Source organism: Gammaproteobacteria bacterium (assembly GCA_030680605.1).
Taxonomy (GTDB): domain Bacteria; phylum Pseudomonadota; class Gammaproteobacteria; order SURF-13; family SURF-13; genus JAQBXX01.
In genome coordinates this window covers 1-115,343 of sequence record JAUXUQ010000002.1, presented here as the reverse complement: position 1 = coordinate 115,343, position 115,343 = coordinate 1, and the positions used below count along the sequence as shown (strand labels likewise).

108 protein-coding genes, 5 tRNA genes, 1 other RNA gene, 1 pseudogene and 1 riboswitch (1 of these 116 running past the window's edge) are annotated in these 115,343 nt (G+C 60.3%); of the genes and pseudogenes, 55 read left to right on the top strand and 60 right to left on the bottom strand.

Translation table 11 applies throughout. From position 1 onward, the window contains the following. Nucleotides 1–51 carry the 5' portion of a TlpA disulfide reductase family protein gene (locus Q8L89_01995; GenBank protein ID MDP1707835.1) on the bottom strand. 486 nt of this gene lie to the left of the window's left edge, so 51 of the gene's 537 nt are visible here — the first part of the coding sequence; its start codon is at nucleotides 49–51; the stop codon falls past the left edge of the window. A gap of 51 nt (nucleotides 52–102) precedes the next feature. Between Q8L89_01995 and Q8L89_01990 the strand changes: the two genes are divergently transcribed. Together Q8L89_01990 and Q8L89_01985 are read left to right on the top strand one after the other, a co-directional pair. Next, nucleotides 103–1,497, top strand: a complete 1,395-nt coding sequence (locus Q8L89_01990; protein ID MDP1707834.1) for an aspartate ammonia-lyase — start codon at nucleotides 103–105, stop codon at nucleotides 1,495–1,497. Nucleotides 1,498–1,618: 121 nt separating this feature from the next. Further along, the gene (locus Q8L89_01985; protein MDP1707833.1) at nucleotides 1,619–3,874 is read left to right on the top strand and encodes an EAL domain-containing protein; all 2,256 of its coding nucleotides are present in this window, start codon (nucleotides 1,619–1,621) and stop codon (nucleotides 3,872–3,874) included. A gap of 68 nt (nucleotides 3,875–3,942) precedes the next feature. Here the strand turns inward: Q8L89_01985 and Q8L89_01980 are convergent, their stop codons facing one another. From Q8L89_01980 to Q8L89_01955, 6 genes are all read right to left on the bottom strand, one after another. Beyond that, nucleotides 3,943–5,523 (bottom strand): peptide chain release factor 3, encoded by a 1,581-nt coding sequence (locus Q8L89_01980; GenBank protein ID MDP1707832.1) that lies wholly within the window; start codon nucleotides 5,521–5,523, stop codon nucleotides 3,943–3,945. 38 nt (nucleotides 5,524–5,561) lie between these two features. Continuing rightward, nucleotides 5,562–6,032: a ribosomal protein S18-alanine N-acetyltransferase gene (gene rimI, locus Q8L89_01975; GenBank protein MDP1707831.1), complete on the bottom strand. Its 471-nt coding sequence runs from the start codon at nucleotides 6,030–6,032 to the stop codon at nucleotides 5,562–5,564. Between the two features lie 8 nt (nucleotides 6,033–6,040). Further along, entirely contained in the window at nucleotides 6,041–6,760 is a 720-nt protein-coding gene (locus Q8L89_01970) for a uracil-DNA glycosylase family protein (GenBank protein ID MDP1707830.1), read from the bottom strand. A gap of 80 nt (nucleotides 6,761–6,840) precedes the next feature. Next, entirely contained in the window at nucleotides 6,841–7,284 is a 444-nt protein-coding gene (locus Q8L89_01965; protein MDP1707829.1) for a DUF4124 domain-containing protein, read from the bottom strand. 4 nt (nucleotides 7,285–7,288) lie between these two features. Continuing rightward, nucleotides 7,289–8,086 carry an iron export ABC transporter permease subunit FetB gene (gene fetB, locus Q8L89_01960; GenBank protein ID MDP1707828.1) on the bottom strand — a complete coding sequence of 266 codons (798 nt, stop codon included), beginning with the start codon at nucleotides 8,084–8,086 and terminating at the stop codon, nucleotides 7,289–7,291. After that, on the bottom strand, nucleotides 8,083–8,739 hold the full coding sequence (locus tag Q8L89_01955) for an ATP-binding cassette domain-containing protein (protein MDP1707827.1): 657 nt from the start codon (nucleotides 8,737–8,739) through the stop codon (nucleotides 8,083–8,085). Before Q8L89_01955 ends, fetB begins: the two co-directional genes overlap by 4 nt. An 81-nt stretch (nucleotides 8,740–8,820) precedes the next feature. Here Q8L89_01955 and Q8L89_01950 point away from each other — a divergent pair, with 81 nt between their 5' ends. Further along, entirely contained in the window at nucleotides 8,821–9,102 is a 282-nt protein-coding gene (locus Q8L89_01950; GenBank protein MDP1707826.1) for a CDGSH iron-sulfur domain-containing protein, read from the top strand. Here the strand turns inward: Q8L89_01950 and pnp are convergent. The 8 genes from pnp to Q8L89_01910 form a co-directional block, all read right to left on the bottom strand. Next, entirely contained in the window at nucleotides 9,095–11,176 is a 2,082-nt protein-coding gene (gene pnp, locus Q8L89_01945; GenBank protein MDP1707825.1) for a polyribonucleotide nucleotidyltransferase, read from the bottom strand. The genes Q8L89_01950 and pnp overlap by 8 nt on opposite strands. Before the next feature lie 65 nt (nucleotides 11,177–11,241). Further along, nucleotides 11,242–11,511 carry a 30S ribosomal protein S15 gene (gene rpsO, locus Q8L89_01940; protein MDP1707824.1) on the bottom strand — a complete coding sequence of 90 codons (270 nt, stop codon included), beginning with the start codon at nucleotides 11,509–11,511 and terminating at the stop codon, nucleotides 11,242–11,244. 80 nt (nucleotides 11,512–11,591) lie between these two features. Further along, nucleotides 11,592–12,548, bottom strand: coding sequence for a tRNA pseudouridine(55) synthase TruB (gene truB, locus Q8L89_01935; protein MDP1707823.1), 957 nt, complete (start codon nucleotides 12,546–12,548; stop codon nucleotides 11,592–11,594). Continuing rightward, the gene (gene rbfA / locus Q8L89_01930) at nucleotides 12,535–12,915 is read right to left on the bottom strand and encodes a 30S ribosome-binding factor RbfA (protein MDP1707822.1); all 381 of its coding nucleotides are present in this window, start codon (nucleotides 12,913–12,915) and stop codon (nucleotides 12,535–12,537) included. Before rbfA ends, truB begins: the two co-directional genes overlap by 14 nt. Nucleotides 12,916–13,010: 95 nt before the next feature. Next, nucleotides 13,011–15,503, bottom strand: a complete 2,493-nt coding sequence (gene infB / locus Q8L89_01925; GenBank protein ID MDP1707821.1) for a translation initiation factor IF-2 — start codon at nucleotides 15,501–15,503, stop codon at nucleotides 13,011–13,013. An 8-nt stretch (nucleotides 15,504–15,511) separates the two neighbouring features. Next, nucleotides 15,512–17,014: a transcription termination factor NusA gene (nusA, locus tag Q8L89_01920; protein ID MDP1707820.1), complete on the bottom strand. Its 1,503-nt coding sequence runs from the start codon at nucleotides 17,012–17,014 to the stop codon at nucleotides 15,512–15,514. Nucleotides 17,015–17,057: 43 nt separating this feature from the next. After that, nucleotides 17,058–17,534 (bottom strand): ribosome maturation factor RimP, encoded by a 477-nt coding sequence (rimP, locus tag Q8L89_01915; GenBank protein ID MDP1707819.1) that lies wholly within the window; start codon nucleotides 17,532–17,534, stop codon nucleotides 17,058–17,060. Nucleotides 17,535–17,634: 100 nt separating this feature from the next. After that, nucleotides 17,635–17,711, bottom strand: a tRNA-Met gene (locus Q8L89_01910). Nucleotides 17,712–17,841: 130 nt separating this feature from the next. Here Q8L89_01910 and mutS point away from each other — a divergent pair. The 6 genes from mutS to Q8L89_01880 all read left to right on the top strand — a co-directional run bounded on the left by mutS (nucleotide 17,842) and on the right by Q8L89_01880 (nucleotide 24,513). After that, the gene (mutS, locus tag Q8L89_01905; GenBank protein ID MDP1707818.1) at nucleotides 17,842–20,409 is read left to right on the top strand and encodes a DNA mismatch repair protein MutS; all 2,568 of its coding nucleotides are present in this window, start codon (nucleotides 17,842–17,844) and stop codon (nucleotides 20,407–20,409) included. Between the two features lie 31 nt (nucleotides 20,410–20,440). Then, nucleotides 20,441–20,983, top strand: a complete 543-nt coding sequence (locus tag Q8L89_01900; GenBank protein MDP1707817.1) for a septation protein A — start codon at nucleotides 20,441–20,443, stop codon at nucleotides 20,981–20,983. Between the two features lie 4 nt (nucleotides 20,984–20,987). Further along, on the top strand, nucleotides 20,988–21,287 hold the full coding sequence (locus tag Q8L89_01895) for a YciI family protein (GenBank protein ID MDP1707816.1): 300 nt from the start codon (nucleotides 20,988–20,990) through the stop codon (nucleotides 21,285–21,287). Between the two features lie 20 nt (nucleotides 21,288–21,307). Next, nucleotides 21,308–21,574: a BolA family protein gene (locus Q8L89_01890; protein MDP1707815.1), complete on the top strand. Its 267-nt coding sequence runs from the start codon at nucleotides 21,308–21,310 to the stop codon at nucleotides 21,572–21,574. A 2-nt stretch (nucleotides 21,575–21,576) separates the two neighbouring features. Beyond that, a complete protein-coding gene (locus Q8L89_01885; protein ID MDP1707814.1) occupies nucleotides 21,577–22,473 on the top strand; it encodes a peptidylprolyl isomerase in 897 nt (298 codons plus the stop codon). A gap of 294 nt (nucleotides 22,474–22,767) precedes the next feature. Then, nucleotides 22,768–24,513 carry a potassium/proton antiporter gene (locus Q8L89_01880; protein MDP1707813.1) on the top strand — a complete coding sequence of 582 codons (1,746 nt, stop codon included), beginning with the start codon at nucleotides 22,768–22,770 and terminating at the stop codon, nucleotides 24,511–24,513. Between the two features lie 929 nt (nucleotides 24,514–25,442). Here the strand turns inward: Q8L89_01880 and ligA are convergent. The 3 genes from ligA to smc all read right to left on the bottom strand — a co-directional run bounded on the left by ligA (nucleotide 25,443) and on the right by smc (nucleotide 31,661). Then, nucleotides 25,443–27,452, bottom strand: coding sequence for an NAD-dependent DNA ligase LigA (gene ligA / locus Q8L89_01875; protein ID MDP1707812.1), 2,010 nt, complete (start codon nucleotides 27,450–27,452; stop codon nucleotides 25,443–25,445). A gap of 12 nt (nucleotides 27,453–27,464) precedes the next feature. Further along, entirely contained in the window at nucleotides 27,465–28,064 is a 600-nt protein-coding gene (locus Q8L89_01870) for a cell division protein ZipA C-terminal FtsZ-binding domain-containing protein (GenBank protein MDP1707811.1), read from the bottom strand. 81 nt (nucleotides 28,065–28,145) lie between these two features. After that, the gene (gene smc, locus Q8L89_01865) at nucleotides 28,146–31,661 is read right to left on the bottom strand and encodes a chromosome segregation protein SMC (protein MDP1707810.1); all 3,516 of its coding nucleotides are present in this window, start codon (nucleotides 31,659–31,661) and stop codon (nucleotides 28,146–28,148) included. 84 nt (nucleotides 31,662–31,745) lie between these two features. Between smc and queF the strand changes: the two genes are divergently transcribed. Together queF and Q8L89_01855 are read left to right on the top strand one after the other, a co-directional pair. Continuing rightward, nucleotides 31,746–32,135, top strand: a complete 390-nt coding sequence (gene queF, locus Q8L89_01860; protein MDP1707809.1) for a preQ(1) synthase — start codon at nucleotides 31,746–31,748, stop codon at nucleotides 32,133–32,135. Between the two features lie 11 nt (nucleotides 32,136–32,146). After that, nucleotides 32,147–33,460 carry an FGGY-family carbohydrate kinase gene (locus Q8L89_01855; GenBank protein ID MDP1707808.1) on the top strand — a complete coding sequence of 438 codons (1,314 nt, stop codon included), beginning with the start codon at nucleotides 32,147–32,149 and terminating at the stop codon, nucleotides 33,458–33,460. Here the strand turns inward: Q8L89_01855 and Q8L89_01850 are convergent. Then, nucleotides 33,419–34,201 (bottom strand): HAD family hydrolase, encoded by a 783-nt coding sequence (locus Q8L89_01850; protein MDP1707807.1) that lies wholly within the window; start codon nucleotides 34,199–34,201, stop codon nucleotides 33,419–33,421. The two genes, Q8L89_01855 and Q8L89_01850, sit on opposite strands and share 42 nt — an antisense overlap. 149 nt (nucleotides 34,202–34,350) lie before the next feature. Between Q8L89_01850 and dksA the strand changes: the two genes are divergently transcribed. Continuing rightward, a complete protein-coding gene (dksA, locus tag Q8L89_01845) occupies nucleotides 34,351–35,121 on the top strand; it encodes an RNA polymerase-binding protein DksA (GenBank protein ID MDP1707806.1) in 771 nt (256 codons plus the stop codon). Nucleotides 35,122–35,130: 9 nt separating this feature from the next. Here dksA and Q8L89_01840 read toward each other — a convergent pair whose 3' ends face one another. The 12 genes from Q8L89_01840 to rplU form a co-directional block, all read right to left on the bottom strand. Then, a complete protein-coding gene (locus tag Q8L89_01840) occupies nucleotides 35,131–35,436 on the bottom strand; it encodes a DUF3579 domain-containing protein (protein ID MDP1707805.1) in 306 nt (101 codons plus the stop codon). Nucleotides 35,437–35,614: 178 nt separating this feature from the next. Then, complete coding sequence (locus Q8L89_01835; protein MDP1707804.1) at nucleotides 35,615–37,528, bottom strand: SurA N-terminal domain-containing protein; 1,914 nt, start codon at nucleotides 37,526–37,528, stop codon at nucleotides 35,615–35,617. Between the two features lie 93 nt (nucleotides 37,529–37,621). Beyond that, nucleotides 37,622–37,698 (bottom strand) — tRNA-Asp (locus Q8L89_01830). Between the two features lie 126 nt (nucleotides 37,699–37,824). Next, a tRNA-Val gene (locus Q8L89_01825) sits at nucleotides 37,825–37,900 on the bottom strand. A gap of 11 nt (nucleotides 37,901–37,911) precedes the next feature. Continuing rightward, on the bottom strand, nucleotides 37,912–38,184 hold the full coding sequence (locus tag Q8L89_01820) for an HU family DNA-binding protein (GenBank protein MDP1707803.1): 273 nt from the start codon (nucleotides 38,182–38,184) through the stop codon (nucleotides 37,912–37,914). A 120-nt stretch (nucleotides 38,185–38,304) separates the two neighbouring features. Next, nucleotides 38,305–40,731, bottom strand: a complete 2,427-nt coding sequence (lon, locus tag Q8L89_01815; protein MDP1707802.1) for an endopeptidase La — start codon at nucleotides 40,729–40,731, stop codon at nucleotides 38,305–38,307. A gap of 92 nt (nucleotides 40,732–40,823) precedes the next feature. Next, nucleotides 40,824–42,116 (bottom strand): ATP-dependent Clp protease ATP-binding subunit ClpX, encoded by a 1,293-nt coding sequence (gene clpX / locus Q8L89_01810; protein ID MDP1707801.1) that lies wholly within the window; start codon nucleotides 42,114–42,116, stop codon nucleotides 40,824–40,826. Between the two features lie 25 nt (nucleotides 42,117–42,141). After that, nucleotides 42,142–42,783 (bottom strand): ATP-dependent Clp endopeptidase proteolytic subunit ClpP, encoded by a 642-nt coding sequence (clpP, locus tag Q8L89_01805; protein MDP1707800.1) that lies wholly within the window; start codon nucleotides 42,781–42,783, stop codon nucleotides 42,142–42,144. Nucleotides 42,784–42,790: 7 nt separating this feature from the next. Further along, nucleotides 42,791–44,107 carry a trigger factor gene (tig, locus tag Q8L89_01800; protein ID MDP1707799.1) on the bottom strand — a complete coding sequence of 439 codons (1,317 nt, stop codon included), beginning with the start codon at nucleotides 44,105–44,107 and terminating at the stop codon, nucleotides 42,791–42,793. Nucleotides 44,108–44,153: 46 nt separating this feature from the next. Next, nucleotides 44,154–44,235, bottom strand: a tRNA-Leu gene (locus Q8L89_01795). Between the two features lie 203 nt (nucleotides 44,236–44,438). After that, nucleotides 44,439–44,696: a 50S ribosomal protein L27 gene (gene rpmA / locus Q8L89_01790; GenBank protein ID MDP1707798.1), complete on the bottom strand. Its 258-nt coding sequence runs from the start codon at nucleotides 44,694–44,696 to the stop codon at nucleotides 44,439–44,441. A 21-nt stretch (nucleotides 44,697–44,717) separates the two neighbouring features. Next, complete coding sequence (gene rplU / locus Q8L89_01785) at nucleotides 44,718–45,035, bottom strand: 50S ribosomal protein L21 (protein ID MDP1707797.1); 318 nt, start codon at nucleotides 45,033–45,035, stop codon at nucleotides 44,718–44,720. A 154-nt stretch (nucleotides 45,036–45,189) separates the two neighbouring features. Here rplU and Q8L89_01780 point away from each other — a divergent pair, with 154 nt between their 5' ends. After that, nucleotides 45,190–46,158, top strand: a complete 969-nt coding sequence (locus Q8L89_01780) for a polyprenyl synthetase family protein (protein MDP1707796.1) — start codon at nucleotides 45,190–45,192, stop codon at nucleotides 46,156–46,158. Nucleotides 46,159–46,253: 95 nt separating this feature from the next. Then, a tRNA-Pro gene (locus Q8L89_01775) sits at nucleotides 46,254–46,330 on the top strand. Between the two features lie 58 nt (nucleotides 46,331–46,388). Here Q8L89_01775 and Q8L89_01770 read toward each other — a convergent pair. From Q8L89_01770 to flgA, 4 genes are all read right to left on the bottom strand, one after another. Then, on the bottom strand, nucleotides 46,389–47,153 hold the full coding sequence (locus Q8L89_01770) for a flagellar brake protein (protein ID MDP1707795.1): 765 nt from the start codon (nucleotides 47,151–47,153) through the stop codon (nucleotides 46,389–46,391). 51 nt (nucleotides 47,154–47,204) lie between these two features. Continuing rightward, nucleotides 47,205–47,681, bottom strand: a complete 477-nt coding sequence (locus tag Q8L89_01765) for a flagellar protein FlgN (protein MDP1707794.1) — start codon at nucleotides 47,679–47,681, stop codon at nucleotides 47,205–47,207. A 19-nt stretch (nucleotides 47,682–47,700) separates the two neighbouring features. Beyond that, nucleotides 47,701–48,018 (bottom strand): flagellar biosynthesis anti-sigma factor FlgM, encoded by a 318-nt coding sequence (gene flgM / locus Q8L89_01760; protein ID MDP1707793.1) that lies wholly within the window; start codon nucleotides 48,016–48,018, stop codon nucleotides 47,701–47,703. A gap of 85 nt (nucleotides 48,019–48,103) precedes the next feature. Further along, entirely contained in the window at nucleotides 48,104–48,913 is an 810-nt protein-coding gene (flgA, locus tag Q8L89_01755) for a flagellar basal body P-ring formation chaperone FlgA (GenBank protein ID MDP1707792.1), read from the bottom strand. A gap of 123 nt (nucleotides 48,914–49,036) precedes the next feature. Between flgA and Q8L89_01750 the strand changes: the two genes are divergently transcribed. From Q8L89_01750 to flgL, 13 genes are all read left to right on the top strand, one after another. Further along, nucleotides 49,037–49,987, top strand: coding sequence for a chemotaxis protein CheV (locus Q8L89_01750; GenBank protein MDP1707791.1), 951 nt, complete (start codon nucleotides 49,037–49,039; stop codon nucleotides 49,985–49,987). A 369-nt stretch (nucleotides 49,988–50,356) separates the two neighbouring features. Next, nucleotides 50,357–51,208, top strand: a complete 852-nt coding sequence (locus tag Q8L89_01745) for a protein-glutamate O-methyltransferase CheR (GenBank protein ID MDP1707790.1) — start codon at nucleotides 50,357–50,359, stop codon at nucleotides 51,206–51,208. Between the two features lie 409 nt (nucleotides 51,209–51,617). Further along, complete coding sequence (gene flgB, locus Q8L89_01740; GenBank protein ID MDP1707789.1) at nucleotides 51,618–52,019, top strand: flagellar basal body rod protein FlgB; 402 nt, start codon at nucleotides 51,618–51,620, stop codon at nucleotides 52,017–52,019. A 2-nt stretch (nucleotides 52,020–52,021) separates the two neighbouring features. Beyond that, entirely contained in the window at nucleotides 52,022–52,450 is a 429-nt protein-coding gene (flgC, locus tag Q8L89_01735; protein ID MDP1707788.1) for a flagellar basal body rod protein FlgC, read from the top strand. 13 nt (nucleotides 52,451–52,463) lie between these two features. Further along, entirely contained in the window at nucleotides 52,464–53,144 is a 681-nt protein-coding gene (locus Q8L89_01730) for a flagellar hook assembly protein FlgD (GenBank protein ID MDP1707787.1), read from the top strand. Between the two features lie 52 nt (nucleotides 53,145–53,196). Next, a complete protein-coding gene (locus Q8L89_01725; protein MDP1707786.1) occupies nucleotides 53,197–54,822 on the top strand; it encodes a flagellar hook protein FlgE in 1,626 nt (541 codons plus the stop codon). Nucleotides 54,823–54,859: 37 nt separating this feature from the next. Next, nucleotides 54,860–55,600, top strand: coding sequence for a flagellar basal-body rod protein FlgF (gene flgF, locus Q8L89_01720; protein ID MDP1707785.1), 741 nt, complete (start codon nucleotides 54,860–54,862; stop codon nucleotides 55,598–55,600). Nucleotides 55,601–55,625: 25 nt separating this feature from the next. Next, complete coding sequence (gene flgG / locus Q8L89_01715) at nucleotides 55,626–56,411, top strand: flagellar basal-body rod protein FlgG (protein ID MDP1707784.1); 786 nt, start codon at nucleotides 55,626–55,628, stop codon at nucleotides 56,409–56,411. A gap of 22 nt (nucleotides 56,412–56,433) precedes the next feature. Beyond that, nucleotides 56,434–57,144, top strand: coding sequence for a flagellar basal body L-ring protein FlgH (flgH, locus tag Q8L89_01710; protein MDP1707783.1), 711 nt, complete (start codon nucleotides 56,434–56,436; stop codon nucleotides 57,142–57,144). Nucleotides 57,145–57,235: 91 nt separating this feature from the next. Further along, nucleotides 57,236–58,366: a flagellar basal body P-ring protein FlgI gene (locus Q8L89_01705; GenBank protein MDP1707782.1), complete on the top strand. Its 1,131-nt coding sequence runs from the start codon at nucleotides 57,236–57,238 to the stop codon at nucleotides 58,364–58,366. After that, nucleotides 58,363–59,370: a flagellar assembly peptidoglycan hydrolase FlgJ gene (flgJ, locus tag Q8L89_01700; GenBank protein ID MDP1707781.1), complete on the top strand. Its 1,008-nt coding sequence runs from the start codon at nucleotides 58,363–58,365 to the stop codon at nucleotides 59,368–59,370. The genes Q8L89_01705 and flgJ overlap by 4 nt, the downstream gene beginning before the upstream one ends. A gap of 35 nt (nucleotides 59,371–59,405) precedes the next feature. Beyond that, a complete protein-coding gene (flgK, locus tag Q8L89_01695) occupies nucleotides 59,406–61,325 on the top strand; it encodes a flagellar hook-associated protein FlgK (protein ID MDP1707780.1) in 1,920 nt (639 codons plus the stop codon). A 3-nt stretch (nucleotides 61,326–61,328) separates the two neighbouring features. Continuing rightward, complete coding sequence (gene flgL / locus Q8L89_01690) at nucleotides 61,329–62,534, top strand: flagellar hook-associated protein FlgL (GenBank protein MDP1707779.1); 1,206 nt, start codon at nucleotides 61,329–61,331, stop codon at nucleotides 62,532–62,534. Between the two features lie 11 nt (nucleotides 62,535–62,545). On the opposite strand, the gene dtd is transcribed toward flgL, so the two are convergent. The 3 genes from dtd to thiC all read right to left on the bottom strand — a co-directional run bounded on the left by dtd (nucleotide 62,546) and on the right by thiC (nucleotide 65,898). Next, nucleotides 62,546–62,989, bottom strand: coding sequence for a D-aminoacyl-tRNA deacylase (gene dtd, locus Q8L89_01685; GenBank protein MDP1707778.1), 444 nt, complete (start codon nucleotides 62,987–62,989; stop codon nucleotides 62,546–62,548). Continuing rightward, nucleotides 62,986–63,948, bottom strand: a complete 963-nt coding sequence (gene pip / locus Q8L89_01680; protein ID MDP1707777.1) for a prolyl aminopeptidase — start codon at nucleotides 63,946–63,948, stop codon at nucleotides 62,986–62,988. Before pip ends, dtd begins: the two co-directional genes overlap by 4 nt. A 66-nt stretch (nucleotides 63,949–64,014) precedes the next feature. Next, nucleotides 64,015–65,898 (bottom strand): phosphomethylpyrimidine synthase ThiC, encoded by a 1,884-nt coding sequence (thiC, locus tag Q8L89_01675; GenBank protein ID MDP1707776.1) that lies wholly within the window; start codon nucleotides 65,896–65,898, stop codon nucleotides 64,015–64,017. Between the two features lie 36 nt (nucleotides 65,899–65,934). Beyond that, nucleotides 65,935–66,056, bottom strand: a riboswitch (TPP riboswitch). A gap of 142 nt (nucleotides 66,057–66,198) precedes the next feature. Here thiC and Q8L89_01670 point away from each other — a divergent pair. From Q8L89_01670 to Q8L89_01645, 6 genes are all read left to right on the top strand, one after another. Further along, nucleotides 66,199–66,855: a protein-L-isoaspartate O-methyltransferase gene (locus Q8L89_01670; protein ID MDP1707775.1), complete on the top strand. Its 657-nt coding sequence runs from the start codon at nucleotides 66,199–66,201 to the stop codon at nucleotides 66,853–66,855. Between the two features lie 75 nt (nucleotides 66,856–66,930). Beyond that, entirely contained in the window at nucleotides 66,931–67,596 is a 666-nt protein-coding gene (locus tag Q8L89_01665) for a TetR/AcrR family transcriptional regulator (protein MDP1707774.1), read from the top strand. Between the two features lies 1 nt (nucleotide 67,597). Further along, entirely contained in the window at nucleotides 67,598–68,704 is a 1,107-nt protein-coding gene (locus Q8L89_01660; protein MDP1707773.1) for an efflux RND transporter periplasmic adaptor subunit, read from the top strand. Continuing rightward, a complete protein-coding gene (locus Q8L89_01655) occupies nucleotides 68,701–71,781 on the top strand; it encodes an efflux RND transporter permease subunit (GenBank protein ID MDP1707772.1) in 3,081 nt (1,026 codons plus the stop codon). The genes Q8L89_01660 and Q8L89_01655 overlap by 4 nt, the downstream gene beginning before the upstream one ends. Nucleotides 71,782–71,784: 3 nt before the next feature. Continuing rightward, nucleotides 71,785–73,101, top strand: a complete 1,317-nt coding sequence (locus Q8L89_01650) for a TolC family outer membrane protein (protein MDP1707771.1) — start codon at nucleotides 71,785–71,787, stop codon at nucleotides 73,099–73,101. Nucleotides 73,102–73,137: 36 nt separating this feature from the next. After that, nucleotides 73,138–73,689: a hydrolase gene (locus Q8L89_01645; protein MDP1707770.1), complete on the top strand. Its 552-nt coding sequence runs from the start codon at nucleotides 73,138–73,140 to the stop codon at nucleotides 73,687–73,689. 23 nt (nucleotides 73,690–73,712) lie between these two features. Here Q8L89_01645 and Q8L89_01640 read toward each other — a convergent pair whose 3' ends face one another. From Q8L89_01640 to rnd, 8 genes and pseudogenes are all read right to left on the bottom strand, one after another. Continuing rightward, nucleotides 73,713–74,156: a host attachment protein gene (locus Q8L89_01640; protein MDP1707769.1), complete on the bottom strand. Its 444-nt coding sequence runs from the start codon at nucleotides 74,154–74,156 to the stop codon at nucleotides 73,713–73,715. Between the two features lie 40 nt (nucleotides 74,157–74,196). Next, entirely contained in the window at nucleotides 74,197–75,423 is a 1,227-nt protein-coding gene (ubiH, locus tag Q8L89_01635) for a 2-octaprenyl-6-methoxyphenyl hydroxylase (protein ID MDP1707768.1), read from the bottom strand. A gap of 1 nt (nucleotide 75,424) precedes the next feature. Beyond that, a pseudogene (pepP, locus tag Q8L89_01630) lies at nucleotides 75,425–76,737 on the bottom strand (Xaa-Pro aminopeptidase). 16 nt (nucleotides 76,738–76,753) lie between these two features. Next, nucleotides 76,754–77,338, bottom strand: a complete 585-nt coding sequence (locus Q8L89_01625) for a 5-formyltetrahydrofolate cyclo-ligase (protein ID MDP1707767.1) — start codon at nucleotides 77,336–77,338, stop codon at nucleotides 76,754–76,756. A 63-nt stretch (nucleotides 77,339–77,401) separates the two neighbouring features. Then, a non-coding RNA gene (gene ssrS / locus Q8L89_01620) (6S RNA) lies at nucleotides 77,402–77,588 on the bottom strand. Between the two features lie 52 nt (nucleotides 77,589–77,640). Then, nucleotides 77,641–77,955: a cell division protein ZapA gene (locus Q8L89_01615; GenBank protein MDP1707766.1), complete on the bottom strand. Its 315-nt coding sequence runs from the start codon at nucleotides 77,953–77,955 to the stop codon at nucleotides 77,641–77,643. Next, nucleotides 77,952–78,185, bottom strand: a complete 234-nt coding sequence (locus Q8L89_01610; protein ID MDP1707765.1) for a TIGR02449 family protein — start codon at nucleotides 78,183–78,185, stop codon at nucleotides 77,952–77,954. Before Q8L89_01610 ends, Q8L89_01615 begins: the two co-directional genes overlap by 4 nt. 76 nt (nucleotides 78,186–78,261) lie before the next feature. Next, complete coding sequence (rnd, locus tag Q8L89_01605; protein MDP1707764.1) at nucleotides 78,262–79,413, bottom strand: ribonuclease D; 1,152 nt, start codon at nucleotides 79,411–79,413, stop codon at nucleotides 78,262–78,264. Nucleotides 79,414–79,506: 93 nt separating this feature from the next. On the opposite strand from rnd, the gene Q8L89_01600 reads away from it, so the two are divergent. Genes Q8L89_01600 through Q8L89_01585 form a run of 4 tightly spaced genes read left to right on the top strand, consistent with a single transcriptional unit; the run spans nucleotide 79,507 to nucleotide 82,652 of the window. Continuing rightward, nucleotides 79,507–80,157 (top strand): dienelactone hydrolase family protein, encoded by a 651-nt coding sequence (locus Q8L89_01600; GenBank protein ID MDP1707763.1) that lies wholly within the window; start codon nucleotides 79,507–79,509, stop codon nucleotides 80,155–80,157. 44 nt (nucleotides 80,158–80,201) lie between these two features. Further along, nucleotides 80,202–80,693 (top strand): hypothetical protein, encoded by a 492-nt coding sequence (locus tag Q8L89_01595; protein ID MDP1707762.1) that lies wholly within the window; start codon nucleotides 80,202–80,204, stop codon nucleotides 80,691–80,693. Between the two features lie 4 nt (nucleotides 80,694–80,697). Continuing rightward, nucleotides 80,698–82,059, top strand: coding sequence for a UDP-N-acetylmuramate:L-alanyl-gamma-D-glutamyl-meso-diaminopimelate ligase (mpl, locus tag Q8L89_01590; protein ID MDP1707761.1), 1,362 nt, complete (start codon nucleotides 80,698–80,700; stop codon nucleotides 82,057–82,059). Next, the gene (locus Q8L89_01585; GenBank protein ID MDP1707760.1) at nucleotides 82,056–82,652 is read left to right on the top strand and encodes an LON peptidase substrate-binding domain-containing protein; all 597 of its coding nucleotides are present in this window, start codon (nucleotides 82,056–82,058) and stop codon (nucleotides 82,650–82,652) included. The genes mpl and Q8L89_01585 overlap by 4 nt, the downstream gene beginning before the upstream one ends. Nucleotides 82,653–82,655: 3 nt before the next feature. On the opposite strand, the gene Q8L89_01580 is transcribed toward Q8L89_01585, so the two are convergent. From Q8L89_01580 to murJ, 10 genes are all read right to left on the bottom strand, one after another. Then, nucleotides 82,656–84,677: a VTT domain-containing protein gene (locus Q8L89_01580; protein ID MDP1707759.1), complete on the bottom strand. Its 2,022-nt coding sequence runs from the start codon at nucleotides 84,675–84,677 to the stop codon at nucleotides 82,656–82,658. Nucleotides 84,678–84,853: 176 nt separating this feature from the next. Beyond that, complete coding sequence (gene xerC, locus Q8L89_01575; GenBank protein ID MDP1707758.1) at nucleotides 84,854–85,753, bottom strand: tyrosine recombinase XerC; 900 nt, start codon at nucleotides 85,751–85,753, stop codon at nucleotides 84,854–84,856. 12 nt (nucleotides 85,754–85,765) lie between these two features. Further along, the gene (locus tag Q8L89_01570; protein MDP1707757.1) at nucleotides 85,766–86,491 is read right to left on the bottom strand and encodes a DUF484 family protein; all 726 of its coding nucleotides are present in this window, start codon (nucleotides 86,489–86,491) and stop codon (nucleotides 85,766–85,768) included. After that, nucleotides 86,488–87,318 (bottom strand): diaminopimelate epimerase, encoded by an 831-nt coding sequence (gene dapF / locus Q8L89_01565; GenBank protein MDP1707756.1) that lies wholly within the window; start codon nucleotides 87,316–87,318, stop codon nucleotides 86,488–86,490. Before dapF ends, Q8L89_01570 begins: the two co-directional genes overlap by 4 nt. A gap of 95 nt (nucleotides 87,319–87,413) precedes the next feature. Further along, the gene (locus tag Q8L89_01560; GenBank protein ID MDP1707755.1) at nucleotides 87,414–88,475 is read right to left on the bottom strand and encodes a lipid A deacylase LpxR family protein; all 1,062 of its coding nucleotides are present in this window, start codon (nucleotides 88,473–88,475) and stop codon (nucleotides 87,414–87,416) included. Between the two features lie 69 nt (nucleotides 88,476–88,544). Continuing rightward, nucleotides 88,545–89,561 (bottom strand): hypothetical protein, encoded by a 1,017-nt coding sequence (locus Q8L89_01555; GenBank protein ID MDP1707754.1) that lies wholly within the window; start codon nucleotides 89,559–89,561, stop codon nucleotides 88,545–88,547. A 108-nt stretch (nucleotides 89,562–89,669) separates the two neighbouring features. Further along, nucleotides 89,670–90,137, bottom strand: a complete 468-nt coding sequence (gene lspA, locus Q8L89_01550; protein ID MDP1707753.1) for a signal peptidase II — start codon at nucleotides 90,135–90,137, stop codon at nucleotides 89,670–89,672. Further along, nucleotides 90,130–92,967: an isoleucine--tRNA ligase gene (ileS, locus tag Q8L89_01545; protein ID MDP1707752.1), complete on the bottom strand. Its 2,838-nt coding sequence runs from the start codon at nucleotides 92,965–92,967 to the stop codon at nucleotides 90,130–90,132. The genes lspA and ileS overlap by 8 nt, the downstream gene beginning before the upstream one ends. Nucleotides 92,968–93,060: 93 nt before the next feature. Further along, nucleotides 93,061–93,996, bottom strand: a complete 936-nt coding sequence (gene ribF / locus Q8L89_01540; GenBank protein ID MDP1707751.1) for a bifunctional riboflavin kinase/FAD synthetase — start codon at nucleotides 93,994–93,996, stop codon at nucleotides 93,061–93,063. Then, the gene (gene murJ, locus Q8L89_01535; protein MDP1707750.1) at nucleotides 93,996–95,564 is read right to left on the bottom strand and encodes a murein biosynthesis integral membrane protein MurJ; all 1,569 of its coding nucleotides are present in this window, start codon (nucleotides 95,562–95,564) and stop codon (nucleotides 93,996–93,998) included. Before murJ ends, ribF begins: the two co-directional genes overlap by 1 nt. Before the next feature lie 138 nt (nucleotides 95,565–95,702). Here murJ and rpsT point away from each other — a divergent pair, with 138 nt between their 5' ends. After that, on the top strand, nucleotides 95,703–95,963 hold the full coding sequence (rpsT, locus tag Q8L89_01530) for a 30S ribosomal protein S20 (protein ID MDP1707749.1): 261 nt from the start codon (nucleotides 95,703–95,705) through the stop codon (nucleotides 95,961–95,963). On the opposite strand, the gene Q8L89_01525 is transcribed toward rpsT, so the two are convergent. After that, nucleotides 95,960–96,718 (bottom strand): DUF1499 domain-containing protein, encoded by a 759-nt coding sequence (locus tag Q8L89_01525; GenBank protein ID MDP1707748.1) that lies wholly within the window; start codon nucleotides 96,716–96,718, stop codon nucleotides 95,960–95,962. The genes rpsT and Q8L89_01525 overlap by 4 nt on opposite strands. A gap of 142 nt (nucleotides 96,719–96,860) precedes the next feature. Here Q8L89_01525 and Q8L89_01520 point away from each other — a divergent pair, with 142 nt between their 5' ends. The 17 genes from Q8L89_01520 to Q8L89_01440 all read left to right on the top strand — a co-directional run bounded on the left by Q8L89_01520 (nucleotide 96,861) and on the right by Q8L89_01440 (nucleotide 111,375). After that, nucleotides 96,861–97,700, top strand: coding sequence for an ABC transporter ATP-binding protein (locus tag Q8L89_01520; GenBank protein ID MDP1707747.1), 840 nt, complete (start codon nucleotides 96,861–96,863; stop codon nucleotides 97,698–97,700). Beyond that, nucleotides 97,697–98,479, top strand: coding sequence for a lipid asymmetry maintenance ABC transporter permease subunit MlaE (gene mlaE, locus Q8L89_01515; GenBank protein ID MDP1707746.1), 783 nt, complete (start codon nucleotides 97,697–97,699; stop codon nucleotides 98,477–98,479). Before Q8L89_01520 ends, mlaE begins: the two co-directional genes overlap by 4 nt. Next, nucleotides 98,480–98,962, top strand: a complete 483-nt coding sequence (mlaD, locus tag Q8L89_01510) for an outer membrane lipid asymmetry maintenance protein MlaD (GenBank protein ID MDP1707745.1) — start codon at nucleotides 98,480–98,482, stop codon at nucleotides 98,960–98,962. Between the two features lie 62 nt (nucleotides 98,963–99,024). Then, a complete protein-coding gene (locus Q8L89_01505; GenBank protein MDP1707744.1) occupies nucleotides 99,025–99,687 on the top strand; it encodes an ABC transporter substrate-binding protein in 663 nt (220 codons plus the stop codon). Further along, the gene (locus Q8L89_01500; protein ID MDP1707743.1) at nucleotides 99,684–100,013 is read left to right on the top strand and encodes an STAS domain-containing protein; all 330 of its coding nucleotides are present in this window, start codon (nucleotides 99,684–99,686) and stop codon (nucleotides 100,011–100,013) included. The genes Q8L89_01505 and Q8L89_01500 overlap by 4 nt, the downstream gene beginning before the upstream one ends. A gap of 63 nt (nucleotides 100,014–100,076) precedes the next feature. Beyond that, nucleotides 100,077–101,003 (top strand): ABC transporter ATP-binding protein, encoded by a 927-nt coding sequence (locus Q8L89_01495; GenBank protein ID MDP1707742.1) that lies wholly within the window; start codon nucleotides 100,077–100,079, stop codon nucleotides 101,001–101,003. Continuing rightward, nucleotides 101,000–101,779 carry an ABC transporter permease gene (locus Q8L89_01490; GenBank protein MDP1707741.1) on the top strand — a complete coding sequence of 260 codons (780 nt, stop codon included), beginning with the start codon at nucleotides 101,000–101,002 and terminating at the stop codon, nucleotides 101,777–101,779. The genes Q8L89_01495 and Q8L89_01490 overlap by 4 nt, the downstream gene beginning before the upstream one ends. Nucleotides 101,780–101,971: 192 nt before the next feature. Continuing rightward, nucleotides 101,972–102,217 (top strand): BolA/IbaG family iron-sulfur metabolism protein, encoded by a 246-nt coding sequence (locus tag Q8L89_01485; protein MDP1707740.1) that lies wholly within the window; start codon nucleotides 101,972–101,974, stop codon nucleotides 102,215–102,217. Between the two features lie 60 nt (nucleotides 102,218–102,277). Further along, nucleotides 102,278–103,537 (top strand): UDP-N-acetylglucosamine 1-carboxyvinyltransferase, encoded by a 1,260-nt coding sequence (gene murA / locus Q8L89_01480; protein ID MDP1707739.1) that lies wholly within the window; start codon nucleotides 102,278–102,280, stop codon nucleotides 103,535–103,537. A 98-nt stretch (nucleotides 103,538–103,635) separates the two neighbouring features. Beyond that, complete coding sequence (hisG, locus tag Q8L89_01475; GenBank protein ID MDP1707738.1) at nucleotides 103,636–104,292, top strand: ATP phosphoribosyltransferase; 657 nt, start codon at nucleotides 103,636–103,638, stop codon at nucleotides 104,290–104,292. After that, nucleotides 104,289–105,593, top strand: coding sequence for a histidinol dehydrogenase (gene hisD, locus Q8L89_01470; protein ID MDP1707737.1), 1,305 nt, complete (start codon nucleotides 104,289–104,291; stop codon nucleotides 105,591–105,593). Before hisG ends, hisD begins: the two co-directional genes overlap by 4 nt. Before the next feature lie 63 nt (nucleotides 105,594–105,656). Beyond that, nucleotides 105,657–106,757 (top strand): histidinol-phosphate transaminase, encoded by a 1,101-nt coding sequence (gene hisC, locus Q8L89_01465; GenBank protein MDP1707736.1) that lies wholly within the window; start codon nucleotides 105,657–105,659, stop codon nucleotides 106,755–106,757. A gap of 60 nt (nucleotides 106,758–106,817) precedes the next feature. After that, nucleotides 106,818–107,411: an imidazoleglycerol-phosphate dehydratase HisB gene (gene hisB, locus Q8L89_01460; protein ID MDP1707735.1), complete on the top strand. Its 594-nt coding sequence runs from the start codon at nucleotides 106,818–106,820 to the stop codon at nucleotides 107,409–107,411. A gap of 51 nt (nucleotides 107,412–107,462) precedes the next feature. Further along, nucleotides 107,463–108,110, top strand: coding sequence for an imidazole glycerol phosphate synthase subunit HisH (hisH, locus tag Q8L89_01455; protein MDP1707734.1), 648 nt, complete (start codon nucleotides 107,463–107,465; stop codon nucleotides 108,108–108,110). A gap of 15 nt (nucleotides 108,111–108,125) precedes the next feature. After that, a complete protein-coding gene (gene hisA / locus Q8L89_01450) occupies nucleotides 108,126–108,875 on the top strand; it encodes a 1-(5-phosphoribosyl)-5-[(5-phosphoribosylamino)methylideneamino]imidazole-4-carboxamide isomerase (GenBank protein MDP1707733.1) in 750 nt (249 codons plus the stop codon). A 73-nt stretch (nucleotides 108,876–108,948) separates the two neighbouring features. Then, the gene (gene hisF, locus Q8L89_01445; protein MDP1707732.1) at nucleotides 108,949–109,713 is read left to right on the top strand and encodes an imidazole glycerol phosphate synthase subunit HisF; all 765 of its coding nucleotides are present in this window, start codon (nucleotides 108,949–108,951) and stop codon (nucleotides 109,711–109,713) included. Nucleotides 109,714–109,854: 141 nt separating this feature from the next. Then, nucleotides 109,855–111,375 carry a SulP family inorganic anion transporter gene (locus tag Q8L89_01440; GenBank protein MDP1707731.1) on the top strand — a complete coding sequence of 507 codons (1,521 nt, stop codon included), beginning with the start codon at nucleotides 109,855–109,857 and terminating at the stop codon, nucleotides 111,373–111,375. Nucleotides 111,376–111,459: 84 nt separating this feature from the next. Here Q8L89_01440 and Q8L89_01435 read toward each other — a convergent pair whose 3' ends face one another. The 3 genes from Q8L89_01435 to Q8L89_01425 all read right to left on the bottom strand — a co-directional run. After that, the gene (locus Q8L89_01435) at nucleotides 111,460–111,861 is read right to left on the bottom strand and encodes a hypothetical protein (GenBank protein ID MDP1707730.1); all 402 of its coding nucleotides are present in this window, start codon (nucleotides 111,859–111,861) and stop codon (nucleotides 111,460–111,462) included. 272 nt (nucleotides 111,862–112,133) lie between these two features. Then, nucleotides 112,134–114,611, bottom strand: a complete 2,478-nt coding sequence (locus tag Q8L89_01430) for an EAL domain-containing protein (GenBank protein ID MDP1707729.1) — start codon at nucleotides 114,609–114,611, stop codon at nucleotides 112,134–112,136. A gap of 71 nt (nucleotides 114,612–114,682) precedes the next feature. Beyond that, nucleotides 114,683–115,343: histidine phosphatase family protein (locus Q8L89_01425; protein MDP1707728.1), on the bottom strand; the 661-nt coding region annotated here is incomplete at its 5' end.

Below are 115,343 nucleotides of genomic sequence, written 5' to 3'. Positions count from 1 at the left end.
CCACAGCGCGGCAAAAAGGATTAAAATAAGCTTGTAAATACTGATCTGCACACAACCTCCACACCCAATGCCGGCAGAATGCGCCGCACGGACTAAACCTGCATGAATGATAGCAGTTTCCGCACCGAGAGAGACAGCCTGGGCGACCTGAGGGTTCCCGCCCACGCCTGGTATGGCGCCCAAACCACGCGTGCCGTGGCCAATTTCCCGATCAGCGGTCGCTGCCCTGATCGTGACTTTGTCCTCGCCCATGTGCGCGTCAAGCGCGCAGCGGCAGCGGCCAATCAGCAGTGCGGGCAACTGGAGGATGCATTGGCACAGGCCATCACAACCGCCTGCGATGACATTCTGGCAGGCAACCATCTCGATCAGTTTGTAGTGGACCGGTTTCAGGCCGGTGCTGGCACCAGCCACAACATGAACAGCAACGAGGTGATCGCCAACCTCGCCAATGCCACACTCGGCGCCGAATGCGGCACCTACCACCCGGTGCACCCCAACGATCACGTCAACATGGGGCAAAGCACCAACGACACCATACCGACCGCCATCCGTCTTGCGGTGCTCGCAAAATTGCCGCGCCTCGTCAAGGCCGTGCATGACATGGCGAGCGAATATGCACGCATCGGCGCACGCGAGGCCGATACCGTAAAAAGTGCCCGCACCCATTTACAGGATGCCGTACCCACCACCGTAGGCCGCGAATTTAACGCCTATGCCTGGACGCTGACACGCTGCGCAGAACGGTTACAGGAAGCACGCCCGCCCTTGTGCGACATCGGCCTCGGCGGCAGCGCGGCAGGCACCGGCCTCAACACCGCGCCGGGTTACACAGCAAAAGTCGCAGCCGAACTTGCGCGCCTGACCGGCGAACCGCTGCGTCCGGCGCCTGACCTCGCAGCGCAGATGCAATCCATGCTCGACCTGCAGAATCTCTCCAACGCCATCCGCGCGCTGGCACTCGAGCTCACCCGCATCGCCAACGACATGCGGCTGCTGGCCTCCGGCCCGCGCACCGGGCTGGGTGAAATTATCCTGCCTGCCGTGCAGCCGGGTTCCAGCATCATGCCGGGCAAGGTCAACCCGGTGATGTTCGAGATGTTGAATCAGGTGTGCTATCAGGTGCAGGGGCAAGATCACGCCATCGCACTCATGGCCCAGGCCGGGCAACTGGAACTGAATGTCATGATGCCTGCACTCGGTTCGGCGCTGTTTGATGCCATGGACTGGCTGACAAACGCCATTAACGCGGCAACGGCACTCAACCTGCACGGGCTTACAGTCGACCGCGAACGCTGCAAGCATTTTCTGCACACCAGCGTCGCGTTGGCCACACTGCTCAACCCCAGTATTGGCTACGAGCAGGCGGCGAAGATCGCACAGGAATCCGAAAAAACCGGCAGACCGGTACGCGACATCGTGGCAGAGCGCGGCCTCATGACGGGCGAAGATTTTGATGCGCTGGTTTTAAAAGCGGCGCGCGAGGGCCAACCCTGAAGATAGTCTTGATCACAACGTAAAGTCCGTGAAGGGACTTTCTTCAACAAACTCCTGGCTGACCTGCCCTCTCTCATCCATTATCGCCTGAGAATAGAGCTACCGACAATGATGCAATGACATGAAAGAACCGCCGCTGCCACCCGACGAATCAGCAAGGCTGTCGACGCTGCATGCCCTGTCCATCCTGGATACGCCTCCCGAGGCGCGCTTTGATCGCATTACGCGCTTTGCCACCCGGCTGTTCGATGTACCGATCGCGCTCATTAGCCTGGTGGACGCCGAGCGCCAGTGGTTCAAATCCTGTCAAGGATTGGCTGTCTCCGAAACGCCACGCGGTATTTCATTTTGTGGCCACACCATTCTGGGAGATCATGCCATGGTCGTTCCCGACGCGCGGCTCGACGAACGCTTCGCCGATAATCCATTAGTGACAGGAGCGCCGCATATCCGTTTCTACGCCGGCTTCCCGATCAGCGCACCGAACGGCAGCCGGCTTGGCACCCTCTGCCTCATAGACTACCGCCCGCGCCATCTGGATCAGGAGCAACTCAACACACTGCACGAGCTTGCTGTGTGGGCACAGCATGAATTGTACAGCGCGGAACTCGCGCGCGCCTTCACCTTATCACAGCAAAATACCTTATTGCTTGCCGAGATCGCCGACCGTACCAGAGCGGAACAGGCACTGCGCGAAATGGCCACCGCACTGGAACATGCTGTGGAGGGAATCGCGCGGCTGGATGCAGAGGGGCGCTTTCGTATGGTCAACAAGGCCTACGCCGACATGGTCGGTTACGCGCCAGAAGATCTGATCGGCGCCGAGCGATCGCTGACAGTGCAGCCGGATGACCTTGGCCTGATGCAGGCCGCCTACCAGCGCGTGCGGGAGAGTGGAAAGGCTGATGTGGAAGCCAGGGCACTGCGCAAAGATGGTTCGATTTTCTACAAACATGCAGTGATGGTCGGAATCTACGACGAGCACAATAATTTCTCCGGTCACTACTGCCTCATGAGCGACATCACCGAGCGCAAACAGGCCGAGGAGCGCCTCAAGCAGCTTGCGCTGTATGACTCTCTGACCGGGCTTCCCAATCGACAGCTGCTTGATGACCGCCTGCGGCAGATTATAAGGGATGCCGACCGCGAGGATTGCCAAGTCGCCGTGCTATTCATGGACATCGATTACTTTAAATATGTCAACGATACCTTCGGACACAGCGCGGGTGACAAGCTGCTTAAGATGGTGGCCGAGCATCTCAGCAACGGCCTCCGGACGAGCGATACCATTGCCCGCCTCGGAGGGGATGAATTTGCCATAGTGCTCCCCGGCATTCATCACACGGACGAAGTCGCCGATATGATCCGGAAAATCCAGAAACTGCTGGATCTTCCTTTCGTTATTGATGATCGGGAGATACATGTGAGCGTAAGCATCGGTATCACCCTGTACCCGCTGGATGAGGAGGGTGTGGAAGGGCTCCTCAAAAGTGCCGACACCGCCATGTATCATGCCAAGGAGTCCGGGCGTAACACCTTCAGATTCTACACACCCGATCTCCATAATCGCGCCAGCCGACGCCTGACTCTGGAAAGCGGTCTACGCCGCGCTTTGGAGAGAGCAGAGCTCCTGCTGCACTACCAGCCGATAGTGACTCTCCATACTGGAGCAATCATCGGCATGGAAGCCCTGTTACGCTGGGACCAGCCCGAAGAAGGGCTTATCGCACCGCTGGAGTTCATCCCTGTGGCCGAGGAAACCGGGCTGATTGTTCCCATTGGCGCATGGGTACTGCAAGCTGCCTGCGCGCAGACACGGATCTTGCAGCAGATGGGCCTTCCTCCATTGCGCTTGGCGGTAAATCTGTCGCCCCGGCAGTTGCGGCAAAAGGATTTCCTGCAGACGGTCAGGAAGGCGCTCGAGGAAAGCGGCTTCGCGGCATCCAGACTCGATCTTGAATTGACCGAGAGCATGCTGATGCGCGATCCGGAGGATGCCATCCAGTGCCTGGAGGCGCTAAAAATGGACGGCGTATCCTGCTCGCTTGATGACTTTGGTACGGGCCATTCATCCCTGAGCACCCTCAAGCGCTGCCCCATTGATTGCTTGAAAATAGACCGCAGCTTCGTACGTGACATTGCCACTGACCCCAATGATGCCGCGATAGTAAAGACCATCATCGCCATGGCCCGCACGCTCAACATGAAAGTCATCGCGGAGGGAGTGGAGACCTCCGAGCAGCTCCAGTTTCTGCGCGAAGAGGGCTGCGACATGGCCCAAGGCTACTACTTCAGCAAGCCGCTCCCGGCCGATGAGTTTGCCGGGTTAGTCCAGAGTTGGGAGCGGACACAGATGTTCAAATTCGAGCTTCGCTAACTGCTGCATCTATCCATTGCAGTCCACCGTCAAACTATCACTACAGATTCACTGCGTGAGCAGGCCTGCTAATGCTCGCGGGTGGCGCGGAATTCGATGTCGGGCCAGCGCTCCATGGTCAACTCAAGGTTGATGCGGGTGGGGGCAATGTAAGCCAGCTGGCCTGAGCTGTCCAGCGCCAGATTATCGTTGGCCTTGCGATGAAACTCTTCCAGCTTTTTGACGTCGGCGCACTTCACCCAACGCGCGGTGGCGACCTGCACGTTTTCAAACGCACACTCCACGCCATACTCGTGTTGCAGGCGGTAGGCCACCACGTCGAATTGCAAGACACCCACCGCACCCAGAATCAGGTCATTGCTGCTTAAAGGGCGGAACAACTGGGTCGCGCCCTCCTCGCACAATTGATCCAGCCCCTTCTGTAGCGCCTTCAATCGCAACGGGTCACGCAGGCGCACACGGCGGAACAGTTCCGGCGAAAAATACGGGATGCCGGTAAATTTCAGCGCCTCGCCCTGGGTAAAGGTATCGCCGATCTGGATGGTGCCGTGGTTATGCAGGCCGATGATGTCGCCGGGGTAGGCCACGTCGATATGCTCGCGCTCGCCGGCCATGAAGGTAATGGCGTTCGATATCTGCACCTCGCGCGCGATGCGCACATGCTTCATGCGCATGCCCTTGGTGAAGCTGCCTGAACACACGCGCAGGAACGCGATGCGGTCACGGTGCGCCGGATCCATGTTGGCCTGTATCTTGAAAACGAAACCGGTGAATTTTTCTTCCTCGGCTTGCACGCTGCGCGTGGTGGTGGCGCGCGGCTGCGGCGGCGGCGCGACTTCAACAAAGGCATCGAGCAATTCTTTCACGCCGAAATTGTTCATCGCCGAGCCGAAAAACACCGGCGAAAGCTCCCCGGCGAGAAAGGCCTCCAGATTAAACTCATGGCTCGCGCCCTTAACCAGCTCGATCTCTTCGCGCAGCTCGTCTGCCATCGAGCCGAACAATTCATCGAGGCGCGGGTTGTCCAGCCCCTGTATGACTTCGCCCTGTTGTATCTTGCCGCCGTGACTGGGCGCAAACAGGTGCACACTGTCATTGGGCAGGTGAAAGATACCCTTAAAGCGCTTGCCCATGCCGATAGGCCAGGTGGCCGGCGCACAGCGGATGTTGAGAACGGTCTCGATTTCATCCAGCAGATCGATGGGGGCGCGGCCTTCACGGTCGAGCTTGTTGATGAAGGTGACGATGGGCGTGGTGCGCAAGCGGCACACCTCCAGCAGCTTGATGGTGCGCGCCTCCACGCCCTTGGCGGAATCGATGACCATCAGCGCGGAATCGACCGCGGTCAGCGTACGGTAGGTGTCTTCGGAAAAGTCTTCGTGCCCCGGCGTGTCGAGCAGGTTGATAATCTTGTCGCGATACGGGAACTGCATCACTGAGGAGGTGACCGAGATGCCGCGCTGCTTCTCCAGCTCCATCCAGTCTGAGGTTGCATGGCGCTGGCTCTTGCGTCCCTTCACCGTACCCGCGAGCTGTATCGCACCGCCAAACAGGAGCAGTTTTTCAGTGAGCGTAGTCTTGCCCGCGTCAGGGTGGGAAATAATGGCGAAGGTGCGACGGCGCGCAGCCTCGATGGCGATTACAGACATCTGGGAATAAAGCGTGAGTGCGGGATCAATGTTTTTTATTATACCAAACTGAGCGCAAGAATGATGGCGTCTTCCTTGCCATTGGCGGCAGGGTAATAGGCCTTGCGCATGCCTACCTCATTGAAGCCCACGGCATGGTAGAGGCTTATGGCGGCCTGGTTGGAGGGTCGCACCTCGAGCAATGCAGTATCTGCGTGATGCCCGCGCGCAATACTCAGCATGTGCTTGAGCAACCGACGCCCCAGCCCGTACCTGCGCCACTCAGTTCGCACACAGAGGTTCAGGAGATGTGCCTCGCCCGCACCCACTGACATTACCGCATAGCCTGCAAGCGCATGCTCTGTCTTGTACACCCAGCAACAGTAGCCGACGTTCAGGCAGTCCTGAAAAATACCCGCGCTCCACGGATACTCATAGGCGCACAGCTCGATCGCCATCACCGCCTCGATGTCCTCGGCGGTCATGGGGCGCAACTGGCTGTCCGAAAACATCTCCAGCGGCGCATCCATGACCTGGCTCACCCCTCACCCCGCAGCACCCGGCGCGCGAACTTCAGGTCTTCCCATGCCTTGCGCTTCTCCAGCGGCGACCGCAACAGATAGGCCGGATGGTAAGTCACCACGACAGGAATGTCCGTGCCGGGGCAGGTATGACGCTGGCCACGCAGCGCACCGATTTTGGTGTCGGTCTTGAGCAGGTTCTGCGCCGCGATGCGGCCCACCGCGAGGATGATTTTGGGCCGGATCAGTTCCAGTTGGCGTTTGAGATAAGGCTCGCAGGCGGCCACCTCTTCCGGCAGCGGATCGCGGTTGTTGGGCGGCCGGCTCTTCAGAATGTTGGCGATATACACCTGCTCGCGCGTGAACCCCAGCGCCTTCAGCATGGAGGTGAGCAATTGCCCTGCCCGCCCCACAAACGGCTCACCCTGCCGGTCTTCATCGGCGCCCGGCGCCTCGCCTATCACCATCCATTCGGCGCGCTTGTCGCCCACTCCGAACACCGCCTGCGTGCGCGTTTCATGCAGCGGGCAGCGGGTGCAGTTGCGCACCGCCTGCTCGAGCTCATCCCATGCAGGCTGATCGTTACTGTCTACAGCCGTCGTCTGTGTCACCGGCACTGCGTCTGCCTGCTCTGTGGGCATGCTCTCCCCCGCCTGTGGTCGGGCATGTCGCTGCTCCCACAGCGTGATGCCCATTGCGTGCAGATACTGCCTGCGTATGGCTTCGCCCTTAATCATGATGCTAGCTTAGCGGCTGCAGGCAACAAAGCAACCCACCCGCATCTCCCTACTTTTACATCTGACCGTAGGGCACACACTCAAAGCCCCGCACACCAATGCGCCACGGACTTGCGCGCGTATTCCAGCACCTGCCGGTACTCTGCCTTTGAAAGCTGGCGTTCCGTGCCATCGGTCTCTTGCGTTCTGAGGCCGCCGGCCTGCTCGTACTGCTTCAGACGCACTCTGGCCGCCTTGCACTCCTGCTCTCGCTTCTGCTGTTCAATGATGCGCTTGGATGCCTGCTCGCGCTTCTCTTCCCGCTCGGCCTCGAACACCTCCAGCAGCTTCTGCTGCTTCTGCAGACGTTCGCGCTGACTTGCGTCCGGCGCAGGCGCGGCAGGCAGAATGATCTCGCGCGCCGCTGCATTACCGGGCTGATCACCGTAGTGGACTTTGCCCTGCTCATCGGTCCAGGTGTACACACCCGCCGCACCGGCAACACCGCACACCAGCATCAACACCAGCAGCGTAATTTTTTGCATGGGGTTACTCCGCCCGCAACCGGTCGATGCGCAACCGTTCGCGTTCATCAAACAACCGCCGGGCCCCCAGCCAGACGGCCGCGAGCGTGCCAAAGCCCGTGCATGCGGTCACCAGAAACATCACCAGTATCTGATACTTCACCGCCTCCAGCGGCGGCGTGCCTGCCAGTATCTGCCCGGTCATCATGCCGGGCAAGCTCACCACGCCTGCCGCTGCCATGGCGTTGACAGTGGGAATCAGCCCGACACGCACTGCGTCGCGGCGCAGGCCACTCACGCTCTCTCTCCAGTCCTGCCCCAGCAGCAGCCGCGCCTCAATCTGTGCCCGCTGGTGCCATGCGCTCTGGGTCAGGCGATCCAGCGCCAGCGCCACGCCGCTCATGACATTTCCCAGCATCATACCCAGCAGGGGAATGGAATATTGTGGCGCATACCAGGGCGTGGGGCCTATCAACACCACCAGGGCGAGTATGGTCACCGAAAATGAGGCGACAAACATGGACACTACGCTCATGCCGAAGCCCCACATGCCGGTATAACCATGCCGCTGGCGCGCCACCACTTCGCGCCCTGCGATCAGCAGCATGGCACTCGCAATCAGAGTAATCCAGCCCAGATGGACATGGGTAAACAGCGTTTTGAGCACCAGCCCCACCAGTAATAACTGCACCGTGGTGCGCAGTGCCGCGATAATGATCTCCTGCGCCAGTGTCAGACGCAACCGCAACGAGAGCAGTGCCAGCGCCAGCACCAGTACTGCCGCCAGTGCCAGCGCCCACGGGCTCAGGGTGATGACATTCATGCGTCCACCAGCTTGCCGTTTGCCAGCCTGCAGTGCCGCCCGCCGAGGCGCGCAATCTGCTCCATGTCATGGCTCACCCACACCACACAGGCGTTATGCCGGGCACAATAGTCTGCAATCAGCGCCTCTACCCGGCGCACGTTGTTGTTGTCCAGATTGGCGCTCGGCTCGTCCAGCAGCAACACCTGCGGTTGCAGCGCCAGCAGGCGCAGCAAGGCCAACCGTTGCCGCTCGCCGCTCGACAGGCGTGTGACCGGCCAGTGCATGACCGCACACTCAAATCCCAGCATCGCATGCATCTCTGCATCGATGTTGATGAAATGCTCTCCTACTGTCGGCCACCACCACTGGCTCTCTGCTGGCAGCATGCCAACGTGCCGCCGCCACAGATGCCCGCGCATGCTGCGACACTCAACGCCATCCAGCGATACCTCACCCGCCTGCGGATCGAGGTCGGCGATGGCGCGCAGCAACAAGGTCTTGCCGGAGCCGGAAGGCCCACTGAGGCCCATGCACTCACCCTCATCCAGGCTGAAACTGACCGGCCCGAGGCTGTGGCTGACAAGCTGCTCGACCCGCAGTCGCGAACACAGCACTGCACGGGTCATGGTGGGTGAGGAGGCAGGCGTTACGACGTCCTGAGTATCGCGCATGGGGTGTATACCATCATTCCGTAGGTTGGCGCGTTATACTGCAGGTGGATGATCCACCCTTGGCTACTACTGGAGGCTAGTATGACAGAGCCCGTGATTGCGCAGAAATCCCCTTTCATGCAGGAGCTGGAGCCCGGTACCTACACATGGTGCGCCTGTGGCCGCTCTGCCAACCAGCCCTTCTGCGACGGCTCCCATCAGGGCACCGGCATTACGCCAGTGCAGTTTACGGTGAGCGAAAAAACCCAGCTGGCGCTGTGCGGCTGCAAGCATACGCGCACACCGCCTTACTGCGACGGTACGCATCAACACTTGCAGGACGATATGAACCGGATCCGGGAACGGATCCGGAATACTAGCTGATCAGTGCAGCCTTCATGCTGAGGCGAATACGCCCCTGCTTGTCGACCTCAAGCACCTTGACCCGTACCACCTCGCCCTCGGTAAGCTTGTCGCTGACGTTCTCGACGCGCTCCTCGGAAATCTGGGAGATGTGTACCAGGCCATCGCGGCCCGGCAGGATGGTGACGAACGCACCGAAGTCCATGAGCTTGGCAACGCGGCCTTCATAGACGCGTCCCACCTCGACATCGGCGGTAATCTCTTCTACCCTGCGACGGGCTTCCAGTCCGGCGGCCTTGTCTACCGAGGCGATCTTCACCGTGCCATCGTCGACGATGTCGATGGTGGCGCCGGTCTCTTCGGTGATGGCGCGGATGGTGCTGCCGCCCTTGCCGATCACATCGCGGATCTTGTCCGGGTGGATCTTGAAGCTGATGATGCGCGGGGCGTAGTCAGACATCTGGCTGCGCGGTGTCGACAGTGCCTCGTTCATGATGCCGAGGATGTGCAGACGGCCTTCCTTTGCCTGCGCCAGTGCTGCTTCCATGATCTCGCGCGTGATGCCGTCGATCTTGATATCCATTTGCAGCGCGGTCACACCCTGTGCGGTACCCGCCACCTTGAAATCCATGTCGCCCAGATGATCTTCGTCACCGAGAATATCGGACAGTACCGCAAAACCTTCGCTTTCCTTGATCAGGCCCATGGCGATACCTGCCACCGGCGACTTGATCGGCACACCGGCATCCATCAATGCCAGACTGCTGCCGCACACGCTCGCCATTGAGCTGGAACCGTTCGACTCCGTAATTTCGGACACCACACGGATCACATATGGAAATTCGTCCATGCCCGGCATGACGGCCGCGACGCCACGCTTGGCCAAACGGCCATGGCCGATCTCGCGCCGCTTGGGGCTGCCCACCATGCCGGTCTCGCCGGTACAGGAAGGCGGAAAATTGTAGTGCAGCATGAACGGCTCTTTGCGCTCGCCTTCAATGGCGTCGATGAGCTGCGCGTCACGGCCGGTGCCGAGCGTGGCCACTACCAGCGCCTGCGTCTCGCCGCGCGTGAACAGGGCGGAACCGTGGGTACGCGGCAGTACACCGGTGCGCACCGTGATGGGACGTATGCTGCGGGTATCACGTCCATCGATACGCGGCTCACCCTTGAGGATACGGCCACGCACGACTTTCTTTTCCAGGGATTCGATCGCATGCTTGACGGCTTCTGCCGTGTCCGAGCCTTCCGGCGCCAACTTGGCCAGCACCGTGGTACGAATCTCGGCCAGACGCTGCTGGCGGGCCTGCTTTTCGCGCAGCTGATAGGCCTCGTTGATAATGCCCTCTGCTGCCGCTGCTACTGAAGCTATCAGGCCTTCGTCCTTGCTTGCGGCCTGCCAGCTCCATGCAGTGGGGGCGGCGGCGGCGACCAGTTCGCGGATTGCCTTGATGGCGATTTGCATCTGTTCGTGGCCAAACATCACCGCGCCCAGCATGACTTCTTCCGGCAGTTCGCGCGCATCAGATTCCACCATCAGCACGGCATTTTCAGTACCTGCCACCACCAGGTCGAGCGCTGAATCCTGCTGCTGACTACGGGTGGGGTTGAGTAAATACTTGCCATCACGATAACCAACGCGCGCGCCACCGATGGGGCCGCTGAACGGGATGCCGGAAAGCGCGACCGCTGCCGAGGCACCCAGCAGGGCCGGAATGTCGGAATCAATATCCGGGTCGATCGACACCACAGTGGCGATCACCTGCACTTCATTACGAAAACCTTTGGGGAACAGTGGGCGCAGCGGGCGGTCAATCAGACGCGAGGTAAGCGTTTCCTTTTCACTCGGGCGGCCTTCACGCTTAAAAAAACCGCCGGGGATTTTGCCGGCGGCGTAGGTGCGTTCCTGATAGTTGACGGTGAGCGGGAAGAAATCACGACCTTCCTTGGCTTCCTTGATGCCGACTGCAGTCACCATCACCACAGTGTCCCCCATACCGATCATCACGGCGCCGGAGGCCTGGCGTGCAATTTCACCGGTTTCTATTGTGACCGCGTGGTCACCGTACTGAAAGGTTTTCTTGATGGAGGGCACGGATTAGTTCCTTATACGAATGAACAGTACATCAGGCGGGGACGGCAACTCGGGTCTGTTGTTGATTATTTACGCAGACCCAGTCGTTCGATCAGTTTGCGGTAGCTATCCACATTTTTCTTTTTGAGATAGTCGAGCAGCTTGCGACGCTGACTTACCATGCGCAGCAGACCCTGGCGGGAGTGATGATCGTGAATGTGGGCCTTGAAGTGGCTCGACAACTGTTCGATGTTGGTGGACAGCAACGCGACCTGCACTTCGGGTGACCCGGTATCCTTGGCGGCACGCTGGTGATCCTTGATGACCTTGCTCTTTTGTTCTACGCTGAGCGACATGTACGACTCCTGGGTACGTTCATTCATTCAATTGTGAGTGCAGTATTTTAACGGAAACGGCCGGGCTTGGGAAGCAAACATTACTCCCGGCAGGGGTTGGCAGGGGGGTAGTTGATCAGGCGGCGCGGGGCCACCCGACCGTCCCCCAGCATTTCCCCCATACCCAGAAAGCGCTCGTCCGCCGCATACAGCGAAACCCAGCCTGAGGTCGGCGCCTGTGGCACAAAAACGGCCTGCCCACGCTGTAAATAATAGGTCGAATCATCGGATAAACGCAGTTGCGGCCAACCCACCAGGGCACTCTGCATCGGCTGCAGCAGGTGGTCCAGGCCTGTCGGGCCGGCCTGCTCGGCCAGTGCCTGCAAGGTGGGCAGGGTAATAGCATCCTCCACCCTGTAGCCCCCCGCACCGGTACGGCGCAGCGCGGTGACATGCGCACCACAGCCGAGGCGGGCGCCAATATCCTCTACCAGTGTGCGGATATACGTGCCCTTGGAGCAGGCCACCTCCAGCGTCAGTTCGTCGCCGGCGTGTTGCACCAGATGCAGCGTGTTCACCCGGATGTTGCGGGCGGCGCGCTCCACCGACAGGCCCTTGTGGGCCAGCTTGTAGAGCGGCTGCCCCTGCTGTTTGAGTGCCGAATGCATGGGCGGCATCTGTTGCTGCTCACCCCGGAAGCCTGCCAGCACGCTTTCCAGCTCCGCAGCGGAATATGTCCCGACCGGCTGCACGGCCAGCACCTCGCCCTCGGCGTCGCCGGTGGTAGTGGTCACCCCAAGGCGACAACGCGCTTGGTAATGCTTGTCGGTGTCGAGCAGGAAGCCCGCCACCTTGGTCGCCTCCCCCAGACACAGCGGCAGCAACCCGCTGGCAAGCGGATCCAGGCTGCCGCAGTGGCCGGCCTTGCGCGCATGGTAGAGTCGTTTGGTAATTTGCAGCGCTGCGTTGGAGCTGATACCGGAGGGCTTGTCGAGCAGCACGATACCGTGCACGTCCCGACCACGGCGGCGGCGTGTTACGGGTTCACTGCTTGTCATGCGCCTTGCCGGGACCACGGTCTGCTGCCACGGCGGCATCAATCAGGGCCGACAGGCGCGCACCCCGCACGACACTCTCGTCATGCACAAAGCGCAACTGCGGCACGATACGCAGCCGCAAGCGCTTCGCCAGTGCGCGGCGCAGGTAACCCGCCGCATGATTCAGCGCCTGCAGGCTGGCGGTCAGTTCGTGCCCGTCATCCATCAGGGTAATAAACACCTTGGCGTGCACCAGATCAGGCGAAACATCGACACGGGTGATGGTGACCATGCCGACGCGCGGATCCTTGATCTCGCTTTGCAGCAAGGCTGCGACATCGCGCCTGATGTCTTCGGCAACACGCAGGGTTCGGCTGAATTCTCTCATAAAGACAGTGGCGAGCAGTTAGTGGCGAGTGGCTAGGAGAGTAGAATTAAGATTCATCTTGATTTTCCTGGCTACTAGCCACTTGCTGCCAGTAACTATAGTTTTCTAGTTACCTGCACGCGCTCGAAGACTTCGATCTGGTCACCGGGCTTGACGTCGTTGTAGTTCTTGACGCCGATACCGCATTCAGTACCCGCGCGCACTTCATTCACGTCATCCTTGAAGCGACGCAGCGATTCCAGTTCGCCTTCGTAAATCACCACGTTGTCACGTAGCACACGGATGGGATTACTGCGTCGCACCGCGCCTTCCGCCACGATACAGCCCGCAATCGCACCCAGCTTGGATGACTTGAAGACATCGCGCACTTCAGCCAGGCCGATGATCTGCTCCTGGAATTCCGGCGCCAGCATGCCCGTCATCGCGGCCCGTACATCGTCGATCACGTTATAGATCACACTGTAGTAGCGCATATCCACACCATGCTCGGACACCATGCGACGTGCAGTAGCATCAGCACGGGTATTAAATCCGACCAGCAATGCCTGCGACGCCATGGCAAGGGTGGCATCCGACTCGTTGATGCCGCCGACACCGCTGGAGATGATTCTCACCCGTACTTCATCCGTCGACAGCTTCTTCAGCGACTCCGCCAACGCCTCAGCCGAGCCCTGCACGTCGGCCTTGATGATGATATTGAGGGTGCTGACCTTGCCCTCTTCCATCTGGGTGAAGGCATTTTCCGGCTTGTCGGCACGCTCGCGCGCCAGCTTCACATCGCGGAATTTGCCTTGCCGGAACAACGCCACTTCGCGCGCCTTGCGTTCATCTTTCACCACCAGCACATCGTCGCCTGCATTGGGCGTACCGGACAGTCCCAGCACCACCACCGGCACCGACGGCCCGGCTGCATCCACCTGTGCACCATTCTCATCCAGCAGCGCGCGCACACGGCCGTACTCGGAACCGGCGAGCAGCATGTCGCCCTTGCGCAGTACGCCGTTTTGCACCAGCACCGTAGCCACCGGGCCACGACCCTTGTCCAGGCTCGACTCCACCACCACACCGGAGGCAGGCACATCCATATGCGCCTTGAGCTCGAGCACCTCGGCCTGCACCAGAATGGAATCAAGCAGGGCATCGACATTGGCGCCGGTTTTGGCCGAGACATTGGTGAAAATCGTGTCGCCACCCCAATCGTCCGGCACCACTTCATACTTGACCAGATCCTGCCGTACCCTCTCAGGATCGGCCTCGGGCTTGTCTATTTTATTTACTGCCACCACGATTGGAACGGAGGCGGCCTTGGCGTGCTGAATGGCCTCGATAGTTTGCGGCATGGCGCCATCATCGGCCGCCACCACCAGCACAACGATATCCGTCAGCTTCGCGCCACGCGCACGCATGGAGGTAAAGGCGGCGTGGCCGGGGGTGTCGAGAAAGGTGATCATCCCTTTCGGCGTTTCCACATGATAGGCGCCAATGTGCTGCGTGATACCGCCCGCCTCGCCCGTCGCCACCTTGGAGCGGCGGATATAGTCGAGCAGTGAGGTCTTGCCATGGTCCACGTGACCCATAATGGTCACTACCGGCGCGCGCGCGACCTTGTCACCAGCCTGCCTCTCATCCTGCCCCAGCCCCGCCTCCAGCGCATTCTCTTCCAGCAATTTGGGCACATGGCCCATGGCCTCCACCACGATTGCGGCGGTGTCCTGGTCAATGACCTGATTGATGGTGGCCATACTGCCGAGCTTCATCATCGCCTTGATGACCTCGGCCGCCTTCACCGACATGCGTTGCGCCAGATCGGCCACGGTGATGGTTTCCGGGATGCCTACTTCGTGCACAATGGGTGCGGTAGGGCGCTCGAATCCGTGCTTGGGTGCACCGCTGACAACTACGCCACTCGCCCGGTGTTTTTTCTTGCGCCGCCCAGAAAGGTCGGTAGCAATGTGCAGTTCTTCGCGCCCGTATTTGGTGCCGCCTGCACGCTCGCCACGCCACTTGGGTTTCTTTTCAGTCTTTTCAGGCGCGGCTGCCGGCTTGGCCGGCTGCTGCACTGCCGGTGTTGCTATAACATCCTGCACAGCGGCCTCTTGCACCACCTTGAGCCTGGCCTCGGCTTCAGCCCGCGCCTGCGCCTCTTCCTCGATGCGCGCGGCAGCCCGGGCTTCCGCCTTGCTCTTTTCTTCCATCTGTTGCTGCACAGCCTCAGCGGCCGCCTGCTTCAGCGCGGCCTCTGCCGCCACCCGCTCGGCGTCTTCGCTCTCAATAACGCTGCGCTTGACGTAGGTGCGTTTCTTGCGCACCTCAACATTTACTGTTTTGACCTTGCCTTGCGCGCCGGTCAACCTGAGGGCGCTGACCGTCTTGCGTTTCAGGGTCACCTTGCGCGGCTCGGCGGTTCCCAATTCCTCGCCCGCGCCGTGACTACGCCGCAAGTGGGTCAGCAACTGCAACTTCTCGCTGTCGCCGATGATGTCATCTGCGCTTTTGCCCACGAGGCCCGCCTCGTTCAGCTGAACCAGCAAACGCTCTACCGTGGTTCCCACCACGTCGGCAAACTGTCTTACGGTAACTTCAGACATTTATGGCCTCACGAACCCTGTTCTTCGCCCGCGAACCACGGCGCGCGCGCCGTCATGATGAGCTGGCTGGCTCGCTCGGTATCCATGCCATCGATTTCCAGCAAATCGTCTACCGCCTGCTCGGCCAGATCCTCCATGGTCACTATGCCGCGGCTGGCCAGTATCTGTGCCAGGCGTGGATCCATCCCCTCCATGGCAAGCAGATCCGGCGCGGCCTGTGCCGTGCCCAACACCTCTTCCTTGGCAATGGCGCGGGTGAGCAACACGTCCTTGGCGCGGCTGCGCAACTCCTCCACGATCTGCTTATCGAATTCCTCGATGGCGACCATCTCCTGCGCCGGCACATAGGCCACCTCTTCGATGCTGGAGAAGCCCTCCTGTACCAGAATCGCGGCGACGTCTTCGTCCACGTCCAACTGCTCCATGAACAGCTTGCGCAACTCCTCGGACTCGCCTTCGCTCTTTTCGTCGGCCTGCGCCTCTGACATCACGTTCAACTCCCAGCCTGTGAGCTGGCTGGCAAGACGTACGTTCTGGCCGTTGCGACCAATGGCCTGTGACAGCTGATCTTCGGTCACGGCGACATCCATGCTGTGGGTATCCTCGTCCACCACGATGGACTGCACCTCGGCAGGCGACATGGCGTTAATCACATACTGGGCAGGATTTTCATTCCACAGAATGATATCGACGCGCTCGCCGGCGATTTCACTCGATACCGCCTGCACGCGCGAACCGCGCATGCCGACACAGGCACCCACCGGATCGATGCGCGGGTCGTTACCCTTGACGCCGATCTTGGCGCGCAGGCCGGGGTCGCGCGCTGCGCCCTTGATTTCGATCAAACCGGAACCGATCTCCGGCACTTCCAGCTTGAACAATTCAATCAGCAATTCGGGCGCGGTACGACTGACAAACAGCTGCGGCCCGCGTATCTCGGCCCGCACTTCATGCAGGTAACCGCGCAGGCGGTCACCGGAACGTACCGGTTCACGCGGGATCATTTCGTCACGGCTGACAAGTGCCTCGACATTATTACCCAGATCGAGCAACACGCTGCCGCGCTCAATACGCTTTACCACGCCGGTAACCAGTTCGCCGACGCGCTCCTTGTAAGCTTCTACCACCTGGGCACGCTCGGCCTCGCGCACCTTTTGCACGATCACCTGCTTGGCGGTCTGGGCACCGATGCGACCAAAGCTTACCGACTCCATCGGTTCTTCGATGTATTCGCCCAGCGTGATATCGGCCCGGACATCTTCCGCATCCATGAGCTTCAACTGGCTCTCCGGCTGAAAATCCTCGGCGGCGTTATCCACCACCAGCCAGCGGCGGAAGGTCTGGTAATCCCCGCTCTCGCGGTCAATGGTAACGCGCACATCAATCTCTTCCCCGTGGCGTTTTTTGGTTGCCATGGCGAGCGCGGCCTCAATGGCCTCGAAGATAATGGATTTTGCGACGCCCTTTTCATTGGACACCGCATCCACCACCAGTAAAATTTCTTTGTTCATGGTGTCACCCAATACTGACAACTACAATAATCAAATACAGCGGCTATTTCCCGCTATAGTCTGGCGCCAACTGCGCCTTGTCTATACTCCCGACGGGCAGCGCAAACTCAACGCCGTCCTCCACGATCACCACCTGCTCATCACGTACCCCGGCCAGCATGCCGGTAAAGTTGCGGCGGCCATTCAGGGGCGTATGCAACCGCACCTTGGCGCGCTGACCGGCAAAGCGCGCAAACTGCTCCTTGCTGAACAATGGACGCTCCAGCCCCGGCGAAGATACCTCCAGGGCGTACTGGCCCTTGATCGGGTCTTCCACGTCCAGTACACCGCTGACCTGGTGGCTGACGCGCTCGCAATCCTCGAGCGTAATACCGGTCGCGTCATCCCCCACGCAGTCTATGTACACCCGCAACAGCGAGTGGCGCCCCTGCGGCACATGAACCACGCCCACCAGCTCGTAACCCAAGGCCGTCACTACCGGCGCGATGATATCCTGCAACCGTGCGGAGTCCTTGCGCATAATCGCCTCCACAAACAAAAAGTGGGCGCAAGGCCCACTTCCTCTAAACCGCTTCACATGCAGGCCCACGTGCAGACCCAGAACCATAACAACCAGAACCTGGTAGCGGGGGCAGGATTTGAACCTGCGACCTTCGGGTTATGAGCCCGACGAGCTGCCAGACTGCTCCACCCCGCAATAGACCAGCTACTATACAAAAAATCCCCTGCTGGTTCAAGCAATAACCCACTCTGCCGCGCCAGACCGGGCTTGGCGCAAAACCGATACCGGACAGACAAGGCGCCCACAGTTTCGCTACACTGACAGGATGAACAAACCCGACGCCCCCGGGGTGCAGCACACCCCCGTCATGCAGCAATACCTGCGCATCAAGGCCGAGCACCCGGATACGCTGCTGTTTTACCGCATGGGGGACTTCTACGAACTGTTTTTCGAGGATGCGCGCAAGGCCGCCTGCCTGCTCGATATCACCCTCACCGCCCGCGGCCAGTCGGGCGGCGCACTGATCCCGATGGCCGGGGTCCCCTACCATGCCGCCGACGCCTATCTGGCGCGGCTGGTACGCGCCGGGGAGTCAGTCGCCATCTGTGAACAAGTCGGCGACCCGACCAAGAGCAAGGGCCCGGTAGAACGCAAGGTGGCGCGCATCATCACCCCCGGCACGGTCACCGACGAGGCCCTGCTGGAGGAGCGGCGCGACGCCCTGATTGTGTGCCTGCATGCCCAGCAGGGGAGGTTCGGGCTGGCGGCGCTCGATCTGGGAGGTGGCCGCTTCAGCCTGCTTGAACTGGAGGGGGAAGAAGCACTGGCCATCGAACTCGAGCGCCTGCGCCCGGCGGAAATACTGGTGAACGAGACCCTGGGCCCCACCGCAGTGCTCGACGGCTGGCGCGGCGTGCGGCGGGTGGCACCGTGGCACTTCGATCTCGACACCGCCACCCGCCTGCTGTGCACGCAATTCGGCACCCGCGATCTGGCCGGTTTTGGCTGCGCGCAGGCACTGCTGGGCATTGCTGCCGCTGGCGCCCTGCTGGCCTACGTCCAGGATACCCAGCGCAGCCGCCTGCCCCATCTGCACACGCTCAGCCTGGAAAACCGCAGCGACACCCTGCTGCTCGATGCCGCCAGCCGTCGCAACCTGGAGCTTGAGTTCAGCCTGTCGGGGGCGCATGAACACACCCTCTGCGGCGTGCTCGACCGCACGGCCACCGCCATGGGCAGCCGCCTGCTCAAGCGCTGGATCCACCGGCCGTTACGCAACCGCACAGTGCTGCGTCTGCGTCAGCACAGCCTCGGCGTGCTGCTCGACGATCGGCGCTACCTGCCCTTGCATGAACTGTTGCGCGGCATCGGCGATATCGAACGCATCCTGGCGCGGGTGGCACTCAAATCGGCGCGCCCGCGCGATCTCGCGCAACTGCGCACTGCGCTGGATCTGCTGCCTGCAGTTCAGGCACTGCTGGTTCAGCTCGATGCACCACGCATCGCGGCACTGGCACAGCAGCTGGGCGATCATGCCGCCCTGCACCAGCAACTGCTGCGCGCGGTGGTGGAAAACCCGCCGATGCTGATTCGCGATGGCGGCGTCCTCGCACCCGGCTTCGATACCGAACTGGATGAGTTGCGCGAATTACGCGAAAACGCCGGCGGCTATCTCCTGGCACTGGAGGCGCGTGAGCGTGAGCGCACCGGCATCGCCACCCTCAAGGTGAATTACAATCGCGTGCACGGTTATTACATTGAAGTCAGTCGCGCCCAGTCCGCCAAGATTCCTGACGACTACCAGCGCCGCCAGACGCTGAAGGGCGCCGAACGCTACATCACGCCGGAACTGAAAAGCTTCGAAGACAAGGCCCTCTCCGCCGCTGAACGCGCACTGGCACGCGAAAAAATGCTGTACGAGCAACTGCTGGAAGAACTCGTTACCCAGCTCGCTCCACTGCAACAGTGCGCCGCCGCGCTGGCCGAGATGGACGTGCTCGCCACACTCGCCGAACGCGCGGATACGCTGGACTGGCGCGCGCCGGAACTCAGCGACACAGCAGGCATTACCATCGCTGACGGGCGTCACCCGATTGTGGAGGCGTCACTCGACACACCGTTTGTGCCGAATGATATCGAACTCAAAGACAGCCGCCGCCTGCTCATCATCACCGGCCCCAACATGGGCGGCAAATCCACCTACATGCGCCAGATTGCGCTCATCGTGCTGCTGGCGCACATCGGCAGTTACGTGCCTGCGGCGCGGGCGACGATAGGCCCCATCGACCGTATCTTCACCCGCATCGGCAGTTCCGACGATCTGGCCGGCGGGCGCTCCACCTTCATGGTTGAAATGACCGAGACCGCCACCATCCTGCACAACGCCACCCGCGACAGTCTGGTACTGATGGATGAGGTCGGGCGCGGCACCAGCACCTTCGACGGCCTGTCGCTGGCCTGGGCCTCGGCCCACTATCTCGCCGCACGGCTGGGCGCCTACACCCTGTTTGCCACCCACTACTTCGAGCTGACCACCCTGCCCGAGCAGCTGCCTGCCTGCGCCAACGTGCACCTCGACGCAGCGGAGCACGGCGACAGCATAATATTCCTGCACGCCGTCAAGGAAGGCCCGGCCAATCAGAGCTACGGCCTGCAGGTGGCGGCGCTGGCCGGCGTACCGCAGGCGGTGATCGCCGAGGCCAAACAGCGCCTGTACGCTCTCGAACAGGGTGGGCAAATGCCGCCTGCGCACAGCAGCAGCCAGCTGCCACTGCTCACACCCGCGCCACCGGCTGCCTTGAGCGAGGCCGTGCACGCGCTCAAACCCGATGAACTTACGCCGCGTGAGGCACTCGAAACCTTATATCGCTTAAAAAGCCTGCTGCCGCCGTAACATCACCCGCTGTCCCTGCTAAAATAACGCCATGAAATTCCTGTTTGATCTATTTCCGATTCTGCTGTTCTTTGCGGCCTACAAGGTTTACGACATCTATGTCGCCACCGCCGTAGCCATTGTCGCCTCTTTTGTGCAGGTCGGCGGTTTCTGGCTCAAGCACCGGCGCTTTGAAAACATGCATCTCGTCACCCTGGCGCTGATTGTGGTGTTCGGCGGCGCCACCCTGTTGCTGCAGGACGAGATGTTCATCAAATGGAAACCCACGGTGCTGAACTGGCTGTTCGCGGCGGCCTTTCTTGGCAGTCAGTACCTGGGCAGCAAAAATCTTACCCAGCGCATGATGGGTGGCAGCATGACACTGCCCGCCGAGCTCTGGACACGGCTCAATATCAGCTGGACCGTGTTCTTCTGCATGCTCGGCTTCATTAACCTGTATGTGGTGTACAGCTTCGATACCGACACCTGGGTCAATTTCAAGCTGTTTGGCATCGTGGGTCTGACGCTGCTGTTTGTTATCCTGCAATCGGTGTATTTGTCGCGCTACCTGCAACCCCCTACGGACGAAAAATAGCACCATGCTCTACGCCATCTACGGAGAAGATGTGCCGGACAGCCTCGCGCTACGCGCCGCTGCCCGCCCCGCCCACCTCGCGCGGTTGAATGCACTGCGCGATGCCGGACGGCTGGTGCTGGCCGGCCCGCACCCCGTCATCGACAGCCCCGACCCCGGCACAGCAGGCTTCAGTGGCAGCCTGATCGTCGCCGAATTCGGCTCGCTCGCCGAGGCGCAGGCCTGGGCCGACGCCGACCCGTATTGCAGCGCTGGCGTTTATGCCCGTGTCACGGTGCGGCCCTTCAAACAGGTGCTGCCGTAGTGACCACTGCCCGCATCGACATGATCCGGACTCGCCTGACCGCAGCACTCACGCCCGCGCACCTTGCCATCAGCGACGAAAGCCATAAACATGCCGGCCATGCCGGCGCCCTGGCAGGCGGCGGCCACTTCAACGTCACCGTCGTGGCCAAGGCTTTCGCCGGCATGGGGCTGCTCGCACGCCATCGACTGGTATATGATGCGCTGGCGCGCGAGATGCACTCAGAAATTCACGCGCTCAGCATACGGGCGTTGACCCCCGAAGAATTTGACTCCAGCAAGGATTAACCATGTCACCCATGAAAACCATCGCACTCGCCACCGTCCTGTTCAGCACGGCGTTCATCTCCGCCTGCGACAACAAACCAGAGAGCACATCCGGCGGCACTGCCACCGTTGCAGTCGTCAATGGCGTCGCCATCACCCAAGCGGCCTACGATGCCTACGCGCAGCAGCGCGCCATGTCCCGCCCGGCGACCGATGACGCTGCCGCAGACCGCAAGGCAACACTTGAAGAACTCATCAACCGCGAGCTGATCTACGACGAGGCGGTAAAGAAAGGCCTGGACAAGAAACCCGATATCGCCGCTGAAATCGCCAACCAGACGCGCAATATCCTTGCGGGCGCCGTCATCAGCGATCACATCGAATCTACCAAATTCACCGACGAAGCCATGCGCAAGGAGTATGAAAGCCGCATAGGCGCCATGACCAGCAAGGAGTATCGCGCACGCCACATTCTGGTTAAGACCGAGGACGAAGCCAACGACCTGATTGCCCAGCTCGACAAGGGTGGCGACTTTGCCGCACTCGCCAAGGCGAAGTCTCAGGATACTGGCTCCGCCAAGGAAGGAGGCGATCTGAACTGGTTTGAAGCCGGGCAGATGGTGCAACCCTTTGGTGATGCCGTAAAGACCATGGAAAAAGACACCTACACCAAGACCCCGGTGCAGACGCAGTTTGGCTGGCACATCATCAAGCTGGAAGACACGCGCGACATCCAGCCGCCGGAATTCGAAAAGGTGAAGGACAACGTGCGCTCTATTCTCCAGAACAAGGAGGTCGAAACCTATCTCGCCACGCTCAAGAGCAAAGCCAAGATCGAGATCAAGGACGCACCGGCCGCGAAGCCAGCAGAACCTGCCCCCGCAGCGGTTGACGCACCACCGACCGAAGCCGACAAATAACACTCCACTGATAACCGGCAGGCTGTACACGCAGCTTGCCGGTTTTTTATGCCCGCAGCATTTTCAGCAGGGAGGCATTAAAGGGCTCAGAGTCTGGCCCATTGATTTTGCGGGCCTCATTTTATTCCTGGATTTCATTTCATTCCATCCAGACACTCGCTGGTTCAACGGCGAGCGGCCCAGTACACATTCTGGCGACGAGTGGCTTTCTATGTCAAGCTTGGCATAGGATCAGCTCAGGCCGCATGTTTCTGCGGCAATCGAACCGAGTTCCTCTGCGGCTTACCCTTAGGGATGGAAACAACCAATACTCTCCTTTTATTGATCGGCCTGCTGTTGTTCGTGAGTGTGCTCGCGAGCCTGCTGGCGACCCGGCTTGGCCTGCCGTTGCTGCTGATCTTTCTCGGCGTGGGAATGCTTGCCGGTGAAGATGGCCCCGGGCGCATCCAGTTCAGCGATTTCCAAACCGCGTTCTTCATCGGCAACTTGGCACTCGCCATCATCCTGCTCGATGGGGGACTGCGGACGAATATGCAGACCTTCCGCGTCGCCCTGCGCCCGGCCCTGGCGCTGGCGACGTTCGGCGTCGTCGCCACGGCTGGTTTGGTGGCTGCATTTGCGGTATGGGTGCTTGGTCTGGATTGGCGTTACGGCCTGCTGATCGGGGCCATCGTGGGTTCGACCGACGCGGCGGCGGTGTTCTCGTTGCTGCGCCAAAGTGGTCTCCGGCTCAACGAGCGTGTGAGGTCAACGCTGGAAATCGAATCCGGCGCAAATGACCCGATGGCGATTTTCCTGGTGATTGTCATGGTCGAGTGGATCAAGGCAGGACAATCGCCGGGGCCCATGGACTTGCTCTGGAGCTTCGTCCAGCAGTTCGGACTGGGCGCGGCGGGCGGGGTAGTGGGCGGATTCCTGCTGGCGCGCTTGCTGGAACGGGTGCGTCTCGCCGAAGGTCTCTATGCCCTGCTCATCGCCTCAGGAGGTCTGGCGCTATTCGCGGCGGTGAATCTTCTGGGCGGCAGCGGTTTTCTGGCCATCTATCTGGCCGGGCTGCTGATCGGCAATCGGAGCTCTCACGCCACCGTGCATGTGTTGCGGGTCATGGACGGCCTCGCCTGGCTCTCGCAGGCCGGCATGTTTCTCGTGATGGGGCTGCTGGTGACACCCACCAAGCTATGGGTGGACGCGCCCGGCGCCGTCCTCGTAGCCGTCTTTCTGATGCTGGTCGCCCGTCCCGTCGCCATCTGGCTGAGCCTGCTGCCGTTTCATTTTCCGCGCCGCGAGGTGGGCTTCATCGCCTGGGTGGGGCTGCGCGGCGCGGTGCCCATCGTGCTGGCCCTGTTTCCCGTGATGGCGGGAATCAAGGATTCAGCGCTGTTATTCCATGTGGCTTTCGCTGTAGTCCTGGTATCACTTGTGGCGCAAGGCTCGACGATGCCCTGGATTGCGCGCCTGTTTCGTGTGCAGGTACCCCAGCAGACGGAGCCCATTGATCGCACCGAACTGGCGCTCCCGCTCTCCCGGCCCGCCGACTTGCTCCAGATTCCCGTCGAAGCGGATGCGCCATGCATCGGTCGCCGCGTCAATGAACTGCTGGGGAGCGTTATGCCGGAGACCCCGGCGGTATGTGTCGCCCTCGCCCGCGGGGGGCAACTCGTGTTTCCGGGTAAGAAGACGGAGTACATGGTCGGCGACGTAGCCGTGGTGATAGCTGTGGGAGGAGACTATGAGAAGCTGGCGCGTGCTTTCGCCCGGCTGCCAATTGAAGGCCCGCTCTCCACGCAGCGTTTCTTCGGGGAGTTTGTGTTGAACGGATCAGCCCGCGCAGCCGACGTGGCGGCAATTTATGGCGCTGCCCTGGAACCGGATGAGCAGCCCTTGACCTTGGCGGAACTGGTGGGACGCCGGCTCAACCGCAAGCTTGTTGTCGGGGATCGGGTGGCATGGGGGAGCATCACCATCACGGTGCGGGAGATTGACCACGACGTGATCACGAAGGTGGGGCTGAAACTCGCCAAGACTGCCCAGCCAAGTTAAGGGTTCGATCCCTGACTTATTCCAATTTGCGTTAAAAACGCCGTGCGGCCAGGCTGAATAACGCTTTCTTCATCTTCCGCCTTGTGGCACGAGGCCAGCCAACATAATGCAACAATATATCCGGAAGAGCTGGGAAGCGTCTATTACGAATTCACGGCGCGCCTCTTCGGGTCGCGCCATGGCTCCTACAGTGACTTGACGCCGTGTCGGGTGCCTCCTATTTTGTCTCCACCCGCGCTCACGCGCAGACTCCGACAAAACATCCGGCCCTACGGCTACGCGGGGGGCGTCGCGGTCTAACAGCCTTGAGATGATACGGCAGAGTTTCCTCAACTCCGCATCTAAAGTGGCCGCGCTCATTTTGGTCGGGAGCCTGCCATCTTCCATCCGACCAACAAGGTTCTTGCTAGCATCGGCCAAGCCAATCAAGCGATCCACGGCCAGCGGCGGGGCCGTACACATGCGGAGCGTTGACAGCGCACTTGGATCAAGCTTGAGCGTCGCTGCGTCAATACTGCGCAGGTCACGTGTTGCAAGTAGTGCAGCTTTGACATGTACTGTAGTTTTAATTCGCGTCGAGCGGAACGCCTCGGGTGCGAAGCGCATGAACCACTGGTTGAACCGGTCAACGGAAGCCGCGATGTCAGCCTTCCAGAGGTGTGGCTTGTCCGCATTGACCCGTCCCCACTCTTTCATCCGTATTCGGTCTCCGGCCGTCACGGTTGCTGTCTTAGGCAGGGGCCTAACTAAGCCATAGGAAAAGTATACTCATAATCGCATCGTGCCGCGAACCAAGTGCAATATCAAGGCTGGGTTTTAAGCAGTCAGCGCCCTCTTAGCACAGGAGGCGAAGCCCGCAGCGCCTGCCCGTGCAACGATTGACACCCCGAAGTAAGCAAAATAAACTCCATGGCATCCCTCCCTGTTTTTTACGCCTGCAACATTTTCAGCAGCGCTGTCTCGTCCAGAATTTCGACACCGAGGGCGCGGGCCTTATCGAGCTTGGAGCCGGGGTCGGCGCCTGCCACCAGATAATTGGTTTTAGACGATACGCTGCCGCTGACCTTGGCGCCCAGGGCCTGTAGCTTTTCCTTAGCCTCCTCCCGCGTCAGCGTCTCCAGCGTACCCGTCAGCACAAAGCTTTTACCGGCCAGCGCCGAACTGCGGTGCAGTTTGACTGCTGGCCAATGCACACCCGCTTCACGCAGGCGCTCTATCACTTCTCGATTATGGGCTTGATGGAAGAAGGCCGTGATGTGGGCGGCGACCACCGGCCCCACATCGGGTACCTGTTGCAGTGTTGCCGTGTCGGCTCGCATAAGTGCATCGAGATCGCCAAAGTGTTGTACCAGCGCAAGTGCGGTCGCCACGCCCACTTCGCGGATACCCAGCGCGTACAGGAAACGGGCAAGTGTCGTGGCCTTGCTGTTCTCCAGCGCGGCGACCACATTGGCCGCTGACTTCTCTCCCATGCGCTCCAACCCGGCCAGTTGCTCCTCTGTGAGCGCATAGAGATCGGCAGGAGTTTCGACCAGTTTCTGCTCTACCAGTTGATCTACCAGTTTCTCGCCGATACCTTCGACATCCAGGGCGGGGCGCGAGACAAAATGCAGGATGGCTTCCTTGCGCTGGGCAGGGCAATACAGCCCACCGCTGCATCGTGCCACCACCTCGTCCTCGGCGCGCACCACGTCCGCCCCACAGACCGGACAGTGCCTGGGCAGGCGAAAGCGCTGAGCGCCTTGTATGCGTCGCGCGTGCAGCACGCCTACGATCTGTGGTATTACGTCACCCGCCCGGCGCACGATCACGCTGTCGCCGACGCGCACGTCGAGACGATCGATTTCATCCTGATTGTGCAGGGTGACATTGCTCACAGTGACGCCGCCGACAAACACGGGGTTGAGGCGCGCCACCGGCGTCAGCGCCCCTGTACGACCCACCTGCACATCGATACCGAGCACCTCAGTGTTTTCTTCTTGCGCGGGGAATTTGTGCGCCAACGCCCAACGGGGATGGTGTGACGTATAACCGAGCATCTCTTGCTGATCAAGACGGTTGACCTTGTACACCACACCATCGATGTCATATTCCAGGCGGTTACGGCGCGCGGCCATATCACGATAGTAATCCAGGCAGCCCTGAACGCCGCTCACCACCTTCTTCTGCTCATGCGCCACCGGCAGGCCCCAGTCGCGCAACTGTGCGAGGATTGCGCTATGCTCGTCGGGCAGCTTCCCACGCTCCACTGCGCCCACGCCGTAACAGAAAAATGCCAGCGGCCTGAGCGCAGTGATTTTTGGATCGAGCTGACGCAGGCTGCCCGCCGCCGCGTTGCGCGGGTTGACGAATGTTTTTTCACCCCGCGCCTGTGCGTCCATGTTCAGCGCCTCGAACGCGGCCCTAGGCAAATACACCTCGCCGCGCACCTCGAGCAGAGCAGGGTATCCGCTGCCATAGAGGCGTAATGGAATGGCGTTAATGGTGCGCAGGTTCTGCGTCACGTCTTCGCCGACCACCCCGTCACCGCGCGTGGCGCCCCGGGCAAATACGCCGTCCTGATACACCAGACTGACAGCAAGACCGTCAAGCTTGGGTTCGGCACTGTATTCCACCACATCCACTTGCAGCGATTTACGCACACTACGGTCAAAATCCAGCACCTCCTGCTCGCTGAAGGCATTTTTGATCGAGCGCATGGGGATGGCATGCTGCACCTCACCGAATTTTATGAGTGGTGCAGCTCCGACGCGCTGGGTGGGCGAATCCGGTGTTACCAGTGCCGGATGCTGTTGTTCCAGCGTCTGTAACTCACGCAACAGGCGGTCATATTCGGCATCGGATATCTCCGGCGCATCCAGCACGCAGTAGAGATAATTGTGATGGTTGATCTGCTGGCGCAGATCTTCTACCCGGCGTCTGACGTCTCTGGCGGTCACAGCGACTGCATCTCAATGACCCTGCTGTTTCTGCGCCAGCAGCAGTCTGCGGTTGAAGTCCCGGATTTGTTCGCGCGTATGCTCCACCGTTTGCAGGGTCAGCACACTGCGCCGCTCGTCGTACACCTCAGCCTCCAGGGCATGCGCCAGGCGTCGCGCATGATCGATCATGTCTTCATACATGGCGAGCGCGTCCGCCGGACCCGGCAGGCACATGAATACCACCAGACCGGGGGTGGAAAATGTGTCGATACGCTCCCAGTCAAAACTGCCGGGTTCACGCATGCTCGCAACGCTGAACACAGCGCGGGCCGGAGTGTCGGCAGACATGTGATGCAGGATACGACGCGCACCCGCGACCAGCCCGCTCTTGTTGGCGGCAGCCATAATATCCGGCCCGCGCAAGGGGCGCCCCTCCGGCTCCATGATGTGCAAGGTCACAATGAGGCCGGGTCCTCCGTCGGACAGTGCAGGCGGTGCAGCAAGGGGGGTCTCTGCTGGCGCGTCCGTATACGCCTGCTGTGTCTCACGACGCCTGCGCCTTTCCCACACATACAGCCCGGCAACCAGCAACACGCCAAGCAGTATCAAAATCATGCGCAGGCTCAACATGCAATGTCTCTCCGCAGTTCAGGCAGTGATCGTTGCTGTCACCAATATATCTTCAAGGCCCTTGCCTGCCGCAACCACAACTCAGCTTGCGACCAGCTGCACGGCTTCATCCACGTCCACGACCACCAGCCGCGACACGCCGGGTTCCTGCATGGTGACACCCGTCAACTGGTGCGCCATTTCCATGCTGGCCTTGTTATGCGTGATATAGATGAACTGGATACGCTGCGACATCTCGCTGATAAGCTGGCAGAAGCGGCCAACATTGGCCTCATCCAGCGGGGCATCCACCTCGTCCAGAATGCAGAATGGCGCCGGGTTCAGTTCGAAAATCGCCATCACCAGTGCCAGCGCGGTCAGCGCCTTCTCGCCGCCGGACAACAGATGTATGGTGCTGTTGCGTTTGCCCGGCGGGCGGGCCATCACCGTCACACCGGTGGTCAGCTGCTCGTCACCCACCAACTCCAGATACGCATGCCCGCCACCGAACAGGCGCGGGAACATGGCCTGCAAGCCGGTGTTGACCTTCTCGAACGTCTCCCTGAACCGCGTCCGCGTCTCACGGTCGATCTTGCGGATGGCGTCTTCCAGTGTGGCCAGTGCCTGCGACAGGTCTTCATTCTGGGCGTCGAGATAGGTCTTGCGCTCGGACAGCTCGGCAAACTCGTCGATCGCAGCGAGGTTGATCGCGCCGAGGCGCTGGATTTTCTGCTCAATCTGGCTCAACTTCTCATGCCACGTCGCCTCTTCAGCCTCTCCCACCAGTTCGGCGAGCAGCACCGCAGTTTCAAAGCCGGCGGCGGTAATCTGTTCCTCCAGCGCCTGCGCCCGCACACGCAATTCCTGCCCCTGCAGACGCAACTGCTCAAGACTGGTGCGGCCCTGCTGCACCTGCTGGTCGATACTGTGCCGTTCCTGCTCCAGCGTGCGCAGCGCATGCTCGATCTCTTCCAGCATGCGCCGCGCCACAGCCAGCGCCGTCTCGGCCTGCGTGCGACTCACCAGCGCCTGCTCCAGCTCATCCTGGTAGGCCTGCGTCGGCGCAGCATTTTCATGCAACGCCGACTCCAGTTCCGTACGCCGTGCAGCCAGCTGATCCAACTGATGTTGCGTACGCTCCAGGCTCTGCTGCGCGGCACCCAGCGCGGTGCGTAATGATTCACTGCGCAGCGCCAACTGGTGCAGTGCCTCCTGGTCGCGATGGGCCTGCAGACGCGCCTGCTCCAGCGCTGCACGCCGGGCGTCACGCTGACCGGCCAATGCCTCTTGCTGTGCACTGTGCAGTGCATGCTGCTGCTCGGCCAGGAGCATACGCTCCTGCGCCTCCTGCAACTCCACCCGCGCTTGGGCGGTACGCGAACCGATATCTTCCATTTCAGCCTGCAAGCGCTGCTCGTGTGCGCGCAACTGATCCAGCCGCGCTTGCTGGTTGCCTGTCTCAGCGACCATTTCGCCATACTGACGGTGGGCCAGATTGAGCGCAGCCTGCGTGGTGTCACGGCGGGCCTCTGTAGCCTCCAGCCCGCTGCGCGCCTGTTCCAGTTGCTGCTGGGTCTCCGTCACTTGCGCATTGATGGCTCGCACATCGCGAGTGAGGGTTTTTATTTCCTGCGCGCGCAGCAACACGCTGTTGGCGGCGACCTCACCGGAGCGTACCGCGTGCATCCAGCCATTACCCAGCCATACACCGTCGCGCGTCACTACCGATTCATGCACCTGCAGTCGGGGCGCCACGGCCAACGCCTGCACCAGGCTGTCGGCGACATACACATCCGCCAGCAATGCCGCAAGCGTTAACTCCGAACGCACCTTGGCACTGAGCAACGTCAAGTCATGACGGCTCGCAGTCGCCTGCGGCCGCACTGTGGTATCAAACACATCCAGCGTACCCTGGGTGAGACTTTCCAGGCTGGCGGCAATCTCGGCCCAGCCGGTCACACATACCGCGCCCAGGTGAAACCCGAGCACCGCCTCCAGTGCCCGCTCCCAACCGCTCTCCACCTCGATGCCCTGTGCCAGTCGCTGCGCATCAGACAGGCCGCGCGCGCGCAGCCAGTCCGACACCGATTCCTCGTTCTGGCCCAAGGCCTCCTGCTGCAAGGCCTCCAGTGATGCCAACCGGCTGCGCATGGACTCGGCCTGCTCGCGCTCGGCCTGCAGCTGCCCGGACAGGCGCTGATGCTGTGCGCGCAACTCGGCGATGCGCGCCTGCAGGGTCTCGGCCTCCTGCTGCAAGTCCTGCCCCTGCTGCTCATGCCGGCTCAGCTGCTGCTGCAACCCCTGCACATCCTGCTCTAATGTGCCGTATGACAGACCGGCGCGATCTGCTTGCACACGCTGCGCCTGTTCGTCCAACTGACGCAGCTGGGTCTGTGCGTGCTCGGCGCGGGTGCGCGCCAGCTGCATCTGCTGTGCGCTTTCCGCATTACGACCGGCGCTGGTTTCCCACTCCGCCTGTACGGCCTGCATGGTCTGCTCGGCCGCTATCAGCGCCTCCTGTGAGGCACGCTGCACCTGTTCAGCACCCGCGCACTCCGGCTCCAGCGCCGCAAGCTCCTGCTCCGTCTCCACGGCCCGCTTGCGATCCGCATCGAGATGGGTCTGCGCCTCCGCCAGACTGCGCTCCACCTGCGCCTGATCCTGCTCCAGTTGCACACGCCGCTCGCGTGCGTGCTGCAACGCCTGCTCCAAGCGCGTGATCTCCGCGCTGATGCTGTAAAAATCTTTCTGCGCGACGTTGAAGGCGTCATTGGCGCCCGTCTGTTCGGCACGTTGTTTTTCCATGACGGCCTCAACCCGGCGCTGATCTGCCAGTCGCGCCTCCAGCGCCGTTTCCTGTTCAGCGGTCTCCTGCACCCGTGCGCTGACCTCATGCTGCAAGCTGCGCTGGCGCAGCGCCATCAACTCGGCCTTGAGCCGGCGCTCTTCCTGCTTCAGGCGCTGATAGCGCTCGGCGGCGTTGGCCTGGCGTTGCAGGCGCTCCAGCTGCTTGCCCAGTTCTTCACGCACATCACCGATGCGCGCCAGATTCTCGCGCGTATGACCCATGCGGTTTTCGGTTTCGCGCCGCCGCTCTTTGTACTTGGATACACCCGCCGCCTCTTCCAGCAGCACGCGCAAATCATCCGGTCGGGCCTCGATGAGGCGCGAGATCATGCCCTGCTCGATGATGGCGTAACTGTGCGGGCCGAGACCGGTGCCGAGAAACAGATCGACGATGTCGCGCCGCCGGCAGCGCGTGCCGTTGAGGAAGTAGTCGGACTGGCCGTCGCGCCCCACCTGACGCCGGATCGACACCTCGGCGTACTGCGCATAGGGGCCGCCCAGGCCGCCATCGCTGTTGTCAAACACCAGCTCGATGGTGGCCTGCCCCACCGGCTTGCGCCCGGCAGCGCCGTTGAAAATCACATCGGCCATGGATTCACCGCGCAGGCTCTTGGCTGAACCCTCTCCCATCACCCAGCGTACTGCGTCGATGATATTCGACTTGCCGCAACCGTTAGGGCCGACGATGGCAACCAGATTGCTCGGCAAATGCAGCGAGGTCGGGTCCACAAACGACTTGAACCCGGCCAGTTTTATCTTCGTCAGACGCATTGAACTAAAGTGTGGGAGATTTGAGTTATTATTACACAGCCCGCTATCAGTTGCGGCGGCCAATACCATCATATGAGCAGGAATATGCCTAGCCAACCCAGCAAGGAACTCGAGACCTTCCCCAATCCCATGCCAGAGCGGGATTATACCATCGAGATGCGGGTACCCGAGTTTACCTGCCTGTGCCCCAAGACCGGCCAGCCCGATTTCGCCACACTCCACGTCCATTATGTGCCCAACCAGCGCTGCCTGGAACTCAAATCGCTCAAGCTGTACCTGTGGAGTTACCGCAACGAGGGTGCCTTCCACGAGGCCGTCACCAACCGCATCACGGACGATCTGGCGCGTGCCTGTGCCCCGCGCTACCTGCGCGTGCGCGCCGAGTTCTACGTGCGAGGCGGCATCTATACCACGGTCACCGCCGAGCACCGCGACCCCGCATGGACGCCGCCCGCGCCGGTGAGCCTTCCCTAGCAACTCGCCACTTGCCACTGTATCTAGGCATCGACCTCGGCACCTCGGCCTGCCGCGTATGCGCCATTGATCCGGCCGGCGTGGTACGCGGCCAGGCCTCTGCCCCACTGCCTGTGCCACGCCGCGAGGGTGATTGTGTAGAGCAGAACCCCGCTCTCTGGTGGCAGGCGGCCACAACAGCGCTGCAGGCACTGTTGCAACACATCCCGGCAGCGCAGATCACGGCACTGGCCACAGATGGCACCTCCGGCACCCTGTTGCTGTGCAACGCCTGGGGCGAGCCGCTGGCTGACGCCCTCATGTATAACGATGCCCGCAGCGTGTGCGAGGCAAGCTATATCGATGAAGTTGCGCCCGCCGAGAGCGGCGCCCACGGCCCGTCCAGCGCTCTCGCCAAGCTCATGCACCTGCAGGCCGACCTCGGCCCGCGGGCCCGTTATGCGCTGACACCGGCGGACTGGATTGCCTTCAAACTCGGCGCCCGGCTCGGCGTAAGTGATGAACACAACTGCCTCAAGCTCGGCTATGACGTCATCGCCCGCCGCTGGCCCGACTGGCTCAGCCGTCTCGGCGTGCGCCGGGAGCTGCTGCCGGAAGTGGTCGCACCGGGCACCGATCTCGGCCCGCTCAACACCGACACCTGTTCCCGATTTGGCTTTCGGCCCGGCACCTGTATCGTCGCAGGCACCACCGACAGCACTGCCGCCTTCATCGCTACCGGCGCACGTAAGGCGGGCGAAGCCGTGACCTCGCTCGGTTCCACCCTGGTCATGAAGGTACTCTCGGAAAGACCCATCTTTGCACCCAGGTCCGGCGTGTACAGCCACCGGCTGGGCGATCTGTGGCTGGCGGGCGCGGGCTCCAACAGCGGCGGCGCAGTTTTACGCCACTTCTTCAGCCCGGCGCAAATTACCACCATGACACCGCGCCTGCACCCCGAGCGACCCACCGGCCTCGACTACTATCCGCTGATAGCGCCGGGTGAGCGCTTTCCGGTCAGCGACCCTGCGCTCGCCCCGCGCCTCCACCCACGGCCCGCTGACGACCTAGAATTTTTTCAGGGTATGCTGGAAGGAATGGCGCAAATCGAACAGCACGCGTACCAGCTGTTGGCAGAACTGGGCGCACCCTATCCCGTCACGGTGCGCAGCGTGGGGGGTGGGGCGGCAAACGCGCCGTGGCGTGACATTCGTGCACGCCTGCTCGGGGTGCCGCTGCTGGCACCCACACAACACGAGGCGGCCTATGGCGCGGCCTTGCTCGCCCTGCGGGGTACCCGGTATTTACATCCTGCCGCCGCCACAGTCAGCGTGCAGCCGACGTAACAGCGCCACATCCACCTGGGTCGCGTTTACTGCTGCCTCGGCGTGCAGCACCCGAAAAGGCGCTCCCGGCTCACCCAGATCACTCACCACCAGGCAGGCGTCACTGAAGTCGTGATCGTGGGTGTAATCGTTGGGTGTAATGATAGTAATCAACCCGGCACCACAGGCAGATCGCACGCCGTTTTCGGAGTCCTCAAACGCCAGACACTGCCCGGCATCAAGCCTCATCTTCTGCAAGACAAACACGTAAATATCACTGGCGGGCTTCTTCGCCGGCACAATATCGCCTGCGGCGATCACCTCAAACCAGTCGAGCGGAATGGCAGGCTGTGCACACCCCAGCAGCGCCACAACATTGGCCGGAGTGGTGGTGGTCGCGATGGCGAGCCGCAGCCCAGTGGCGCGCGCCTCCTGCAACAGACGGAATACTCCGGGACGCAGCGGGATCCTCCCTCCCGCCAGCATTTCAGTATAATGGCGCGTCTTGTCAACATGCAGACGGGCGATCAGTTCCTCGAGGTCGGTGGGCCACTTGAACGTGGTGTTGTAATGGTCGAGATAATAGCGCATACGCTCCTTGCCACCGGTAACGGCCAGCAACTCCCCGTACACGTCTACACTCCACTCCCAGTCCAGCCCGGCAGCAGCGAAAGCCCGGTTAAATGCTACGCGGTGCCCGTCGCGCTCGGTATCCGCGAGCGTGCCATCCACGTCAAAGATCAATGCCTGCAGTTCAGCCATGGCCCATACCCTCAAAAGGCGGTAAGCTTATACGACTGACTGTACGCCGTCATCCTGTTGCGGGGCAGGCCGATCTGTGATGGTGATTGAGGCCGGCCGGATTATTTGCTATAAAGAAACGTTGGTTTGCAGTGTTTAGGAGGGAGTGAATGCCCACACCGAAGTCAAAAGCCGCCAAGGCCCGCCCGCAGATAGCGAAGGTGAAAGCCAAGCCTGTAGCCAAGAAGGCTGCGGCCAAGGCCGGCAAGAAGGTCGCGCAGCGCACAGTGGTGCCGCCCAAGGCCAAGGTGGTCGCCAGGCCCACCCGCAAGCCCACCAAGCCTGCCGGTACACAGCGCGCCAAAGCTGCCCCACGGGCCGCCAAGCCCCGCCCCCAAGTGACCAAAAAGATAGTGGTGAAAAAGCCAGTGATAAAAAAGATAGCGGTAAAAAAAGCTCCTCCGGTCGTTAAAAAACAGGCCCCCAAGCGCATGCCGTCGCCTGCATCGGCCAGATCGCCCTCCACCCAGGTCACAGCGCTGGGTTTCTCCCCCTACCAGGAGAAAAAGGGTGAGGCCTATATGAGTAGCCAGCAGGCCGACCACTTCCGCCGTGTCCTGCAGGCGTGGAAACGTCAACTCATGGAGGAAGTGGATCGCACAGTTCACCACATGCAGGATGAGGCCGCCAACTACCCCGACCCCAACGATCGCGCCAGCCAGGAAGAAGAAATTACTCTCGAGTTGCGCGCCCGCGACCGCGAACGCAAACTGATCAAGAAGATCGATGAAGCGATCACCAGCCTGGATATGGGTGACTATGGCTACTGCGATATTTGTGGTGTGGAAATCGGCATCCGCCGGCTGGAGGCCCGCCCTACCGCCACGCAGTGCATAGACTGCAAGATTCTTGAGGAAATACGCGAAAAACAGATGGCCTGACCGCCCGGCTCACGGGCTGTCCGCACACTCCTCATGTATCCTCAGCCGGTTGGTGCGGGCAAAATTGAGAATATACTCAAACGCCACCGGATCCTTCTCGTGCAACACCGTATCCACCACCAGGCACTTTTCGCCGTTCACAATGCGTGGCTGCGCTGTCTTGGAGTATTGAATACGGTGATCGGGGCCAAAACTCGCCAGGGCCGTTGAAATGCGTTCAATCCAGTCACTGGGACGGAACTTGCGCCCATCTTCGCTGACACTTTCAATGACCAGACGGCAGTCCTGCTTGCCTCTCTTGTACTCTTCCTGCATAAGTTTTTGCCTGCTACGGTCCTTATTTCACCTAGTTCGATAGCGACAACATGCGCACTATACTTTAATTCTGGTTGTGCCGTGTGTTTGACCCCGGCGCTGGCCAAAAAGTTCAGCATCGGCGCGGCGAGTTGTACTCCTGTTGGGGGTGAAATGCAAGCCTGCCCGGTCGACATCCTCACAACTTGTCGGGATGTATGACGATATCGGCAGCCTGCTTGAGTCCATCAAGGTAGCCCTGATACTCCACAGCCGCATAGGTGCGCTGCAACTCACGCTGCAACTGCATTCGCGTGGGGGCATCCAGCGAGGCCATATTGCCATCGCGCACGCTGGACAGCTGCACGACCGCATAATCACCCGACCCAAGCGCTACCCCGCCCACGCTGACACCCTTGGACGCCTGCTCAGGTCGCGGCAACTGGAAGGCTACTTGCACCACAGCCGCATTGATTTTGCTCTCATCCCGCCGTATCTGCCCCGGCGCAAACCACTCAAGCTTGTATTCCTGCGCCAGGACCTGCGGGCTTTCGCCAGCCGCCAGTCGCTGCTGTAGCGCCATACCAGCCTTCTCCGTGCGCTCACGTGCCGTCTTCTCGCGCAGGCGCTCTATAATGAGTGCCCTGGCCTCTGCGAGCGAGCGTACCGTGGCAGGCTGACGCTCCTTGATGCGGAGTACCACACTGTGATGATCAGCGATCTCCAACGGCTCGCTGTTGAAGCCGCGCGCCAGCACCTCATCGCCAAAGGCCGCACTGATGACCCTGGGATGGCTGGCGATTCCCTCCCCACCGCTGCGCGGAAACAAGGCACTGGTCATTATCTCAAGCCCCAACTGCTGGGCGGCCACTGCCAGCGTGTCGGCGTGCTCGAAGACGAGGTTGGCAAGGGTTTCCAGTTTCTCAAAATACTGCTGCTCGGCCTTGCCGCGCCGATAATCCTGTACGAGCTGATCCCGCACCGCGTCAAAGCTCTTGTTGGATGCGGGCTGCACTTCCAGCAGCTTGAGCACATGAAAGCCACCTGCCACCTGCACCGGCTCGCTCACAGCGCCTGGCTGCAGCGCAAACAGCGCGTCCTCCACCGTCTTGGGCAGCACACCTCTGGCAACAAATCCGAGGTCTCCACCCTGCCGGGCACTGGCAGCATCCTGGGAAAACTCTACAGCCAGCTCGGCGAACGCCTCACCCTTGCGCAGACGCTGCACCAGTGAGTCAGCCTTGGCTTTCGCCGCGTCAATTGTCACGGTATCGCCCTGGTCAGGAGTAATGACGATCTGGCTCACACGGCGGCGCTCCTGCACGGCATAGTTGGCTGCATGCTCATCGTAAAATTCGCGCAGGTCTGAGTCGGTAGGCATGATATTGAGCGCGAGGTTCGTCACTGCCAGGTCGACATACTCGATGCTCACCTGCTCCGGCACAGTAAATTGCTCACTATGCCCCAGATAATAAGCACTGATTGCAGCCTCGCCCGGATCCTGCTCCTCGACAAACTGCGTCAGCGGCAAAACCATATAACCGATCTCGCGCTGCTGCTCCCTGAGACGAACCATGCGCTCCAACTCCCGCTGCGCAACCACCGCGCTCAACGTCACACCGCTGTTGAGCTGGTCGCTGAGCAGCGCCTGACGCAGGCGATTCTCAAACTCTGCCGGGGTGAGACCGATGGCGCGCAGGCGCTGCTCATACATCCCTTTTGAGAAAATACCGTTGTCAAGCAGTTCTGGCATGGCGTGAAGCTGCTCTGCCAGCTTTGCATCGCTGATCCGCAGACCGGCGGCCGTAGCGGCCTGACCAATCAATACTTCCTCGACCATGCGCTCAACTACTGCATGCTTGACCTGCGTTTCGTCTGCGTACTGTTGGTCGTACGCCTTGCCAAGCAGGCTGCGCAGGCGCTGCCTCTCCTGCTCATACGCCCGCTGAAACTCGCGCTGGTCTATACCTGTGCCGTTGACGCTCGCGACGCTGACTGCCGCATTGGGATTGGCATACTCCTGTATGCCCCACAACGCAAACGGAATGATGAGTAGGAGAATGATGACGCGTGCGACCCAAGCCTTGGAGCGCTCACGAAGTGCCTGCAACATTAGACGATTCTACCGATACAATTAAGAAGCTGCGGTAACCCTGAGAATTAAAAGAGGACGCCCATAACAGAGCGCCCTCTCGTCACAATACAGTGGCGGAGTGGACGGGACTCGAACCCGCGACCCCCGGCGTGACAGGCCGGTATTCTAACCAGCTGAACTACCACTCCTAAATGCTGTCACCTCGAAAAGCCCGGCCTTTGACCGGCAACGCCCAGCGTTACCACGTGCCTGTGGTAACCGCCCTGCCCGCCGACACTCCGGTTCCGCAACTTTTATGAGGTACCCAGCTGTGCTGGTGGGTGCTGAGGGGTTCGAACCCCCGACATTCGCCGTGTAAAGGCGACGCTCTCCCAGCTGAGCTAAGCACCCAAGGAAGCCGCCTAGTTTACGGCATCCTTGAGGGCTTTGCCAGCCTTGAACGCAGGTACCTTGGCGGCCTTGATCTTGATGGTGGCGCCGGTCTGCGGGTTACGTCCGCTACGCGCTGCGCGCTTACGCACCAGGAAGGTGCCGAAGCCGACCAATGCCACCTGATCACCCTTTTTCAGCGCCTTGGTAATCGCGGCGATCACGGAGTCTACAGCTTCGCCCGCCGCAGACTTGGAAATATCGGCGGAAGCTGCAACTGCATCGATTAATTCTGATTTATTCACTGATGGATCTCCCTCTGGTTAAATATGGTATGGCCCATGCTTCGGCTGCATCACAGCTTGCGCCTTTATACCAACTGCCGGAAAGCCGTGTCAAGCAAATACGCTCGTGCCCCGGGCGCATCAGTGCTTGGTGAGATTGTTCCCTTCTTTGCTTTCTGCTGAACTGTCCTGCTTCACTACTGGTGCGGGTTTTTCCGACAACGGTTCAGGTTTATATTGCAATGCAATATTAAGCACTTCGTCAATCCAACGTACCGGGCGAACATTCAACCGCTGCAATACATCTTTGGAGATTTCCGTCAAATCCCGGCGATTCTCTTCGGGAATGATGACTGTTGTAATACCGCCACGGTGTGCGGCCAGCAACTTTTCCTTGAGCCCGCCAATCGGCAATACTTCTCCGCGCAAGGTGATTTCGCCGGTCATGGCCACATCGGCACGTACCGGTATCTGTGTCAGTGCGGAAACCAGTGCGGTGCACATACCGACACCCGCGCTGGGGCCATCCTTGGGCGTCGCGCCTTCCGGCACATGGATGTGAATATCACTCTTTTCAAACACATCGCTCCCGATGCCCAGTACCGCTGCCCGGTTACGCACTACTGTCCGCGCGGCTTCAATGGATTCTTTCATGACATCGCCGAGCTGGCCGGTGCGAATAATATTGCCCTTGCCACCCACCACGGCGGCCTCGATCGTGAGCAATTCGCCGCCTGCCTCGGTCCAGGCGAGCCCCGTGACCTGGCCGATCTGGTCATGCTCTTCTGCCCGTCCAAAGCGGAAACGGCGCACACCGAGATACTTCTCCAGACTACGCACACCAATCACCGCACGATGCTTGCCCGGCTTGAGTAAAATCTCCTTCACCACCTTGCGGCACACCTTGGATATTTCGCGCTCCAGATTACGCACCCCCGCCTCACGGGTGTGGTAGCGGATGATATCGCGCAATGCCGCCTCATTGAACGCCAACTCCTTGCCCTTCAGCCCGTTGCTGCCCATTTGCTTGGGAATCAGGTAGCGCTGCGCAATATTGATCTTCTCATCTTCGGTATAACCCGAGAGGCGTATCACTTCCATGCGGTCGAGCAGTGGCGCAGGGATATTGAGGGTATTGGCCGTGGCCACGAACATCACGCTGGACAGGTCATAATCAACCTCCAGGTAGTGATCGTTGAAGGAATGATTTTGCTCGGGGTCGAGCACCTCGAGCAAGGCAGATGCCGGATCGCCCCGGAAATCCATCGCCATTTTGTCTATTTCATCAAGCAAAAACAATGGATTACGTGTTCCTACCTTGGCCAGGTTCTGAATGATCTTGCCGGGCATGGAACCGATATAGGTGCGACGATGGCCGCGTACTTCAGCCTCATCACGCATGCCGCCCAGTGACATGCGTACAAACTTGCGGTTGGTGGCGCGCGCGATCGAGCGCCCCAGCGAGGTCTTGCCCACGCCGGGGGGGCCTACCAGACAGAGAATCGGACCCTTCAGCTTGTTGACGCGCTGCTGCACGGCCAGGTACTCCAGGATGCGCTCCTTGACCTTCTCCAGGCCATAGTGGTCGGCCTCCAGCACTTCTTCCGCGAGCGCCAGGTCATGGCTGGTCTTGCTCTGTTTTTTCCACGGCACACTGACCAGCCAGTCGAGGTAGTTACGCACCACGGTCGCCTCGGCTGACATCGGCGACATCATCTTGAGTTTGTTGAGCTCTGCCGAGGCCTTGTTGCGCGCCTCCTTGGGCATACCGGATTTCTTGATCTTCCTGGCCAGATCTTCCAGCTCGTTTGGAGCCTCGTCGAGGTCGCCCAGCTCCTTCTGGATCGCCTTCATCTGCTCATTGAGATAGTACTCGCGCTGATTCTTTTCCATCTGGCGCTTGACACGCCCACGGATGCGCTTCTCCACCTGCAATAGATCAAGTTCACGCTCGAGCAGACCAATCAGGTGCTCCAGCCGTCCGCGCGGCTCAACCATCTCCAGAATGTTCTGCTTTTCCTCCAGACGCAACGTCATGTGCGCCGCCACCGTATCCGCCAGACGACCGGGGTCGTCGATGCTGGAGAGCGATGACATGATCTCCGGCGGAACCTTTTTGTTGAGCTTTACATACTGGTCAAACTGGTCGAGCAGTGAACGCGCCAGCACCTCGGTCTCGCGCTCATCCATCGGCGTGGCTGGGGTCGTAGCGACCTGTGCCGTAAAGTAGTCTTCACTGTCCAGGAAGTGCAGTATGCGCGCCCGCTCTCCGCCCTCCACCAACACGCGCACCGTGCCGTCAGGCAGCTTGAGCAACTGCAGGATGCTCGAAAGCGTACCGATCTCGTAAATATCGGCGCTCTGGGGCTCGTCCAGTGCCGCACTCTTCTGGGCAGCGAGCAGAACCTGCTTGTTACCCGCCATCGCGGCCTCCAGCGCCTTAATGGACTTGGCACGACCGACAAACAGCGGGATGACCATGTGCGGGTACACCACCACATCGCGCAGCGGCAACACCGGCACCACGGTGGGAGTAGTTGCAGTCAGGTCAGTGGATTCAGACGTCATAGCGATAATTCCTGACACCCGGGCCGCAGCCCTGCGCCTTCAGTATTGAAAGTGTTGTCCTGCTACCGAGATGCGGACCACGCCTCGATAATTCAAGCCCCCACGCCCGAGTGCGGCGCCGCACGCTGCTGCTCGGTACCGTCGTATATCATGAGTGGTTCGTTCTGCCCATTGATCACGCCGGCATCGACTACCACTTTGCTCACCTGGCTCATGGATGGCAGGGTATACATGGTATCCAGCAGCACACGCTCGAGTATGGAGCGCAGTCCGCGTGCGCCGGTCTTGCGTTCCAGCGCCTTGCGCGCCACTGCCAGCAGCCCGTCCTCGCGAAACTCCAGCTGACTGCCCTCCATTTCAAACAATTTCGTGAATTGCTTGACGATGGCATTTTTCGGCTCGGTAAGAATGCGCATCAAGGCCTCTTCGTCCAGCTCCTCCAGCGTCGCCACGACCGGCAGACGCCCGACAAACTCAGGGATGAGGCCATAGCGAATCAGGTCCTCGGGTTCGACGGAGTGCAACACCTCACTCATGCTCTTTTTGTTGTCCTTGCTCCTGACTTCGGCGGAGAAACCGATGCCGCCCCGCTCGGAGCGGTCGCGAATGATTTTTTCCAGTCCGGAAAACGCACCACCACAGATAAACAGGATATTGGCAGTATTGACCTGCAGGAACTCCTGCTGCGGATGCTTGCGCCCGCCCTGCGGCGGTACGGAGGCGATGGTACCTTCGATCAGCTTGAGCAGCGCCTGCTGCACGCCTTCACCGGATACGTCACGGGTGATGGAGGGATTGTCGGACTTGCGCGAAATTTTGTCGATTTCATCAATGTAGACGATGCCCGTCTGCGCCTTCTCCACATCGTATTCGGCCTTTTGCAACAGTTTCTGGACGATGTTTTCCACATCCTCGCCGACATATCCGGCCTCGGTCAGGGTAGTGGCATCGGCAATGGCAAAGGGCACATTCAACAGCCGCGCCAGCGTTTCGGCGAGCAGGGTCTTGCCGGAGCCGGTGGGGCCCACCAGCAGGATGTTGCTCTTGGTCAGCTCGACATCTTCCTTCTTTTGCCCGACCTCAAGCCGCTTGTAGTGGTTATAGACTGCAACCGACAATACCTTTTTGGCGTGCGTCTGACCAACCACATAGTCATCCAGGATGCTCTTGATTTCGTGTGGCGTGGGCAGCTTGCCCTTGGCGAGCGTGGACTTCTCTCGCACTTCCTCGCGGATGATGTCGTTGCACAGCTCGACACATTCGTCGCAGACATACACCGAAGGACCAGCGATGAGCTTGCGCACTTCGTGCTGACTCTTGCCGCAGAATGAGCAGTACAACAGCTTGTCACCGCTACCGCTCTTGCCGTGTTTATCGTCGATCATCGATTGCCTCGCACATACTGGTTGCTCAAGCCTTCTTGGCCTCGCGCTCTGTCAGCACCGAGTCAATTAAACCATACTTCACTGCCGCCTGACCGTCCATAAAATTATCGCGATCCGTGTCACGCTGAACCTTTTCCAGCGACTGGCCGGTGTGCTTCTCCAGAATCCGGTTCAGTCGCTCACGCACCGCCAATATCTCACGCGCGTGTATGTCAATGTCGGCGGCCTGGCCCTGGAAGCCGCCCAGTGGCTGGTGAATCATGAGCCTCGAATGCGGCAGACAGTAGCGCTTGCCCTTGGCGCCGCCCGCAAGCAGCAATGCGCCCATGGACGCCGCCTGGCCGATGCACATGGTGCTCACATCCGGCCTGATAAACTGCATGGTGTCGTAGATCGACAGCCCCGCGCTTACTACGCCACCCGGCGAATTGATGTAGAGATGGATGTCCTTGTCAGGATTCTCTGACTCCAGAAACAGCAGCTGGGCCACGATCAGGTTTGCGCTGTGGTCTTCAACCGGACCCACCAGAAAAATTACGCGCTCCTTGAGCAGGCGCGAATAGATATCGTAGGCACGCTCACCTCGTGGTGATTGCTCTACTACCATGGGCACGAGGTTAAGGTTGGTCACTGAATCCGCTCCGTTGCTAGTGTACGTATCGGTCATTGCGCCCCTATCCTTTAATCGTCTGGACACTGCCGGGATTCAGCAGGGCGGAAAATGTTGTGGGCACTCTGCTGGCATCGACTTGCGCCAGCAACCAGTCCACCACCTGATCCTCCAGCGCCAGTGACTCAATACGCGCCAGTTCATCAGGATTCTGATAGTACCAGTTTACCACTTCATCCGGCTTCTGGTAGGTGGCCGCAATACCTTCCACCAGGCCGCGCACACGGCCCGGCTCGGGCTTGATATTCTCGCGTAGCGCCACCTCGCTGAACAACAGCCCCAGGGTCACCCGGCGACGGGCGGCGGCGGCGTACTCGTCACGCGGCCGTTCTGCGGCGTGCGCGCCCCTGCCCTGAACACCGACCTGATTGCGCGCCTGCGCCTGCAAATGATCGATCTCGCGCTCCAGCAGCGCCTTGGGTATCTCAATCGGATACGCCGCCAGCATGGCGTCCATCAACTGCTGCTTGGTCTGGGTACGGATGGCCTGGTCCAGCTCGCGCTGCATGTTGTTACGCGCCTCACGCCGCAGCGCCTCAAGCGTGCCATCTTCCACCCCGAAGGAGCGCACGAAGTCTTCATCCAGTGCTGGCAGCACCGGCTCGGAAACCGAAATCACCTGCAGGGTATACTCCACCGGTTTGCCTGCCAGGTCAGGGCTCTGGTAATCGGCCGGGAAGCTGTAATTGACGGTAATGGTCTGCCCGGCCTCTGCGCCCAGCAACTGCTGATCAAACTCCGGGGCATTGGACCCCACTATAAAGGCGTGCTCCTTATCAGGGTCACCCTGCGGCTCGCCACCGTCTATGCGGGTAGTGAAGGTCACCTGCAACTGGTCACCCTGGATGGCCCCGCGCTCAACCTGGTTCCAGCTGCGACGCTGTTTGCGCAGCGTCTCCAGCATGGCGTCGATGTCCTCTTCGGTAATGCTGGCATCCGGCTGCGCCACCTTCAACGCGCTGAAGGAACCCCAGGCAATCTCGGGATATACTTCAAATGTCGCGCTGTAGGCCAAGCCCTGGCCCTCGCTTGCGGTGCGGGCTTCGATACGTGGCCCCCCTGCCGGCCGCAGGCTGTTTTGTTCCACAGCCTCCTCGAAACTTTGCTGCATCAGATCACCCAGCACCTCGCCCAGCACCTGCTTTCCAAACTTCTTCTCCACCACCGTGAACGGCACCTTTCCTACCCGAAAGCCATCCAGGCGTACGGTGCGGGCGAGTTTCCTGAGCCGGATCTGGAGGGCCTGCGTTACCCGCTCCTCAGGCAGCTCAACAGTCATCCGGCGCTCAAGCCCGGTGGTGGTTTCAATCGATACGTGCATCGTCAATATTCCTCACGGCTGATGGGCGCCTGCACTAGCAGGCTTGTGCGAAAGGAGAGACTTGAACTCTCACGGGTTGCCCCACTGGCACCTAAAGCCAGCGCGTCTACCAATTTCGCCACTTTCGCAATCTTGATTAGGCCATATTATACAGGAACTCGACAGCTGTTCCCGCACGACGTACGCAGGGCTTTTCTGCCTTGCAGGGCTGCAAAACCCGGGGCGTAAAACGGCCGCCACGCTACCCGCAGGTTGCTGCGACGGCACAAAAAAAAGCCCCGCAAGCGGGGCTTTTTTGCTGGTTCCTCAAGGCTGTTGTTGCGGGCAGTGCTCAGCCTGCCACTACGCTCACGAAACGGCGGCCCAGCGGACCTTTCACCTCAAACTTCACCAAGCCGTCGGCGATGGCGAACAACGTGTGATCCTTGCCCACCCGAACATTGACCCCCGGGTGATAGGCTGTGCCGCGCTGCCGCACGATGATGTTGCCCGCCACCACGCGCTCGCTACCGAAGCACTTGACGCCGAGGCGCTTGGATTGGGAATCGCGGCCGTTACGGGTGCTGCCGCCAGCTTTTTTGTGTGCCATGGTTGCCTGCCTTTAAATGGGCTAGTTACCTGCGGTAATGCCGGTAATCTGAAGTTCAGTATAGGCCTGACGATGACCCTGGGTACGGGCGTAATGCTTGCGGCGACGGAATTTTATGATACGCACCTTGTCGCCACGGCCATGGGCCTTTACGGTAGCCGTCACTTTGCCGCCCTGAACATAGGGCGCACCGACGTTGATATCGGACCCCTCACCCACCAGCAGCACCTGATCAAAATCGATCACAGCGCCTTGCTCCGCAGGCAGCAGCTCCACTCGCACCGTCTCACCTTCAGCGACCCGGTACTGCTTGCCGCCGGTCTCAATCACCGCGTACATACCATTTACACCCTGCCTATACAATCGAGCCCGAAATTGTAGCGCCTCCAGCGCCCAAGGTCAAACCCCTCCCGCACGAGCCACCCGGTTGCTGCATTTTTAAGGATGGCCTGCTAGCATGGCCGCTCTCCATACCCCCAATACGGCCCGACACATGACGCTAGAGGACATGCACGCCCTTATCCGCCGGGACATGCAGGCGGTAGACGCCTTGATCCAGCAACGGCTTGCCTCCGACGTCGTGCTGATCAATCAGCTGGGGAGCCATATCATTAACAGTGGCGGCAAACGTCTGCGCCCGGCGCTGGTACTGCTCGCCGCCCACGCCTGCGGTTACCAGGGCAGCCAGCATATCGGCCTGGCGGCCGTGATCGAGTTTATTCATACCGCCACCTTGTTGCACGACGACGTAGTAGATGGGTCTGAACTCAGGCGCGGCAAGGAAACCGCTAACAGCGTATGGGGCAACGAGGCCAGCGTGCTGGTAGGTGACTTTCTGTATTCGCGCGCGTTTGAAATGATGGTGGAGGCCGATGAGATGGAGGTGATGCAAATTCTTGCCCACACTACCAATGTCATTGCCGAGGGCGAGGTCCTGCAGCTCCTGCACTGCCATGACCCGGACACCACCGAACAGCGCTATCTGGAAGTGATCCGCTGCAAAACGGCAAAACTGTTCGAGGCCGCTGCCTTGCTGGGCGCAGTACTCAGCCACCAATCTGCACAGGTACGGCAGGCCTTGGCCGCTTACGGCATGCATCTGGGCATGGCGTTTCAACTCACGGACGATGCACTGGATTACAGTGCATCGTCCGAGCAACTGGGGAAAAACGTGGGAGACGACCTGGCCGAAGGAAAGCCAACGCTACCCCTCATTCACGCCCTGCGTACTGCCGATGCAGCGCAAAAGGGCGTATTGCACAATGCCATTGCAGCGGGTGGACGCGAGCACATCCTGTCGGTCACTGCCGCCATTGAATCCACCGGGGCCATCGCGTACACTGCGCGCTCGGCCAAGGTGGAGGCTGACAAGGCCATTGCCACGCTGGCGGCGTTACCCGGATCGCCATATAAGGACGCCCTCATCGTGCTTGCCGAATTTTCTGTCAGCCGCAGTTATTGAGTGGCATGTCACAAACAGCAAGGCATTGGGGAACGCATGCCTGCCCTGCTGCGGTCTTGCAATGTGACACGTACTGTCCGCCACTGTCATTCAATCGGGGTGTAGCTCAGCTTGGTAGAGCACTAGCTTCGGGAGCTAGGGGCCGGAGGTTCAAATCCTCTCACCCCGACCAACATCGCATCGACAACACTCGTCCGTACCGCTACCTGCCTGCCGACACAGCAACCAGACTACTTCCGCTGTCTGTCCTGCTTGCGCATCTCGCGGTCAAGTGATGCCACAAAACGTGCTATGCGCGCCTCCGTCGCCATATCCAAATCCAAAAAGCGCACGCCCACACGCCACTGGCCTGACTGTATCTCCCTGCTCACAGAACGCACCTCTACTGCGCTCGATATCTCGTCATGCGGCGCAAACCTGATCACACAGCGGGGAATGAGGTCGCCATGGTTGAGCGCTGTATCAGGAAAATTGCATCGGGCGCCGAGTCCGCCCACCGCAATATCAGACAGCTGACCCGACAACGTCTCGCCCCATGCAGTCATGAAAGTTACTCGTATCTGACTACCCGCCCCGATGCGGGCGCGATAATGGGAGCGGCGTTGCGCGTAGTTCAACGTGCCGGGTAACGCCACCCGGTAGTAGGCCATGCCATCTTTGGAGCCAGCTTCGAGCAACACACTGGAAAAATCGATCTCGACACCGCGCAATTGTCCCTGCACATGCAGCGCACGCTGCTGAATCAGATGCGCATGGCCCTGCCTGGGGATCAACTCATCCAGCAACATGCTGTTGTTGTCGGGTCGCACGGAAAGCAGGGTACTGTTGTACCGCTCAGCTACACCCGGCACGCCTACCGAGAGTAGTGCGCGTTTCTGATGCAGCCGTAGCACCAGGCCTGCAATACGCGCCCCATGGGTGACTCTTTCCACCCGTGTTACACCCTTGTCAACAGCCTGTTCCGCCAGTATCTCGGGCGTATGGGTAGCGGGCATCGGCCAGGCAGTGCAGGGCAGGTGTGATCTATAAAACCGGGGCGTCAAAGATCAGGCGGTTGCCAGCATGTGCGGCGGAGGTGGCCCGAATGCCTCACCAGAGGCACTGTAAACCGTCTGGTCGGCGGACTGGCCACGGAGCAGGGAAAGCGCACGCAGTGTATGGCGACGGCTGAGCTCTATGACACTGCCATTGATCTGGTTCTGGCGCTGACACTCCACCAGGATGCGCTGCACCTGTTGCCAGCGTGCGACAACATCCGGGTGGGCAGTCAAGCCAGGTGCTGCACTCTGTGGATCACCCGTCACGCCTGCCGCGCGCAGGCCATCACTGCGGGCATCGACGAGCGCCTCCACCTGCCGTAACCAGTACAGTTTTTCTTGTGCTGCCTGCTCCAGCAACTCCGGGGTGTTACTGGTCACTGCAGTGTGCTCACGATGCAACACCTGCAATAACTGCATACAGTGTTCGATTCCGCACTGCATAATTTCCAGCAGCGAGGCCGAGGAAGAGTCAGCTGCGTGCATGGGCGATGTCATGGCGTGCTCAGGCTTTATCCGTGAGCGCGGCTTCCAGCCGCACGATCTTTTCGGCAACGCGCGCAGAGTCGATCCCGTAGCTACCTTGGGCAATCGCCTGCTTGATCTCCTGCACACGCTGCTCGTCGACCACAGGCAATGAAGCTACCCGCGCCTGCAGCTCCTGCACCCGGGCGCTGGTTTCGGTAAGGCTCAGCCTGTCAGCAACCGGAGCGACATGGCTATCCTGCGCCTGCGATGCCTGCCCACGCTCCACGCGCGCCTCGGAACCCTTGGCGTGAGACTTACCCAGCCCGGCAACCAATGCATCAATTTCTCGCGTCATGACTCAGCACTCCAATAATCCTATTTATAGTTCCCCGCTGATTGTAGCGGCAGGCAAAATGGAAACTTTAGCCCTGTTTATGCCCTTACATATGCACCCGGATCAGGCCGGGCGCCACCACTGTACCCTCAATCACCCGCTTGGAGCCGAGATTACGCACCTTTATAAGCTCGCCCGCAACACCATCGGTAAGGGCCCGGCCCTGCATGCGCACCTCCATACCTGAGCCCTCGGCCACCAGTATCACTTGCTCGTCGCGACGCACCAGACGCGGCTCTTCCAGGCTATCTAACGTCACTACCATATCGCCCGGCAGGGGCCGCCGCAACACCTTACCCACCACCTGCTGCGGGTCTGTCAGCACGCCGGCAGCACCAGCACTCAACTCAACCTGGGCCATGCGTACATCCTGCAACTTCAGAACGCTGGCCATGGCCAAGGGACGCGCCGCCACAACGGCCTCACCATACAGCTTGATGGCCACCGGCACATAGAGCGACCAGGGCCGGGGGCCCTTACAGCGCACCCCCACGGTAGTATTGCCCAGACTACGCGTGCCCGGCGGTGCATAAACCGTCAATTTTGTGCCGCATGCGGCAAGCCGCAGCCGCGAATCGAGTGCGCCTACCTCTACCCGGTATGTCCCGCCTGCCCGTGCTGACCTGTCAGCACCCGCCTCCACGGCAAACTCACTCACGGCATCGATGATCTGATCCAGATCCTGAAATGCATCCGCCAGCGCCGAACTACAGCCCAGCAGCCATACTGCAAGTACCCCTGTCAGCAGGCAGTTGCCACCCCCGCTGGCACCTGCCCGTACGGGCCGGTGCCAGCTCTCGACAGCCTGTGGCAGGACATACTGGGCAGGTATTTTTTCTGCGTTCCGGGTTTTCATGTCTGGAATCAGTGCAAATCACATGCCAGCAGGCGGATGTCTCCCAGACTAAAGTCTTGTGCCCTGCCCGCCGCTATTCCCAATTAGCTAGAGTGCAGTTCCCATATTATTCAGGAGGGTATCATGGCAGGCGTAATGGACGAGGTTAATCAACGCACACGTCTGGTTGGACACAACCGGCTGGAGTTGCTGCTGTTTCGCCTTGGCAGCCGTCAGCGTTTCGGCATTAACGTATTCAAGATCCAGGAAGTGATCAAGTGCCCGCCACTCACCCATGTGCCGCGCTCACACCCTGTCGTGCGCGGTATGGCGCACATGCGCGGCAAAACCATCCCCGTGATGGATCTGGGTCTGGCTATCGGCGGTCCCGCCCTCAAAGAGTATGCCGGCAGCTTTATCATTATTACTGAGTACAACCGCTCGATACAGGGGTTTCTGGTCAGTAGCGTAGACCGCATCGTCAATATGAAATGGGAAACCATCCTGCCGCCGCCCAAGGGCGCCGGCAACAACAGTTATATGACGGCGGTAACACATGTCGATAACGATCTGGTCGAGATCATCGACGTGGAAAAAGTGCTGGCCGAGGTAAGTGGCACCGTAACCGAAGTCTCTGATGCCGTACTCCAGAGCAGTGGCGCGGAAGCCGCAGAGCGACGCACGCATCAGCATATTCTGGTCGTGGATGATTCGAGCGTAGCGCGCAAGCAGATCGTGCGTACGCTGGAACAGCTCGGCGTGACCTGCACCGTGGCGTGCGACGGGCGCCAGGCGCTTACACTGCTGCAGAAGCTGGCCGATGAAGACGTGTCGGTTACGGAACGTTTTGCGATGGTGATCTCGGACGTCGAGATGCCGGAAATGGACGGCTATACACTCACTACCGAAATCAGAAAAGATCCACGCCTGAAGGATTTGTATGTGATGTTGCACACCTCGTTGAGCGGGGTATTCAACGCCGCCCTGGTACAGAAAGTCGGGGCCAACACCTTCCTGCCCAAGTTTCATGCCGATGACCTGGCCCAGAACGTAATCAAGCACCTGGAGCAGGCATCTTCGGTCCAGGCGGCCTAGATACAGAGTCCGGCCCGGGCTGACCGCAACGGCCCCAGATCATCCTCGGCACATGATAGCGGTGCATATCGGGTCACAAGCACCGGACTTGATGCGCAGCATTCAGCGGGAACTACTTACTGGTTACTGTAGGCTCGATTCGTGCGTGTGTCCGGCCCCGGCGATCACATCGATACAGCAGGTGTGTACTGAACCGTGCCCAAATCACTGTTCAAATCACGCCTGCGGCAATCATCGCCAGCCCGGTTATAATGCGCACGGGGTGAGCGTTTTCTCACGCTGCATCGGCGATTCCGCCATCTTTCTGCACTTTATCCTGCAACCGGCGTTATCATAAACCACATATTCCACCCAAAAAGAGCTTATCTTTTGGCCTCACCAACCATTACACCTTCAGAGTACCAGGCCTTCCGTATTCTTCTGGAAGAAGCCTGCGGCATCCTCTTGGGCGAAGACAAACACTATCTGGTCAGCAGTCGCCTGGGCCGCCTGATGCAGGAAGAAGGTCTGGCGACGCTCGGTGAACTGGTCACACGCCTGTCCGGCATACGCGGGGCCAGCCTGCGCACACGCGTGATCGACGCCATGACCACCAATGAGACGCTCTGGTTCCGTGATACTACACCGTATGACGCGCTTACCCTGCATATCCTGCCACAGTTTGCACAGACCCCGCTCGGCCGGCCCCTGCGTATCTGGTCCGCCGCCTGCTCCTCGGGCCAGGAACCGTACTCCATCAGCATTGCGGTGCAGGAGTATTTGCTGGGCAAGCCCGGGCAACTGACATGGGGGGTACAGATCGTCGGCACTGATATCTCCAGCGCCATCCTGAAAGAGGCCAATGCCGGCATCTATGACAGCACCAGCCTTGCACGTGGCCTGTCACCCGAGCGGCGCCAGCGTTTCTTCACACCCGTGGACGGCAAGTGGCAGGTGAAACCCGAGCTGCGCACCCGCGTGAGCTTCAAGGAGTTAAACCTCAAACAAAGCTACGCCGCACTGGCCAAATTCGACATCATCTTCTGCCGCAACGTGTTGATCTATTTCTCGGCAGACCTCAAGCGTGACATCCTGACCCGGATGGCACAAGCGCTCAATCCTGATGGCTACCTGATCCTTGGCTCATCGGAGGCCATTTCCAACCTGAGCAGCGCTTTCGAAATGGTGCACTATGCCAGCGGGGTGGTTTACCGATTGAAGAACAGTACGGCGGGGCGATAGCTGCCGCCGCAGGACATCCGTAACAACCATGCAGGATCTTGTATGCGTGGGGTGGCAGCGGGACGCCGGTGGCCTGTTGGGTATGCTGCTTAACGGAATTATCCTGTCCGGATCAGCTGCAGAAATCGCCCCTATCCGCGAGCACGTGACTCCGGCGGCACTACTGCTGACATCCGGCCACCGTTCTTCGCATACCCGAGACTGACTTCAGTTCCGGTCACGGCCTGCCGATAACCTGTACGCCTTCCCCACACCTTGCCGCTGCGGCATGATCTTGCCGCACACCCACCTGTCGCCGTGCCGCCCATCCCCTCTGCAACTGCTGTTTTTCTGCTCCCGGCAGGCTTTCCCACGTCTGGCACGGAGATTGCTCCTGTGCAGCGCAGGAAGCTAAAGCAGGACCAGCAACATGCCGATAACACTTGATGGCGCATTTGGAGTACATGAGCAGGCACTCGGCCTGTATGCACAGCGTGCCGAAATCCTCGCCACCAACCTCGCCAACGCCGACACCCCCCACTACCGCGCACGCGACATCGACTTCAAGGCCGCGCTTGCCAGCGCGCAGGCGGCGGGTGACCACACATCGGTCGCAGTCACCCATGCAAAGCACATACAGCCCGGCACCGGCATCCGCGATGAATATTCCTTGCTCTACCGCAACCCGTCCCAAGCCTCCCTGGACGGCAACACGGTAGATACGCAAGTGGAGCATGCCGAGTTTGCGCAGAACGCATTGCGCTATTCGGCCAGCATTACCTTTCTCAACGGTAAAATCAAGGGCCTGTTGGGCGCCATCAGAGGTGAATGACTATGTCACTACTCAATATCTTTGATATCGCCGGCAGCGGCATGAGCGCGCAGTCGCTGCGCCTCAACACCACATCCAGCAATCTCGCCAACGCAGAAACTGCCAGCAGCAGTGCGGAACAAGCCTACCGTGCACGTCATCCGGTATTCGCCGCCGTGATGGGTGCACTCAACGGCGGCAATGATCTGGGGCAAAACGCCAGCCGCGGCGTGCAGGTGCTCGGCATCGTTGAAAGCAAGGCACCGGTACAAAGCCGCTACGAACCCGGGAATCCCCAGGCCGACGCCAATGGCTATATCTATCTACCCAACGTCAACATGGTAGAGGAAATGGCTAACATGATTTCAGCCTCGCGCTCTTACCAGAGCAACGTCGAGGCGGCCAATACCTCAAAACAGCTGCTACTGAAAACACTCACACTTGGCCAGTAGGCAGGAGACATAAATGAACACTATAGAAAGCACCAATCCTTATGAAGCACTGGGTTTGGCGACGACCACAGCCCCGGCATCCGGCGCCAAAAACAAGCTCGGCCAGGAACAGTTTCTGAAACTTATGACTGCACAACTGCAGAACCAGAACCCCACCAAACCGCTCGATAATGCCGAATTCCTGAGCCAGATCGCACAGTTCAGTACTGTAAGCGGCATCCAGGATTTGCAGACAGCCTTCTCCAAACTAGCCGACAGTCTGGGCTCCGGCCAGGCCCTGCAGGGCGCCAGTATGGTAGGCCGCGGCGTTCTGGCTCCGGGCAGCTATGGCAACATACTCGCCCCCGACACAGGCCTCAGCGGTGCCGTGGATCTTGCCACGAGTACCTCAAACCTTACCCTCGCCATTTACGACGCCGCAGGCCAACTGGTACGCCGCCTCGACCTCGGCCAGCAAGCCAGTGGACTCGTGTCCTTTGGCTGGGACGGAACCACGGATGGGGGTGAGGCAGCCGCACCCGGTCGCTATCGCATCCAGGCCACCACTCTCATCGATGGTCGTGCGCAGGGCGCGGACACCCTGATCGATGCCCGCGTCGAGAGTGTCACCCTGGGCAATAACGGGCAGGGGCTGAGCCTCAATCTCTTCGGGGGAAACACCATCGCACTGTCCGCCGTACGACAAATATTCTAGTTAATCGCATGTGAGTCGCAGACTTACCGTCCGTTACAAGAGGAGATAGATCATGTCATTCCGTACAGCACTAAGTGGGCTCAATGCTGCTGCTGCCGAGCTCAATGTGATTTCAAACAACATCGCCAACAGCAGCACCACGGGCTTTAAGTCCTCACGTGCGGAGTTCGGTGACATCTATGCCGCGACCAGCACCGGCTCCTCTGGCATCTCCATCGGCAGCGGCGTGCGCCTTGCCGCAGTGGCGCAACAGTTCGGCCAGGGCAACATTGGATTCACCCAAAGCAATATGGATCTCGCCATCAACGGCCAGGGCTTCTTTCGGCTGGACGACAATGGCACCATCGTCTATTCACGCGCCGGATCATTCGGGATAGACCGGGAGGGTTATGTCGTGAATCCAACCGCCCAGAAGCTTACCGCCTTCCAGGCCGACGCCGCGGGCAATATCACCGGCGCCCTGGGCACCTTGCAGTTGTCCACCGCCGACATCGCCCCTAGCGCTACAGCCGGTATCACTATCGGCATGAATCTCAACGCCGCTGCCCCCGTGCCGCTGGCGCCCGTCACCTCATCCACGCTCGCACTGAGCGGGACGCAGACACTTCGAACCGACGGTGGCGGCAGCCCGTTCACTACCACCGACTTCACTCTGGTCGATTCGTACGGCAACTCAATCACCAACGCCTCGCTGCGCTACACCTATTCCGGTGCAGGCAATATATGGGGCGCGGAACTGCTGGTCGGCGGCGCCTCCACTACACCTCCCACTACCAGCGGCACCACCACCACCGGTATCGACATCGGCACCACCACCAGTGTGACCCTGAACTGGGATCCGGATGGCACCGGCGCACAGGGTACCGTTCCGCTGACGATGAACACCACCGGCCTGACCCAGGTCACGGGCGCGGGCGCCTCTGATATCGCGGTGGCCAGCAATGGCAATGTGCAGGGTGCTTTTAGCCCCAGCGCCGCCAGTTCCTACAACAACTCAACCTCGACCACCATCTATGACTCACTCGGCACCTCACACCTCGCCACCATGTATTACCGCAAGACCGGCACACCCAACGTGTGGGAGAGCTATCTTTATATTGACGGCAACGCCGTCGATAGCGCCAATACCCTTGGCTTTTCCAATACCGGCGATCTCGCCAGCGTGAATGGCGCTGTAGCACCGCCTAACGCCATCACTTACTCCGCCTACAACCCCGGCAATGGCGCAGCCACCATTGCACTCACGCTCGATTACACCGAGACGAAGCAATTCGGCAGTGCCTTCGGCGTGAACAGCCTGACCCAGAATGGCTACACCACCGGCCGTCTCTCCGGCGTCAACATTGACAGCAGCGGCATTGTGTTCGCGCGCTACTCTAACGGCCAGTCGAAGGCACTGGGTCAAATCGCACTCACCAACTTCAGCAACCCGCAAGGCCTGCAACAGCTCGGCAATACCAACTGGGCTGAAACCTTCCAGTCCGGTTCAGCCTTGACCGGATCACCTGGCACAGCCAGCCTGGGACTGATTCAGGCAGGTGCGCTGGAAGGCTCCAATGTCGACCTCACTGAACAACTGGTGAACATGATTACCTCCCAACGTAATTTCCAGGCGAATGCGCAGGTCATCAGCACCAATGACTCCATCACTCAGGCCGTCATAAATATCCGTCGCTAATGGCATGACTACTGAATAACCTTGAGAACAGACTGAAATGGACAGGATGATTTATGTTGCGATGAATGGCGCCCAGCAGACGATGCTGGCGCAGTCCATCCATACCCACAATCTCGCCAATGTCAGCACCACCGGATTTCGCGCCGACCTCGCGGTCTTTCAGAGCCTGCCGGTCAGCGGACCGGGCTGGGCCAGCCGTACCTATGCTCAACCCCAAGCGAGTGAAGTCGATCTGACACAGGGACAGATCATGAACACCGGGCGGGAACTGGATGTCGCCATCAATGGCGTGGGCTTTATTGCGGTACAGGCGCCTGACGGTAGCGAGGCATACACGCGCACGGGTGATCTGCAAATTTCACCCAACGGTCTGCTTGAAACCGGTGCTGGTCATCCGGTGCTCGGCAATGGCGGCCCGATAGCACTGCCGCCCGCTGAAAAAATTGAAATCGGCGCCGATGGCACCATCTCCATTCGTCCCGTCGGGCAAAGCGCCACCACCCTGGCGATAGTAGACAGAATCCGCCTGGTAAACCCCCCGCCTGAATCCCTGGGCAAGAGTGCCGATGGCCTGTTGCGCGACAAGGAAGGCATTCAGGCCGTGCCCGATGCCAAGATACGACTCATCTCCGGTGCCCTGGAAGGCAGCAACGTTAATGCGGTGGAAGCCATGGTCAGCATCATCGCGCTCGCGCGCGGGTTCGAAGTGCAAGTCAAGCTGATGAAAGCCGCCGAGGAAACTGACAGTGCGTCCGCCCAGCTTATGCGTCTCGGTTAACTGAACAAGAAAACAAGGAATACACATGAATCCCGCACTCTGGATAGCAAAAACCGGCCTCGACGCACAGCAGACGCGTCTTGCCGTCATCTCCAACAACCTGGCCAACGTCAACACCACCGGCTTCAAAACCGGGCGCGCCGTGTTTGAGGATCTTCTGTATCAAAACGTACGCCAGGTAGGCGCCCAGTCATCGCAAAATACACAACTCCCCTCCGGGTTGATGCTCGGTACCGGCGTACGCACTGTGGCCACGGAAAAGCTGTTTACGCAAGGCAACTTGGTACAGACCAACAATTCACTCGATGTCGCTATCCAGGGGCGTGGCTTCCTGCAGGTATTGACACCTGATGGCACCATCGCCTACACACGCGACGGCGCATTCCAGCTGAACTCGCAGGGTCAACTGGTAACGGCGAACGGATATCTGCTGGAGCCCGGCATCACCATTCCACAAAACACGCTGAGCATTACCATCGGTACTGACGGTGTGGTTTCCGTCCTCCCCGCCGGTAGCACCGCAAGCACGCAGGTGGGCAGTCTGCAGATCGCAGACTTCGTCAATCCGGCCGGGCTGCAACCTATTGGTGGCAATCTGTTCGTGGACTCTACCGCGAGCGGCACCGCACAGACTGGCACACCGGGACTGAACGGCCTTGGCTCCATCGTGCAGGGCTCAGTCGAAAGCTCGAATGTGAACGTAGTGGAAGAACTGGTGGGCATGATTGAGGCTCAACGTGCCTACGAAATGAATTCAAAAGCTATCGCAGCCAGTGACGAAATGCTGCGCTATATCAGCAACAACCTGTAAGTCCGGCACAGGGTAACGTGACATGAAACATACCTTACTGAAAATGCTGTTGGCATGCCCGGCATTGCTGCTCGGTGGCTGCGCGACCAACGGCCTGCAGCCTGACCCGGCCTACGCGCCGACACGCCCGCTTGTGGCCCCGCCACCGGAGTCACGCAATGGCGCGATCTATCAGGCAGGGTATGCCGTCTCCCTGTTCGAAGACCAGCGCGCACAACGCGTGGGTGACCTGCTCACCATACAGCTGGTGGAAAATACCATAGCGAGCAAAGAGGCAAAAACCAACACCAAGCGCGACAGCTCCACCAGCGTCGACAGTCCGACACTACTCGGCTCTACACCGCAATTTAACGTGCCCGGCATCATACCCCTGGCGAGCAATAGGGATAACACGCTTGCCGCTGGACTCGATTCCAATAGCGACTTCAAGGGCAGCGGCGACAGCAGCCAGAAGAACAGCCTGAGCGGCAGTATCACTGTCACGGTGGCAGAAGTGCTGCCGAACGGTTACCTCATGATACGAGGCGAAAAACTCATCGCCCTCAACCAGGGCGACGAGTATGTGCGTATCGCCGGTATTGTACGTCCGGCCGATATCCGCCCCGACAATTCAGTGCTCTCAACCAAGGTGGGGAATGCCCAGATATCGTATGGCGGTAAAGGCCAGGTAGCGGATGCCAATGCGGCTGGCTGGCTGGCCCGGTTCTTTCTGAGCGCCTTATGGCCATTTTGAACATGCAGATATCAGTTGCATGCTGCACATTGCAAGACCGGATATTTATAACGGCTTGCTGCTTATTGCCTCTTATTTGAGAACCACGGACATGACGATAAAACGCCTTCTGTTGTCCATGCTCAGCTTGCTACTGATTGCATCTACTGCACATGCAGAACGGATTAAAGATCTCGCAGCGGTGGCTGGCGTGCGCAATAACCAGCTCATAGGCTACGGCCTGGTAGTAGGCCTTAATGGCACCGGTGATCAAACCAGTCAGGCGCCCTTCACTTCGCAAAGTCTCACCAGCATGCTGTCACAGCTTGGCATTAATCTGCCGCCGGGCGCGAACCCGCAGCTCAAGAATGTTGCAGCAGTGGCACTGTCTACCGACCTGCCTGCATTCGCCAAACCCGGTCAGACCATTGACGTCACCGTCACATCCATCGGCAATGCCAAGAGTCTGCGCGGAGGTACACTGTTGATGTCGCCGTTGCGCGGTGTTGACGGCAACGTATACGCCATCGCACAGGGCAATCTGATTGTGGGCGGTTTCGGCACCGAAGCCGCTGATGGCTCCAAAATCACGGTCAACATCCCCAGCGCCGGACGGATTCCGAACGGAGCTACTGTGGAACGCAGCGTGCCCTCCGGATTTGGCAGCGGCGACAGCGTGACGCTGAACCTGCACACATCCGATTTCACCACGGCAAATCGCATGTCTGCTGCCATTGATAACACACTGGGCGAAGGTTCGGCGCAGGCGCTGGATGGCTCTTCGGTGCGCGTAGTCGCACCCGCCAGTATCGCGGATCGGGTACGTTTTGTATCACTGCTGGAGAACATCACGCTGGAGCCGGGTGAGGCCTCGGCCAAAGTCATCATCAACTCGCGCACCGGTACGGTGGTGATCGGCCAGCATGTGCGTGTATCACCTGCCGCGGTATCGCACGGCAGTCTTACCGTTACTATTGCGGCCAACCCTATCGTCAGCCAGCCACCACCCTTCGCCCCAGGCCCCAGTGCCTCGCTCCCCGGCGCCAGCACGCAAGTAGTGCCGAAATTTGATATCACGGCAACGCAGGAAAAGCAGAGCATGTTCCTGTTCCAGCCTGGCGTATCGCTGGATGAAATCGTGCGCGCCGTCAATCAGGTGGGTGCTGCGCCTGGCGATCTGGTTGCCATCCTGGAAGCATTGAAGGAGGCGGGCGCGCTACGCGCCGAACTTGTAGTCATATGATAACGTCCACCGTACCCAGCGCCGATATCTACACAGACTTTCAGGGTCTCACACGCCTGCGCGCGGAGGCACGCACCAATTCCCCGGAGACACTGCGTGCAGTAGCCCAGCAGTTCGAGTCGCTGTTTACCCAGATGATGCTGCAAAGCATGCGTCAGGCCAGCTTGGGTGATGACCTCTTTGGCAGCGCCGAAGCGGATCAGTACCGCGACATGTTTGACCAGCAACTGGCGCTCACCTTGTCCAAGGGCCGTGGCATCGGGCTGTCTGACATGCTGGTACAGCAGCTGGGCGGCAATATCGTCGCAGCACCTGCCACCGATGCCTTGGGTGACAACCCTCCAAATCCATTTTCCTCGCGTCTGTTTCGCGGAGAGATCATACCCCTGTCCATACCAGCAGCGACGGGGACACGCGCTCCTCAAGCTATTGATCGCGTTCACACCGATGCAACACCTGTCTCGGGACAGAAAGCACCAGGCTTCGATGGCCCGGAAGATTTCGTGCAGAAGCTGTGGCCGCACGCGCAACAGGCTGCGCGTGCACTGGGCATTACACCGAAATTCCTGCTGGCACAGGCCGCGCTCGAAACCGGGTGGGGCCAGTCGGTCACGCCTGCCCCGCACGGCAGCAGCCACAACCTGTTCGGCATCAAGGCCCATACCAGCTGGGATGGACCACGCGCTTCGGTGTCAACACTGGAGTATGTCGGCGGCATCGCCGTCCGACGCAACGACATGTTTCGCGTCTACCCATCACCTGAAGCAAGCTTTACGGATTATGTGAATTTTCTGCAGGCCAACCCCCGTTACACCGAAGCGCTACAGCAGACAAAAAGTCCAGAGGCCTTTGCCCATGCCTTGCAGAAAGCAGGCTACGCCACGGATCCAAATTATGCTCACAAGATTACCAGCATCCTAAACGGTGATACCTTGCGGGACGCCGTTGCCAATCTTCAGCTGGCGGGCGCACAACCGCTGACTGATGCGGCGGGGAGACCCTGACATGACCCGCTCTCGCGTATCCCTGGAGTTGACACATGCCCATCGGTGACACACTCGGCGTAAGCGTATCCGGCCTGATCGCCGCGCAACGCGCGCTCGCAACCGCGAGCCACAACATCGCCAACGTCAATACTGAAGGCTACTCGCGCCAGCGCGTCGCGCTGGGGACGAACACACCACAGTTTTCCGGCAACGGCTATATCGGTAGCGGTGTACAGGTCAGCGGCATCACCCGGATCTACGACGCATTCCTCATCCAGCAGGTACGTACCAATACCTCGGCCAACAGCCAGCTGCAAATCTATTACAATATGGCAAGCCAGGTAGATAATCTGCTCGCCGACAATAAGGCCGGGCTCGCGCCTGCCTTGCAGGAATTTTTCAACGCCGTGCAGGGCGTTGCCAACAACCCGGCTTCGATTCCGTCGCGCCAGGTGATGTTGAGCAGTGCCACCGCGTTGACGGATCGTTTTCATTATTTTGACCGGCGCCTGAGCGACCTCAATAACGGAATAAACTCGCAACTCGCCACCGCCGTTGCTGAAATCAACAGTCTTGCGGCAGGCATCGCCAAACTGAACAGCAGTATCACAACGGCCCAGGGCGCCAACAATGGCCAACTTCCCAACGATCTGCTGGACCAGCGCGACATATTGATCGCCAAACTCGCCACGCAGGTCGCGGTGACCACTGTGACACAAGACGATGGTGCGGTGAATGTCTTTATCGGCAGCGGCCAGAGTCTGGTACTGGGCGCCCAGGCCAATACCCTGAGCACCAGCACCAATGCCTTCGACTCCTCACGTAAAGAGGTCACGATCACGGTCGGCAGTATCGCCACCACCATCACCGACAACTTGATTGGCGGCATTACCGGCGGACTGCTCGACTTTCGCCGCACCGTGCTCGACAGCGCACAAAACGCACTGGGACGTGTAGCGGACGGCCTTGCCATCACCTTCAACGCCCAGCATGGCGCGGGCCAGGATCTGAACGGCGTGCTCGGCGCCAATTTCTTTACCAGTGGTACGGCCCAGGTACTCGCGCGCACCGGTAGCAGCCCCAACACCGGCACTGGCGTGGTAAACGCCTCCATCACCAGCATCGGCGCACTCACCACCAGCGACTATCTGCTGCAAAATACCGGGGGCAGCTACACGCTGACACGGCTGTCGGACAACACCACCACCACGCTGGCAGGCTTCCCCGGCACCCCAGCCACCGTTGATGGCGTCACGATCAGCCTGGGCGCCGGCACCATCAACACAGGCGACAGTTTCCTCATCAGGCCCACGCGTAACGGCGCAGCCAATATTGGTGTCGCCATTTCGGACACAAGAAAGATCGCAGCCGCCGCACCTATTCGCACCTCTGCGACACTCGCCAACACCGGTGCCGGCACGATTTCATCCGGCACGGTGGTCAACGCCGCCGACACCAATCTACAGCAATTGGTCACCATTACTTTTACCAGCGCCACCACCTACGATGTGACCGGCCCCGGCACCGGCAATCCGACGGGACTGGCCTATACCCCGGGCGCAAACATCTCCTATAACGGCTGGCAGATACAGCTCAACGGCACACCAGCGGCGGGCGACACATTCTCCGTAGAGCCCAACACCAGCGGTGTCGCCGACAACCGCAATGCATTATTACTGGTCGGCTTGCAAACTCAAAATACCCTCGCAGCTGGAACGGCAACCTATCAAGCTGACTATGGCCAACTGGTGGCCGACGTGGGCAGCAAGACCCACCAAGCCGACATCAACCGCAAAGCACAGGAAGCCCTGCTCAATCAAATAATACAGACCCGTGAAGCTGTCTCAGGTGTCAACCTCGATGAGGAAGCTGCCGACCTGATACGTTACCAGCAAGCCTACCAGGCCGCTGCACGCGTTATAGGCACCACAAATGAATTGTTCGATACTCTGCTCGCCACACTGCGGAGATAGGCCATGCGCATATCGACCGCCCAGGCGCAGCAACAAGGCATCAATAGCATACTTAATCAGCAGGCGCAGCTTAACAAGACACAACAACAGCTCGCCACTGGACAGCGTATCCTCACACCCTCTGACGACCCTGCCGGGGCCAGCCGGGTGCTTGAGTTGACGCAGGCAGTGTCCGTCAACGATCAATACCAGTCGAACATTGATGCCGCACGCACACGTCTCAATCTTGAAGAATCCACGCTGAACAACGTTAACAGCCTGTTGCAGAATGTGCGCACGCTCGCGGTACAAGCCAACAACAGCACGCTTAACAACAGTGATCGCGCATCCATTGCGCTAGAAATTCGCCAGCGGCTGGATGAGTTGCTAAGCCTCGCCAACACCAAAGATGAGAGCAACGGCTACCTGTTTGCGGGGTATAAAGGCCAGACTCAGCCGTTCGCCCGCACAGCGGCCGGCAGCTACATCTACAATGGCGATCAAGGCCAGCGTTTCTTGCAGATAGGCCCTACACGACAAGTGGCGGTGGATGATTCCGGCACGGCAGTCTTCCAAATGATCCGCAACGGCAACGGGGCGTTCACCACACTCGAAAATACCGCCAATGCAGGCAACGGCATTATCGACACGGGCACGGTGGTAAGTGCCTCTGCCTACCAGGCGCACAATTTCACAATTCTCTTCACCTCATCAACCACGTTTGATGTTATCAACAACACCACGTCAACCACAGTCCTGAACGCCCAGCCTTACAGCAGTGGCGAAACTATCAGTTTCAACGGTATTCAGACCAGTGTCAGCGGCGCACCTGCGGGCGGCGACAGCTTCACCGTCACCCCCAGCGCCAATCAGGATATCTTCACCACCCTGCAGAACATGGCGGTAGCGCTGGAAGCACCCATCAACAGTCCGGCAGGGAAGGCCCAGTTCAACAATGCCATGAACCGCACCCTCACCGACATCGATCAATCGGTAAATAACATCCTTGCCACCCTTTCCGGTATAGGCGCGCGTATCAACGCCATTGACAGCCAACAGGACGTGAACGCCGCCTACACACTGCAGATCAAGCAGACACTCTCCACCGTGCAGGATCTCGATTATGCTGCCGCCGCCAGCCAGCTCAACGCTCAACTACTGGCGCTGCAGGCCGCACAACAGTCATTCATCAAGGTGCAGAACCTGTCACTGTTCAACTACCTGACCTGATGGATGGCGTCTTACGGCGCCATGCGTAACAAGAATGTAACCGGGCCATCATTGGTAAGAGACACCTGCATGTCTGCTCCGAAACGGCCGCACGCCACTTTCCCATACCCGGCGCTGGCCTTGCACAGCAGGTAGTCAAACAGGCGTGCACCCTGCTCCGGCATCGCCGCCGGCGTGAAGCTCGGGCGCATACCCTTATGGGTATCTGCCGCCAACGTGAATTGCGGCACCAGTAACAACTCACCCTCGACATCACGCAGGCTGTGATTCATTTTGCCTTGTGCGTCTGCGAACACGCGGTACCCCAGTATGCGCGCCAACAGCCTGTCGGCCTCCGTCTCCTTGTCATCACGCTCCGCACCGACAAACACCAGCAGACCCGGTCCGATGCGCGCGATCACGGCTTCATCCACCGTTACCTGCGCCTGCGTCACACGTTGCAACAGCGCAATCACGGCAGGCTGGCCTGGAAGCGTCGAGCCATCGCGTCTGCGGCCTCAATCAACGCGTGCGTGGTACCAGGCTCGCTCGCCGCATGTCCGCCATCGGGAATGATATTGAGCTGCGCCTGCGGCCAGGCCTGATGCAGCTCCCACGCGCTCGCCAAGGGGCATACCATATCGTAACGGCCATGCACGATCACGCCCGGTATGTCCTGTAGCCTGTGCGCATCGCGCAGAATCTGGTTCGGCTCGAGAAAGCTGTCGTGCATGAAGTAGTGACATTCGATGCGCGCAAGACTGAGCGCTGTGTGGGCATTGGTAAAGTGGTCGAGCACGGTCGGGCTTGCCAACAGCGTGAGTGCGCGACCTTCCCAGCCTGACCACGCCTTGGCCGCCGCCAGGCGCGCCACTTCGTCCGGCCCGGTCAGTACCCGGTGATAGGCCTGCACCAGATTACCGCGCTCGCTCTCCGGAATCGGGCGCACGAAATCCTGCCAGTAGTCAGGGAAAATCCGGTTCGCGCCTTGCTGGTAAAACCATTCGATCTCGCGCGGTCGACATAAAAATATGCCGCGCAATATCAGGCCCAGCACACGTGCCGGATGCGTTTCCGCATACACGAGCGACAGCGTCGAACCCCACGAACCGCCAAACAATACCCAGCGCTCAACGCCGAGCTGGGTGCGGATATACTCCATATCCGCCACCAGCGCCTGGGTGGTGTTGCCCTCCAGTTCCGCATGCGGCGTGGAGCGTCCCGCACCGCGCTGGTCGAACAGAATGATGCGGTACAAGGCGGGATCAAAAAAACGCCGATGGTAGGCCTCGCAGCCCGCACCCGGACCACCGTGCACAAACAGCACCGGCACGCCTGCGGGATTGCCGCATTCCTCCACATGCAGCACATGCGGCGGCTCGACCGCCAGCCGATGCTCGGCGTAGGCTTGTATATCAGGGTAACGGGTGCGCACGGACTGGCTTGAATGGCTTTTGCAACACGGACTCAGGCCTCCTGCGGGCCGCCCAGACAGGCATTGCTATAACTTATGGTAGACCTGCCCACCCTGGGTCTTGAACTCACGCGCCTTTTCCTGCATGCCCTCTGCCAGCGCCTGCGCGTCACTCTCAATACCTTTCTGTGCGGCGTATTCGCGCACATCCTGGGTAATTTTCATGGAGCAGAAATGGGGCCCGCACATGGAACAGAAGTGCGCCAGTTTGGCGGACTCCTTGGGCAGGGTTTCATCGTGATATTCGTGCGCCCGTTCCGGATCGAGGCCGAGATTAAACTGGTCCTCCCAGCGAAACTCAAACCGGGCCTTGGAAAGGGCATTGTCGCGCAGTTGCGCGCCGGGATGGCCCTTGGCGAGGTCAGCGGCGTGCGCAGCGATCTTGTAGGCGATGATGCCTTCGCGCACATCGTTCTTGTTCGGCAGCCCCAGATGCTCCTTGGGCGTGACGTAGCACAGCATGGCACAACCGTACCAGCCGATCATGGCTGCGCCGATGGCGGATGTAATATGGTCGTAGCCCGGCGCGATATCGGTAGTGAGCGGCCCCAGCGTGTAGAACGGCGCTTCGCCGCATTCCGCGAGCTGCTTATCCATGTTGATTTTTATCATATGCATGGGCACATGGCCGGGGCCTTCAATCATGGTCTGCACGTCATGTTTCCAGGCGATCTGGGTCAGTTCGCCCAGGGTCTCCAGTTCGGCGAACTGCGCAGCGTCATTGGCGTCGGCAATCGAGCCGGGGCGCAGGCCGTCACCAAGTGAGAAGGAAACGTCGTAGGCCTGCATGATCTCGCAGATGTCTTCAAAGTGCGTGTAGAGGAAACTTTCCTGATGATGGGCGAGACACCACTTGGCCATGATGGAGCCGCCACGTGACACGATGCCGGTGACCCGCTTCGCGGTCAGCGGTATATACGCCAGCCGCACGCCTGCATGGATAGTAAAATAATCCACCCCCTGCTCGGCCTGCTCAATGAGCGTGTCGCGGAAAATTTCCCAGGTAAGCTCCTCCGCCTTGCCGTCCACCTTTTCCAGCGCCTGATAAATCGGCACCGTACCGATGGGCACCGGCGAATTACGGATGATCCATTCACGCGTCTCGTGGATGTTCTTGCCGGTGGATAAATCCATCACCGTATCGCCGCCCCAGCGTATGGACCAGGCCATTTTTTCCACTTCCTCCTCAATACTGGAAGTGACGGCAGAATTGCCGATGTTGGCATTGATTTTGACCAGAAAATTGCGGCCGATGATCATCGGCTCCAGTTCGGGATGGTTGATATTGGCCGGAATGATGGCGCGCCCGCGCGCCACTTCGTCGCGCACAAATTCCGGCGTCATGTGCTGCGGGATGGCGGCGCCGAATGACTCGCCCGGATGCTGCTGCTCCAGCAAGCCGTGCACGCGCGCCAGATCGAGTTTCTGGTTCTCGCGCAGGGCGATGAATTCCATTTCAGGTGTGATAATACCGCGCCGCGCATAATGCATCTGGGTCACGTTGGCGCCCGCCTGCGCCCGCCGCGGTTTGTGCAGATGGGCAAAGCGCAGGGCCGCAAGCGCCGGGTCAGTCGCACGGGCACGGCCATAACGCGAGCTGGTCTCGCTCAGTTGCTCGGTATCGCCGCGCTCCTGTATCCACGCCGTGCGCAAGGCCGGCAGCCCCTGGCGCAGATCGATGTGCGCCGCCGGGTCGGTATAAGGCCCGGAGGTGTCGTACACGTGTACGGGCAGATTCTGTTCGGCACCGAGACTCGCCGGTGTATCGGAGAGGCTCACCTCGCGCATCGGTACGCGGATGTCTGGCCGACTGCCGGTAACGTATATCTTGCGCGACTGGGGGAAGGCCTGGGTAACCGCCGGGTCCAGCGCTGCGGTCTGGCTCAGATGTTTCTCGGGGAGTGCGCTCATGTATCACCTTAAATATGTCTATGCCACGGGCGCAGGCAAAACGTGCTGCCGCTTTCCTACGCCGGAGTTAACCGGATCAGGTTCAAAGGGTTATGGGCTTGCGCCCCATCTCAGCCTGCCCATGCGCAACACATGAACAAACACCCCTAGCTGCCTCCTGCACCGTAGCTGATAGCAGGCGGCTTTGCAAGCCGGTACCACCCCTGCCCGCAGGGTGGGGAACGCTGATCGGTATAGACTTGGCGACAGCGTTGTCAGTACCATGGGTGCCTCAATTTTGAATCCGCTTCAGGCTCTGCAATGAAGAACATCGAACAAGCCCGTTTCAACATGATTGAACAACAAATCCGCCCGTGGGAGGTGCTTGATCCGCGGGTGCTGGCGCTACTCGCCCAGTTGCCGCGCGAGGAGTTCGTCCCTGCCACACATCACAATCTCGCTTTCGCCGACACTGAACTGCCGCTTGGCCATGGCCAGGTCATGCTGTCACCGCGCATGGAGGCGAGACTGTTGCAAGCGCTCGACGTCCAGCCTTCCGACAACGTGCTCGAAATTGGCACCGGCGGCGCCTACCTCACCGCCCTGCTGGCACGCTCTGCCAAACAGGTATACAGCGTGGACATCTTTGCCGATTTTATTGCGTCCGCGGGTGAAAAACTTGCCGCACACGGCATTACCAATGTCACCCTGGAAGCAGGCGACGCGGCGGGTGGCTGGGCACCGCACGCGCCCTATGACGTTATTGCCGTCACCGGGTCGTTGCCACTGTTTGCTGAGCAGCTCCAACAACAGTTGAGTGTCGGCGGCCGCTTATTCATGGTGGTGGGTCAAGCACCCAGCATGGAGGCCTTGCTGATTACGCGGCTGGGGCCTGCCGAATGGACCCGCGAGAGCCTGTTTGAAACCGATATCCCGCCCCTGATCAACGCACCCGCCGCCCAGGCCTTCGTGTTTTAGGCCTACCCCAAGGTTGCAAACCGACCATTCGGTTTGTACAATGGCCCGGCGCTTCCAACCAGCAAGGATATCTCTGTGGCCCCCGGCAACGCCTCTGCGCCCGCCATTCAGCCGCCTCACACCTTGGCGGAAGCAGCCCAGCGCATTCTGCAAACCGCCGAACGTTTATTCGCCGAGTACGGCTATGACGGCGTATCCATTAATATGGTTGCCGAGCAGGCGGGCGTCAGCAAGGGCAACATCTTCCATCACTTTTCCTCCAAGGAAACGCTGTACCAGACCGTGCTGGGCACGGCCTGCGCCGAGGCCCGCACGTTGGTCGACGAACTGGTAAACCATGACGGCCATCTGGCCGAGCGTTTGAGACATTTTGCCGCCGCCCATATCGCCCACCTCGATCGTCATTACCATCTTACGCGGCTGGTACAACGCGAACTGCTGGAAGGTGGCGTGCGCCGCGGCAAGGAGTTGGCAGAGCAACTGTGTGGCGAGAACTTCTCGCGCCTGGTAGACATTCTGCGCCACGCCCAGAACCGCGGTGAATTACGTGCAGAACTCGACCCGGCGCTCATCGCCCAACTGCTGGTCGGCACCAATATCTTTTTCTTCCAGGGGCGCGACATGCTGCGCCACTTCCCGGACGTGGATTTTGCCGATGACCCGCTGCGCTACAGTCAGATGGTCGTCGACGTCATACTCACCGGCATCGTGCCTCCCCCCAGCCGCCAAGGTAGCTCATAACATGTGTCCGACCCGAACAGCCCGCCTTGCGGTACCTACCCTCCTGCTGGGCAGCCTGCTACTACTGAACGCCTGCAGTGACAACAACCCACCCGGCGGCGCCAATGCCAAAGGCGGCCCGCCGGGCGCGATGGCGCTGCCGGTAGAGGCAGCCACTGCCTACAATGGTGTAGTCAAACGCAGTGTCAGCGCCGTTGGCAGCTTACGCGCCAACGAGTCGGTGATTATCCGCTCCGAGATCGCCGGCCGCATCATGTCGATACATTTTACCGAGGGCGATACCGTCAAGGCGGGCGTCGCACTGATCCGGCTCGACGACTCCGAGCAACGGGCCCAGCGCGCGGAGAGTGCGGCGATGGTGCGACTCAATCAGCTCAACTTCGACCGCGCGCGCGATGTGCTGCAGAAAAAACTGTTAAGCCAGCAGAACTACGATGAGGCGCAGGAAAATCTGCGCAGCTCGCAGGCCCAGTTGGCGCTGGCCGAGGCACGGCTGGCCAAGACCCGTCTGACCGCCCCCTTTGCCGGCATACTGGGGCTGCGCCAGGTCAGTGTCGGTGATTACGTCAAGGAAGGGCAGGACATCGTCAACCTGGAGGACATCCAGACACTGAAACTCGATTTCCGTGTACCGGAAAACTATCTCGCGTCGGTCAAGCCGGGGCAGGAGGCCGTGTTGCAGGTAGATGCCTACCCTGCACAGAGCTTCAGCGGCAGTATCTACGCCATAGACCCGCGCGTAGATGAACAGACACGCACCCTGTTGCTGCGTGCGCGGGTGCCCAATCCCGATCAGCTGCTGCGCCCCGGCATGTTTGCCCGCGTGTCGCTGGTGCTCGACACCCGTCCTGATGCCGTGCTGGTGCCGGAGCAGGCACTGGTACCGCTCGACAGCAAGCAGATCGTCTATCGCATTGTCGATGGCAAGGCGGTGCAGACCGTCGTGCAAACCGGTGAACGCAGCGCAGGCGCGGTGGAAATCACCAACGGCCTGCAGGCCGGCGATGCCGTAGTCACGGCCGGACAGACCAAACTACGTGACGGCGCGCCGGTGCGCCCGCTTACGCCGGACAGCGATACCCAGCCACCGACCGCTGACACGCCGTGACACTTTCCGAACTCTCCATCCGCCGACCGGTGCTGGCAACGGTGATGAGCCTGTTGCTGGTACTGATCGGCATCATCTCCTATCAACGTCTTACGGTGCGCGAGTACCCCAACATCGATGCACCCATCGTGTCGGTGCGTACCGTCTATACCGGCGCCAGCGCCCCGGTGATAGAAAGCCAGGTGACGCGGCCACTGGAAGACACCCTCTCCGGCATCGAAGGCATCAAAACCATCAAATCCACGAGTCGCGAAGAAGTAAGCCAGATCACCGTGGAATTTGTACGTACCCGCGACCCGGATGCGGCCGCCAGTGATGTGCGCGACCGGGTGTCGCGCGCGCGCGGACGGTTGCCGGACGACGTGGACGAACCAGTGGTGGCAAAGATTGAAGCCGACGCCCAGGCCATCATCTGGATCGCCTTCTCCAGCGATCACCACGACCAGCTGGAAATCACGGATTACGCCAGCCGCATTGTGAAAGACCGCCTGCAAACGCTGTCCGGCGTGGCCAGCGTGATCATCGGCGGCGAGCGGCGTTTTGCCATGCGCATCTGGCTCGACCGTGACCGCCTCGCGGCCTACCAGCTCACACCACAGGACGTGGAAGACGCGCTGCGCAGCCAGAACCTGGAAATTCCTTCCGGCCGCATCGAGAGCGACCAGCGTGAGTTCACCGTACTGACCGAAACCGATTTACGCACGCCGGAGCAATTCAACCGCATCATCATCCGCCAAGTGTCCGGTTACCCGGTGCGCCTGAGCGATGTGGGCAATGCCGAGATCGGGCCGGCGGACGAGCGTAACGCCGTGCGTGTGAACGGCAACCCGGCCGTGGGTCTCGGCGTCGTCAAACAGTCCACCGCCAACACACTCACCGTGGGGCAAGCAGTCAAAGAAGAGCTGCCCAAAATCGTGGCGGCCCTGCCCGAAGGCATGCAGTTAAAGGTGGCCTTCGACCAGTCCGTATTTATTGAAAAGTCGATAGACGCTGTGTTTACTACCATGCTCGAAGCGCTGGTGCTGGTGATGCTGGTCATCTTCCTGTTTCTGCGCACGCTGCGCGCAACCCTGATTCCGTTTGTCACCATCCCGGTATCGCTGATCGGCGCTTGCATCTTCCTGTATGCCATGGGCTTCTCCATCAATATCCTCACCCTGCTCGGGCTGGTACTCGCTATCGGTCTGGTGGTAGATGACGCCATCGTCATGCTGGAGAACATTCAGCGCCGCATTGAGCACGGCATGGCGCCGCTGGCTGCCGCGCTGGAAGGCAGTAAAGAGATCGCCTTCGCGGTCATTGCCATGACACTCACCCTGGTAGCGGTATTCACGCCGCTGGCCTTCGCCACCGGCAATACCGGGCGTTTGTTCGCCGAATTTGCGCTCACTGTCGCGGCGGCGGTACTGGTGTCCGGCTTTGTCGCGCTGTCGCTCACACCCATGATGTGCTCAAAAATCCTGCGCCATGAAAAGAGCCACAGTCGACTGTATCAGTTGAGTGAGCAGTGGCTGCTTGCGCTCAACCAGGGTTATCAGCGCCTGCTCACGCGCGCACTTAACCAGCGCCTGGCCGTGATCCTGATTGGCGCACTGGTGGCGGCCAGCAGCGCAGGCCTGTTCGTCATGATCAAGTCGGAGTTGGCACCGCTTGAAGATCGCGGCATCCTGATCGGGCTCATGTTCTCGCCCGAGGGTTCCACCATGGGCTATACCGACCGCTATGCGCAGCAGATCGAACAACTGTATGCCCAGGTGCCCGAGGTCAACACTTACTTTATGGTCGTCGCCCCCGGACTTGAGCGGCCCAACCCGGTGACCATGGCGCTTTCGTTTGTGAACCTCAAGCCCTGGGAACAGCGGACACGTTCGGCGCAGCAGATCGCGGCCGCGCTCGGCCCCCAGATGTTCATGCTGCCCGGCGTGCTGGCCTTCCCCATCAGCCCGCCGTCACTGGGACAAAGCTTTCGCAATCCGCCGGTACAGTTTGTCATCCAGGCTGGATCCTACGCGGAGCTGCAAACCCTGGTGGACGACTTTACTGCCAAGCTGTCGCAGTTTCCTGGGCTGGTAAATCTCGACAGCGACCTCAAGCTCAACAAGCCGCGTCTCAGCGTGGAGCTGGATCGCGACAAGGCCGCCAGCATCGGCGTCGGTGTCGACACGGTCGGCCACACCCTGGAAACCCTGCTCGGCGGACGTCAGGTGACGCGCTTCAAGCGTGAAGGTGAACAGTATGATGTCATCGTCAAGCTGCGCGACGCGGAACGGCGCGACCCCAGCGATCTCTCGTCTATTTTTGTGCGCGGCAACGACGGGCAACTGATACAACTCTCCAATATCGTGCGCGTGCAAGAAGACGTTGCGCCCAAAGAACTGAATCACTTCAACCGCCTGCGTTCGGCCACCATCAGCGCCAACATCGCCCCCGGACATTCGCTCGGCGACGCACTCGATTTCATGGAGAAGACTGCCAGGGAAACCCTGCCCCCCAGTGCGCGAACCTCGCTGGACGGTCAATCGCTGGAATTCAAGGAATCCGGCGCCGCCTTGTATCTCACATTTGTGCTTGCGCTGCTGTTTATTTATCTCGTGCTCGCCGCACAATTCGAGAGTTTCATCGACCCTTTCACCATCATGCTTACTGTACCGCTCGCCATTACCGGTGCGCTGTTGGCGCTCAAGCTCACGGGCGGCACACTCAATGTCTACAGCCAGATCGGCATGGTGATGCTGATCGGCCTGATCACCAAGCACGGCATCCTGATTGTGGACTTTGCCAATAAACTGCAGGCCCGTGGCCACGATCTGCGCAGCGCCGTGATCGAAGCCTCCAGCCTGCGTCTGCGTCCCATCCTGATGACTACCGCCGCCATGGTGTTGGGCACATTGCCGCTCGCGCTCGCCAGCGGCGCGGGCGCCGAGAGCCGCCAGCCCATCGGCTGGGTCATCGTCGGTGGCCTGCTGCTCGGTACGTTGCTCACCCTGTTCGTGATTCCCACGGTGTATACGCTGGTATCGCGCGCGCGGAAACAGGTATCCTATATGCCCGAGTCTGCTTCAGAACGAGCGGTATAACCCATGCGCCACAGCCTCCTCGCCTTGTGTTTTTCCATCTCTGCCTTTGCAGTTCCCGCACACGCCGAGAATTTACTCGACGTCTACCGTCTGGCGCAGGAAAACGATGCGCAACTGAAAGGTGCCGAGGCTGCGCGGCTTGCCGTGCTTGAAAGCAAGCCGCAGAGCGAGGCCTTGTTGCTGCCCACCATCAGCGCCAACGCCAACACCACCGCCAATCGGCTGGACATCTCGCAGCCCGCCAGCGCTGCCGGTGTAACACACTTCAACAGCAACGGCTACAGCCTCACGCTCACCCAGCCGGTCTATCACCGCGATACCTATGTGCAATTACGCCAGGCCGATGCCCGTATTGCCCAGGCCGAGGCCATCTACAATGCCGCCGAACAGGAGCTCATGACGCGCGTCGCCACGGCCTACTTCGACGTGCTGGCGGCGCAGGATAATCTGGTGTTTGCATTAGCCGAGAAAAAGGCCATAGGCCAGCAACTCGAACAAAGCCAGCAGCGTTTTGACGTCGGTCTGGTTGCCATCACCGATGTACAAGAGACCCAGGCGCGCTATGACTCGGCCGTGGCCCAGGAAATTGACGCCGAACGGCGACTGGCCTCGGCCCATGAGGCGATACGGGAAATTACTGCGCAACCACATGGCGGCCTGATCCCGCTGCAAGCAGAGATCCCGTTGGTTACACCCGAGCCACAGGACATACAGCAGTGGGCAGATACCGCGTTGCGGCAAAATCTGCTGATCAGCGCCGCCCAGTCCGGCGCTGAAATCGCCCTCGAGGAAATTGAACGACAACGCGCCGGCCACTACCCCAGCGTCGATATCGTCGGCAACCGGATCTTCGCGGAATCCGGCGGTGGGCGCTTCGGCGGCAGCGAAACACTGGGCGACACACTGACACTCCAACTCAATGTTCCACTCTATCAGGGCGGCCTCATCAACTCGCGCACGCGCGAGGCACACGCCAGACACAGCCAGGCGCTGGCCATACTGGAACAGCAACAACGCAGCGTGCTGCGGCAGACGCGTGATGCCTACCTCTCGGTAACCGCCAATATCAGCCGGGTACAGGCACTGCGACAGGCCGTTACCTCCAACCACACCGCACTCGAGTCCACCAGGGTGGGACTCGAGGTCGGTACCCGCACCGAGGTGGATGTGCTGGATGCACAGCGTGAGCTGTTCCGCACGGAGCGTGACCATGCCCGTGCCCGCTACGACTACATCCTGCAGACCCTGCGGCTCAAACAGGCAGCGGGCACATTAAGCCCGGCCGATCTGGCACACATCAACACCTGGCTACATCCGTAAGCAACCCCATGGAGTTCGGCAAGGGGGACTACGCTAATGTTGTGCAGAGCAAGTGACAGTCTCCTGGTCTTGGTCGATGCGCAAACACGACTCAGCGCCGCCATGCCGGACGCCGCACGCGAACGCCTGTTGCGCAACAGCGGCACACTGCTGCAGGCTGCCACCCTGTTAAACATCCCGCTGCTCGTTACCGAGCAATACCCCAAGGGCCTGGGTAACACCGAGGCTGGGCTTGCGGCACTGCTCCCGGCCCAGACAATACCGATAGAAAAAACCTGTTTTTCCTGTTGTGCGGCAGCGGGCTTCATGGACGCACTGAACGCGAGCGGCCGCGCACAGGTCATTCTCGCTGGCATGGAAACGCACGTGTGTATTCTGCAAACTGCGCTGGAGCTGAAGCGTGCTGGCCGGGAAATATTTGTAATTGAAGACGCCGTCTGCTCGCGCGCCGAAGGGCATCATCAAAACGCCCTCGCACGCCTGCGTCACAGTGACGTCGTGGTGACCAACACCGAGTCTGTGTTGTTTGAGTGGCTGCGAGATGCCGCCCACGCAGAATTTAAAAATATTTCACACCTGGTCCGGTAGACGCTGCATAACCGGATGTGATGCTACAACCTGATCACATCACTCAGGTGCTGCAGGATATCATGATCATCGACGTTGACCAGATCCTTGTTTAATGTGGCCGTGACCAGTGCGGCAGTCGCCTGGTCGAGCGCCTCGCGCAGTTCGCCGAGAAAGCGCGGGTCGGCGACCAGAACCAGCTGGTCATAGCAATGCTGGTTGCGGCCGTCATTCAACACGCCCGCCAGTTGCCTGGCAAATTGCTGTGCCAGGTGCTCCTTGGGGTCATGCAGTTCCTTACCATAGCTGTGGTGCGTACCTTGACTGTCGGAAGTGCGCCCGGGTCTGTCCGAAGTAATATCATGGGTTTTAAGCCTCCCCTCCGGGTTGGCAATCTCCCGCACGGCCCTCAGGCCCTTGCCCGGACCATCATTTTCAAACAACCGGGCGCCCGAGCGGTGTGCCACCAATATCCATGTCTTCTTCATGCGCTCACCTCAATGCAGATTAACATAAACAGTTTCGGTATTATGCGCGGTTTTGACGCCGCAGACGGCTGTAATGCGCCAGCCCCATGGCCCGGCGCCCTATGGAACGCTTGAGCGCGGGAATGATATCGGCCGCTACCAGTGCCGCATTACGCGCCAGCACCAGCGGCAGGAAATCATTGGAAAACAACCGCACCAGGCCGTCGGTGAAGGCCGTCACACTGCGTTGGTCACGCGCCCGTTGCCGGACATAACTCTCCAGCAGCTGTGCGTCACCCGGATCGCCGCCGTGACTCACTGTCTCGTGCACCAGACCCGCGAGCACCGCTGCATCACGCAGACCCAGATTAAAGCCTTGCGCGGCTATCGGATGCAGAGTGTGTGCGGCATTACCGATCAGCACGGCGCGCGGGCGCACCAGGGTTTCGGCACATTGCAGCATCAGTGGATACACCCGCCGCGTACCGGGCGCACTCAGCCTGCCAAGGCGGCTGCCGAAATGTGCCTGCAACCCCTGCAAAAATTCTGCATCACTCTGCGCCAGCACGGCCTCGACCTCATCCGCACTTAACGTCCACACCACCGCACAACGGCTTTCTTTTAACGGCAATATCGCCAGCGGGCCGGTATGGGTGAAGCGTTCAAAGGCAGTATGGTCATGCCCGCGCCCAGATGTCACTGTCGTCACCAGCGCACTCTGGCCATAGTCCCGCTGTTTTGTACTGATACCGAGCCGCTCACGGGCAACGGATTTTTGGCCATCGGCGATCACGACCAGCCGTGCATGCAGCAGTTGCTCGCGCCCGTCATCCCGGACGATGGTTGCGTGCGCGGCATCAGCGTCGACATTGAGATCACGCAGGGTAGCCGGACACAGCAGCTCCACATTGGCCGCAACCGTCATGCGTTGCATCATCGCCGCACCCAGCACGCGGTTCTCCACGATATAGCCAAACGCCTCCGCACCATGATCGGCACTGGCGAGACGCGTGCGCCCGAAATGTCCACGATCCGAGATGTGAATTTTTTTGATCGGCACCGCTTCAGCCGCAATGCCATCCCACACATTCATGGATTCCAGAATACGGCGACTGCCGTATGACAGCCCGGTAGTGCGCGCATCGTAGCTCGGCTGCTGTACGTGGTTGAACGCCATGGCCTCCACCACGCCGACCCGTGGTTGTGCTGTGTCTCTGCCCAGTGCACAGGCGAGGCTGGCACCGACCATACCGCCGCCAACAATCAGGATGTCGTAGTCGGTAGCCATATCACTGTTTGCGCATCAGACTCTCAATCTCGGCCACGGTCTTCGGCACCCCGGCCGTCAACACCTCGTGGCCGTTCGCCGTCACCAGCACATCGTCCTCGATGCGCACGCCGATGTTCCACCATTTCTTCGCCACCCCTTTACTGCCGACAGGGATGTACAGCCCGGGCTCGACGGTAAGCACCATGCCCGGCTCCAGCATGCGCCAGACGCCGCCCACCTTGTAGTCACCGACGTCATGCACGTCCATGCCCAGCCAGTGACCGGTGCGGTGCATGTAGAAGCGGCGATAGGCCTCACTCTTGAGTAACGCCGCCAGCTTGCCCTTGAGCAGGCCGAGATCAAGCAGCCCCTGCGTCAGCACCCGCACTGCTGCCTCATGCGGTTCGTTCCAGTGATTGCCGGGGCTGATCCTGCTGATTGCGGCATCCTGGGCCGCCAGCACAATCTCGTATATGGCGCGCTGCGTTGCCGAGAATTGTCCGTTAACGGGAAAGGTGCGCGTGATATCACTGGCGTAATTATCGAGTTCAGCACCGGCATCGATGAGCACCAGATCGCCATCATTCAGCATCATATTATTTTCGGTGTAGTGCAGGATGCAGGCATTGGCACCGCCGCCGACGATGGGATTGTAGGCGACGGCCTGACTGCCGGAGCGCATAAACTCATGCCGCAGTTCCGCTTCGAGCTGGTATTCCATCATCCCGGGGCGGCACGTTGTCATGGCGCGCCGGTGGGCAGCGGCGCTGATCCGCGCCGCCTTGCGCATGGTGCTGCTCTCGGCGCGACTTTTGTACAGCCGCATCTCATGCACCAGATGATCGAGTGCGACAAACTCGGTAGGCGGGTGTGAGCCACTGCGTGACTGCTGCCGGATCTGGTTCACCCACTGCATCAAGCGCTGGTCAAACTCCTGGCCCATGGCATAGAACACGCGCTCGCAGTGTTCCATCAGGCCGGGCAGTATGTCGTCGATATCACTGATGGGGAACGCATCATCGGCGCCATATTCAGCACACGCGCCTTCCTGTCCGGCACGACGGCCGCTCCAGGTTTCCTTTTCGACGTCGCGCTCACGTGAGAATAAAACGTATTCACCGTGCTTGCGCCCCGGAATCAGCACCGCCACCGCCTCCGGCTCCGGGAAGCCGGTGAGGTAGTGAAAATCGCTGTCCTGACGATAGGGATATTCCGCATCACGGTTACGCAGGCGCTGCGGTGCGGCAGGCAGGATGGCCATCGCGCCTTTGCCCATCATCTGCATCAGCTCTTTGCGGCGGCGCGCGAATTCCTTGCTGTTCATGTCACCATTATGCCTAAAAATGCGTCAGCGCGGGACATGCCACTGGATTGGCGTGACGACCGCATCCAGCGGCACATCCCACGGTGCCGGTACTATGTTTGGTACTTGCTGAAAGTCGTAGGCGACACCCACCAAACGCGGGCGACGCCAGCGCAAGCCCCGGCTGCGGTGGGCCAGCGTGCGGTCATAAAAACCCGCACCCATCCCCAAACGATAGCCCTGCGCGTCAAACCCCACCAACGGCAACAACACCAGATCAAGCGCCAGGGCGCTGACCAGCTGGCGTACAGGCAACACCGGTTCGGGGATGCCAAACCGGTTGAGCGTCAACGCGCCCCCTGTGCGGCAGACGGCAAAACCGAGCCGGTTGCAACGCCACAGCACCGGGAGATAACAGGTCTTGCCGCACGCCCAGGCATACTGCAAGACCGGCAGCACGTCGATTTCGCCATCGCTCGGCCAGTAAAAGGCGATGCGGCGGGCGGCTCGAAACACCGGGCTGGCGACCAGCTGCTGCGCCACCTGGCGCGCACTCAACAGGCGCGCCTCGGCGCTGAGTGCGCGTCGTTGTTGCCGCAATCGGGAGCGGATATCGGAACGGGAAGGCATTCAGGTTATCTACCGGCGCATGGCCGCAAACATGCGGCGGGCTGCGCGACCGAAAAACTGGAGGCATCTCCCGCCGGTGCCGTGACTGACCTTCGACCTTGAACCTGGGGGTTCAAGTGGGAACCCGGACGACGTATCAGGCTTTCCTCCAGGGGAGGACATGCACAACAACATCGATATGGGGGTTCCCGTAGGTATGAATTAAGGCTCAAGGGATTACCCGGCCCGCTCACGTACACCACAGGAGATGCCTAAACTTGTCAAATACCTCAATAATTCGCTCGGCCCGGAAATCCAGACCGTTAAATCTCCATCTGCCTGGTCTTACCCAGCGCGGCCTCGACCTTTTCCTGCAAGGCGCGTACCTTCGCACCCATGGTCAGCATGTAGTCTTCCTTGCGGACGCGTTGCTGCAACATCTCATTCGACATGTTGAGCGCCGCCATCACCGCCATGCGCTCAAGCCCGACCACCTTGCCGGTATCACGGATCTCGCGCAGCTTGCCATTCAGGTAATGCGCCGACGCCAGCAGTGCATCACGTTCATGCAGTTCGCATGCCACGCGGTACTCTTTATCCAGTATCTGCACCGCAACGGTGACTGTTTCCTGTTTCACGTTTCACGCTCCAGGGTACGCAGACGATCCATCACACCCTGCATGCGACTGCGTACCTGTGTTGTCGTTTCCATCAAGGCTGCGCGCTCGGACTGTAACAGGGCATGACGCTTGCGCAGATCCATATTCTCGCTCTTCAGCCGCTCGCTCTCCCGGATCAACTCATCGATGCGCACTTCCAGCGGCTTCAATTCACCTTCACTGGTGGACACCGGGCCATCCTTGCTCATACTGCTCCTGCCACGCCTGTTAATTTACGACACCCCACGGTATCCACTATAGAACTGCCTTCGGCTGCGGTCAACGTCATGCAGAAGCGACAATATCCAGCTTACCCTGCCGCACCTTCAGCATGCTTTCACCCTGTAGCAGCGCGAGCAGGTCGTGCCCCACCAGCGCCCCGCGCCAACCGTGCAGAATGGGCAGGTCGCGCTCCCCCAGCACCAGCCGCTCCAGCTCCTTGCGCGTAACCAGGCTCGCGGTGCTGGTAGCGTTTTGTGCGCCACGCAGGCGCACCGTGGCCATCAAGGCGTCGACCAGCGCATCCTGTGGGGCGGTCAAGCGACAGGGCGCCTCCAGCGCCGGCCACATCTCCTGCGGCAGATTTCTGGCGGCCTGAATAATACTGACGATTTCTACGCCGTGATGCCTGAGCACGCCCGGCTCCAGTTCGCGCACCCTGGCCAGCGTGTCGGCATTGCCCGGCATGCGGCGCGCCAGTTCGAGCAGCACGTCATCGCTCACTATCCACTTGCGCGGGCGATTGCTGCTGCGCGCGCGCTGCTCTCGCCAGGCCGCGAGCGCACGCAGCACCGCAAGCTGCACGCCTTTCAGGCTATTGGCCTGGCGCACACGCTGCCATGCCTGCTCGGGGGGGTTGCTGTAAAGACGCACATCGACCAGTTCGGAAAAGTCCGCCTCCAGCCATGCAAGCCGCCCCCTCTGCTCAAGTTCAGCGCGCTGATCTGCGTAAATTTTCCCCAGATAACGCACGTCATCCGCTGCGTACTGCAACTGCTCCACCGTCAGTGGCCGCGTTGACCAGTCGGTACGGGTTTGTGATTTGTCGAGCTGCACACCGAGCATGCCCTGCACCAGCGCGCTGTAACCCACCTGATCGCCATAGCCGAGCAACGCCGCGGCCACCTGGGTGTCAAATACCGGGCGCGGCAGACCGCCGCGCAGGTCGTAAAAGATTTCCAGATCCTGCCGCGACGAGTGCAGCACCTTGGTCACGGCCGGGTCGTAAAGGATATCCAGCAACGGCGACATGTCGGCCAGCGCAAGCGGGTCAATGCAGGCGATCACGTCCTCTGTGGCGAGTTGCAGCAGGCACAGTTGCGCGTAATAGGTCTTCTCGCGCATGAATTCACAATCGAGTGCGACCCAGCGGCTGCCGCGCAGGCGTTCGCACAGTTCATTTAATTGCGGAGGGGAATCTACGTAGTATTCTTGCATGGGGTGCTCTCAGCCTGAATCTTAACATGTATGGCCGGTTAAAATTTGATACGATGTCTGCTCATAACAGTGGCAGAGATGTCACCCGCCCGCATGACGCACACAGCCCAGCAACAACTGATACGCGTTCCCGCCGGTACGGCGCAACTGGAAGGCATGCTGGTAATCCCGGACGGTGCGCCCGGGGTGGTGCTGTTTGCCCACGGCAGCGGCAGCAGCCGGCACAGCCCGCGCAACAACTATGTTGCGGGCAAGCTGCACGAGGCAGGGCTCGCGACACTGCTCATCGACCTGCTCACGGAGCAGGAAGACCGCGACTACGAAACCCGTTTTGATATCGCGCTGCTCACGCGCCGGCTTCAGTGCGCAACGGAATGGCTGCAAACCGACCCGCGCACGCGCCAGCTCCGCATCGGCTATTTCGGCGCCAGCACCGGTGCAGCAGCGGCATTGCAGTCCGCCGCCGCCCTGGGCTCTGCAATAGCGGCAGTCGTTTCACGTGGCGGCCGGCCTGATCTCGCCGGTGCGCAGCATCTCGCCCGGGTAAAATCGCCTACCCTGCTTATCGTCGGCGGCCACGACGATGTGGTGATCGAACTCAATCAGCAGGCCTATGACCTGCTGCAATGCGACAAGGAGCTTGTTATCGTGCCCGGCGCTACGCACCTGTTCGAGGAGCCAGGCACACTCGACCAGGCGGCGCAGCACGCATGCGCATGGTTCGGGCGCCACCTGAATGCCTGATACTGAATCCATACCTCACGGGCGCTTGCCGCGCCGCTCATAACATGGGACCTCTGCTTACGCTGCTCAAGACGTTTGGCAACCTCTGCCTGTTGCGTGCCAACCCGCAGGATCTCCCGGCCGCACCTGTACTGACGGTTGTCACGCTGCTGGCGTATACGCTGGTCAGCGTGGGGCTGTCGCTGCCCGATCTCGGCTTGGGCCGCGCAGCCTTGTGGGCCGTGCTCGACACCGGGGTGCTGGCCATCCTCACCCATAGCGCCCTGCTCCTGCGCCGCTTCCCTGAGCGTTTTTACCAGACCCTGGCGGCGTTGATGGGCAGCGGCGCCCTGCTCGGTTTACTGGCGTGGCCGATCGTCGCCATGCAAAACGTCACTGCCCAGATCGTGATGCTGGTGTGGAATCTCGCCGTCGTCGCCCACATCCTGCGCCATGCGTTGTCGGTGCCGCTGGCGCTCGGCATCCTCGCGAGTCTCGGCTACTTCATGGCAGAGTTGCTGCTGAGCCTGGCCTTCATGGTGCCGGCAGCGAACTAATAGCGTGCATATCCATATCCTTGGCATCTGCGGCACCCTCATGGGCGGCATCGCGCGCCTGGCGTGCGAGGCAGGCCATCAGGTCAGCGGCTCGGATGCCAATGTCTACCCGCCGATGAGCACCCAGTTGGCCGCGCTGGGCATCGACGTAAAACAGGGTTACCTGCCGGAACACCTCGACCCTGCGCCCGACTGCGTCATCATCGGCAATGCGCTGTCACGCGGCAATCCCGCCGTGGAGTATGTGTTGGACCGGGGCATCGACTATCTGTCCGGCCCGCAATGGCTGGCCGCACACATCCTGCATGGGCGCTGGGTGCTGGCGGTGGCCGGTACCCACGGCAAGACCACCACCAGCGCGATGCTGGCGTGGATACTGGAGCATGCCGGCCTGCACCCCGGCTTCCTCATCGGCGGAGTGCCGCACAATTTCGGCGCTACGGCGCGTCTTGGCAGCGCGCCCTTCTTTGTCATCGAGGCAGACGAATACGACAGCGCCTTTTTCGATAAACGCTCCAAATTTGTACACTACCGGCCACGCACCGCCATTCTGAACAATCTTGAGTTCGATCATGCTGACATCTTCGCCGATCTTGCTGCTATCGAGCAGCAGTTTCACCATTTTGTACGTACCTTGCCTGCGTCCGGGCTGATTGTGGCACCAGCCCATGACAGCGCCCTGCAGCGGGTGCTGGCACGCGGCTGCTGGACGCCGGTCGAGCACTTCATGAGCGAGACCGGCTGGGAAGCCCTGCGCGACGATGCCGATGGTAGTTTCGACATCCACTGGTGTGGCAAACTGCAAGGCAGGCTGTACTGGCCGCTGTTGGGCGAGCACAACCGGCACAATGCGCTGGCCGCCATCGCCGCCGCGCGCCATGCGGGTGTGGCGCCCGCTACCGCCATCGAGGCATTACATGCTTTCAAGGGTGTCCAGCGCCGGCTCGAACTGCGCGGCGAGATCGCCGGCGTTGCCGTTTACGACGATTTTGCCCACCACCCCACCGCCATTACCACCACCCTCGCCGGCCTGCGGCGCAAGGTGGGCAGTGCGCGCATCCTGGCGGTACTGGAACCGCGCTCAAACACCATGCGCCTCGGCGTGCACCAGCACTCGCTGGCCCCCGCGCTGGCCGGGGCCGACAGCGTACTGCTGTATGCCCCCCCAGACCTCGGCTGGAGCCTGGACACGGTAACAGACGCACTGGGCGCAAAGGGGCAGGTGTACACCTCGGTCGAGGCCATCATCGATGCGCTGGTGCAACAGGCGCACAGGGGCGACCACATTCTCATCATGAGCAACGGCGGGTTCGGCGGCCTGCATGAGCGGCTGCTGCAGGCCTTGCAGCAGCGGACACCACAGTGAGCACGGCCTCGACCCAGCCGCTGCCGCTGTTTCCGCTCAATACCGTGCTGTTTCCCAACAGCTCGCTCGCCTTGCGTATCTTCGAGCCGCGCTATCTCGCCCTGGTCAGCCATTGCCTGAAACAGGGTCATGGCTTTGGCGTCTGCCTGATACAGGAAGGCAACGAGACCGGGGACGCCGCCGCCCCGCATGCCATCGGCACGCTGGCACGCATTACCGACTGGTATCAGCACCCGGATGGGATACTGGGGATTACCGTGCGCGGCGAGGCGCGGTTTCGTATTGTCAGCACCGAAACCCAACCAGACCAGCAGATCATAGCGCACACCGAATTATTGCCGGAAGGTATGGAGGGCACGATCCCGCCGGACTACAGCAGCCTGATCGCCCTGCTGCACCAGTCTTTAGCACAAGCGGGTATCGAGCCTGCCGACACGGCGGGCCAGCATGATGATGCGGCATGGGTCAGTTACCGGCTGGCGGAACTGCTGCCGTTCTCGCTGGCGCAAAAGCAGGCATTACTGGAGATCAGCGATCCGATGCAGCGCCTGGCACACATCCACAGCACGCTGGGCAACCAGTTCGTACAGTAGGCGTCAGGAGCGCCCCGCTTCTCGCAGCAGGATTACCTCGCCACCCCAACTGTTATAGCGCGACTTGCCGAGCGCCGTACGCTGCACCCGCTGCCATTCGATACTGCCACCCAGCGCCCGTTCAAACTGCGCCAGTGGTTGCCTGAACACCGCATCACTGCGTGCTATGGTAAACAGCGGTATCCTGCGGCTGATGTGCAGCTGCGTCACATTACCAATCCACAGCGGTGTCTCGTCTCCCGCCGTGCGCGCATCCGCGGTCCACAGCCGCAACACCAGCTGGCGCTCACCGCCGGGCAGCATATGCACCAGCAACAGCGACTCATGGCGCCCGTCATGCACCTGGGGTAACACCGGTAATTCAGCCAGCGTGGGCTGGGGCGTGAGCCACACCAGCAGCGCTTTGGGTACGGGCTCGACCGGCGTCTGCCAGCCTTGCGCCTCGAGGTGCTGGCGCAGGGTTTCCACACTGCCCAGCCATTGCACCGTAAACGGCTGGCTCGGCTCACCCTTGAGGTCGACACGGTAGGCAGGAAATTCCTGCCACGCACCGTTCCACCACACCTGCGCATCCAGCATGCGCACACTGTGCCGTACCACATGGCTTTCCACGTCACGCGCATGATGCAGACTGACATGCAGCGCGCCCGCCAGCACCAGCACATACACGCTCGCCGCATTCAGCACCGGCAGTGACACCGGCCGCGCCGGGTGGCGACGGTAACTCACACCCAGCAGCGCCACCCACAACAATCCGACCAGCACCCCGGCCAGCACCTCCGACAAGCCGTGCATGCCCAGATACAGGCGCGCCACCAGCGCTCCCACAATCAACATGCTGGCGCCGACGTAAGGCATCCAGCGCCTGTCGGCAGGCAGTTCACGCGCCAGCAACACGGCAATGAACCCGTACACCTGCACGCTCATCGCCACGTGGGAGAACAAGCGCAGCTCCTCCATGCTGGAACCCGCAGGACGAGGCAGATGTAACATCCAATCCATCCCCATGATCAGCAGCCCGCCGAACGCCAGCGCCGCCAGCCAGTGGCCCAGGGCATGCCGATGCCGCAGCCATACCAGCGCAAACGTCACGCTCAGCATCAGCGGCACCAGCACATGGGCGTCGCCCAACTGGCCGAGCACCACGATCAACTGGTCGGTCCACGGCGTACGCAGCCCTTGCAGAATGTAAAATACCGCGCTGTCGAGATTGGCAAGCGGCGCGCCGGGCAAGCGTTCCAGCCCGCCCAGCAGCACCCATGCCGTTGCCAGCAACAGCACCGCCCACAGCACCATGCCGCGCAGTTCTGGCTGCCGGGGATCCACCAGCACGTTGGTGATCACGCCCAGCGTCGGGTGTTGTTGCCCCCAGCGCAGGAGCTGGTCGGCCATGCGTTCGGTGCGCGGTTGCAGCAGCTTTACCAACCGCAACACACCCCACACCGTCAGCCACAGAATGAGCAGCAACGATACCACGATGACCGCCAGTCGCGACGCCACGGCAGAGGCCAGCCCGAGCGAGGCACCGAACACTACACCGGGCAGAATATAGGCGGGCGACCAGCCCAGGGCCGACAATACATTCACCACCATGAAGCGGCGCGGCGGCATGTTCAGCATGCCCGCCACCACCGGAATCACGGGGCGCACCGGGCCGACAAAGCGCCCGAACAACACACTCTTGCCACCGTGTTTGTGGAAGAAGGCCTCGCCGCGCTCAAGCATCTGCGGATGACGGCTGAAGGGCCACATCTGGCGCAAACGCTCGTGGTAGTGGTGGCCCAGCCAATAGCTCAGGCTGTCACCTGCCACGGCGCCCGCAGCCGCCAGCCCCAGCGTCCACCATAAATCCAGCACACCCGCCGCTACCAATGCGCCCACACCAAACATCACCACGGTGCCGGGGATCAGCAAACCCACAACGGCGAGCGACTCCGCGAGCGACACCAGAAATACGGCGGCCCCGGCCCAATAGGGATGGTCGCCCACCCAGGCCAGCATCTGTTGCAGAAATTCCGTCAACATTGTGCGCGCGGCTCCTCCAGCCCCGCCACCGGAATCTGCATGTGCAGACAGCCCAAATCAGCCGGGAGTACTCTGTTCAAAGGGGAAAACTTCTTCATTAGTCAGCGTCGTTCTGCAAAAGTGCGGGCCTGCGGCACCTTCAGCCTAGCGTGGGCTCGTCTCAAATCATGGCGCCATCAGCGACGCTTGGCCCGTGGGTGTGCCGTATCGTATACCTTCGCAAGGTGCTGGAAATCAAGGTGTGTATAAATCTGGGTGGTAGAGATGTTGGCATGCCCCAGCAACTCCTGCACAGCACGCAGGTCACCACTCGACTCCAGCATATGGCTGGCAAAGGAATGGCGCAACCAGTGTGGCGATATCGCACCGCCAACCCCCTGCCGCAGCGCCATGGCGCGCAACCGCAGTTGCACCGTACGCCCGCTGAGTCTGCGGCCACGCTGGCCTACAAACAACGCCTGCTGCTGCGCTGTTGCCGACAGGCAGCGCTGCTTCAACCAGGCACGCAGCGCCGTGAGCGCATGCCGGCCCACCGGAATCACGCGCGTCTTGTTGCCCTTGCCCGTCACCCGCACGGTGGCATCATGCAGATCGAGATCTGTGAGATTCAGCCGGATGAGCTCCGCCAGTCGCAGACCGGAAGAATATATCAATTCCATGATGGCAAGATCACGGATGGCAAGCGCGTCCGTTGCCTTCACTGCCAGCAGCCGGCTGACCTGGTCAACGTCCAGCGTACGCGGCAACATACGCGGCGACTTGGGTACGCCGATGCCGAGCGCCGGATTTTGTGTCAGCCTGCCTTCGCGCAACAGATAGTTGAAGAAGGTGCGGGTGGCGGATAACTCGCGCCGGATACTGCGCCCACCCACGCCCGCACGGTGGCGGGCGGCGACGAAATCGCGCAGCAGCGCATGCTCAAGTACTGCCCAGTCGTGTACGCCGCGCTGGTTACAGAATTCATGCAGACGGGCAAGGTCGCGCTTGTAGGCAGTCAGGGTAAGCGGTGACAGGCCGCGTTCAGCGCTCAGGTGTATAAAAAACCGCTCCAGCCACTGCTGCCGGTCATCGTGCATGCTGGCAGGCAATCAAGTCGCGAGACAGGGCTTCAGGGCCTGGGTGGTAATCGCCCCTATGTGCGAGAGAAACATCGTACCCATGGCAGGATGAAAACGCTCCGCCTCGAAGCTGCCCACGGCGAGCAGGCCCAGGCACGGCGCCCCTTCCAGGATCAGGGGAATCACGGCCAGCGAGGAAACTTCGCTCGCCGCATCGGGAAACAGCGTGTGTACCTGCGCAGGACGCAACCTGCCGCACACCGGCTTACCCTCTTCAATCACGCTCTTGAATGCCGCCAGACTCTCGTCGTCCGGCGCCATGACCTGCAACTCTACCCCGTGATCACCCTCGGGCAGGCCGTCCGTAACCGGCGCGAACAGGCACAGCGCCACTGCATCGGCATCGAAATCACTGCCCAGACTGGTGTGCAGCGCCTGCAGGATGCGGTGCATACCCTGCGCCTGCATCAATCCCAGCGTGAGGCGGCGCACGCGATCATTGAGGCGGTCGTTGTCGCGCGCGACCTGCACCAGATCCATCAACTCGCGTCGCAACTGACGGTTCTGATCCCGCAACACCGACACCTGCCGCTCTATCAGCGATACTGCTTCACCGCTCGCGTGGGGTACCGTGAGTTCCGCCAGCAGCTGCACATGATTGGCGAAGAAATCCGGGTGGCTGCGCAAATACTCGATCACACGCTTCTCCAGCCCCGGCTCGTCCGCCCGCTCCTGCGATGTATTCGATGTCGTCATAGTTCGATCTGCCCTTCAAATACGTGCGTCGCCGGGCCGGTCATCCTGACCTCCGCCGCGCTACCCTGCCAGCTTATCATGAGCCGCCCTCCGGGCACCTCCACCTCTACTGTATCATCCAGCCAGCCTTGCAGGCGACCGCTCACCACAGCGGCACATGCCCCGCTGCCACAGGCCAGCGTTTCACCGGCCCCACGCTCGTAGACGCGCAGGCGGATATGCGAGCGGTCAACCACCTGCATGAAACCGGCGTTGACACGGTTCGGGAAGCGCTCGTGCGCCTCAATCTTCGGCCCCAGCAGCGCCACCGGCGCGTTATCCACATTGTCTACGCGCAACACCGCATGCGGGTTACCCATCGACACCACACCGACCTCCAGCTGCTGCCCATCGACCAGCAGCGGATAACTCAGCGCCTCGTGCTCGGCGAGAAACGGTATCTCGTCAGGCCGCGTGCGCGGCACGCCCATATCCACCGTCACCTGGCCGTCGGACGCCATGCGTGGACGAATAATACCGCAGCGGGTTTCCACCACCAACTCATTCTTGTCCGTGAGCCCGGCAGCGCGCACAAAGCGCATGAAACAGCGCGCGCCATTGCCGCACTGCTCCACCTCGCCACCGTCGGCGTTGTAAATACGATAGGCAAAATCCACGCCTGCGCTGCGCGCAGGCTCGACCAGCAACAATTGGTCACAGCCCACGCCGAAATGGCGGTCGGCGATAAAGCACACCTGCTCAGGTGTCAGCGCAACGGATTGGGAGACAGCATCGATCACGACAAAGTCATTGCCGAGGCCGTGCATCTTGGTGAACTTGAGTAACATGACAGCGCTAGGTTACAGGCTGCACCTGGCTTTGCAAAGCCCCGCGCCCTCCGGCCCGACAGCGCCTGAAACAACGGCGGGCGGCAGTTGCCGCACTAAAACTCCAGCCCGAGATTGAGCGAATCAAATACCTGCGAACCACCGCCGCCCGCAGCGGTGGAAAATTCTTCGCTGCGCCAGATACGGGTATACGAAATACGCAACTCCTTGTGGCGCAGCGACAACCCCAGCCTGAGATCACGCACCGTGTCGTGACTATCTACGCCCGGGCTGTCACGGAATAGTGTGCCGTCGAGAAACACATTGTGCGCCACATAGCGCACGTCGGCACCGATGAAGCCATACCACTCACTGTCCGTGCGCGCGCCCCGCTCACCCTCCCGGCGCGTGTTTTGCAGCATGCTCCCGCCCGGCTCGATGGTGTCGGGGCCAAAGCCTTCCATATTGTGCCCGATGCGCAGCGTACCGCCTGCGCGCGCCAGCGTCATCACGGTGCCCAGCGTGGCACCGATGTGCGGCACAACATCAAAGGTCGCATTGCCGAAGCGGCGCTTGTGCACATACGACACCAGAAACGCAGGTTCATTGGGCAGTTGGTTGTCCCACCCCTGCGGCTGCCGCACACCCACCAGGCTATGCCACTGACTTTGCACCTGCTCACCCAGCGCCGCCGGACCCACCATGCCAATGTCGATCTCCACGGTGTCGAGCCGGTCCTCCTGCCTGCGCTGCGCCACCCCGCCGAGATACAGCCATGCCGCCCATGGCCGGTCATTGGGTTGCGCCTCGCGCACACTGATATCGCGCGGGGTATATATGTTCTGGCCGAAGAACAGCCCGAAGTGGTGTTGCCCCTCCACACCGGAGAGCAAGTCAAGCACCGACGTCGCCGGGCCTTCGAACAGCCCCTGCAATGTTTTGAGCGGCACGCCAAAACCCAGCTTGAACCCATTGGTGTAATAACGGTCGGTGCCGGCCAGAATGTCGTTTTCGATAAACAACTGCAGCTCCTGCCCCGGACGCTTGGTCAACGGCGCTTCCGCTTCCGTTTTTTCCGCCCCCGCATCGGTCGCTGCCACCGCCCACGGCGTAATCGCCATCAATGCGAGTGACAACAGCAGGCTGGAGACACTGGATGAAATTTTTTGGCGCAACATGTCAGATATTTCAGTTATTCGGCGGAATACCGCTCTGCTATTCCGCCCTTGCTGCAGCCAGATGCTAAATTAGTTACCAACTAACAACTCGACAATGACCTTCGTAACAACGGAAATAAGTAGCACTCCAAGCAGCTTTAAACAAGCAGACACGATACTGTGCCTGTTTCTTTGCTCCGCTTCATTAATTGCGGCCTTGTCCCCGCTAGTCAGGCTCACATACGATAACTCACTCCATCGATCAATAGAATCCTCTGCCGCACTACCTAGATGGTGTGCAAATCTGTACGCAGCAAAAAGGCCAACTGATGCCAATAGCCAGAACTTTGCGAAATGCAGCAATGTGGCACCAGGAGGCACAAAGCTTGGCAGAGTTGTAAAAATAATCAGCGCGACTACGGCTGCGACGAAGTATCGGGCTATCAGCGGTACGTAGCTGCTCCGCTTCCTGATGAACGCCCAATATGCGGGCACCATTGATTTTGGTAATGCTTTGAACCACTCATCAACAACATTAAGCATATTGCGTGCAACCATGTAATCTACGTACTTAATAGCAACAACTGCAGTGCGCCTCCCCATCAGACGCAAAATCTTTGGCATTTCGAAATATAGCTCATCCTGCATTTTATTCTCTATCGAGACCTTCGAAGCAACCCGTATCGTTAGCGTGTAGCTCTGCGGTTGATTAAGTTTTGGGAGGAGTATCAGGAAATTGTAGGTAACTAAAACACTCTCAACAGCGCTACTTGATCCGGCGTTAAAGGCGCGAAATACATTAAATGAGCTAAATGTTTGCTGTGTATCATTAATGTAATAAACCTTTATAGAGCAGTTACTAGTGGATATGCTGTACTGCTCACATGTCTGCGTGATGCGGTGATCCAGCTGCTCGAAGTCCGCGAAGGTAACTCGGAAGGCGTCGTCGTATGACTTCGACATCTCTTCGTTTTTCCCCGTAAGCTCATGATAAATATTCTGGAGAACTTGGATACTTACTGGCATGCGATGTGGCGTTCCCTCTCCGATTACGGCTACGTCTCCACGACCCTCTGGCGATACCTCATTATCCTTGCTGTCAGTCATATCCCCTCCAAAACGATCTAACAACAACATAGATACACGAATTAACGCTCGTGATACACCATACTCGACAAGGGCTTTAGCGTAGCGCGTGCTGCGCGCCTGATCAATCTACGCAGCTTTCTTGCTTCCCCTGAACGTCACCCACAGCAATATCGCCACACCAACGGTGATGGCAGAATCTGCGATATTGAACGCTGGCCAGTGCCATTGCTGGTAATAAAAATCGAGAAAATCCACCACGTAGCCGAAGCGCAGGCGGTCTATCACGTTGCCCAGCGCGCCGCCGAGTATCAGCGCCAGGGCTGCTGCCTGCCATTTCTCTTCTGCGGGCAACCGCCGCAGCCACACCGTGATAACAACGCTTACGAACAGCGCGATGGCGGTGAAAAACCAGCGCTGCCAGCCGCCTGCGTCGGCCAGAAAGCTGAACGCCGCGCCGGGGTTGTGCAGCAGGGTAAAACTGAAAAACGGCAACACGGCCACCGACTCATACAGTTGCAACCAGTTACTGACGACAACCTTACTCAACTGGTCGAGGACAATCGCCAGCAGCGAAAGCCAGAGCCATTTAAGCATAATGTCTTGCCTCACCCTTGCCCGTGACATTTTCAATACAGCGGGCGCAAATCTGCGGGTGTTCGCTGCTCTGGCCGACGTCCTCGCGATGGTGCCAGCAACGAATGCATTTTTCATGCGTGGAAGGCTGCACCTTGAGCCACAAACCTTTCGCACCTTCCTGCGCGTCGGCAGGCTTCTTGTCTACCCTGTGCACCCGCGCGCCGGAGGTAATCAGCACAAAGCGCACTTCGTCGTGCAGGGCGGCAAGCGGCAAGCGCCACGCGTCGTCACAATAAATATCAATCTCGGCATCGAGCGAGGAGCCGATGGCATTCGCTGCCCGCAGCTTTTCCATCTCCTTGCTCACGGCCTCGCGCACGGCGATGATCTTGCCCCAGGCCGCTGCATCCAGCGCTGCGGTATCGAGCGGGAACAGGCCTTCATACCAGGTTGCCATCAACACCGACGGCAATACCGACTCCTTGCGCGCGCCGGGGAGATAGTGCCAAATCTCCTCTGCCGTGAAACTCAGGATGGGCGCAAACCAGCGCACCAGCGCCTCGACGACGTGATAAATCGCGGTCTGCGCCGAGCGGCGCGCCAGGCTGTTTTTCTGCGTGGTGTACTGGCGGTCCTTGATGATGTCCAGATAAAACCCGCCCATATCCACTGCGCAGAAATTGTGCAGGCGCTGGAAGATGACATGGAATTCATAGTCGTCGTAGGCAGCGATCACCGTCTTTTGCAGTTGAAACGCACGGTCCACCGCCCAGCGGTCGAGCGCCAGCATGTCGGCGGGCGCAACCTGATCCCTGGCCGGATCGAAATCGCTTAAATTGGCCAGCATGAAACGCGCCGTGTTGCGCAGACGGCGATAGGCATCGGCGGCGCGCTTCAGGATTTCATCCGACACGTTCATCTCGCCGCGATAATCGGTGGAAGCCACCCACAAGCGCAAAATATCCGCGCCGAGGTTGCTCATCACCTTCTGTGGTGCGACCACATTGCCCTTGGACTTGGACATCTTTTCGCCCTTGGCGTCCACCGTGAAGCCGTGCGTGAGTACCGCCTTGTAGGGCGCCGCGCCGCGCATGGCCACCGAGGTCAGCAGCGACGACTGGAACCAGCCGCGGTGCTGGTCGGAGCCTTCGAGATACAGGTCGGCGGGCACGCCGTTCAATTCTTCACGCTGCTCCAGTACGCAGGCGTGGGTGACGCCGGAGTCAAACCACACGTCCAGTGTGTCGGTCACCTTGTCATACTGCGCCGCCTCCGCGCCCAGCAGCTCGGCGGGAGCGAGACCAAACCAGGCATCGATGCCGTCTTTCTCCACCCGCTGCGCCACCTGCTCGATCAGCGCCGGGGTGTCGGGATGCAGCGCGCCGCTTTCCTTGTGCACAAACAGTGTGATCGGCACGCCCCAGGTGCGCTGGCGCGAAATACACCAGTCGGGACGGCCCGCCACCATGCCGATGATGCGCGCCTTGCCCCACTCCGGAATCCAGCGGGTTTGCTCGATGGCGTAGAGCGCCGCACTGCGCAGTGATTTCTGCTCCATGCTGATAAACCACTGCGGCGTGGCGCGAAAAATCAGCGGCGTATGATGGCGCCAGCAGTGTGGAAAACTGTGGCGCAGCGCCTCGGCGCGCAACAGTGCGCCGCGCATCTTGAGTACTTCGATGACTTCGCTGCTGGCATTCACTACATGCAGGCCCGCGAACAGCTCCGTGCCGGGCAGAAATTTGCCGTCGCTGCCCACCGGGTTGTCTACCGGCAGGCGGTACTGCATGCCGACCACGTAATCTTCCTGACCATGCCCCGGCGCGGTATGCACGGCGCCGGTACCGGCCTCGGCGGTGACGTGCACACCGAGAATAATCGGCACTTCGCGGGCGTAAAATGGATGTTGCAGCTTGAGGCCATCAAGATCACTGCCGCGACAATAGGCGATGACGCGATACTCGCTGATACCATAGCGCCCCATCGCATCCTTCAGCAGTTTCTCGGCCAGCAGCAACCGCTCGCTGCCGTGCTCGCTCACGCACTGCGCCACCACGTAATCCATTTCCGGGTTGAGCGCGACCGCCTGATTGGCAGGCAACGTCCACGGCGTGGTGGTCCATATCACCACGCTCAGGGGGCCGCTGCCCTCCTGTTCCGGCACATGCTGGCAGCGCGCAAGCAAGGCTTCTTCATCCAGCACAGCGAAGCGCACGTCGATCGCAGGCGAGGTCTTGTCTTCATATTCCACTTCGGCTTCGGCCAATGCCGAGGCGCAATCCACGCACCAGTGCACCGGCTTGTAACCCTTGTGCACGTGGCCATTCTGTACGATGCGCGCCAGGCTGCGGATGATGCCGGCCTCGAATTTGTAATCCATGGTGAGATAGGGGTGTTCCCAGTCACCAATCACGCCCAGGCGCTGGAAATCCGCGCTCTGGCTGTCGACCTGTTTGGCGGCGTATTCGCGGCACGCCGTGCGGAAGGTGGCGGCATCAACCTTGACCCCGGCCTTGCCGACTTTCTTTTCCACCATCAGCTCGATGGGCAGGCCGTGACAATCCCAACCCGGCACATAAGGAGCATCGAAACCGCTCAGGGTCTTGCTTTTGACGATGATGTCCTTGAGGATTTTGTTTACCGCATGGCCGATGTGAATATCGCCGTTGGCGTAGGGCGGCCCATCGTGCAGCACGAATTTCTTGCGTCCCTTGCCTGCCGCGCGCAGCTTCTTGTAGAGGCCCATCGACTGCCAGTGTTGCAGCATCTTCGGCTCTGTTGTCGCCAGCCCGGCCTTCATGGGAAAGCCCGTCTGCGGCAAATTCAGCGTTTCCTTGTAATCAGTCACCACCAACCCCTTATCTGAATCTTAAAAACTCAACGCAAGGTCGCAAAGACGCCAGGAAATAAAAATCTGGCTTTGCGTTCGATATCTTTCATCCTAACGTGAACAATAATTCCGAAAAAATTCACGGGCCTGCTCGCAATCCTGCGCGATGGCCTTTTGCAGTTCGTCGAGCGTCTCAAACCGTATTTCATCCCGCAGCTTGTGCAGAAACTCCACCTGCACATGGCAGCCATAGATGTCTGCATTAAAATCCAGCAGATGTACTTCCAGCAAACAGCGTGTTCCGCCGACCGTGGGCCGCGTGCCGACATTGGCCGCACCCGTCACCGGCTCGCCGGGGATGCCGAACATTTCCACCACAAATACGCCCTGGAACGGCGCCGCCTTGCGGTACAGGTGAATGTTGGCGGTCGGAAAACCCATCTCGCGCCCGCGCTTGTCGCCGTGCGCAACCCGGCCCGACATGCGGTAAGGTCGCCCCAGCCACTGTTCCGCCGCCGCAAAATCACCCTGCGCCAGTGCCTCGCGCACCCGCGTACTGCTCACCCGCACGTTGGCAACGCTGAAGCTGTGCATATTAACAACTTCAAAGCCATGCTGCCTGCCCGCCTCCTGCAACAGGGTGAAATCACCGCGTCGCTGATGCCCGAAGCGGAAGTCATCACCCACCACCAGATAACGCACACCGAGGCCATCAACCAGCAGCGTCTTGATGAAATCCTGCGCCGGCATGTCTGCCAGCTGTTTGTTGAAACGCAGACACACCACGCGGTCGACCGAAAATCGGCGCAGTGCCTGCATCTTTTCGCGAAAGCGCGTTAGCCGGGGCGGGGCTTGTGGAGAAAAATACTCCCGCGGCTGCGGCTCGAAAGTGACCACCACGGTGGGCAGATGCAGCTCGGCACCCTTTTCTGCCAGCTGCCCCAGCACCGCCTGATGCCCCAGGTGCACGCCGTCGAAATTGCCAATGGTTGCCACGCAGCCCCGGTGACCGGCGCGCAAATTGTACAGGCCGCGCACTATCTCCATCAGTCGGCCTTCCCGGGCGCGACCTGCTCCACGGCGGGTTTAAAGAATTCCTTCAGCTTCACACCGGTAAGATACAACATCACCAGATACGCCACTGCCCCTGCACCTATCAGCAGCGCCAGATGTGCCGCGCGCGTCAGCGCCGACCACGCCAGCCAGTCTTGCGCCGCACCGCTGCCAAACCACAGCAGCAGCGCCATCACTGCGTTCGCCGCCAGCACCCGCAGCAGGAATTTCACCCAGCCGGGCTGCGGCTGGTACACGCTCTCCCGCCGCAGTGCACGGTACAGCAGGCCCGCATTGATAAACGCCGCCAGCGCGGTGGCGAGCGCGAGACCCGCATGCTGGAGCGGGAACACCAGTATCACGTTCAGCACCATGTTGGAGAGCATGGCAATGACGCCGATGCGTACCGGTGTGCGCATGTCCTGCCGGGCATAAAATGCCGGCGCCAGAATCTTGATAAAAATATAGCCCGTCAAGCCGATGCTGAAAGCCATCAGGCTGCGCGCCGACATCGCCACATCGTGGGCGCTGAATGCGCCGTAGTGGAACAGGGTCGTCAGCAGCGGGCTCGCGAGCAGCAGCAGCCCGACCGTGGCCGGTGCGCCTATCAGCACCACCCAGCGCAGCGCCCAGTCCAGCGTGCGCGAAAACTCCGAGGCCGAGGCCTCCGTGTGTTTCTGCGACAGCGCCGGCAGGATGACCGTGGCGAGTGCGATACCGAACACGCCGAGCGGAAACTCCACCAGCCGGTCGGCGTAATACAGCCACGACACGCTGCCCGCCACCAGAAACGAGGCAATCAGGGTATCAAACAACAGGTTGATCTGGGTGACCGACACGCCGAACAGCGCCGGAATCATGAGCTTCACGATGCGCCGCACGCCGCTGTCCTTCCAGCCCCAGCGCGGTCGCGGCAGCAGGCGCAGCTTTTTCAGATACGGCAGCTGAAACCCCAGTTGCACCAGCCCGCCCAGAAACACGCCCCAGGCCAGCGCGGTGATGGGCCGCTCCAGATGCGGCGCCAGCCAGATGGCGGCGGCAATCATGGCCAGATTGAGAAACACCGGCGTGAAGGCGGGCACACCGAAGCGGCCATAAGTGTTCAACACACCACTCGCCAGCGCCGCCAGCGATACAAATAGAAGGTAGGGGAAGGTGATGCGCAGCATCTCGACCGTCATGCCGTAGCGCTCCGGCTCGTCGAGAAAGCCGGGGGCGAACAGCATGACCACCAGCGGGGCGGCCACCACCCCGATCAGCGTCATGCCAAACAGCACCACCCCCAGCGTGCCGGTGACACGGTCGGCCAGTTCCTGCACCTCGGCGTGACTGCGCTGAGTCTTGTATTCGGTGAGGATGGGCACGAAGGCCTGCGAAAACGAGCCCTCGGCAAACAACCGGCGCCAGAAGTTGGGGATACGGAAGGCGACGAAAAAGGCGTCCGCGCCGCTGCCGGCGCCAAACAGGCGGGCAATCACCATGTCGCGCACAAAGCCCAGCACGCGCGAAATCAGGGTGACGGCGCCCACAGTGGCGGTGGATTTGAGTAGATTCTTGCTCAGCGCAATGCCCTGACCGGATTTTTGATAACCGTTAAGTGGTCGAATTATCGCAGAAAACAGGGCCTCAGCGCCAATCGCACATTGACGTGCAGGCCTCAAATTCGGATAATACTCCGTTCGGAATTCAGGAGATTTACCGTGGCCAACACCCTACAAGCCAAAAAGCGCGTACGGCAGGCGGAAAAGCACCGCCAGCTCAACGTCGATCAGCGCTCCTCACTGCGCACCAGCGTCAAAAAAGCCGTGCAGGCGATCGCCTCCGGTGACAAGACACGTGGCACCAGCGCCTACAAAGATGCGGTTTCCGAGCTGGACACCACGGCCCGCAAAGGCCTCATCCACAAGAACAAGGCCGCCCGCCACAAGAGCCGCCTTAACACACGCCTGCACGCCCTCTAAAAACTGCTGTTCCCCAGTTTTTCCAGATAGTCCCGTATCCGTTGTGCGTTAACGCCCAGATCACTCACGCCCACGCGTGAGAGGGAACGCACATCGATACGGCTGCCCGCCCCGGCCGGGGTGAGGCGCACCACCACGTCATCCTTGAAACCGAACCAGAAGGTGGTAGCCGTGGCCTCAATGCGGCCAGCAGCCTGATTGGCCTCGACGATCTCCCAGCCCATGGCCTGTGCGACCGCCAACGCCTGCGCAAACACCTGCGCCGGCGGCGCTGCCAGCGTCAACGGCTGGATATCCGGATAAAACTGTTTTTGCAGCGCGGCAACTGACACACCGCCATACTCTGGGGTATTCGACGCCCCGGCACGCAGCGGCAGCACGGCCACGAATGCTGGCGGATTGCCCAGATCGGTGCTGATGTCATGAATCATGGGCAGGCCGCGGGCGCTGTAGAGCGTATGCAGTGGCACCCACACACCGGCCAGGCCTGCGGCCAGCGCCACCATCGCCCAGCCTCGCCCGCGCAGACGACGACACGCCACGAACCACAGCCCCAGCAGCGACAAAGGTACCGAGATCACGGCCCCGATCGCCGCATATTTCAGTAGCGAGAAACCGGCGCCAAACGTCCACCAGCCCCAGCGCACGCCGAGACCCGCCATTACTGCACCCGTAACAGCACCCAGCGCGAGCAACAGGGCGAATTTCACCCCGCTCGACAGGCGCCGCGTTTCTGCTGGGTCGCTGGAATACATGTCCACCAGTGTAGCCGCAGCCCCTGTATCCGTCGAGCGCTCGGGCGGGCGCGCAAGTTGACTTCCACAGGCCTGTTCCGGATACTTGGGCGTTGTTGGTAATACATGACCCCTGCCGCCACCGGCCCATGCCAGACACCCCATGCCAGACACCCCCGACACCACTGACCACGAGCCCCTGGTGAAGATCCGCGGCCTGCGCTTTGCGCGCGGCGAACGCATGATCTTCGACGGCGTGGACATCGACATCCCGCGCGGCAAGGTGACCGCCATCATGGGGCCCTCCGGCACCGGCAAGACCACCTTGCTGCGCTTGATCGGCGGCCAGCTGCGCCCGCTCGCGGGCAGCATCGTGGTAGACGGCCAGCCGGTGCCGCAACTCGGGCGCGGGGCGCTGTACCAGTTGCGCAAGCGCATGGGCATGCTGTTTCAGAGCGGCGCCCTGCTCACCGATCTCGACGTCTTCGATAATGTGGCCTTTCCGCTGCGTGAACACACGCGCCTGCCGGAAACCCTGATCCGCGATCTGGTGCTGATGAAGCTGCACCAGGTCGGCCTGCGCGGGGCACGGCACCTGATGACCAGCGAACTCTCCGGCGGCATGGCGCGGCGCGTGGCGCTGGCGCGCGCCATTGTGCTCGACCCCATGATGATCATGTACGACGAGCCATTCACCGGGCAGGATCCAATCTCGCTCGGCACCATCGTGCAACTGATTCACGCGCTCAACAAGGCACTCGGGCTGACCAGCATCATCGTGTCGCACGACGTGCAGGAAACTGCCGCCATCTCCGACTATATTTATGTGCTCTCCGGCGGCAAGGTGGTCGGTCATGGCACGCCTGAGGCGCTTGAACAGTCCGACTCACCCTGGGTACAGCAGTTCATGCACGGGCAGGCCGACGGCCCGGTGCCGTTCCATTACCCGGCGACGGACTACGCCGAAGATTTGTTCAATAACCACGGCCGGGGCGGGGCATGATCGGCACGCTGCGCAAGCTGGGTCGCTGGGGGCTGAAGCGCTTCGAACGGCTGGGGCGCGGGCATCTTTTTCTGGTGCAGGTAGTAAGCGGCTTGCCGGCGCTGTTGACGCGCCCGCGCCTGACACTGCAACAGATTTACGCCACTGGCGTATTGTCACTGGTCATCATCATCGTGTCGGGCCTGTTTGTCGGCATGGTGCTGGGCCTGCAGGGCTATAATACGCTGGTGGATTTCGGCGCCGAGGAGTCGCTCGGCGTGCTGGTAGCACTGTCGCTGGTACGCGAGCTGGGGCCGGTGATCGCAGCCCTGTTGTTTGCCGGCCGTGCGGGTTCTGCGCTCACCGCCGAGATCGGCCTGATGAAGGCGACGGAACAGTTGTCCGCCATGGAAATGATGGCGGTGGATCCGCTGGCGCGTGTAGTCGCGCCGCGCCTGCTGGGCGGTTTTATTGCCATGCCGCTGCTGGCGGCGATGTTCAGCGCGGTGGGTGTGTTGGGCGGCTATTTTGTCGGTGTCGGACTGCTGGGTGTGGATGACGGCTCGTTCTGGTCGCAGATGCAGTCCAAGGTCGATCTGCAGGAAGACATCCTGAATGGCGTGATCAAGAGCGTGGTGTTCGGCTTCGTGGTTACCTGGATCGCGGTGTTTGAAGGCTATGACGCTGTGCCCACATCAGAAGGCATCAGCCGCGCCACCACGCGCACGGTGGTAAACAGTTCGCTCGCGGTGCTGGGGCTGGATTTTGTATTGACTGCGCTAATGTTCGGAGATTTTTAAATGATGCAGACTAAGACTATTGAAATCGCCGTCGGCCTGTTCGTGGCGGCGGGATTGGCCGCACTGTTCGTGCTGGCCATGAAGGTCAGCAACCTCTCGGCCTTCACGGATGACGCCGGCTATCAACTGGTCGCCAAGTTCGACAACGTGGGCAGCCTCAAGACCGGTGCACCGGTCAGCATCGCGGGCGTCCGCGTAGGGCGCGTGGCCGGCATCGGCATCGACAAAATCACACACGAGGCCGTGGTCAGGCTCAATATCAACAAGGACTACACCGACATCCCGGCCGATACCAGCGCCAGCATCCTGACGGCCGGCCTGCTGGGCGAGCAATATGTCAGCCTGGAGCCGGGTGGCGATATCAAGCCGCTCAAGGCCGGCGACGAAATCAAGCTGACCCAGCCCGCCCTGGTGCTGGAGAAGATCATCGGCCAGTTCCTGTTCAGCAAGGCTCAGGAAGGCCCCTCCCAAAATAGTCCATAACAGCCATTTGCATTATAATAGGCAACTGCGCACGTGGTACCTTTACTGGAGCACACTGAGATATGATGCTGATAGCACGAACACTGTTGGCCGGGCTACTGACCGTCGCTGCAAGCACGGCGGGCAGCACGGCTTATGCTGACACCCCCCCGCAAGACGTGGTGCGGCAGGCCTCGGATCGCATGATCGCCGCCCTCAAGGCCGAGCGTGATGTGATCAAGGCCGATCCTGCGCGTCTCTACCCGCTGGTGGAGGAAATTATCCTGCCTCACTTTGATTTCGAGCGCATGTCGCGCTGGGTGCTCGGCAAGCACTGGCGCACCGCGAGCGACACCCAGAAGGCCGCCTTCGTGAATGAATTCCGCGCCCTGCTGGTACGCACCTACGCCACTGCGATGGCCGAATACCGTGACCAGGAAATCATCTACCTGCCGTTCAAGGGTGAAACCTCCGCCGATGACGCCACCGTCAGGAGCGAGATACGCACACCCGGCGCACCATCCATTCCCGTGAACTACAGCCTGTACTTGAAAGGCAGCCAATGGAAGGTGTACGACGTCGTCATCGATGGCGTAAGCATGGTCGCCAACTACCGCTCCACATTCTCCAACGAGATCAGGCAGGGCGGGCTGGATGGATTGATCGCCAAGCTGGTCACCCGCAACCAGCAAAATGACAAGAGCACAGCCGCCACGGCCCCGCTCAATCACGCCGCCGCCCAGTGAGCGCCCTTACACCCATCTCGGGCAGTGCAGGACATTTTCAACTGGCGGGCGATCTGAGTTTCGCCACCGTGCCACAGGTGTACCTGGAAACGGACACTTTGTTTGGCAGCCCCGAGGCAGCACTGGTGCTCGACCTCAGCCGCGTCGAACGCACCGACAGCGCCGGGCTGGCACTGCTGGTAGAGTGGCTGCGGCAGGCCCGGCGCCTGCATAAAAATCTGCACTTTCGGGCCATCCCGGAACAGCTATTGGCCATCGCCCAGGCCAGTGGCGTGGAGGCCGTGCTACCGCTGTCGAACCATGAGGCGCAACACCCGCCTGCCTAAGCGGGCCTGTCTCCCTCGTAAGCTTTCTGCGCGTGCGCTCCTACGCGCCACACCTGAGTACTGATGAATTCTGCCGTCACCATCACTGACATCCACAAGCACTACCCGGGCGTGCACGCCCTGCAAGGCGTGGACTTCAGCATCGCACGCGGCGAGTTCTTCGGCCTGCTGGGACCCAACGGCGCCGGCAAGTCGACACTGATCAATATCCTCGCGGGCCTGACCCGCGCCGATGCCGGCCAGGCCGCCATTCTCGGCCATGATGTCATCCGCGGCTACCGCGCGGCGCGCCATGCGCTCGGCGTGGTGCCGCAGGAACTGCTCTATGATCCCTTTTTCAGCGTGCGCGAGGTGCTACGTCTGCAGGCCGGTTATTTCGGCCACGGTCGCGCATACGCCGCATGGATTGATGAACTGCTCACCACCTTAAGCCTGACGGACAAAGCCGACACCAGCATTCACGCCTTGTCCGGCGGCATGAAGCGACGCGTACTGATCGCGCTGGCGCTGGCCCACAAGCCCCAGGTGCTGGTGCTGGACGAACCCACGGCAGGCGTGGATACCGAACTGCGGCGCATGCTGTGGGAATTCACCCGCCGCCTGCACCGCGATGGCGTCACCGTGGTGCTGACCACACACTACCTCGCCGAGGCCGAGGCGCTGTGCGACCGCATCGCCATTCTCGACCACGGACGGCTGGCGGCACTCGACAGCAAGACTGCCCTGTTGCAGCGCCACCCTTATCGCATGTTGTGCCTGAGCGTCAGCGACAACGAACGCGCCCTGCCGCCCGCATTGACACCACTGCTGGTCACGCGTGAGGCGCAGCACATCAAACTGCGGCTGCACAAACAACATGACGCCATCGCCGACGTCCTCGACGCATTGCGCGACGCCGGTTTTGGCATCACCGATCTCTACACCCAGGAGCCGGGGCTGGAAGAAGTCTTTCTCCAGATTACCGCCCCGCCCACGGCAGGCCACGCATGAAGACCCACGCCTTCAGCAATCCACGCGGCCTGTTGGCCCTGTTCTGGAAGGAGGTCTGGCGCTTCCTGAAGGTGACGGTGCAGACACTGCTCACGCCCATTACGGTGACACTGCTGTATCTGCTGATCTTTCAGCAGGTGTTGACCGATCACGTACAGGTCTACGACGGTATCGGCTATACCGCCTTTCTGGTGCCCGGTCTGGTCATGATGGCGGTGATCCAGAATGCCTTTGCCAACAGCTCCTCCAGCCTGATTCAATCCAAGGTCAACGGCAGCCTGGTGTTTGTGCTGCTGGCGCCGCTCTCCAGCGCCGAGCTGTATCTTGCCTATGTGGGCGCAGCGATGCTGCGCGGCCTGCTGGTGGGCGTGGGCGTCTATCTGGCAGCGCTGGCATTCACCGACCTGCAGCTCGCGCATATCGGCGGCATGATCGCCTTCGCATTACTGGCCAGTCTGGTGTTGGGCGCGCTCGGCATCGTGGTGGCGATTCTGGCCGACACCTATGAGCAGCTTTCCGCGCTGCAAAATTTCATCATCGTCCCACTGTCATTTCTGAGTGGCGTGTTTTACTCCATTCATGACCTGCCGCCGCTGTGGCATGATGCCTCGCGCCTGAACCCGTTTTTCTACATGATTGACGGCTTCCGCTACAGCATGCTCGGCGTCTCCGATGTCACACCGCTGCTGAGTCTGACCATTACCGCCGGTTTTGCGGTAGCGATCAGTGCCGTATGCCTGTTTTTACTGCAAAAAGGTTACAAAATCCGTGCTTAACCGGTATGCTAGCAGCGTGCTGACAAGCACGCTGCTAGCGCGGTATAGGGATATACCGCCATTTTTCAAAGACGAAAGGTCTTTGAAAAATGAAGAAAAAGAAAAATCACATTTTTTCGTTTTCGCGTCAGAGTAAGACCAGGGATGGTCTTACTCTGACATCTAACTAATACCCCATTGCAGGCCGCCACTATGGATGCTGAAACCATCAAACGCATGATCGAAGCCGGGCTGCCCGACAGCCAGGCACAGGTCAGCGGCGAAGACGGCAGCCACTTTGAGGCCATCGTGGTCAGCGCGGCCTTTGCGGGCAAAACCCCGGTACAGCAACACCGCCTGGTCTACGCCACGCTCGGCGACAGCATGCACTCGGCCATTCACGCCCTCGCCCTGCGTACACTTACCCCTGCCGAATGGCAGGCCACGCAATCTACATGACCATCCGCCAACAGCAGGAACACACGCCACACCCTGCCCTCTGCTACCTGTTACAACACCATGGATAAATTAATCATCACCGGCGGCCAACCGCTGCACGGCGAAATTCGTATCTCCGGCGCGAAGAATGCCGCACTGCCGATACTGGCCGCCACCTTGCTCGCCGACACACCCCTGACGGTGTGCAATGTCCCGCACCTGCACGACATCACCACCACCATGGAATTGCTGGGCAGCATGGGTGTGCATCTGACGGTGGACGAGCGCCTCAACATCGAGGTGGATGCGCGCCCGATCAAGAAACTCTATGCACCGTATGAGTTGGTCAAAACCATGCGCGCGTCGATTCTGGTGCTGGGACCGATGCTGGCGCGCTACGGCCAGGCCGAGGTTTCCCTGCCCGGGGGTTGCGCCATCGGTCCGCGCCCGGTCAACCTGCACATCCAGGGATTGGAGGCGATGGGGGCGAAAATCACGGTGGAGAACGGCTATATCCGCGCCAGCGCCAAACGCCTGCATGGCGCACATCTGGTGCTGGACAAGATCACCGTCACCGGCACCGAAAACCTGATGATGGCGGCCACCCTCGCAGCGGGCACCACGGTGATTGAAAACGCGGCGCTTGAGCCGGAGGTAGTCGACCTCGCCAACTGCCTGATCAACATGGGCGCCCGTATCAGCGGCGCAGGCACCAGCAGCATCACCATCGAAGGCGTTGAGCGCCTGTCCGGCACCCGCTACAGCGTGCTGCCCGACCGCATTGAAACCGGCACCTATCTGGTCGCTGCGGCGATCACCGGCGGACACGTGAAACTCAAGGGCACACGCCCGGGCCTGCTGGATGCCGTGCTGGAAAAACTGCGCGAGGCGGGCGCCACGATTGATACCGGGGAGGACTGGATTGAGCTCGATATGCAGGGACGGCGGCCCAAGGCGGTAGACATACACACCGCGCCCTACCCGGCCTTCCCTACCGACATGCAGGCGCAATTCACCGCGCTCAACAGCATTGCCGATGGCATCGGCAGAGTCTCCGAGACCGTGTTCGAAAACCGCTTCATGCACATACACGAACTGAAGCGCATGGGCAGCGACATCAGCCTTGACGGCAATACGGCCACCACCCGGGGCGTGGACAGCCTCACGGCTGCGCCGGTCATGGCCACTGACCTGCGTGCTTCGGCCAGCCTGGTGCTGGCGGGGCTGGTGGCGAAAGGCGTCACCGTCGTGGATCGCATCTATCACATCGACCGCGGCTATGAGTGCATTGAAGAAAAACTCACACAACTCGGCGCCACCATCCACCGGGTGCCTGGCTAAAGACAGAGAAAAGCGGCAAGAGACAAGTGAAAAGCCATCATCAAGCATATTTTCCACTTGTACCTTGTATCTTTTCTCTTCTTAATTAAACATAAGACATGACCAGTAATACACTGACCATTGCGCTGTCAAAGGGCCGCATCTTCAAGGAGACGCTGCCGTTGCTCGCGCACGCCGGTATTATTCCCCTTGATGATCCCGATACCAGCCGCAAGCTGGTGCTGGATACCAGCCAGGACGATGTGAAGCTGGTAATCATCCGTGCCGCCGATGTACCCACCTATGTTGAATACGGGGCGGCGGATCTCGGCGTGGCGGGCAAGGATGTGCTGATGGAGTATGGCGGCGACGGATTGTATGAACCGCTTGATCTCCACATTGCACGCTGCCGGATGATGGTTGCTGGCAGGCAGGAACCCATGCAGCACACGCGCCGCCTGCGGATTGCCACCAAATATACCGACGTGACCCGCCGCTACTATGCGGCACTGGGCATGCAGGTGGAAATCATCAAGCTCTACGGCTCGATGGAGCTGGCGCCGCTGGTCGGTCTCGCCGATCGCATCGTCGATCTGGTCGATACCGGAAACACGCTGAAGGCGAATGGCCTGCAGCCGCTGGAGCACATTGCCGACATCAGCGCCCGCCTGGTGGTCAACAAGGCCTCGATGAAAATGAAGCACATACGCATCAAGCGAGTTGTGGCACAGCTTGCAGCAGCAGTCGCAGAGACAGCCGCCCGGCAACCCACATGAAACGTCTGGACAGCACCCAAGCCGACTTCCAGGCACAACTGGATGGACTGCTGGCCTGGGAAGAGGTTGCAGATGAAGGCATTGAGCGCAGTGTGCGCGAGATCGTGCACACGGTGCGCACACGCGGCGACGCCGCGCTGCTGGAATATACCGCACGCTTTGACCAGGTCAGCGCCGCTGCTGTAAGCGCACTGGAAATCTCCAAGACACGCATGCAGGCAGCGCTCGCTGAATTGCCGCAGGCGCAGCATGCTGCACTGCTGACGGCGGCGGAGCGTATTCGCAGCTACCACGAGCACCAGAAAATGCAATCGTGGTCATACCGCGAAGCCGACGGCACGCTGCTCGGCCAGCAGATCACTGCTCTCGATCGCGTCGGCCTGTATGTCCCCGGCGGCAAGGCGGCCTACCCCTCATCGGTGCTGATGAATGCGCTGCCCGCCAAGGTTGCGGGCGTGGGTGAACTCATCATGGTGGTACCGACACCGCACGGTGTGGTCAACGCACTGGTACTGGCCGCAGCTGCCGTAGCGGGCGTGGATCGCATCTTCACCCTGGGCGGGGCACAGGCCGTGGCCGCACTGGCCTATGGCACGGAGACCGTGCCACGGGTGGACAAGATCGTCGGCCCCGGCAACATCTATGTCGCCAGCGCCAAGCGGCTGGTATTCGGTACCGTCGGCATCGACATGATTGCAGGCCCGTCGGAAATACTGGTGCTCAGCGACGGCTCGGCCAATCCCGACTGGATCGCCATGGACCTGTTCTCGCAGGCCGAGCACGACGAACAGGCGCAGGCGCTGCTGGTCAGCCCCGATGGCGCATGGCTCGATCAGGTCGCGGCCAGCATCGAGCGTCTGTTGCCCACGCTGGAGCGTGCCGACATCGTGCGCCGCTCGCTGGGGACGCGGGGTGCTCTGATACAGGTACGCAACCTCGACGAGGCCGTCGACATCGCCAACTTTATTGCGCCCGAACATCTGGAGCTGGCACTGGATGACGCCGAGCCATGGGCCGCGCGCATCCGCCACGCCGGGGCGATCTTCATGGGCCACTACACGCCCGAGGCCATCGGCGACTACTGCGCGGGACCGAATCATGTACTGCCCACATCACGCACGGCGCGCTTCAGTTCTCCGCTCGGCGTCTACGACTTCCAGAAACGCAGCAGCCTGATCCAGTGCTCGGCCAGCGGTGCCGCAGAACTGGGCAAGATCGCGTCGGTACTCGCGCGCGGCGAAGGTCTCACGGCGCACGCGCGGTCGGCGGAATATCGTACAAACAGTGGCGAGGATCATTAACACGTCTGCACTCGAGGCTATTCCTCGCCACTAGCAACTAGCAACTAGCAACTAGCAACTTATATGAAAAACCCTCTCACACAACTCGTGCAATCCCTTATCCGTCCCGAGATACGTGCACTCTCTGCCTATCACGTGCCCGATGCGCGCGGGCTGATCAAACTCGACGCGATGGAAAACCCCTATACCTGGCCGCCGGAGATCATCGACTCCTGGCTGGCCCGGCTGCGTGATGCGTCCCTCAACCGTTATCCCGACCCGGCGCCGCAGGCGCTGTGCGCCAGCCTCAAGGCCGGCATGGCGGTACCGGAGGGCTGTGCCGTACTGCTCGGCAATGGCTCGGATGAGTTGATCCAGATGATTGCGCTGGCACTGAGTGGCCCCGGGCGCGTCCTGCTGACACCGGAACCGGGCTTTGCCATGTACCGCATCATTGCGGATATTGCCGCCATGACTTATGTCGGCGTGCCGCTGGTGGATGACTTCGCGCTTGATCGCGCCGCGATGCTGCGCGCCATCGAACAGCACCAGCCTGCTGTCATATTCCTCGCCTACCCCAACAACCCCACCGGCAACCTGTTTGACGATGACAGCGTGCGCGCAGTAATCGAGGCCGCCCCCGGTCTGGTGGTGCTGGATGAGGCCTACCACGCCTTTGCGGCGCGAAGCTGGATGCCGCAACTGCCGCACTACCCGAACCTGCTGGTCATGCGCACCCTGTCAAAAATGGGTCTAGCCGGGCTGCGCCTCGGCCTGCTGGCCGGTGCCCCGCTGTGGCTGGATGAGTTCAACAAGCTGCGGCTGCCTTACAACATCAATGTACTGACACAGATCAGCGCGGCATTTGCACTGGAGCATGCCGCCCTGCTGGACGAGCAAACCACCCGCATCCGCACTGCGCGCGAACTGCTGCTGCGCGAGATGCAGACACTGCCCGGCATCACGGCCTACCCCAGCCAGGCCAATTTCATACTGTTTCGCGCAGGATCCGGACGCGGCCCTGCCCTGTTCGAGACCCTCAAGCAGGCCGGCATACTGATCAAAAATATGCATGCATCAAACCCCGCACTGCGAGACTGCCTGCGCGTCACTGTGGGCACGACGCGGGAAAACGAGGCCTTTACCAGTGCGCTGCGCGCAGCGCTGACCCCTGAAAATACCTGAGTGTACGCAACCCACATCGCTGTTATAATTAACCCACAGTTACCCAACACCACAGACCCCATGTCTCAGCGTAAAGCGAGCATACAACGCGGCACCCTGGAAACCAGCATCGAGGCCACGGTCAATCTGGACGGTGGCGGGACATCGCGCCTGCACACCGGTATCGGCTTTCTTGACCACATGCTCGACCAGGTTGCCCGTCATGGCCTGATTGATCTCGACATCAAGGCCCAGGGCGATCTGCACATCGACGCGCACCACACCGTGGAAGACATCGGCATCACCCTCGGTCAGGCCTTCGCCAAGGCGCTCGCTGACAAACAGGGCATCCGCCGCTATGGTCACGCCTACGTGCCGCTGGACGAAGCACTGTCGCGCGTAGTCATCGATTTCTCCGGCCGCCCCGGCCTCGACTACCACGTCGAGTATCCGCGCGCGCGCATCGGAGAATTCGATGTTGACCTGCTGCACGAGTTTTTCCAGGGCTTCGCCAATCATGCACTGGTCACGCTGCATATCGACTGCCTGCGCGGCAAGAATGCACATCACATCGCCGAGACCATATTCAAGGCGTTCGGGCGTGCGCTGCGCATGGCCGTCGAGCGTGATGAGCGCATGCAGGGGAAGCTGCCATCCACCAAAGGGTCGCTCTAACCCACTACGCCGCCTGCCTGCACTTCTGATGCACGCTCCGAACCCTATATAATGAACGATGTTGCCGTCATCGACTACGGTATGGGCAACCTGCGCTCCGTCGCCAAGGCGCTGGAACACATCGCGCAGAAAGATACGCGCGTAGTGGTCAGCAACGACCCGCAGCAAATTATGAATGCCGCACGCGTCGTATTTCCCGGCCAGGGCGCAATGCGCGACTGCATGAAGGAACTGCAACGGCTGGAGCTCGACGCCGTGGTGCGCGAGTGCGTGAAAAACAAACCGTTCCTTGGCATCTGCATGGGCATGCAGGTGCTGCTCGACTCCAGCGAGGAAAATAACGGCTGGCCTGGCCTTGGCGTGATTCAAGGCAGCGTGCGGCGTTTTGCCGACCACATGACAGACGCCAGTGGCGCACGGCTCAAGGTACCGCACATGGGCTGGAACCAGGTGCGTCAGGCCCACGCGCACGCCTTGTGGCAGGGCATTCCGGATCAGAGCCGGTTTTATTTCGTGCACAGTTATTATGCGCAGCCGTCCGATCACAACCTGGCGGCCGGACTCACCTCTTATCCCACCGAATTCACCTCGGCCATTGCACGCGACAATGTCTTCGCCGTGCAGTTTCACCCGGAAAAAAGCGAGCGCCACGGCCTTGCCCTGCTCAAGAATTTTTTACACTGGAATGGTACTGTCTAAAACGAGGGTGTTGGAATGCTATTAATCCCCGCAATCGATCTTAAAGACGGAAAATGCGTACGCCTGCGCCAGGGGCGCATGGATGATGAAACCGTATTTTCCGATGACCCACTCGCGGTCGCCGCTCGCTGGGTGAAAGAAGGTGCGCGCCGCCTGCACATCATCGACCTGAACGGCGCATTTGCCGGCAAGCCCGTCAATGCCGAGGTCATCCACCGCATCACCCAAAGCCATCCCGACTTGCAGATTCAAGTCGGCGGCGGCATTCGCGATGAGGATACCATTCAGACCTACCTCAATGCCGGCGTAAGCTATGTCATCCTCGGCACCAAAGCCGTCAACACACCACACTTCGTGGCCGACATGTGCCTGGAGTTTCCCGGCCACATCATCGTCGGACTGGATGCAAAAGACGGCAAGGTGGCGATCGACGGCTGGTCAAAACTCTCCAACCACGACGTCATTGACCTTGCCCAGCGCTTCCAGAAAGACGGCGTCGAGGCGATCATCTACACCGACATCGGACGCGACGGCATGCTGCACGGCATCAATATCGAATCTACCGTTGCGCTCGCGCAGGCCATTACCATCCCCGTCATCGCCTCCGGCGGTATCACCAACCTCGACGACATCCGCGCACTGTGCAAGGTGGCGCATGAGGGCATCATGGGCGCGATCACCGGGCGGGCAATCTACGAAGGCACGCTGGATTTTAAAACCGGCCAGGCGCTGGCCGATACGCTGTCTGGCCAACATCCGGCATAACCTGGCGCCTCAACTGCTTATGCTGTATTCTCGCTACTCGCTACTCGCTACTCGCCACTCGTTACTGATTCTTATGGGTTTAGCCAAACGCATTATCCCCTGCCTCGACGTGGACAAAGGCCGCGTCGTCAAGGGCGTACGCTTTGTCGAGCTGCGCGATGCGGGCGACCCGGTGGAAATAGCGCAGCGCTACAACGACGCTGGCGCCGACGAGTTGACATTTCTCGACATCACCGCCAGTTCCGACGAGCGCGACACCATTATCCATGTGGTTGAGGAAGTCGCCAGCCAGGTCTTCATACCACTTACCGTTGGCGGCGGCATCCGCAACATCAGCGACATCCGGCGCATGCTCAATGCCGGTGCCGACAAGGTCGGCATCAACACCGCCGCCGTCGCCAACCCCGAATTCGTCAGGGAAGCCGCCGAGCGCTTCGGCTCCCAGTGCATCGTAGTCGCCGTGGATGCCCGCCAGGTGCCGGGTGAAAATCGCTGGGAGGTATACACTCACGGCGGGCGCAAGGCCACCGGCATCGACGTCATTGCCTGGGTGAAAAAAATGGCCGACTACGGCGCCGGTGAAATCCTGCTCACCAGCATGGATCGCGACGGTACCAAGAGCGGTTTCGACATCGCACTCACGCGCGCCGTAAGCGAAGCCGTCAGTGTGCCGGTCATCGCCTCCGGCGGCGTCGGCACCCTCGACCATCTGGTAGCAGGCGTACGGGAAGGCGAGGCCGACGCCGTACTCGCCGCCAGCATCTTCCACTTCGGCGAGTACACCATCGCCCAGGCCAAGCAACGCATGGCCGAATGCGGGATTGAGGTCAGGGCATAGAAATCCCAACCCCCTGACTGCGTCACACGATTTGGCGGTGCTGTCGGGTGACAACCCAGACACCCGCTACATACACTGTTGAATCTGCTGTTTTCCCTGCCCCACACACGAGCAGTGCCTTTATTTTTATGGAGTCTATGAGTGGGCATTAACAAATTTTCAGAAACCAAAACCAATATCCTGAGCGGCCTGACCGTTGCGCTGGCGCTGGTACCTGAGGCGATCGCCTTTGCGCTGGTGGCACACGTGCACCCGCTGGTCGGGCTGTATGCCGCCTTCATGGTGAGCTTGATCACATCACTGTTCGGCGGTCGCCCGGGCATGATCTCCGGCGCAACAGGGGCGCTGGCAGTCGTGATGGTGGCGCTGGTCGTGGAACATGGCGTGGAGTATCTGTTTGCCAGCGTGGTGTTAATGGGGGCGCTGCAAATTTTGTTCGGGCTGGCGAAGTTCGGCAAATTCATCCGCATGGTGCCGTATCCTGTGATGCTGGGCTTTGTAAATGGCCTGGCTATCGTGATCTTTCTGGCCCAGCTGAATCACTTCAAGGTGACTACGCCTGATGGCATCTCAAGCTGGATGCAGGGCGCGCCGCTCTACATCATGCTGGGTTTGATTACGCTGACCATGCTAATCATCTATCTGCTGCCCAGGATAACCAAGGCCGTACCCGCGACACTGGCGGCGATTGTTGCCGTTTCCGCACTGGTCATTTTCAGCGGCATGGAAACCAAGACCGTGGGCGACCTTGCCTCCATCAAGGGTAGGCTGCCGGAATTCCACATCCCCAGCGTAGCGCTCAACTGGGATACGCTCGCCATCATCTTCCCCTACAGCCTGGTGCTGGCAGGCATTGGCCTGATTGAGTCGCTGCTTACCTTGAACCTGATTGATGACATGACACAGACGCGCGGCAAACCAAATCGCGCCTGTGTCGGGCAAGGTGTCGCCAATGTGGTCACCGGGTTCTTTGGCGGCATGGGCGGTTGCGCGATGATCGGGCAAAGCATGATCAACGTCACCAACGGCGCGGTGAAAAACCTTTCCGGTATCGCCGCCGCGCTGTTTCTGCTCAGCTTCATCCTGTTTGCCTCGGAATGGATCGAGATGATCCCGCTCGCAGCACTCATCGGCCTGATGTTTGTGGTGGCGGAAAAAACCTTCGAATGGGGCAGCTTCCGCCTGTTCGGCAAAGTACCGCACGCCGACGTGCTGGTGGGGCTGACGGTCGCGGCCGTCACAGTGCTGGCTGATCTGGCGATGGCGGTCATCGTCGGCGTGATCATATCGGCGCTGGTATTCGCCTGGCAGCAGGCCAGGCACATCAAGGTGCACGTTTCCACCGAAGAGCATGGCTGGAAGGTCTACGACTTGCACGGCCCACTGTTCTTCGCCTCGACGCAGAACTTTATTGCCTTGTTCACACCCAGGGACGACCCGAACGAAGTGGTCATCGATTTCAAAAACGCCTACGTCAAGGATCACTCGGCACTGGAAGCAATTGATATGCTCGCGGAACGCTATACGCAACTGGGGAAGAAGCTGCACCTGCGCCATCTGAGCCCGGATTGCCTGGAGTTGCTCGACAAGGCCAAGGGCATGATTGAAGTAAACGTACTGGAAGACCCGTTGTACCATCCAGCGGACAACCGACTCGGCTGATCGCCCCCTGCACAGACTCCGCCACGCTGCGCGATGGGTAACGCTGTGCTCCACCCATCCTAACGCGCTGCGCCTACCGCACGGCTACCCTCTTGCTATGTGACTAAACAAAAAAGCAAGCAAGTACCAATATGCAGAGAACATCAACAGAAGCTTCCCCCAGAAGCAAGTTAGAGTAGGCCAATGAAAGAATGATGGAGCATCTATATTTTGGCCGTCCTTCACTCCGGACCACTCCTTAACTCGCCAGAAAACCCCCCAAATTAATGCGCCAAGCACATACTGCATAAGATCCAGCGCCAAGCTTAAAATTATCGCAAGACCTGCACTATATAGTGCTTGCGGGACTACATATGACTTGTCTGCTGATTCAACAGTAAATATCCATATGATCGCGATTCCTGCAAACCCAAGCTTGCGTGACACGTCGCTTGCAATACCCGATAACTCGATATAAGCATCACGATAACATTTCAGAGTTGGCATGGTTATAGTTTCAGTTATTGGTAACGCGGGCCCGTCCCACCCGTGCGCAACTTCCGCCTGATGACCTTCTTTGCTACAGCCTTCTTTTAGCAAGCTTTTTACCAACGGTCTTTTTTGCAGCAGCTTTCTTCCCAACCACCTTCTTTGCAGCGGCCATATTACCCCCTGTTTAATAGACTCCGGCTGCTTTACTTATTATTTTAGAGTATCGCAGACGAAGCCAGCACTCTTGGCATTCCAACACAATATATGCCCCCGCACCGGAACAAAGTCTAGATTTTAAAACTTTCAATCGGCACGGGCCTGCTAAACAAGTAGCCCTGATACAGGTGGCAGCCATTGCGGCCGAGGAAGTCGCGCTGCTGTTCCGTCTCCACCCCTTCGGCAATAACCTCCAGCCCAAGGTTGTTGGCCATCCCAATGATGGTCTGAACGATTACCGCATCGCTTGGGTCGGTGGCGATGTCGAACACGAAACTCCGGTCGATCTTGATCTGGTCCAGCGGCAAGCGCTTGAGATAGCTCAATGAGGATTGTCCGGTGCCGAAATCATCCAGCGAGAAGCCTACGCCAGCGATACGTAACGCCTGCATTTTGTCGATACTATCAGCAATGTCGTGCAGCACCAGACTCTCGGTAAGCTCGAGTCCAAGCTTGAGCGGATCAACGCCGGTTTCTTTGAGCGCTTCCAGCACCTGATCGACAAAGTCCGGCTGACGAAACTGCCGCGCGCTGACGTTGACGGCAAGCTGTAAATGACAGGTGAGCGGATCGGCTTGCCACATCTTGAGTTGGGCACAGGCCGTTTGCAGCACCCATCGCCCGATCGGCACGATGAGGCCGGTGTCCTCGGCCAGCGGGATGAATTCCATCGGCGCAACCAGCCCGCGCTCGGGATGCTGCCAGCGCAGCAACGCTTCGGCACCCACAACAACACCTTGCTCATTGACCTGTATCTGATAGTAGAGCTTGAGTTGCTGAAGCGCCAATGCCTGGCGCAGGTCGGCCTCCATGACGGAACGGGCTTCCAGCGCAGCCTGCATCGCGGGATCGAAGAAGCGCAGGGTATTGCGACCGGCGGACTTGGCTTGATACATCGCGCTATCGGCCTGCTTGAGCAGGTCATTCCTCCTGACCTCGTTGCCGTGGAACAGGCTGATGCCAATGCTGGACGAGCCGTGGTGTTCTAACCCCTGGAGGTTGAACGGCTGGTTGATGGAGGCAAGAGCCTTCTCTCCAACAGCTTTGGCCTGGGCTACCGCTTGCTGGGCGTCCGGGCTCAGATCACCAAGGATGACGACGAACTCGTCACCGCCCAGCCGCGCTACCGTATCGTCGCTGCGCACGCAATCCTGGAGACGTTTGGCGACCTCGATCAGCAGTAAATCACCGATGTTGTGACCCTGGGTATCGTTGAGTGTCTTGAAATTGTCCAGATCGATGAACAGGACTGCACCACGGGTCTTGTTGCGAATGCTGTGGGCCAGCGCCTGCCGCAAACGATCCCGCAACAGGCTCCGGTTGGGCAGCTTGGTGAGCGGATCATAGAAAGCAAGCTGGTGTATTTTTTGTTCCGATTCTTTTTGTAGCGTGATGTCGGCATAGACTGCGACATAATGCGTCACCTGTCCGCCCGCATCGGTGACGGCGGTGATGGTAACTCGCCCCGGGAAAATCTCGCCATCCTTGCGCCGGCTCCAGATTTCTCCCTGCCAGTATTTGTCGCGCGCGATAGCCTCCCACATGCTACGGTAAAACTCCGCATCCTGTCGCCCGGATCGGAGCATGGCGGGAGTCTGGCCAATCGCTTCCTCGGCGCTGTAGCCGGTCAAACGAGAGAAGGCGTGGTTGACCCGGATGATGCGTTTATGCTGGTCGGCAATCAGAATGCCCTCCTCCGTCTCGAAGGCTATGGCGGCGATGCGCAGTTCCTGCTCGGCCTTGTCGCGCTGGATCAGCACCTGCCTGAAGGCCTGGATGGCCCGGTTGACGGCGCCGAACTCCTCCCCGCGGTTCGCTGCCGGTTCCGGGATATCGGTATCCCCCCTGACCAGCCGCGAGAGCGCCTCAATGGTGTATTTGATGTCCGACGTGAAGAGTCTGGACAGCAGTATGCTGCTTAGCAAAATGAAAAGAATCGTGGCGCCCAGAATGGTGTTGAACCATAATTTGTTGGCGTTGGATGTAGACTGGACACCGGCGACCCCGGATTGGGCGCCTTCCTGTACCGCATCAATGAAAAACAGAAACTCATTGTTTGCGGCATTGTAGGCCTGATTGGCCTTGAGCGTGAACTGCGTGATCAGCTTTACCTCTACTGACGCCAGGAACACCGTTGATCCCAGCTGATGGCGGTAGTCGAGGAGCCGTTGCCGCAGCCTGTCGGATATCTGCTGCTGGCCGGCGTCAAATTCGAACTTGCTACTGAGCTGATCCAACCCCTCGATGGTTCTATTGACCGCTATGACGCTCTTGCGTCCCTGGGCGTAAACCTGACCCTCGTGCGTCTCTTCTTTCAACGAGGAGGCGAGCAGGCTGATGAACTCGGCGTGATTGGTGGAAAACTCTGAAAACAGCCGGAACATCTCGCGCATCTTGGGCACGTCCCGGCTGACCGTCTGCTCCAGCTGGCTCCTCTGGGTTTCCTGCGCGGACAGAAAAATCGCGCCCAGAACAAGTATAAGCCCCGCCGCAATCACGGGAAGCAGCAGGAACTTCGTCCGGATCGAGAGGTTCGACAGCAGCTTCATTGGTTCAGCGCTCGCATTTCATGTCGTCATCATATGCACGTAGTTGCCGTGCATCCCGCAGGTCGTGGGTATCACTTACCAGTTACCGGCCGGCGGGTTTCTTTATTGCCGCGCACGAACTCCTGCCAATGCGCCGGGGGTAGGGTCGCAATATAGGTGAATTCATCGCCGCCGCCGGGCTTGAATACGATGGCGACGCCCTCCGGCTTGGGCCAGATTCCAGTCGCCTCTTGCAGATTACCGGTATGGCCGGAAAGCACGGTGTTGGTGCCGGGTTCGCGGGGGGCGGTCGCCAGCATTTTTCTCAACGCCTGTGCCCGGCGTTCGGCGGTCGCTTCGTCGGCGTCGACGCCTTGCCGCAGGTCATCGACGATTTCCATGCTGCCGAAGGCGAGTTTCGCGCTATCGATGGCGCGGCAGAAGGGACTGCTGAGCACGGTGGAGACGCGGATACCAAGGGCCTTTATCGCCTCCCCGATCCCGCGCATCTGGTGCCGGCCCTCCTCCGAGAGCGGCCGCTGGGTCTCACAGTTCGCCAGGTTCTGCCGATCCGTATCGTCCAGGGTATGGTCGGTGATGCCGTGGCGGACGTAGATGACGTAGCCGCCTGCCCGCAGCGCCTCCACGAGTTGATGGCCTTCGAGCAGGTTCGGCGGCGGGTCATACTTGCCGGCAGCTTCCGCTGACAGGCTTGGCAACGAAAATAACATCAACCCGGCCGTGAGTAAGGCG

Coding starts and splice junctions, on each gene's coding strand:
- Q8L89_01580 (MDP1707759.1), bottom strand. CDS start 84,677: ATGTTGACGGAATTTCTGCAACAGATGCTGGCCTGGGTGGGCGACCAT.
- Q8L89_01730 (MDP1707787.1), top strand. CDS start 52,464: ATGAACACTATAGAAAGCACCAATCCTTATGAAGCACTGGGTTTGGCG.
- Q8L89_01640 (MDP1707769.1), bottom strand. CDS start 74,156: ATGAAGAAGACATGGATATTGGTGGCACACCGCTCGGGCGCCCGGTTG.
- tig (MDP1707799.1), bottom strand. CDS start 44,107: ATGCACGTATCGATTGAAACCACCACCGGGCTTGAGCGCCGGATGACT.
- Q8L89_01970 (MDP1707830.1), bottom strand. CDS start 6,760: ATGATTAAGGGCGAAGCCATACGCAGGCAGTATCTGCACGCAATGGGC.
- smc (MDP1707810.1), bottom strand. CDS start 31,661: ATGCGTCTGACGAAGATAAAACTGGCCGGGTTCAAGTCGTTTGTGGAC.
- flgC (MDP1707788.1), top strand. CDS start 52,022: ATGTCACTACTCAATATCTTTGATATCGCCGGCAGCGGCATGAGCGCG.
- dapF (MDP1707756.1), bottom strand. CDS start 87,318: ATGTTACTCAAGTTCACCAAGATGCACGGCCTCGGCAATGACTTTGTC.
- murA (MDP1707739.1), top strand. CDS start 102,278: ATGGATAAATTAATCATCACCGGCGGCCAACCGCTGCACGGCGAAATT.
- truB (MDP1707823.1), bottom strand. CDS start 12,548: ATGACAAGCAGTGAACCCGTAACACGCCGCCGCCGTGGTCGGGACGTG.
- flgH (MDP1707783.1), top strand. CDS start 56,434: ATGAAACATACCTTACTGAAAATGCTGTTGGCATGCCCGGCATTGCTG.
- Q8L89_01660 (MDP1707773.1), top strand. CDS start 67,598: ATGTGTCCGACCCGAACAGCCCGCCTTGCGGTACCTACCCTCCTGCTG.
- rbfA (MDP1707822.1), bottom strand. CDS start 12,915: ATGAGAGAATTCAGCCGAACCCTGCGTGTTGCCGAAGACATCAGGCGC.
- Q8L89_01610 (MDP1707765.1), bottom strand. CDS start 78,185: ATGAGCAAGGATGGCCCGGTGTCCACCAGTGAAGGTGAATTGAAGCCG.
- queF (MDP1707809.1), top strand. CDS start 31,746: ATGCCTAGCCAACCCAGCAAGGAACTCGAGACCTTCCCCAATCCCATG.
- Q8L89_01990 (MDP1707834.1), top strand. CDS start 103: ATGAATGATAGCAGTTTCCGCACCGAGAGAGACAGCCTGGGCGACCTG.
- Q8L89_01770 (MDP1707795.1), bottom strand. CDS start 47,153: ATGCCCGCTACCCATACGCCCGAGATACTGGCGGAACAGGCTGTTGAC.
- Q8L89_01725 (MDP1707786.1), top strand. CDS start 53,197: ATGTCATTCCGTACAGCACTAAGTGGGCTCAATGCTGCTGCTGCCGAG.
- nusA (MDP1707820.1), bottom strand. CDS start 17,014: ATGAACAAAGAAATTTTACTGGTGGTGGATGCGGTGTCCAATGAAAAG.
- mlaE (MDP1707746.1), top strand. CDS start 97,697: ATGATCGGCACGCTGCGCAAGCTGGGTCGCTGGGGGCTGAAGCGCTTC.
- Q8L89_01645 (MDP1707770.1), top strand. CDS start 73,138: ATGTTGTGCAGAGCAAGTGACAGTCTCCTGGTCTTGGTCGATGCGCAA.
- rimP (MDP1707819.1), bottom strand. CDS start 17,534: ATGCGCAAGGACTCCGCACGGTTGCAGGATATCATCGCGCCGGTAGTG.
- Q8L89_01750 (MDP1707791.1), top strand. CDS start 49,037: ATGGCAGGCGTAATGGACGAGGTTAATCAACGCACACGTCTGGTTGGA.
- Q8L89_01495 (MDP1707742.1), top strand. CDS start 100,077: ATGAATTCTGCCGTCACCATCACTGACATCCACAAGCACTACCCGGGC.
- Q8L89_01595 (MDP1707762.1), top strand. CDS start 80,202: ATGGGACCTCTGCTTACGCTGCTCAAGACGTTTGGCAACCTCTGCCTG.
- infB (MDP1707821.1), bottom strand. CDS start 15,503: ATGTCTGAAGTTACCGTAAGACAGTTTGCCGACGTGGTGGGAACCACG.
- mlaD (MDP1707745.1), top strand. CDS start 98,480: ATGATGCAGACTAAGACTATTGAAATCGCCGTCGGCCTGTTCGTGGCG.
- Q8L89_01625 (MDP1707767.1), bottom strand. CDS start 77,338: ATGCCTTCCCGTTCCGATATCCGCTCCCGATTGCGGCAACAACGACGC.
- flgJ (MDP1707781.1), top strand. CDS start 58,363: ATGATAACGTCCACCGTACCCAGCGCCGATATCTACACAGACTTTCAG.
- thiC (MDP1707776.1), bottom strand. CDS start 65,898: ATGAGCGCACTCCCCGAGAAACATCTGAGCCAGACCGCAGCGCTGGAC.
- Q8L89_01765 (MDP1707794.1), bottom strand. CDS start 47,681: ATGCACGCAGCTGACTCTTCCTCGGCCTCGCTGCTGGAAATTATGCAG.
- Q8L89_01840 (MDP1707805.1), bottom strand. CDS start 35,436: ATGCAGGAAGAGTACAAGAGAGGCAAGCAGGACTGCCGTCTGGTCATT.
- Q8L89_01570 (MDP1707757.1), bottom strand. CDS start 86,491: ATGACGACATCGAATACATCGCAGGAGCGGGCGGACGAGCCGGGGCTG.
- rpsO (MDP1707824.1), bottom strand. CDS start 11,511: ATGTCGCTCAGCGTAGAACAAAAGAGCAAGGTCATCAAGGATCACCAG.
- flgK (MDP1707780.1), top strand. CDS start 59,406: ATGCCCATCGGTGACACACTCGGCGTAAGCGTATCCGGCCTGATCGCC.
- Q8L89_01490 (MDP1707741.1), top strand. CDS start 101,000: ATGAAGACCCACGCCTTCAGCAATCCACGCGGCCTGTTGGCCCTGTTC.
- Q8L89_01650 (MDP1707771.1), top strand. CDS start 71,785: ATGCGCCACAGCCTCCTCGCCTTGTGTTTTTCCATCTCTGCCTTTGCA.
- Q8L89_01560 (MDP1707755.1), bottom strand. CDS start 88,475: ATGTTGCGCCAAAAAATTTCATCCAGTGTCTCCAGCCTGCTGTTGTCA.
- clpX (MDP1707801.1), bottom strand. CDS start 42,116: ATGATCGACGATAAACACGGCAAGAGCGGTAGCGGTGACAAGCTGTTG.
- Q8L89_01885 (MDP1707814.1), top strand. CDS start 21,577: ATGTCACCCATGAAAACCATCGCACTCGCCACCGTCCTGTTCAGCACG.
- lon (MDP1707802.1), bottom strand. CDS start 40,731: ATGACGTCTGAATCCACTGACCTGACTGCAACTACTCCCACCGTGGTG.
- flgM (MDP1707793.1), bottom strand. CDS start 48,018: ATGACGCGAGAAATTGATGCATTGGTTGCCGGGCTGGGTAAGTCTCAC.
- hisB (MDP1707735.1), top strand. CDS start 106,818: ATGTCTCAGCGTAAAGCGAGCATACAACGCGGCACCCTGGAAACCAGC.
- Q8L89_01955 (MDP1707827.1), bottom strand. CDS start 8,739: ATGCGCGATACTCAGGACGTCGTAACGCCTGCCTCCTCACCCACCATG.
- Q8L89_01705 (MDP1707782.1), top strand. CDS start 57,236: ATGACGATAAAACGCCTTCTGTTGTCCATGCTCAGCTTGCTACTGATT.
- Q8L89_01880 (MDP1707813.1), top strand. CDS start 22,768: ATGGAAACAACCAATACTCTCCTTTTATTGATCGGCCTGCTGTTGTTC.
- xerC (MDP1707758.1), bottom strand. CDS start 85,753: ATGCACGATGACCGGCAGCAGTGGCTGGAGCGGTTTTTTATACACCTG.
- Q8L89_01985 (MDP1707833.1), top strand. CDS start 1,619: ATGAAAGAACCGCCGCTGCCACCCGACGAATCAGCAAGGCTGTCGACG.
- Q8L89_01890 (MDP1707815.1), top strand. CDS start 21,308: ATGATCCGGACTCGCCTGACCGCAGCACTCACGCCCGCGCACCTTGCC.
- ubiH (MDP1707768.1), bottom strand. CDS start 75,423: ATGGCTACCGACTACGACATCCTGATTGTTGGCGGCGGTATGGTCGGT.
- dksA (MDP1707806.1), top strand. CDS start 34,351: ATGCCCACACCGAAGTCAAAAGCCGCCAAGGCCCGCCCGCAGATAGCG.
- Q8L89_01870 (MDP1707811.1), bottom strand. CDS start 28,064: ATGTTGAGCCTGCGCATGATTTTGATACTGCTTGGCGTGTTGCTGGTT.
- flgB (MDP1707789.1), top strand. CDS start 51,618: ATGCCGATAACACTTGATGGCGCATTTGGAGTACATGAGCAGGCACTC.
- Q8L89_01600 (MDP1707763.1), top strand. CDS start 79,507: ATGACGCACACAGCCCAGCAACAACTGATACGCGTTCCCGCCGGTACG.
- Q8L89_01670 (MDP1707775.1), top strand. CDS start 66,199: ATGAAGAACATCGAACAAGCCCGTTTCAACATGATTGAACAACAAATC.
- rnd (MDP1707764.1), bottom strand. CDS start 79,413: ATGCAAGAATACTACGTAGATTCCCCTCCGCAATTAAATGAACTGTGC.
- Q8L89_01895 (MDP1707816.1), top strand. CDS start 20,988: ATGCTCTACGCCATCTACGGAGAAGATGTGCCGGACAGCCTCGCGCTA.
- rpmA (MDP1707798.1), bottom strand. CDS start 44,696: ATGGCACACAAAAAAGCTGGCGGCAGCACCCGTAACGGCCGCGATTCC.
- hisG (MDP1707738.1), top strand. CDS start 103,636: ATGACCAGTAATACACTGACCATTGCGCTGTCAAAGGGCCGCATCTTC.
- Q8L89_01780 (MDP1707796.1), top strand. CDS start 45,190: ATGACGCTAGAGGACATGCACGCCCTTATCCGCCGGGACATGCAGGCG.
- hisF (MDP1707732.1), top strand. CDS start 108,949: ATGGGTTTAGCCAAACGCATTATCCCCTGCCTCGACGTGGACAAAGGC.
- hisA (MDP1707733.1), top strand. CDS start 108,126: ATGCTATTAATCCCCGCAATCGATCTTAAAGACGGAAAATGCGTACGC.
- clpP (MDP1707800.1), bottom strand. CDS start 42,783: ATGACCGATACGTACACTAGCAACGGAGCGGATTCAGTGACCAACCTT.
- Q8L89_01555 (MDP1707754.1), bottom strand. CDS start 89,561: ATGACTGACAGCAAGGATAATGAGGTATCGCCAGAGGGTCGTGGAGAC.
- hisC (MDP1707736.1), top strand. CDS start 105,657: ATGAAAAACCCTCTCACACAACTCGTGCAATCCCTTATCCGTCCCGAG.
- Q8L89_01430 (MDP1707729.1), bottom strand. CDS start 114,611: ATGAAGCTGCTGTCGAACCTCTCGATCCGGACGAAGTTCCTGCTGCTT.
- hisH (MDP1707734.1), top strand. CDS start 107,463: ATGAACGATGTTGCCGTCATCGACTACGGTATGGGCAACCTGCGCTCC.
- Q8L89_01485 (MDP1707740.1), top strand. CDS start 101,972: ATGGATGCTGAAACCATCAAACGCATGATCGAAGCCGGGCTGCCCGAC.
- lspA (MDP1707753.1), bottom strand. CDS start 90,137: ATGCTTAAATGGCTCTGGCTTTCGCTGCTGGCGATTGTCCTCGACCAG.
- Q8L89_01850 (MDP1707807.1), bottom strand. CDS start 34,201: ATGGCTGAACTGCAGGCATTGATCTTTGACGTGGATGGCACGCTCGCG.
- rimI (MDP1707831.1), bottom strand. CDS start 6,032: ATGGATGCGCCGCTGGAGATGTTTTCGGACAGCCAGTTGCGCCCCATG.
- Q8L89_01520 (MDP1707747.1), top strand. CDS start 96,861: ATGCCAGACACCCCCGACACCACTGACCACGAGCCCCTGGTGAAGATC.
- Q8L89_01950 (MDP1707826.1), top strand. CDS start 8,821: ATGACAGAGCCCGTGATTGCGCAGAAATCCCCTTTCATGCAGGAGCTG.
- flgG (MDP1707784.1), top strand. CDS start 55,626: ATGAATCCCGCACTCTGGATAGCAAAAACCGGCCTCGACGCACAGCAG.
- Q8L89_01525 (MDP1707748.1), bottom strand. CDS start 96,718: ATGTATTCCAGCGACCCAGCAGAAACGCGGCGCCTGTCGAGCGGGGTG.
- flgA (MDP1707792.1), bottom strand. CDS start 48,913: ATGAAAACCCGGAACGCAGAAAAAATACCTGCCCAGTATGTCCTGCCA.
- Q8L89_01980 (MDP1707832.1), bottom strand. CDS start 5,523: ATGTCTGTAATCGCCATCGAGGCTGCGCGCCGTCGCACCTTCGCCATT.
- rplU (MDP1707797.1), bottom strand. CDS start 45,035: ATGTACGCGGTGATTGAGACCGGCGGCAAGCAGTACCGGGTCGCTGAA.
- flgL (MDP1707779.1), top strand. CDS start 61,329: ATGCGCATATCGACCGCCCAGGCGCAGCAACAAGGCATCAATAGCATA.
- Q8L89_01505 (MDP1707744.1), top strand. CDS start 99,025: ATGATGCTGATAGCACGAACACTGTTGGCCGGGCTACTGACCGTCGCT.
- ribF (MDP1707751.1), bottom strand. CDS start 93,996: ATGGAGATAGTGCGCGGCCTGTACAATTTGCGCGCCGGTCACCGGGGC.
- fetB (MDP1707828.1), bottom strand. CDS start 8,086: ATGAATGTCATCACCCTGAGCCCGTGGGCGCTGGCACTGGCGGCAGTA.
- flgF (MDP1707785.1), top strand. CDS start 54,860: ATGGACAGGATGATTTATGTTGCGATGAATGGCGCCCAGCAGACGATG.
- Q8L89_01965 (MDP1707829.1), bottom strand. CDS start 7,284: ATGCAAAAAATTACGCTGCTGGTGTTGATGCTGGTGTGCGGTGTTGCC.
- Q8L89_01900 (MDP1707817.1), top strand. CDS start 20,441: ATGAAATTCCTGTTTGATCTATTTCCGATTCTGCTGTTCTTTGCGGCC.
- Q8L89_01835 (MDP1707804.1), bottom strand. CDS start 37,528: ATGTTGCAGGCACTTCGTGAGCGCTCCAAGGCTTGGGTCGCACGCGTC.
- mutS (MDP1707818.1), top strand. CDS start 17,842: ATGAACAAACCCGACGCCCCCGGGGTGCAGCACACCCCCGTCATGCAG.
- Q8L89_01435 (MDP1707730.1), bottom strand. CDS start 111,861: ATGCCAACTCTGAAATGTTATCGTGATGCTTATATCGAGTTATCGGGT.
- hisD (MDP1707737.1), top strand. CDS start 104,289: ATGAAACGTCTGGACAGCACCCAAGCCGACTTCCAGGCACAACTGGAT.